This window comes from Cellulophaga sp. RHA19, from assembly GCF_002813425.1.
Classification (GTDB): Bacteria; Bacteroidota; Bacteroidia; order Flavobacteriales; family Flavobacteriaceae; genus Cellulophaga.
Genome location: NZ_PHUL01000001.1, coordinates 1,742,672 through 1,858,014 on the forward strand (window position 1 = coordinate 1,742,672; position 115,343 = coordinate 1,858,014).

The 115,343-nt window shown below is 32.9% G+C and carries 99 protein-coding genes and 5 tRNA genes (2 of these 104 running past the window's edge); 57 read left to right on the top strand and 47 right to left on the bottom strand.

Annotated elements, in window-relative coordinates; all coding sequences use genetic code 11:
- Positions 1–2,258 carry the 5' portion of a beta strand repeat-containing protein gene (locus AX016_RS07690; protein WP_100895057.1) on the bottom strand. The gene continues 409 nt to the left of window position 1, outside the view, so only the first 2,258 of its 2,667 coding nucleotides appear in the window; its start codon is at positions 2,256–2,258; its stop codon lies beyond the left edge, outside the window.
- Positions 2,259–2,388: 130 nt separating this feature from the next.
- The gene (gene pepE, locus AX016_RS07695) at positions 2,389–3,081 is read right to left on the bottom strand and encodes a dipeptidase PepE (RefSeq protein ID WP_100896823.1); all 693 of its coding nucleotides are present in this window, start codon (positions 3,079–3,081) and stop codon (positions 2,389–2,391) included.
- A gap of 149 nt (positions 3,082–3,230) precedes the next feature.
- On the opposite strand from pepE, the gene AX016_RS07700 reads away from it, so the two are divergent.
- The 9 genes from AX016_RS07700 to AX016_RS07740 all read left to right on the top strand — a co-directional run bounded on the left by AX016_RS07700 (position 3,231) and on the right by AX016_RS07740 (position 10,882).
- Positions 3,231–3,971 (top strand): hypothetical protein, encoded by a 741-nt coding sequence (locus AX016_RS07700; RefSeq protein WP_100895058.1) that lies wholly within the window; start codon positions 3,231–3,233, stop codon positions 3,969–3,971.
- A 3-nt stretch (positions 3,972–3,974) separates the two neighbouring features.
- Entirely contained in the window at positions 3,975–4,736 is a 762-nt protein-coding gene (locus AX016_RS07705; protein ID WP_100895059.1) for a hypothetical protein, read from the top strand.
- Between the two features lie 21 nt (positions 4,737–4,757).
- The gene (locus tag AX016_RS07710; RefSeq protein WP_100895060.1) at positions 4,758–5,477 is read left to right on the top strand and encodes a carboxypeptidase-like regulatory domain-containing protein; all 720 of its coding nucleotides are present in this window, start codon (positions 4,758–4,760) and stop codon (positions 5,475–5,477) included.
- Between the two features lie 7 nt (positions 5,478–5,484).
- The gene (locus AX016_RS07715) at positions 5,485–6,231 is read left to right on the top strand and encodes a carboxypeptidase-like regulatory domain-containing protein (RefSeq protein ID WP_100895061.1); all 747 of its coding nucleotides are present in this window, start codon (positions 5,485–5,487) and stop codon (positions 6,229–6,231) included.
- Entirely contained in the window at positions 6,224–6,982 is a 759-nt protein-coding gene (locus tag AX016_RS07720; RefSeq protein ID WP_100895062.1) for a carboxypeptidase-like regulatory domain-containing protein, read from the top strand. The genes AX016_RS07715 and AX016_RS07720 overlap by 8 nt, the downstream gene beginning before the upstream one ends.
- A gap of 85 nt (positions 6,983–7,067) precedes the next feature.
- The gene (locus AX016_RS07725; protein WP_232732607.1) at positions 7,068–7,568 is read left to right on the top strand and encodes a DUF6702 family protein; all 501 of its coding nucleotides are present in this window, start codon (positions 7,068–7,070) and stop codon (positions 7,566–7,568) included.
- 59 nt (positions 7,569–7,627) lie between these two features.
- Positions 7,628–9,937 (top strand): M1 family metallopeptidase, encoded by a 2,310-nt coding sequence (locus AX016_RS07730; protein WP_100895064.1) that lies wholly within the window; start codon positions 7,628–7,630, stop codon positions 9,935–9,937.
- Positions 9,938–10,036: 99 nt separating this feature from the next.
- Positions 10,037–10,318: a Sec-independent protein translocase subunit TatA/TatB gene (locus AX016_RS07735; RefSeq protein WP_100896824.1), complete on the top strand. Its 282-nt coding sequence runs from the start codon at positions 10,037–10,039 to the stop codon at positions 10,316–10,318.
- Positions 10,319–10,321: 3 nt separating this feature from the next.
- Positions 10,322–10,882, top strand: coding sequence for a phosphatase PAP2 family protein (locus AX016_RS07740; RefSeq protein WP_100895065.1), 561 nt, complete (start codon positions 10,322–10,324; stop codon positions 10,880–10,882).
- On the opposite strand, the gene AX016_RS07745 is transcribed toward AX016_RS07740, so the two are convergent.
- The gene (locus tag AX016_RS07745) at positions 10,860–11,501 is read right to left on the bottom strand and encodes an O-methyltransferase (RefSeq protein ID WP_100895066.1); all 642 of its coding nucleotides are present in this window, start codon (positions 11,499–11,501) and stop codon (positions 10,860–10,862) included. The genes AX016_RS07740 and AX016_RS07745 overlap by 23 nt on opposite strands.
- A gap of 60 nt (positions 11,502–11,561) precedes the next feature.
- On the opposite strand from AX016_RS07745, the gene kynU reads away from it, so the two are divergent.
- Entirely contained in the window at positions 11,562–12,836 is a 1,275-nt protein-coding gene (gene kynU / locus AX016_RS07750; RefSeq protein WP_100895067.1) for a kynureninase, read from the top strand.
- Here the strand turns inward: kynU and AX016_RS07755 are convergent, their stop codons facing one another.
- Positions 12,837–13,538: a hypothetical protein gene (locus AX016_RS07755; RefSeq protein WP_330400334.1), complete on the bottom strand. Its 702-nt coding sequence runs from the start codon at positions 13,536–13,538 to the stop codon at positions 12,837–12,839.
- A gap of 116 nt (positions 13,539–13,654) precedes the next feature.
- Between AX016_RS07755 and AX016_RS07760 the strand changes: the two genes are divergently transcribed.
- Both AX016_RS07760 and AX016_RS07765 read left to right on the top strand, forming a co-directional pair.
- Positions 13,655–14,203 (top strand): ClpP family protease, encoded by a 549-nt coding sequence (locus AX016_RS07760; RefSeq protein ID WP_100895068.1) that lies wholly within the window; start codon positions 13,655–13,657, stop codon positions 14,201–14,203.
- 163 nt (positions 14,204–14,366) lie between these two features.
- Positions 14,367–15,710, top strand: coding sequence for an FAD-dependent oxidoreductase (locus AX016_RS07765; protein WP_100895069.1), 1,344 nt, complete (start codon positions 14,367–14,369; stop codon positions 15,708–15,710).
- 52 nt (positions 15,711–15,762) lie between these two features.
- Here AX016_RS07765 and AX016_RS07770 read toward each other — a convergent pair whose 3' ends face one another.
- Together AX016_RS07770 and AX016_RS07775 are read right to left on the bottom strand one after the other, a co-directional pair.
- Positions 15,763–16,542: a zinc ribbon domain-containing protein gene (locus tag AX016_RS07770; protein WP_100895070.1), complete on the bottom strand. Its 780-nt coding sequence runs from the start codon at positions 16,540–16,542 to the stop codon at positions 15,763–15,765.
- 4 nt (positions 16,543–16,546) lie between these two features.
- Complete coding sequence (locus AX016_RS07775; RefSeq protein WP_100895071.1) at positions 16,547–17,641, bottom strand: Nif3-like dinuclear metal center hexameric protein; 1,095 nt, start codon at positions 17,639–17,641, stop codon at positions 16,547–16,549.
- A 50-nt stretch (positions 17,642–17,691) separates the two neighbouring features.
- On the opposite strand from AX016_RS07775, the gene lpxK reads away from it, so the two are divergent.
- Positions 17,692–18,690, top strand: coding sequence for a tetraacyldisaccharide 4'-kinase (lpxK, locus tag AX016_RS07780; protein WP_100896826.1), 999 nt, complete (start codon positions 17,692–17,694; stop codon positions 18,688–18,690).
- Here the strand turns inward: lpxK and AX016_RS07785 are convergent.
- The 9 genes from AX016_RS07785 to AX016_RS07825 form a co-directional block, all read right to left on the bottom strand.
- Positions 18,683–20,890 (bottom strand): response regulator, encoded by a 2,208-nt coding sequence (locus AX016_RS07785; RefSeq protein WP_100895072.1) that lies wholly within the window; start codon positions 20,888–20,890, stop codon positions 18,683–18,685. The two genes, lpxK and AX016_RS07785, sit on opposite strands and share 8 nt — an antisense overlap.
- Positions 20,887–21,897: a type I glyceraldehyde-3-phosphate dehydrogenase gene (gap, locus tag AX016_RS07790; protein WP_100895073.1), complete on the bottom strand. Its 1,011-nt coding sequence runs from the start codon at positions 21,895–21,897 to the stop codon at positions 20,887–20,889. The genes AX016_RS07785 and gap overlap by 4 nt, the downstream gene beginning before the upstream one ends.
- 64 nt (positions 21,898–21,961) lie before the next feature.
- Positions 21,962–22,837, bottom strand: a complete 876-nt coding sequence (lipA, locus tag AX016_RS07795; RefSeq protein ID WP_100895074.1) for a lipoyl synthase — start codon at positions 22,835–22,837, stop codon at positions 21,962–21,964.
- Between the two features lie 57 nt (positions 22,838–22,894).
- A complete protein-coding gene (locus AX016_RS07800; RefSeq protein ID WP_100895075.1) occupies positions 22,895–23,464 on the bottom strand; it encodes an RNA polymerase sigma factor in 570 nt (189 codons plus the stop codon).
- Positions 23,465–23,488: 24 nt separating this feature from the next.
- The gene (locus AX016_RS07805) at positions 23,489–23,698 is read right to left on the bottom strand and encodes a membrane or secreted protein (RefSeq protein ID WP_100895076.1); all 210 of its coding nucleotides are present in this window, start codon (positions 23,696–23,698) and stop codon (positions 23,489–23,491) included.
- Positions 23,699–23,754: 56 nt separating this feature from the next.
- Positions 23,755–24,519, bottom strand: a complete 765-nt coding sequence (locus tag AX016_RS07810) for an anti-sigma factor (RefSeq protein ID WP_100895077.1) — start codon at positions 24,517–24,519, stop codon at positions 23,755–23,757.
- Positions 24,516–25,079, bottom strand: coding sequence for an RNA polymerase sigma factor (locus tag AX016_RS07815; protein ID WP_100895078.1), 564 nt, complete (start codon positions 25,077–25,079; stop codon positions 24,516–24,518). Before AX016_RS07815 ends, AX016_RS07810 begins: the two co-directional genes overlap by 4 nt.
- Before the next feature lie 206 nt (positions 25,080–25,285).
- A complete protein-coding gene (gene murB, locus AX016_RS07820) occupies positions 25,286–26,302 on the bottom strand; it encodes a UDP-N-acetylmuramate dehydrogenase (RefSeq protein WP_100895079.1) in 1,017 nt (338 codons plus the stop codon).
- Positions 26,302–27,492 (bottom strand): pyridoxal phosphate-dependent aminotransferase, encoded by a 1,191-nt coding sequence (locus AX016_RS07825; RefSeq protein WP_100895080.1) that lies wholly within the window; start codon positions 27,490–27,492, stop codon positions 26,302–26,304. The genes murB and AX016_RS07825 overlap by 1 nt, the downstream gene beginning before the upstream one ends.
- Positions 27,493–27,637: 145 nt before the next feature.
- Between AX016_RS07825 and AX016_RS07830 the strand changes: the two genes are divergently transcribed.
- Positions 27,638–28,966: an aspartyl protease family protein gene (locus AX016_RS07830; protein ID WP_100895081.1), complete on the top strand. Its 1,329-nt coding sequence runs from the start codon at positions 27,638–27,640 to the stop codon at positions 28,964–28,966.
- A 48-nt stretch (positions 28,967–29,014) separates the two neighbouring features.
- On the opposite strand, the gene AX016_RS07835 is transcribed toward AX016_RS07830, so the two are convergent.
- Positions 29,015–29,413: a DUF1573 domain-containing protein gene (locus AX016_RS07835; RefSeq protein WP_013620163.1), complete on the bottom strand. Its 399-nt coding sequence runs from the start codon at positions 29,411–29,413 to the stop codon at positions 29,015–29,017.
- A 194-nt stretch (positions 29,414–29,607) separates the two neighbouring features.
- Between AX016_RS07835 and AX016_RS07840 the strand changes: the two genes are divergently transcribed.
- Both AX016_RS07840 and AX016_RS07845 read left to right on the top strand, forming a co-directional pair.
- Complete coding sequence (locus tag AX016_RS07840; protein WP_100895082.1) at positions 29,608–32,241, top strand: valine--tRNA ligase; 2,634 nt, start codon at positions 29,608–29,610, stop codon at positions 32,239–32,241.
- 117 nt (positions 32,242–32,358) lie between these two features.
- Positions 32,359–33,627, top strand: a complete 1,269-nt coding sequence (locus tag AX016_RS07845; protein WP_100895083.1) for a sterol desaturase family protein — start codon at positions 32,359–32,361, stop codon at positions 33,625–33,627.
- Here the strand turns inward: AX016_RS07845 and AX016_RS07850 are convergent, their stop codons facing one another.
- The 6 genes from AX016_RS07850 to rsfS are packed head-to-tail and all read right to left on the bottom strand — an operon-like array spanning position 33,628 to position 38,357.
- Positions 33,628–33,894, bottom strand: coding sequence for an acyl-CoA-binding protein (locus AX016_RS07850; RefSeq protein WP_100895084.1), 267 nt, complete (start codon positions 33,892–33,894; stop codon positions 33,628–33,630).
- Positions 33,887–34,552, bottom strand: coding sequence for a phosphatidylserine decarboxylase family protein (locus AX016_RS07855; protein ID WP_100895085.1), 666 nt, complete (start codon positions 34,550–34,552; stop codon positions 33,887–33,889). The genes AX016_RS07850 and AX016_RS07855 overlap by 8 nt, the downstream gene beginning before the upstream one ends.
- Positions 34,542–35,345, bottom strand: a complete 804-nt coding sequence (locus AX016_RS07860; RefSeq protein WP_100895086.1) for a phosphatidate cytidylyltransferase — start codon at positions 35,343–35,345, stop codon at positions 34,542–34,544. Before AX016_RS07860 ends, AX016_RS07855 begins: the two co-directional genes overlap by 11 nt.
- A 2-nt stretch (positions 35,346–35,347) precedes the next feature.
- Positions 35,348–35,956 carry an LUD domain-containing protein gene (locus tag AX016_RS07865; RefSeq protein ID WP_100895087.1) on the bottom strand — a complete coding sequence of 203 codons (609 nt, stop codon included), beginning with the start codon at positions 35,954–35,956 and terminating at the stop codon, positions 35,348–35,350.
- 31 nt (positions 35,957–35,987) lie between these two features.
- On the bottom strand, positions 35,988–37,970 hold the full coding sequence (ftsH, locus tag AX016_RS07870; RefSeq protein ID WP_100895088.1) for an ATP-dependent zinc metalloprotease FtsH: 1,983 nt from the start codon (positions 37,968–37,970) through the stop codon (positions 35,988–35,990).
- A gap of 9 nt (positions 37,971–37,979) precedes the next feature.
- Positions 37,980–38,357, bottom strand: a complete 378-nt coding sequence (rsfS, locus tag AX016_RS07875; protein ID WP_100895089.1) for a ribosome silencing factor — start codon at positions 38,355–38,357, stop codon at positions 37,980–37,982.
- A 93-nt stretch (positions 38,358–38,450) separates the two neighbouring features.
- Here rsfS and AX016_RS07880 point away from each other — a divergent pair, with 93 nt between their 5' ends.
- The gene (locus tag AX016_RS07880) at positions 38,451–39,182 is read left to right on the top strand and encodes a biotin--[acetyl-CoA-carboxylase] ligase (protein WP_100895090.1); all 732 of its coding nucleotides are present in this window, start codon (positions 38,451–38,453) and stop codon (positions 39,180–39,182) included.
- Here the strand turns inward: AX016_RS07880 and AX016_RS07885 are convergent.
- Both AX016_RS07885 and pyrE read right to left on the bottom strand, forming a co-directional pair.
- The gene (locus AX016_RS07885; RefSeq protein WP_100895091.1) at positions 39,179–39,571 is read right to left on the bottom strand and encodes an orotate phosphoribosyltransferase; all 393 of its coding nucleotides are present in this window, start codon (positions 39,569–39,571) and stop codon (positions 39,179–39,181) included. The genes AX016_RS07880 and AX016_RS07885 overlap by 4 nt on opposite strands.
- 4 nt (positions 39,572–39,575) lie before the next feature.
- On the bottom strand, positions 39,576–40,217 hold the full coding sequence (pyrE, locus tag AX016_RS07890; protein ID WP_013620152.1) for an orotate phosphoribosyltransferase: 642 nt from the start codon (positions 40,215–40,217) through the stop codon (positions 39,576–39,578).
- A 7-nt stretch (positions 40,218–40,224) separates the two neighbouring features.
- Between pyrE and AX016_RS07895 the strand changes: the two genes are divergently transcribed.
- Entirely contained in the window at positions 40,225–40,812 is a 588-nt protein-coding gene (locus tag AX016_RS07895) for an NUDIX hydrolase (protein ID WP_100896827.1), read from the top strand.
- 2 nt (positions 40,813–40,814) lie between these two features.
- Here the strand turns inward: AX016_RS07895 and AX016_RS07900 are convergent, their stop codons facing one another.
- The 3 genes from AX016_RS07900 to AX016_RS07910 form a co-directional block, all read right to left on the bottom strand.
- Positions 40,815–42,560, bottom strand: a complete 1,746-nt coding sequence (locus tag AX016_RS07900) for a M14 family metallopeptidase (protein WP_100895092.1) — start codon at positions 42,558–42,560, stop codon at positions 40,815–40,817.
- Between the two features lie 43 nt (positions 42,561–42,603).
- Entirely contained in the window at positions 42,604–43,059 is a 456-nt protein-coding gene (coaD, locus tag AX016_RS07905) for a pantetheine-phosphate adenylyltransferase (protein WP_100895093.1), read from the bottom strand.
- 76 nt (positions 43,060–43,135) lie between these two features.
- On the bottom strand, positions 43,136–44,110 hold the full coding sequence (locus tag AX016_RS07910; protein WP_100895094.1) for a D-alanine--D-alanine ligase: 975 nt from the start codon (positions 44,108–44,110) through the stop codon (positions 43,136–43,138).
- 102 nt (positions 44,111–44,212) lie between these two features.
- On the opposite strand from AX016_RS07910, the gene AX016_RS07915 reads away from it, so the two are divergent.
- The 4 genes from AX016_RS07915 to AX016_RS07930 all read left to right on the top strand — a co-directional run bounded on the left by AX016_RS07915 (position 44,213) and on the right by AX016_RS07930 (position 47,098).
- On the top strand, positions 44,213–44,767 hold the full coding sequence (locus tag AX016_RS07915; protein WP_100895095.1) for a PASTA domain-containing protein: 555 nt from the start codon (positions 44,213–44,215) through the stop codon (positions 44,765–44,767).
- 21 nt (positions 44,768–44,788) lie between these two features.
- Positions 44,789–45,817: an RluA family pseudouridine synthase gene (locus tag AX016_RS07920; RefSeq protein WP_100895096.1), complete on the top strand. Its 1,029-nt coding sequence runs from the start codon at positions 44,789–44,791 to the stop codon at positions 45,815–45,817.
- A gap of 95 nt (positions 45,818–45,912) precedes the next feature.
- Positions 45,913–46,674, top strand: coding sequence for a peroxide stress protein YaaA (gene yaaA / locus AX016_RS07925; RefSeq protein WP_100895097.1), 762 nt, complete (start codon positions 45,913–45,915; stop codon positions 46,672–46,674).
- Positions 46,675–46,723: 49 nt separating this feature from the next.
- Positions 46,724–47,098, top strand: a complete 375-nt coding sequence (locus AX016_RS07930; protein WP_157811112.1) for a hypothetical protein — start codon at positions 46,724–46,726, stop codon at positions 47,096–47,098.
- A 2-nt stretch (positions 47,099–47,100) separates the two neighbouring features.
- Here the strand turns inward: AX016_RS07930 and AX016_RS07935 are convergent, their stop codons facing one another.
- Together AX016_RS07935 and AX016_RS07940 are read right to left on the bottom strand one after the other, a co-directional pair.
- Positions 47,101–47,649 carry a hypothetical protein gene (locus AX016_RS07935; protein ID WP_100895099.1) on the bottom strand — a complete coding sequence of 183 codons (549 nt, stop codon included), beginning with the start codon at positions 47,647–47,649 and terminating at the stop codon, positions 47,101–47,103.
- A gap of 163 nt (positions 47,650–47,812) precedes the next feature.
- Positions 47,813–47,941, bottom strand: a complete 129-nt coding sequence (locus AX016_RS07940; protein WP_075695785.1) for a 30S ribosomal protein THX — start codon at positions 47,939–47,941, stop codon at positions 47,813–47,815.
- Between the two features lie 316 nt (positions 47,942–48,257).
- Here AX016_RS07940 and AX016_RS07945 point away from each other — a divergent pair, with 316 nt between their 5' ends.
- Positions 48,258–51,710 carry a pyruvate carboxylase gene (locus AX016_RS07945; protein ID WP_100895100.1) on the top strand — a complete coding sequence of 1,151 codons (3,453 nt, stop codon included), beginning with the start codon at positions 48,258–48,260 and terminating at the stop codon, positions 51,708–51,710.
- 187 nt (positions 51,711–51,897) lie between these two features.
- Here the strand turns inward: AX016_RS07945 and AX016_RS07950 are convergent, their stop codons facing one another.
- Complete coding sequence (locus tag AX016_RS07950; RefSeq protein WP_100895101.1) at positions 51,898–52,689, bottom strand: DUF3575 domain-containing protein; 792 nt, start codon at positions 52,687–52,689, stop codon at positions 51,898–51,900.
- A 176-nt stretch (positions 52,690–52,865) separates the two neighbouring features.
- A complete protein-coding gene (locus tag AX016_RS17290) occupies positions 52,866–53,006 on the bottom strand; it encodes a hypothetical protein (protein ID WP_198519415.1) in 141 nt (46 codons plus the stop codon).
- Between the two features lie 182 nt (positions 53,007–53,188).
- Between AX016_RS17290 and AX016_RS07955 the strand changes: the two genes are divergently transcribed.
- From AX016_RS07955 to AX016_RS07970, 4 genes are all read left to right on the top strand, one after another.
- Complete coding sequence (locus AX016_RS07955) at positions 53,189–54,826, top strand: ABC-F family ATP-binding cassette domain-containing protein (protein WP_100895102.1); 1,638 nt, start codon at positions 53,189–53,191, stop codon at positions 54,824–54,826.
- 295 nt (positions 54,827–55,121) lie between these two features.
- Positions 55,122–57,623 (top strand): TonB-dependent receptor, encoded by a 2,502-nt coding sequence (locus AX016_RS07960; RefSeq protein WP_100895103.1) that lies wholly within the window; start codon positions 55,122–55,124, stop codon positions 57,621–57,623.
- A gap of 24 nt (positions 57,624–57,647) precedes the next feature.
- A complete protein-coding gene (locus AX016_RS07965) occupies positions 57,648–58,601 on the top strand; it encodes an alpha/beta hydrolase (protein WP_100895104.1) in 954 nt (317 codons plus the stop codon).
- The gene (locus tag AX016_RS07970) at positions 58,598–59,533 is read left to right on the top strand and encodes a glycerophosphodiester phosphodiesterase family protein (RefSeq protein ID WP_100895105.1); all 936 of its coding nucleotides are present in this window, start codon (positions 58,598–58,600) and stop codon (positions 59,531–59,533) included. The genes AX016_RS07965 and AX016_RS07970 overlap by 4 nt, the downstream gene beginning before the upstream one ends.
- A 108-nt stretch (positions 59,534–59,641) precedes the next feature.
- Here the strand turns inward: AX016_RS07970 and AX016_RS07975 are convergent, their stop codons facing one another.
- The 15 genes from AX016_RS07975 to AX016_RS08045 all read right to left on the bottom strand — a co-directional run bounded on the left by AX016_RS07975 (position 59,642) and on the right by AX016_RS08045 (position 71,291).
- Positions 59,642–60,322 carry a hypothetical protein gene (locus tag AX016_RS07975; RefSeq protein WP_100895106.1) on the bottom strand — a complete coding sequence of 227 codons (681 nt, stop codon included), beginning with the start codon at positions 60,320–60,322 and terminating at the stop codon, positions 59,642–59,644.
- Positions 60,323–60,407: 85 nt separating this feature from the next.
- Positions 60,408–60,644, bottom strand: coding sequence for a hypothetical protein (locus tag AX016_RS07980; protein ID WP_100895107.1), 237 nt, complete (start codon positions 60,642–60,644; stop codon positions 60,408–60,410).
- Positions 60,645–60,722: 78 nt separating this feature from the next.
- Positions 60,723–61,646 (bottom strand): hypothetical protein, encoded by a 924-nt coding sequence (locus tag AX016_RS07985; RefSeq protein WP_100895108.1) that lies wholly within the window; start codon positions 61,644–61,646, stop codon positions 60,723–60,725.
- Between the two features lie 9 nt (positions 61,647–61,655).
- The gene (locus AX016_RS07990; protein WP_100895109.1) at positions 61,656–61,850 is read right to left on the bottom strand and encodes a hypothetical protein; all 195 of its coding nucleotides are present in this window, start codon (positions 61,848–61,850) and stop codon (positions 61,656–61,658) included.
- Positions 61,847–62,512, bottom strand: coding sequence for a hypothetical protein (locus AX016_RS07995; RefSeq protein ID WP_100895110.1), 666 nt, complete (start codon positions 62,510–62,512; stop codon positions 61,847–61,849). Before AX016_RS07995 ends, AX016_RS07990 begins: the two co-directional genes overlap by 4 nt.
- Positions 62,513–62,593: 81 nt before the next feature.
- The gene (locus tag AX016_RS08000; protein ID WP_100895111.1) at positions 62,594–63,469 is read right to left on the bottom strand and encodes a hypothetical protein; all 876 of its coding nucleotides are present in this window, start codon (positions 63,467–63,469) and stop codon (positions 62,594–62,596) included.
- A 129-nt stretch (positions 63,470–63,598) separates the two neighbouring features.
- The gene (gene trpA / locus AX016_RS08005) at positions 63,599–64,360 is read right to left on the bottom strand and encodes a tryptophan synthase subunit alpha (RefSeq protein WP_100895112.1); all 762 of its coding nucleotides are present in this window, start codon (positions 64,358–64,360) and stop codon (positions 63,599–63,601) included.
- Positions 64,361–64,369: 9 nt separating this feature from the next.
- Entirely contained in the window at positions 64,370–65,551 is a 1,182-nt protein-coding gene (gene trpB / locus AX016_RS08010) for a tryptophan synthase subunit beta (protein ID WP_100895113.1), read from the bottom strand.
- Between the two features lie 31 nt (positions 65,552–65,582).
- Positions 65,583–66,224, bottom strand: a complete 642-nt coding sequence (locus tag AX016_RS08015) for a phosphoribosylanthranilate isomerase (RefSeq protein WP_100895114.1) — start codon at positions 66,222–66,224, stop codon at positions 65,583–65,585.
- A complete protein-coding gene (trpC, locus tag AX016_RS08020) occupies positions 66,224–67,006 on the bottom strand; it encodes an indole-3-glycerol phosphate synthase TrpC (RefSeq protein ID WP_100895115.1) in 783 nt (260 codons plus the stop codon). The genes AX016_RS08015 and trpC overlap by 1 nt, the downstream gene beginning before the upstream one ends.
- Positions 67,007–67,999, bottom strand: coding sequence for an anthranilate phosphoribosyltransferase (gene trpD, locus AX016_RS08025; RefSeq protein WP_100895116.1), 993 nt, complete (start codon positions 67,997–67,999; stop codon positions 67,007–67,009).
- A gap of 45 nt (positions 68,000–68,044) precedes the next feature.
- Positions 68,045–68,608, bottom strand: a complete 564-nt coding sequence (locus AX016_RS08030) for an anthranilate synthase component II (RefSeq protein ID WP_100895117.1) — start codon at positions 68,606–68,608, stop codon at positions 68,045–68,047.
- Between the two features lie 4 nt (positions 68,609–68,612).
- Complete coding sequence (locus AX016_RS08035; protein WP_100895118.1) at positions 68,613–70,010, bottom strand: anthranilate synthase component I family protein; 1,398 nt, start codon at positions 70,008–70,010, stop codon at positions 68,613–68,615.
- 241 nt (positions 70,011–70,251) lie between these two features.
- On the bottom strand, positions 70,252–70,812 hold the full coding sequence (locus tag AX016_RS08040; RefSeq protein WP_100895119.1) for a YceI family protein: 561 nt from the start codon (positions 70,810–70,812) through the stop codon (positions 70,252–70,254).
- A 20-nt stretch (positions 70,813–70,832) separates the two neighbouring features.
- Positions 70,833–71,291 carry a MarR family winged helix-turn-helix transcriptional regulator gene (locus tag AX016_RS08045; protein ID WP_100895120.1) on the bottom strand — a complete coding sequence of 153 codons (459 nt, stop codon included), beginning with the start codon at positions 71,289–71,291 and terminating at the stop codon, positions 70,833–70,835.
- 72 nt (positions 71,292–71,363) lie between these two features.
- Between AX016_RS08045 and AX016_RS08050 the strand changes: the two genes are divergently transcribed.
- From AX016_RS08050 to AX016_RS08170, 25 genes are all read left to right on the top strand, one after another.
- A complete protein-coding gene (locus AX016_RS08050) occupies positions 71,364–71,675 on the top strand; it encodes a rhodanese-like domain-containing protein (protein ID WP_100895121.1) in 312 nt (103 codons plus the stop codon).
- Positions 71,676–71,728: 53 nt separating this feature from the next.
- The gene (locus tag AX016_RS08055) at positions 71,729–73,012 is read left to right on the top strand and encodes a DUF2851 family protein (protein WP_100895122.1); all 1,284 of its coding nucleotides are present in this window, start codon (positions 71,729–71,731) and stop codon (positions 73,010–73,012) included.
- A gap of 9 nt (positions 73,013–73,021) precedes the next feature.
- Positions 73,022–73,249, top strand: a complete 228-nt coding sequence (locus tag AX016_RS08060; protein ID WP_072304946.1) for a PspC domain-containing protein — start codon at positions 73,022–73,024, stop codon at positions 73,247–73,249.
- A 75-nt stretch (positions 73,250–73,324) separates the two neighbouring features.
- Positions 73,325–74,338, top strand: coding sequence for a potassium channel family protein (locus tag AX016_RS08065; RefSeq protein WP_100895123.1), 1,014 nt, complete (start codon positions 73,325–73,327; stop codon positions 74,336–74,338).
- Positions 74,339–74,419: 81 nt separating this feature from the next.
- Positions 74,420–76,492: an amino acid carrier protein gene (locus AX016_RS08070; protein ID WP_100895124.1), complete on the top strand. Its 2,073-nt coding sequence runs from the start codon at positions 74,420–74,422 to the stop codon at positions 76,490–76,492.
- Between the two features lie 8 nt (positions 76,493–76,500).
- A complete protein-coding gene (locus AX016_RS08075) occupies positions 76,501–77,376 on the top strand; it encodes a ComEA family DNA-binding protein (protein WP_100895125.1) in 876 nt (291 codons plus the stop codon).
- Between the two features lie 12 nt (positions 77,377–77,388).
- Positions 77,389–78,558, top strand: coding sequence for an acyl-CoA dehydrogenase family protein (locus AX016_RS08080; RefSeq protein ID WP_100895126.1), 1,170 nt, complete (start codon positions 77,389–77,391; stop codon positions 78,556–78,558).
- A gap of 268 nt (positions 78,559–78,826) precedes the next feature.
- Positions 78,827–79,021, top strand: coding sequence for a 30S ribosomal protein S21 (rpsU, locus tag AX016_RS08085; protein WP_013620117.1), 195 nt, complete (start codon positions 78,827–78,829; stop codon positions 79,019–79,021).
- 114 nt (positions 79,022–79,135) lie between these two features.
- Positions 79,136–80,026, top strand: coding sequence for a tyrosine-type recombinase/integrase (locus AX016_RS08090; RefSeq protein ID WP_100895127.1), 891 nt, complete (start codon positions 79,136–79,138; stop codon positions 80,024–80,026).
- Positions 80,027–80,073: 47 nt separating this feature from the next.
- A complete protein-coding gene (gene hpf, locus AX016_RS08095; RefSeq protein ID WP_100895128.1) occupies positions 80,074–80,370 on the top strand; it encodes a ribosome hibernation-promoting factor, HPF/YfiA family in 297 nt (98 codons plus the stop codon).
- Between the two features lie 108 nt (positions 80,371–80,478).
- Positions 80,479–80,552: transfer RNA gene (locus AX016_RS08100), tRNA-Thr, on the top strand.
- A gap of 84 nt (positions 80,553–80,636) precedes the next feature.
- Positions 80,637–80,718: transfer RNA gene (locus tag AX016_RS08105), tRNA-Tyr, on the top strand.
- Positions 80,719–80,818: 100 nt separating this feature from the next.
- Positions 80,819–80,891: transfer RNA gene (locus AX016_RS08110), tRNA-Gly, on the top strand.
- A gap of 174 nt (positions 80,892–81,065) precedes the next feature.
- Positions 81,066–81,137, top strand: a tRNA-Thr gene (locus AX016_RS08115).
- A 53-nt stretch (positions 81,138–81,190) separates the two neighbouring features.
- Entirely contained in the window at positions 81,191–82,378 is a 1,188-nt protein-coding gene (gene tuf / locus AX016_RS08120) for an elongation factor Tu (protein WP_100895129.1), read from the top strand.
- Positions 82,379–82,443: 65 nt separating this feature from the next.
- Positions 82,444–82,516: transfer RNA gene (locus AX016_RS08125), tRNA-Trp, on the top strand.
- A gap of 57 nt (positions 82,517–82,573) precedes the next feature.
- A complete protein-coding gene (secE, locus tag AX016_RS08130; RefSeq protein WP_100895130.1) occupies positions 82,574–82,762 on the top strand; it encodes a preprotein translocase subunit SecE in 189 nt (62 codons plus the stop codon).
- A 14-nt stretch (positions 82,763–82,776) separates the two neighbouring features.
- Positions 82,777–83,328, top strand: a complete 552-nt coding sequence (gene nusG, locus AX016_RS08135) for a transcription termination/antitermination protein NusG (protein ID WP_100895131.1) — start codon at positions 82,777–82,779, stop codon at positions 83,326–83,328.
- Between the two features lie 72 nt (positions 83,329–83,400).
- Positions 83,401–83,838, top strand: a complete 438-nt coding sequence (rplK, locus tag AX016_RS08140; protein WP_013620111.1) for a 50S ribosomal protein L11 — start codon at positions 83,401–83,403, stop codon at positions 83,836–83,838.
- Between the two features lie 20 nt (positions 83,839–83,858).
- The gene (gene rplA / locus AX016_RS08145) at positions 83,859–84,551 is read left to right on the top strand and encodes a 50S ribosomal protein L1 (RefSeq protein WP_100895132.1); all 693 of its coding nucleotides are present in this window, start codon (positions 83,859–83,861) and stop codon (positions 84,549–84,551) included.
- A gap of 22 nt (positions 84,552–84,573) precedes the next feature.
- Positions 84,574–85,089, top strand: a complete 516-nt coding sequence (rplJ, locus tag AX016_RS08150; protein ID WP_100895133.1) for a 50S ribosomal protein L10 — start codon at positions 84,574–84,576, stop codon at positions 85,087–85,089.
- Between the two features lie 49 nt (positions 85,090–85,138).
- Positions 85,139–85,516 carry a 50S ribosomal protein L7/L12 gene (gene rplL, locus AX016_RS08155; protein ID WP_100895134.1) on the top strand — a complete coding sequence of 126 codons (378 nt, stop codon included), beginning with the start codon at positions 85,139–85,141 and terminating at the stop codon, positions 85,514–85,516.
- 132 nt (positions 85,517–85,648) lie between these two features.
- On the top strand, positions 85,649–89,458 hold the full coding sequence (rpoB, locus tag AX016_RS08160) for a DNA-directed RNA polymerase subunit beta (protein ID WP_100895135.1): 3,810 nt from the start codon (positions 85,649–85,651) through the stop codon (positions 89,456–89,458).
- A 61-nt stretch (positions 89,459–89,519) separates the two neighbouring features.
- Complete coding sequence (rpoC, locus tag AX016_RS08165) at positions 89,520–93,818, top strand: DNA-directed RNA polymerase subunit beta' (RefSeq protein ID WP_100895136.1); 4,299 nt, start codon at positions 89,520–89,522, stop codon at positions 93,816–93,818.
- A 5-nt stretch (positions 93,819–93,823) separates the two neighbouring features.
- A complete protein-coding gene (locus AX016_RS08170; protein WP_100895137.1) occupies positions 93,824–94,135 on the top strand; it encodes a DUF3467 domain-containing protein in 312 nt (103 codons plus the stop codon).
- Positions 94,136–94,236: 101 nt separating this feature from the next.
- Here the strand turns inward: AX016_RS08170 and AX016_RS08175 are convergent, their stop codons facing one another.
- Positions 94,237–95,826 (bottom strand): peptide chain release factor 3, encoded by a 1,590-nt coding sequence (locus AX016_RS08175; RefSeq protein WP_100895138.1) that lies wholly within the window; start codon positions 95,824–95,826, stop codon positions 94,237–94,239.
- Between the two features lie 378 nt (positions 95,827–96,204).
- On the opposite strand from AX016_RS08175, the gene AX016_RS17345 reads away from it, so the two are divergent.
- From AX016_RS17345 to AX016_RS08200, 5 genes are all read left to right on the top strand, one after another.
- Positions 96,205–101,487: a gliding motility-associated C-terminal domain-containing protein gene (locus tag AX016_RS17345; protein WP_232732608.1), complete on the top strand. Its 5,283-nt coding sequence runs from the start codon at positions 96,205–96,207 to the stop codon at positions 101,485–101,487.
- Positions 101,488–101,505: 18 nt separating this feature from the next.
- A complete protein-coding gene (locus AX016_RS08185; RefSeq protein WP_100895139.1) occupies positions 101,506–102,459 on the top strand; it encodes a PorP/SprF family type IX secretion system membrane protein in 954 nt (317 codons plus the stop codon).
- 18 nt (positions 102,460–102,477) lie between these two features.
- Complete coding sequence (locus AX016_RS08190; RefSeq protein ID WP_100895140.1) at positions 102,478–104,415, top strand: OmpA family protein; 1,938 nt, start codon at positions 102,478–102,480, stop codon at positions 104,413–104,415.
- Positions 104,416–104,624: 209 nt separating this feature from the next.
- Positions 104,625–109,100 carry a beta strand repeat-containing protein gene (locus AX016_RS08195; protein WP_100895141.1) on the top strand — a complete coding sequence of 1,492 codons (4,476 nt, stop codon included), beginning with the start codon at positions 104,625–104,627 and terminating at the stop codon, positions 109,098–109,100.
- Positions 109,101–109,462: 362 nt separating this feature from the next.
- Positions 109,463–115,343: the 5' portion of a hypothetical protein gene (locus AX016_RS08200; protein ID WP_198519416.1), read on the top strand. The gene runs 3,692 nt beyond the window's last position; 5,881 of the gene's 9,573 nt are visible here — the first part of the coding sequence; its start codon is at positions 109,463–109,465; its stop codon lies beyond the right edge, outside the window.

The window sequence follows — 115,343 nt, forward strand, 5'->3', positions numbered from 1 at the left end:
TTGAGGGCCTCAATGCTGCCAACAGAAAAACCAATTTCATCAGCGGCAGGGTTAGAAATACCTGTGTCTAAATCTTCAGCGAATCGATAAGCAGGTGTAGTAGTGCTACCGTTACTAGGAGCTTGGTAGCCAGTTGCTCGTATAACGCCATCAACTCTCAATTTGTTTGTTCCTGGTGCATTAGTCCCTATTACCATACTACCAGGGCCACTAAAGAATAAATCATTTCCATTTAAATCATAAGTTCTGTCTTCTCCTGTTGGCTGTGTCAAATCTGTAGTGGATAAATTTCCTAATGCAGCAACTTGCGCATCTACATATGTTTTAACAGCATTTTGGGTAGGGTATAATGCAGTAGAAGGTGAAGCAGCTCCTAAATCAGTTGCATCAGATTTGTTACTTAAATTTTCTTTATCATTCTGTAAAGCAGTAATATCTGTGTCATTGCTTGTAATGTTAGTAGTATTTGCATTCTCAGCATTAGTTGCTCTTGTAGTTTCGGCAGTTATTGCCGTTGTGTTAGTCGCAATGTTTGTTTGTAAGGCAGCATCATCATAAAAAGCACCACCATCAGCACCAGCAGTAACATCGTTGTCAGCATCAGTACTTACAATTACTTGATCAGAGGCTGCAACTTGTGTGTCTACATAAGTTTTTACAGCAAGTTCGGTAGGGAACTTTGTATTTGTACCATCCGCTAAAGTTACATCTGTAGACTTATTAGCAGTGTCTTCTTTTGTGGCTAAAGCAGTAGCTCCTGCAGCAACTTGTGTGTCTACATACGTTTTTACAGCAAGTTCAGTAGGGAACTTAGTGTTAGTCGCGTCAGCTAAGTTTACATCTGTAGATTTATTTGCGGTATCTTCTTTATCACTCTCTAAATCAGAAATATCTGTATCGTTATTAGTAATGTTACTTGTGTTAGTCGCAATGTTTGTTTGTAAGGCAGCATCATCATAAAAAGCACCACCATCAGCACCAGCAGTAACATCGTTTTCAGCATCAGTACTTACAATTACTTGGTCAGAGGCTGCAACTTGTGTGTCTACATACGTTTTTACAGCAAGTTCCGTTGGGAAGTTGGTGTTAGTAGCATCTGCTAAAGTTACATCTGTAGACTTATTTGCGGTATCTTCTTTTAGAGCGATTGCTGTATTTGCTGCCGTTTCGTTAGCATCTACATCATTCTGTACAGCTAAAATTGCAGCATCAGCATCAGCTTCATTAGTATCAACATCAGATTGTATATTATTTTCGGCAGTAGTAGCTCTTAAAACTTCCGCAGCTAAGGCAGCATTTGCAACTACTCCTGCGGCAGCAATTTCATTGTCTACATACAATTTAGTAGCAGCATCATCATCTAAGGTTGGGTTTGCAAGACTATTTATTTGAAAGCCCCCTAAAGAAACATCTGTTGTAGCATCACCAAATCCGCTTAAAGGAATATTTGTTTTATCTAATTTCGCATTCGTAATTCCACCATCGGTAACCACAATACTTGTGGCATTTAAAGTTGTGCCAATTCCTCCGGTTACTGTTATAGATGCATCATCTGCAGTTAAATCTTGTCCTGCAATATTGGTAGCATCTAAAGTTCCCCATTCTACATTGGTACCTGTAGCATTTGTTTTTAAAACTTGGCTTGGTGTTGTGCTTGGTTGTATTTTTACGGGTGTAACCGACTCGTCTATAAGATTATTTGTATTTACACTTGTATCTCCTAACTCATCTACACCAATAGCATCATCTGCAATTTTAGTTCTGCCAATTGTTTTGTTTAGTATAGAGTTTCCGTGTACTTGATCTACTTCAATATTAACCGTATTTCCATCATCTGTTATTTTTATTCCGCTAGAAAAAGTAGCTCCAAAACTACCTGTATGATTGCTTGTAAAGGCAGGAGTCTCAAACGTAATATCATCACCAGCCGCATTTGTAAAGGTGTAGGTGTCATCACCATTATCAACTAAATTAATATCTGCAGCATTTTCTGCTTCACATAAGTTAATCCATTCTGTCCCGTTAAAATAATGCAAACAACTGGTATCTGTATTGTAAATTACAGCACCGTTAAGTGGTGTAATGGCTTCCATTTGCAGGGTAGAAAGTCTAGTTACTACTAAAGCTTTACTAGTGCTTTCTAATTCTAAAACCGAATTAAAATGTAGGTTTTGAGGGTTTTCGCCAATTTTTACTTGCGCTTGTGTGCTAGTAAAGAGACAGATACTAAAAAGTAATCCGAAAACTAATTTTTTCATATAGTAGGAGTGTTTTAAAAATGCAATTACGCATTGCAAACAAAAATATAGTAAAGATATGTTAACACCTAAAACAGTGGTTAAAAGACAAAATTTGTCCTATAAATGACATCCAAACATTATATGTTGTTTAAAAATCTATTGTTTTGCTTTCGTAAGGTGTTTTTTGTGCTTCAAAAATACGTGCAGTGTGTTTGCCTTTTAGGGTAATTTTTGTGTCTTGTACCAGTAAAAAACTACCTTCTCTTAAGCCAACTACAGGTGTGCTGTTAAACGCGTGAAACTCTTTTAGTCTAGTTTCTCTGGTTTCGCCATTGTGTTTGCTATTAGGGTCTGGGTCTAAATAATGTGCATTTATATTAAAAGGGACCAATTGCATTGTAGCAAAACTTGGCGGGTAAACAATTGGCATATCATTAGTAGTGTGCATACTTACACCTGCAATATTACTACCTGCGCTTGTACCCATATATGGTTTGCCTGTGTTAATATGTTCTTTTAAATAATGCATAGCATCTTGTGCGTATAATTGTTGTACAAGTAAAAATGTATTTCCGCCGCCACAGAAAAATGCTTGTGCTTTATTAATGCCTTCTTGTGCGTTTTTGTAGGTGTGTAAGCCTATTATTTTTTTATTAATTCTAGCAAAAGCTTTTGCTGCAATTTCTGTATAATTGTCGTGGCTAATACCACCTGGTCTTGCAAATGGGATAAATGTAATAGTGTCTACGTCTTTAAAAAACAAGGCAACATCGTCTAAAATATATTCTAGGTAATGCTCTCCAAATAAGGTAGATGTGCTTGCTAATAATAAGTTTTTCATAAACGGTGCTCTTTTTTTTATTTTATTTTGATTATTACAAATTAACAAAAGTTTAATGGTACTCTATTTTTTTTGAATGTAAATTGCATTTCATTATATTTAAGAGATGCTAAAAGAAACTATTTTTTTAGTCTCTAAAAACTACCTTTATGAAAAACAATTTACTAGTACTTTTTTTACTGCTGACCACAGTGTCTGTATTTGCGCAAGATAATGATAGAAACCTTTTAAGAGGTAGCGTTATTTACAGAGATATTAGCGTTCCAAATTTAGATGTTATTAATGTAACAGCAGAAGATGCTACTGTTACAGATGAAGATGGTGATTTTGCTATAGACGTAAAATTAGGAGACCAAATAGTTTTTACAGCAGTTAATTATCAAATTAAAATAGTTTTTATTACTAAAGATATTTTAAAGAAAAACCGTTTGGTAATAGACGTTAACGAAAAAGTTACAGAGTTAGATGAGGTAGTTGTAAGTCCAGAAGATCAAGAAAAATTTGTTGAGCTTAAAAACGAAGAGTTTAAAGAGGTAGAGTATGAGGTAGACCGTACCACTGCTGTTGTAAACGTTGCTAATACTGATATTGAAAACGGAGGTTTGCAAAACGGTATTAATTTTGTAAACATTTTTAAAGCTTTAACCAAGTCTCTAAAGAAGAAAAATCCTAATGCAAAAATACCAGAAATTAAACTTAGTAGAGTTTTAAGGCAAGTTTATGAGGACGATTTTTTTGTAACCGATTTAGGTATAAAGCAAGATAAGATAGATAACTTTTTACAGTATTGTGATGATAAAATACCATCGCAAACCTTGTTAAAAAAGTCAAACGAATTTCAGCTGATAGATTTTTTAGTTACTCACAGTAAAGAATATAAAAAATTATAACGGTTGAAGAAATACGTATTTTTTTTAACTTTTATAAGTGTCTGTTTTTATGCAAACGGACAAGATATACTCTACAAAGCTGTTAAAGGCGCTGTAGTAAGTAAAGCGCAAGAGGTAAATGGTGTATATGTAATTAACACTACCAGTGGACAAGCAACAATTACTAGTGCCAGAGGCTATTTTGTAATGCCAGCCAAAGAAAAAGATACTTTAATTTTTTCTGCTGTACAGTTTAAAAAGAAACAGCTAATTGTTACCCGAGAAATTTTAGAAAAAAAGACCAATCTAATTTATTTAGAAGAAACTTTAGAAGAGTTAAACGAGGTTGTTTTAGATAACAGAACCTTTGTAACTGCTAAAAGTTTAGGGTTGCCAAATGCAGATGCTGTGGTATTACCACAAAGTGAGCGTTTGTTGCATGATGCAGATCACGGACCAATGTTTGGTGGTTTAAGTTTAAATATGAACAAGCTTTTAAATGCCATAAGCGGCCGTACTAAAATGCTAAAAAAGCGTGTTGCCAGAGACAGGAGATATGCACAAAGTCAGCAAATGCGTAACTCTTATGCAGATTCTGTTTTTATAAAAGATTTAAGTATTCCTAAAGACCGTATAGAAGAGTTTATGTTGTATTGCGAGGTAGATAATGAGTTTACTTCTGTGTCTAAAGAAAAAAACGATTTTATTATTTGGGACTTTTTAACTCGCAAAAGTATAGCCTTTTTAAAGGAAGATGATGTAGATACAGAGGATAACAGCAAATAAATTAACCATACTATTTTTTATATGAGGTACGTATATACTTTTTTGTTTTTAGTTTTAATTGCGCAACAAACCAATGCGCAGCAAAAAATAGAAATACTAAAGGGGCGTATTGTAAGTAAGTCACAAGAAGTAGTTGGTGTTTATGTATTAAATAAAACAAATAAAAAGGGTACAATTACGTCTAAGAGCGGAAATTTTTCTATTCCTGTACACTTAAAAGATACAATAGAGTTCTCTGCTGTGCAGTTTAAAAACAAACAAATTATAATCACTCAAAAAATTCTAGACTATTCATCGTTTTTAGTAAACTTAGATGAAACTTTAGAAGAATTAGATGAGGTTGTTTTAGATAACAGAACATTTATAACAGCCAAGAGTTTAGGCTTGCCAAATGCAGATGTAAAAGTATTGTCTTTAACAGAAAGAGAATTATTTTCTGCAAACAACGGTAATAATTACTTGAGTATAGATCCGCTAATAAACTTTTTAAGTGGACGCACAAAAATGCTTAAAGACCGTATAAAAAGAGATGATATATACGCACGTAGCAAAGAGCTGCGCACTAGTTATGTAGATTCTATATTTTCTAAAAATTTAAAAATACCAATAGATAGGATAGAGGAGTTTATGCTGTATTGCGAGTACGATCCTAGATTTAAAGGTATTACCAAAAATAAAAATGAACTTGTTGTTTGGGATTTTTTACGACAGAAAAGTGAATTATTTTTAAAATTTAAATAAGATAGATATGACTCGTTTTCAACTTTTATTGTTTTTTGTATTTGTAGTTCAGTTTAGTACAGCACAAGAGCTAAAAGTTAAAACGTTAAAAGGAAACGTAGTTAGTAAAGAGCAAGAGGTTGTTGGCGTTTATGTATTAAATAAAACAAGTAACAAAGGGTCTATAACTAATGAAAATGGAGGTTTTTCTATCCCAGTTAGTTTACAAGATACTTTGTTGTTTTCTGCTGTGCAGTTTAAAAATAGGGAGATTATTATCACCCAAAAAATACTAGATTTTAAAAACTACATCATCAATTTAGACGAAACTTTAGAGGAGTTAGATGAGGTTGTTCTGGACCAAAGTACACAAGTAACAGCAATGAGTTTAGGTTTTGTTCATGCAAACGTAAAAACGTTAGAATTAGCAGAAAGGGAATTAATTTCTGGTAAAACTATGTCTTTTGATGGTATTAAAAACTCATTAGATCCGGTTATTAATTTTGTAAGCGGGCGTACAAAAATGTTAAATGAGCGTGTAACCAGAAACAAGCGTTACGCTACAGGACAAAAAATGCAGCATAAGTATTTAGACTCTATAACTGTTACCAAGCTAAAAATACCAAAATCAAGACTACAAGAATTTGTATTGTATTGCGAGCAAGATGAGGATTTTGATGCCTTTATGTTGCAAACCAATGATGTTTTTATAAAAGCTTTTTTTAAAATGAAAAGTAAAACTTTTTTAACATTAAAAGAAGAGGGTAATGAATAGACTTTCGTTTTTTATTGTTTTAATTTTTGTAGTAACGTCTATTGTGGCACAGAAAAAGCAGGTAGATTTAAAAGGTACTGTAACTAGTACAACAGAAGAAGTCGTTGGTGTGTATGTATTAAATAGAACCACAGAAAAAGGGACAATAACCAATTTAAATGGCTATTTCTCTATTCCGGTTCGTGTAAAAGATACCTTAGAGTTTTCTGCAGTTCAGTTTGCAAATAAAGTTGTAGTTGTTACAGAAAGTATGTTAAAAACTAACAACTATATAGTGCCTTTGTACGAGTCTGTAACAACCTTAAATGAAGTTGTAGTAAAGCCTTTTAATTTGTCTGGAGACTTATCTACAGACTTAAATAATTTACCTTTAAAACCAGTGGTAGATGGTAGGTCATTGGGGTTGCCTAATCAAAATGTAAAAACACTATCTTCAGATGAACGTGCACTGTATACATCAATGTCTGGCGGATCAATTTTATCTTTAATAAATGCAATAAACGGGCAAACCAAATTATTAAAGAAAAGAGTAGAGCGTAACCGTAGATACCAGAAAACTATGCGCGTTAAAAGATATTATGCAGACTCTTTATTTGTAAATGAATTAAAGATAGAAAAGGATAAGATAGACTTGTTTATGTGGTATTGTGAGTTTAAAGATGATTTTCAGGTTGTGATAAATACCAAAGACCAATTAAAAATTTGGGCTTATTTACGTAAAATGAGTGTAGAGTTTAAAACGGAAAAATAGAGTATTCATCAAACTAAATAATCCAATTGCGTTCTATAATTTGGCACGCCAATTGCTTACTTTTGGTGATTGTAAATTACACATTATGCTTAAAAAAAGATTTTTATTATTGTTGTTACCCCTTTTTGCTTTTGTTGCCATACATAAATATTATGTTAGTGTTACTAGTGTTAAGTATTCTGATAAAGAACACACTTTGCAAATTACGTCTAGAGTATTTATAGATGATTTTGATGAACTTTTAAAACAGCGATACGATGTAAAATCTAACTTGGCAACTAAAAACGAGAACCCTTTAGCTGAAGATTATATTAAAAAATACATGAAGCAAAAGTTTCATATTTATGTAAACGGAAAAGAAGTTGAGGTTACTTATTTAGGAAAAGAGTATGACGTAGATAATGTTGTTATGTATTTAGAAGTACAAAATATAAAGCTAGAAGACTTAAAAACCATTGAAGCAGAAAGTACAGTGCTTACAGATATTTATGAGGAACAAAAGAATATAGTGCACTTTAAGTTCTTAAAAAATAAGAAAAGTGTGGTGTTAACACGTGGAAATAATAAAGGAATGTTAAAGTTTTAAGACTCCTTTATCAAATCGCTAAAAAAGTGTTAATTTTCGCCTACTTAAAACAATGTAAAATGAACAAAATTAACTACTATTTAGCTGCTGTTCTATTTTTGTTTGCCACTGTAATGGTGCAAGCACAGGAACAAACAGAAAAACAAGCTGGCCACACCAACCAGAGCAAATTTAGACAAATGTATCAGGAGTTCTCAACTCCAAACACGTACAGGTCTGCATCTGGAGCACCAGGTCCAAATTATTATCAGCAACAAGCCAACTACAAAATGGATATTGAGTTGGATGATAAAAACGCAAAAATATACGGAGAAGAGACTATTACTTATGTAAATAATTCTCCAGATGATTTAGAATTTTTATGGGTTCAGTTAGATCAGAACGTACGTGAAAAAGGTACTAAATCTGCATTAAGAAATGGTTCTGCTTTACAAGGAGCAATGCCTGTAGGTCAATTTGCAGGTTCTCATATGAAAGGAGCAGAATTTGATGGTGGATTTAAAATTCAGCATGTAAAAGATGCAAGTGGTAAAGATTTACCATACACAATTAACCAAACTATGATGCGTGTAGATTTACCTACACCATTAAAAAGCAAAACTCAGGTTTCTTTTTCTATTAAATGGTGGTACAATGTACCAGACCATACTGTAAACAGAGCAAGATCTGGATATGAGTATTTTGAGAAAGATGGAAATAAAGCTTTTGTTATAGCACAGTTTTTCCCAAGAATGGCTGTTTATAGTGATGTAGACGGATGGCAAAATCATCAGTTTTGGGGTAGTGGAGAATTTGCACTTCCTTTTGGAGATTACGAAGTAAATATTACTGTACCTGCAGATCACGTATTAGATGCAACAGGAGAGTTACAAAATAGAAAAGAAGTATTTTCTAAAGATATGATGAAGCGTTATGAAAAGGCTAAAAAGTCTTTTGATAAGCCAGTTATTATTGTAACACAAAAAGAAGCAGAAGCTGCAGAAAAAGGTTTTTCTAAAGATAAAAAAACGTGGAAATTTAAAGCTAAAAACGTTAGAGATTACGGTTTTGCTACTTCTCGTAAATTTATCTGGGATATGCAAAATGTTAAATTGCCAAGTGGTAAAACAGCAATGGCAGTTTCTTTATACCCAAAAGAAGGTAACCCATTATGGGAAGAGTACTCTACTAAAGCAGTAGCGCATACATTACGTTCTTACTCTAGTCATACTTTTGACTATCCTTATCCTAAGGCAATTTCTGTACACGCAAAACAACAAGGTATGGAATACCCAATGATTTGCTGGAATTACGGAAGACCTAATGAAAAAGGAGAATACTCAGACCGTACAAAATACGGAATGATTAGTGTAATTATTCATGAAGTTGGTCACAACTTTTTTCCAATGATTGTTAACTCTGATGAACGTCAGTGGGGATGGATGGATGAAGGTTTAGATACTTTTATGCAATATATGGCAGAGCAAGAATTTGGAGAAGAGTTTCCAGATGCTATAGCGCCAAATGCTAAATATCCATCTAGAAGAGGAGAGCCTTCTAAAATAGTACCTTACATGGCAGGAGACCAAGAATTTATTGCTCCTATTATGTCTAACCCAGAAAACGTATACCAATTAGGTAACAACGCATATGGTAAACCTGCAACGGCTCTTAATATTTTAAGAGAAACTGTTATGGGAAGAGAATTGTTTGATCATGCATTTAAAACATACTCTCAACGTTGGATGTTTAAACACCCAACTCCAGAAGATTTCTTCCGTACTATGGAAGATGCGTCTGCAGTAGATTTAGATTACTACTGGAGAGGTTGGTTCTATACTACAGATTATGTAGATATGGGAGTTAAAGAGGTTAAAAAATACCAAGTATCATCTAAGCCACCAAAGCAAATTAGAGATATTATGGAGCAGAGAAACTTAAAAATGAGCGACTTGCCTCCAATGGTTTTCTTAGCAGATATAGATAGTGATGATTATGACGCTAGCTTAAAAGGTAAAAACCCATCTGATGTTTCTAAAACATTAAAAGAATATATGATGGATAACTTAACAGCAGCAGAGAGAGCAGCAGTTAAAGAACCAAAATTCTTTTATGAAGTTACTTTTAACAAGCCAGGTGGTATACCAATGCCATTAATTGTAGAGTATACTTATGCAGACGGTTCTAAAGAGAATATTACTTACCCAGCAGAAGTTTGGAGAATGAGTGATAAAGAAATTAAAAAAGTAGTTTCTTCTCAAAAAGAATTAGTAGGTATAGTTGTAGATCCTAAAGCAGAAACTGCTGATATAGATACAACAAACAACTCTTGGCCAGCTAAAGAAGTTAAGTCTGGTTTTGATAAGTTTAAAGGAAATATGAAGAAATAGTTTCAGTCCTAAAAATATAGAAAGTCCCACACTTGTTAATTATTCAAGATGTGGGGCTTTTTTTATGGTGCAAATAAAACTTCTGTTTATATTTGTAGTATGTATTCAACGTTTATCTTATTTATTAGCGGAGGCGAAATTTTCTTCATTATGTTTATTGTAGTGATGGTCTTTGGAGCAGATAAGGTTCCTGACATTGCTAAGGGACTTGGTAAAGGTATGCGTCAACTTAAAGATGCAACCGAAGATATAAAACAAGAGATTACTAAAAGCGCAGAAAAGCAAGGTATTGATACTAGCTTTACCAAAGACATTAAAGATGGTGTTACTAAGGTAAAAGAAGATGTAGAAGATATTGCTGGCGTAATTAAGAGAAAGTAATCTATGTTGGAAAAAATATTAGATTGGGATAGAGATCTCTTTATTTACTTGAATAATCTAGGTATTGAAGAGTATGATTATTTTTGGTCTTTTGTAACCAATATTAATAATTGGATTCCTCTATATGTACTTTTTTTTATTCTAATTTTTTACAAGCGTCCAAGAAAGCAAGCATTGGTAGATTTTTTTACTGTACTAGCAGTGTTTTTGTTTGTAATGTTACTAACCAACTTAACTAAAGATTTTGTTGCAAGGGTTAGGCCAAGTAGTGATACCGCTTTAGGAGACCTTATACGTGTAGTTGTAAAAGCTAAAGGTTATAGTTTTTTCTCTGGGCACGCATCATCATCATTTTCATTAACAACAATTGTTGTATTGGTATTAAGAGCGGAGTATAAATGGATATACTTTGCTTACATATGGCCATTGTTATTTTGTACGAGCAGAATATATGTAGGTGTGCATTATCCTTTAGACATTGCTACAGGTGCTTTAGTGGGTATTGTTTTTGCTATTTTAATTTATAAATTAAGTAAAAAGGTTACAAAACCCTACTTAACGTAAGTCCGTCTCTAATAGGTAGCAATACAGTTTCTACTCTAGAGTCTTCTTTTAAAGCTTTATTATAATCTAATAAGATTTTTGTAGTAACATCTTTTGGACTCAAAGGCTCTACAACTTTACCAGACCATAAAACATTATCAGATAAAATTATACCACCAGGTCTTGTTTTTGCTAGTGCAGCTTCAAAATAAGCAGGGTAGCTCTTTTTTTCTGCATCAATAAAAACCAAATCAAAAGTAACATCTAGTGTTGGTATAATATCTAAGGCATCACCAACGTGAGCATTAATCTTATCAGAAAAGCCACTTTTTTCAAAGTATTTCTGTTGTATGTGGCTTAGTTCTTCATTAACATCTATAGTGTGTAATTTACCATTATTACGTAAACCTTCGGCTAAACAAATAGCAGAATATCCTGTGTAAGTGCCTATTTCTAAAATATTTTCTGGTGATATAATTTTAGATAACATACTTAATACACGTCCTTGAAAATGACCTGTTAACATTCTTGGTTGTATAACTTTTAAATGTGTTTCCCTAGTAAGTTCCGTTAAAACTGTAGGTTCATTTTCAGAGTTATTTGCAATGTAGTTTTCTAATAAAGACGATAAAAAATGCATAAAAAAGTTTTTGCAAAAATAGTTATTTTGATTTCTTATTTTTGAATAAAAATTAAATAGATGCAGTTTAAAAATACCTTAGAGTTTGCAAAAGAATTAGATGCTAATGATGCTTTAAAAGGATATAGAGATCAGTTTTACTTTCCTAAAATTAATGGTAAAGATGCTATTTATTTTACAGGAAACTCTCTTGGTTTACAACCAAAAACAGCGCAGAAGTTTGTAAATGATGTAATGAAAGACTGGGCACAGTTGGGGGTAGAAGGGCATTTTTATGCAGAAAAATCTTGGTGGGATTACCATGAGCGTTTAGCGGCACCTATGGCAACATTATTAGGAGCAAAAATAAAAGAGGTCTGTGTAATGAATACCTTAACGGTAAATCTTCATTTTTTAATGGCTTCTTTTTACAGGCCTACCGCTAAGAGGTTTAAAATTATCTGCGAAGAAAAGGCATTTCCATCAGACCAGTATATGCTAACTAGTCAGGTTAAATTTCACGGTTTAAACCCAAAGGAATCAATAGTTGAGGTCAAAAAAAGAGAAGGTGAGCATTTTTGGAGAACAGAAGATGTGGTTGCTAAGATTAATGAAGTAGGAGATGAGCTTGCACTTGTTTTAATTGGAGGTGTTAACTATTATAACGGACAGGTTTTTGATATGAAAACCATAACAAAAGCGGGTCATAATGTTGGTGCTTTTGTAGGTTGGGACTTGGCACATGCAGCTGGTAATATAGAACTTAAGTTAAATGAATGGAATGCTGATTTTGCATCATGGTGTAGTTATAAATACATAAATAGTGGTCCTGGCAACGCATCTGGAGTGTATGTTAATGAAAAACATTTAGCAGATGATACTATTCCTAGATTAGAAGGTTGGTGGGGATCTAAAAAGGAAACTCGTTTTTTAATGAAACCAGAGTTTGAGTCTAGTCACACTGCAGATTCTTGGCAAGTAAGTAACCCGCCAGTATTAGCTATGGCACCTTATTTAGCATCATTAGAAATGTTTACAGAGGTAGGCTTGCCAGCTTTAATTAAAAAGAGAGATGTAATAGTAAGTTATTTGGAGTTTGTATTACAGGAAATAGATAAAGAAGTAGAAGAAGCTACTTTTGAGGTTATAACTCCTAAAGAAAGAGGTACACAACTGTCTGTGTTGTTACATGGACAAGGAAAAGAATTATTTAATTACTTAATGAAAAACGGTGTAATAACAGATTGGAGAGAGCCAAACGTAATACGTTTAGCTCCTGCACCATTTTACTGTTCTTTTGAAGATATGTACCGTTTTGGTCAAATTTTAAAAGAAGGTATTTTGCAAAGCAAATAATTACTTGCTAATGCTTTTTACGTCTGTAAAATATAATTTAAAATTGCCTTCGGCATTCTTATGGTCTAAGGCAATTTTTAATCCGTTTTGTTCAGTGTAGTTTTCCCAAGTAGTACTCATAGATGGTTCTGCTGCATTTTCTTTTCTGTAAACCCATTCTTTAATTAGGTAATCATCTTCAAAGTAAAAATCATAAGCATCACCAGGAGTATACCCGCCAGCATTACCATATACAATGGTTAATTTACGCATTGGTTTTTTGCTAATTGGCGCTTCTTCATTTTTGGTAGTTGTAAATGTAATGTTGCTTTTATCCCAAACAAGATTAAAAGGGGCTAGTAGCCAATATTTATCGTTAATAAAGCCAGCATTAGTTTTTTGGGTAATAGAATCCATAGAGGCTCTGTTGTAAGCAATAGTATCTGTAGCAGACATTGCTAATACATCATTACTTTTGGTGCGCCAGTTCCAAGTTCTATCAAAATGGTTTTCTCCACGGTCTACATTAAAAGTAAATTGTATTTGAGAAATATTTTTCCAATTTTCATATCCGTGTGCATTAGCAACAGAATCTAAAACTGTAAGTTCTTTTTCCTTGGTAGCTACAGTTTCTTTAGGTGAAGAAACCTCTTCTTTTTTAGCTTCTTTACAAGAAATAAAAAGTGTTGTAGTTAGTATAAAGGTGAATATTTTACGCATCATATTTATTGTTTTTTAACAAAGATACTATGTTTTATAGTATGTTTTTTAGATTGATGAAACCTAGCGTGTACTTTATAAATAAATTGATTATTTTTGATGTAAATAAGAAATAAGGCATGAGTTCAAAAAAAGGTAAAGTTCAAGAAGCAATTGATGAAAAATTGTTGAATGAAAGAAAAGTGTTTTTATGGGGTATGGTAGATGATAACTCAGCAAAGCACGTTATAGATCGTTTGTTATATTTAGATTTACAAGGAAATGAAGAAATTCAGTTCGTTATAAATAGCCCAGGAGGTTATGTAACTTCAGGTTTTGCTATTTATGATACTATTAAATCTCTTAAGAGTCCTGTTTCTACAGTTTGTTCTGGTTTAGCAGCTTCTATGGGTTCTATATTATTATCTGTTGGTGCTAAAGGAAGACGTTTTATACAGCCGCACGCGCAGGTAATGATTCACCAACCAAGTGGTGGGGCAGGAGGCCAGGCTTCTAATATAGAAATACAAGCAAAAGAAATTATAAAAACAAGAGAATTGAGTGCAAGAATCTTAGCAGAAAATTGTGGTCAAGACTTTAATAAAGTAATGAAAGATTTTGACAGAGACTACTGGATGAACGCAGAAGAATCTGTTGCCTACGGAATTGTAGACGGAATCTTAGAATAAGGTTTATAAAAGAAAAAGTCCTTCATAAAAGTAAAATTATGAAGGACTTTTTTATATGTAGACGCATTAAGCGGATGTTTTATATATACGAGCTATACAATATGTTTAGATGCTTGTTGGTATAATTTTAACGTTCGTTATCACCTCTTTACACAAATAAAATATGTCAAAATCTCCAAAAGACATAGCCATAGTTGGCTCCGGATTAGTGGGCTCTTTATTAGCTATTTACTTAAGAAAAGAAGGACACAAGGTTACTGTTTTTGACAGGCGACCAGATATACGCACAGTAGAGTTTTCTGGTAGGTCTATAAACCTAGCAATGAGCAATAGGGGTTGGAACGCATTGCAGCAAGTAGGTTTAGAAAAAGAAATAAAAGAAATAGCAATACCACTTTACCAAAGAGCAATGCACGTAGATGGTGTGCCTTTATATTACCAAAAATATGGTAAAGAAGAAGAGGCAATTTGGTCTACATCTAGAGGAATTTTAAATAGAAAAATGATAGATTTGGCAGAAGCCGAAGGAACTGAATTTCGTTTTTCAGAAAAAGTTTGGGATGTAGATTTACCTGAAGCAAAAATATTTACAGGAGAATCTGAAAAAGGTGTCTGGGAAGAATATAAGTTTGACTGTGTTTTTGGTTGTGATGGCGCTTTTTCTAGAGTACGTCATAAAATGCAAAGACGTAGTAGGTTTGATTATTCTCAGGAATTTATAAAGGTAGGATATAAAGAACTGTCTATTTTACCTAATGAAGATGGCACACATAAATTAGATAAACACTCTTTTCATATATGGCCAAGAGGTAAGTTTATGCTTATTGCTATGCCAAACTTAGATGGTAGCTTCACCTGTACGCTTTTTATGCCGTATGAGGGTGATATTTCTTTTGAGAGTATTAAGACCAAAGAAGATGCTAGAACGTTCTTCTCTACGCATTTCCCTAATGTAATGCCAGATTTAGATAACCTTATAGAAGATTTCTTTAAAAATCCGACAAGTGCAATGGTTACAATGAAATGTTTTCCTTGGACGTATTGGGATAAGGCTGCGCTTGTGGGCGATTCTGCACATGCAATAGTACCTTTTTATGGTCAAGGTATGAATGCTGGTTTTGAAGATATTTTTGTGCTTACAAATTTACTTAAGAAGTATCCAGAGAATTGGACTTTGGCTTTTAATGAATACCAAAAAGAGCGTAAACCAAATGCAGATGCTATAGCAGAACTTAGTTATAGGAATTTTGTAGAAATGAGTAGTAAAACAGCAGATCCAATGTTTTTACTACAAAAAAAGATAGAGAAAAAATTTGCAACAGAATACCCAGAAAAATGGTTGCCGGTGTACTCTAGGGTAACGTTTAGTAATAGGCCTTATGCAGAGGCATTAGCATTAGGAGATGAGCAAGAAGCAATAATGAAAAAAGTAATGCAGCTACCTAATATAAAAGAAAAGTGGGATAGTGACGAGGTTACTAACAAAATAATAGAATTACTTAAATAAAAAAAGACCGCTAATTTAGCGGTCTTTTTTTTATTCAATATAAAATATGTTTCTATAATTTAGAAAACATTTTTTGCATTCTTTCACTTTCTTCTTCAGCTAAAACAGGGTCTACTAATATTCTACCACTGTGCTCATCTGTAATAATTTTTTTACGAGCAGCAATTTCTACTTGTACCTGTGGTGGTATTGTAAAGAAAGAGCCTCCAGATGCACCTCTTTCAATAGCTACAACTGCTAAACCATTTTTTACATTGGTTCTAATTCTAGTGTAAGCTTTTACTAAACGCTCTTCAATTTGACTTTGGAAGTCTTCAGATTTTTTTAGTAATGCTTTTTCTTCTTTTTCAGTTTCAGCTAAAATTTCGCTTAATTCACTTTTCTTGTGCTTTAAGTGAGATTCTTTAGCAGATAAACGCTCTTTAGTATCAGAAATAACTTGTTTTTTCTGCTCTATTTGCGCTTTAAATTCTTTGATGTTTTTTTCAGCCAATTGAATTTCTAATTCTTGAAACTCAACTTCTTTAGATAAAGAGTTAAATTCACGACTGTTTCTTACGTTCTTTTGTTGTTCAGCGTATTTTTTAATTAGGCCTTTAGCTTCCTCAATTAAATTTTTCTTAGCTGTTATTTCAAAATTAACGGTTTCCACATCAGTTTTTAATTTATCCAATCTAGTTTTAAGTCCTAAAACTTCATCTTCTAAATCTTCAACTTCCAACGGGAGTTCACCCCTAACGTTTCTTATCTCATCGACTCTAGAATCAATTAATTGCAAGTCATATAATGCTCTTAATTTTTCTTCTACCGTTGCTTCTTTCTTTTTTGCCATATTTTTAAAAATACTTGATAGGATTTGTAATACTCTCCGATAAAGAGACTGCAAAATTAGGAATTTTTTTTGTAAGTATCTCTACTAAAAGATTTTTTGTAAACTGCTCTGTTTCAAAGTGTCCTATATCTGCCAGTAATATTTTGTTTTCTGCCTCGTAAAATTGATGATATTTTAAGTCTGCTGTAATAAAAACATCAGCGTTTACAGCCTTTGCGGCAGCTATTGCAAAAGAGCCACTCCCGCCTAGTACAGCTACTTTTTTTATTTTTTTATTTAGCAAATTAGAGTGCCTAACACAGTCGGCATTCATCTTTATCTTTAAATCTTGAAGAAATTTGGTCTCATTTACGGGATTTTCTAGCTCACCTACCATTCCCATACCAATATTTTGATTGGTGTTTTCTAAGGTTGTTATTTCGTAAGCAACCTCCTCGTAAGAATGATTTTTAAAAAGAGCTTGTAAAATTTTCTTCTCTTTAGCTTTTTCAAAAGTTACATTTATTTGTACTTCTTCTTCGGTTTGTGTTTTTCCAATTTCGCCTATTGTTGGGTTGGCTTTTTCATTAGGTTTAAAACTACATGTGCCTATTGTTGTAAAACTACAATTGCTATAATTACCTATATTACCTGCGCCAGCAGCAAATAAAACTTCTTTTAATTCTGCAGCTTCTTTTTTAGGAACATAAGTTGTTAATTTTTTTATGGTGCCTTTTTGCGGAATTAAAATTTTAGTGTTTGTAAGTCCTAAAACTTCACAAATTTTAGCATTTACACCTTTGTTACTATTGTCTAAGGCGGTGTGCATACTGTAAATCGCAATATCATTTTTAATAGCCTTTAAAACTACACGCTCTACATAGTTTGCACCCGTAATTTTCTTTAGGCCAGAAAAAATAATAGGATGAAAACTTACAATTAAGTTACAGTTTTGGGCAATAGCTTCATCTACAACATTTTCTAAAGTGTCTAGAGTAACTAGTACCCCAGTAACTTTTGTGGTAGCATTACCAATTAGTAGGCCTACATTATCAAAATCTTCTGCGTAATTTAGCGGCGCAAAATCTTCAATAATGTTTGTAATTTCTTTTACAGTCATTTTTGATTGCTTTAATGGTTTTCAAAGATAAAATATTTACTTTCGTTCTTATGCAACTACTCAGAAAAATAGCATTCCCTTTTTCTTTACTTTACGCTTTAGTGGTGTATCTGCGTAACTATTTGTTTAATATAGGTGTTTTTTCTTCAAAATCTTATAAGACAACAACAGTATGTGTTGGTAATTTAAGTGCTGGTGGTACAGGTAAAACGCCAATGATAGAGCTTTTAATATTAAACCTACAACAACATTATAAGCTAGCAGTTTTAAGTAGAGGGTATGGTCGTAAATCAAAGGGGTTGCTAATAGCTAAAAGTGCAACTACAGTAGAGGAATTAGGAGATGAGCCTTATCAAATTTATAAGAAATACCCAGCTATAACAATGGTTGTAGATGGTGATCGTAGAAACGGAATTGAGACTTTAGAACAAAAAATTAAACCAGATGTTATTTTATTGGATGATGCTTATCAGCATAGAAAGGTAAAGCCAACCTTTGCTATTTTACTTACTGCTTATGGTAATTTGTATGTTGATGATTGGTATTTGCCAACAGGAAACTTGCGTGATGCAAAAAATGAAGCTAAAAGAGCAAATGTTATTATAGTAACAAAATGTCCGGCTACAATTAATAATGAAGAGTGTTTAAAAATAAAGGGTAAGCTAAAACTTAAAAAAAACCAGCAATTATTGTTTGCAAGTTTAAGTTATGCGCAAGAACTAAAGGGGTTTGCAGAGGGTTTAACTTTAACTAGCTTTAAAGGAAAAAAAATAACCTTGGTAACGGGTATTGCAAATCCCAAGCCTTTAGTAGATTTTTTAAATACTCAAGGTGTAGATTTTGAACATCTGGCATATAGTGATCATCATTTTTTTACAGCGGCAGAAATAGAAACTTTTACTAGTAAAGAATTTGTATTAACTACAGAAAAAGACTTTGTACGATTAAAAGGAAAATTAAAAAACTTGTGTTACATAGAAGTACAGCACAAAATTTTAGATAAAGGAAAAGATAAATTACTGTCTTCTATTAATGACTTAATTAAGTAATTTTTTTGTTAAAAATATTCTCACCAATTTTTTGGTAGAAATAGTCAGGTTTAAAAGGTTTGGTAACAATATCATCACAGCCTGCAGCATAAAAATTTTCTACACTATCATCTAAAGATATTGCAGTAAGTGCAATAATAGGTATTTCAGAATCAAATTTTCTAATTTCTATAGTAGCTTCTACACCGCTAATGCCTGGCATATGAATATCCATTAAAATAGCATCGTAAGTGTTGTTCTGTGCAAGCTCTATTGCTTCTGTGCCGTTATTAGCTATATCACTAACCATTCCTTTTTTAGAAAGCATTTTTTTTGTAATTACTTGATTTATTTTGTTGTCTTCAACAATAAGTAATTTTAAGCCTTCAAAAATAAATTCTTGCGGAATATATTCTTCTTCTGGATTTTCTGTGTTTTTGTCTTTGCAAATTAGGTCTATATCAAAGCTAAAAATAGATCCAACTCCTTTTGTACTTTCTAAGTGAATAGTACTTCCAAAAAGTTTTAGTAGGTTTTTTACAATGGTTAAACCAAGTCCTGTGCCACCATATTCTCTATTTATTTGTATAGAGCCTTGCTCAAAACTATCAAAAATATTTTCTTGTAACTCATTAGATATTCCTATACCTGTGTCTTTTACTTCAAAAGAAATTGTACAAAGGTCTTCAATCTTTTTAATTTCATTAATAGTAACAGATACTTCTCCGTTTTTAGTAAATTTAATGGCGTTACCTATAAGGTTTATAAGTATTTGAGATATTTTTATAGGGTCTCCTAAATGTGCTCTTGATATTTTTTTATCAATATTTAAACTAAGTTTAGTATTGTTAGATTTTGCACTTTGCTGTAGAGAGTCTATTACGTCTTTAATTGTTTTTCTTAGGCTAAACTCTATCTGTAACGTCTCTAATTTTTGAGCATCAATTTTATTTACCTGTAGTATGTCATTTATAAAGTTTAAAAGGTAGTCTCCAGAAAATTTTAAAGATTTTAAATGATCCTTTTGGCTTTCTGTTGGGTTTTCCTCAAGCAATAAATTAGTTAAACCAGTAACAGCATATAAAGGTGTGCGTAGTTCATGGCTTACTGTAGATAAGAAATTGGTTTTGGCTTCCATAGCTTTTACAGCATCATCCTTAGCAATTTCTAATTCTTTATTGGTTTGGTGTAGTATTTTATTTGTTTTTATTTTTATTTGATTATTTCTATATAAAGAAATAGCTAAAAGAGAAATAATAGCCAAAATAGCAAAGGCTACAATATTGGTGCTTTCAGACCTGTTTATAGATGCCTCTTGCTCTATGTTTTTTTCAAGTAGAGTTTTTACGTCTTCCTCTAACCCTTCTATATGTATATCATTTGCAGTTCTTTCTTTGGCTTTAGCATTGGTGATACTGTAGATAGAGTCTTTAATATGAATTAAATTCTTATTAAAAAGAAGAGAAGAGTTGTAGTCTTCAATGTCTTCATATGCCTTAGCTATTAGTGTATTAAATTCTAATAATTCATTTACAAAGCCATTTGCTTTTGCAATAGGTAAGCCTTCTAAGCAAAACTTAATACAATCTTCAGGATTATCTAAAGAATTAATATTAGCAAGGCCCAAGTAGCCTTGAGTGGTAAAATAATCTTTTTCGTAAATGTCTGAGTTTACAACTAATGCATTATAAAACCTAGATGCTTTTAAAAAATTTGTTTTTTGAAAATTGATGTTGGCCTGAGTTAATACTATGCGGTTAAGTAAATTACGATCGTTACTTAGTTGTTTTGCTTCTACTAATTTTTCTTCAGCCTGAAAATTATTTTTATCTAAGTATAAATAAATTGCCTCAAGGTATTTGCTTTCACTAGACCCATAAGGATATGTAATACCTTTTAATAATACTTTGGTGCGTTCCCAATAAAATTTAGATCTAGGAACATTGTTAAGTTTTAAATATAAAAATGCATATTGATGAAAACAATCTATCTGACCTTTTTCATCTTCATTTTTTTCTGCGTATTCGGTAGCTTTTTGTATTGCTTCTAAGGCAGGTTTTGTGTTGTTCTGGTTCTTGTATTTTCGTGCAAGAGCAAAGTAGTAATCTAAATCTTTAAGTGCAGTTGGGGATTCTTGAGCAACTGCACAAGAAAACAGTAAGCAACTAAAAATAGCAGCAAGTACTGTTTTAAAAATTAGATTATGTTTTACTTTTTTCAAATATATTTTTTTTGAACCAACAAATTTATAAGGTCAATAATTCTACTGCTGTATCCAGACTCATTATCATACCAACCAATAACTTTCACCATTTTTCCAATTACTGAAGTCATCTGAGAATCAAACGTACAAGAATAAAAACTATTGTTTACATCAATAGAAACAATAGGATCTTCGGTGTAATGCATAATTTCTTTTAAGTCATTGGCTGCTTGGTACTTAAAAGCATTATTTATTTCTGTTATAGATGTTTCTTTTTTTACGTTAAAAGTAATATCTGTTAAAGAACCGTTTGGTACAGGTACGCGTATACCGCAACCTCCAATAACATCTGCTAAATCTGGAAATATTTTGGTTAATGCTCTTGCTGCACCAGTTGTTGTAGGAATAATAGATTGCCCTGCTGCTCTTGCTCTACGTAAATCTCTGTGTGGTTGGTCATGCAGACTCTGGTCTGTGGTATAAGAGTGTATAGTTGTAATATACGCTTGCTCTATACCGCATAAATCATTAATAACCTTTACCATAGGAGCAGCATTATTTGTGGTACATGATGCATTGGAAATAATATGATCTTCTGCAGTTATATCTGTGTGATTTATACCGTAAACAATCATTTTAATAGCGTTGTCTACTGGTGGAACAGATAATATAACTTTTTTAGCTCCGTTTTGTAAATGATAATTTAAATCTTCTTGCGTTTTAAATTTACCTGACGATTCTATAACCAAGTCAACATTACTAGCGTGCCAAGGAATATCTTTTGGAGTAGTAGCATTTGTAAGGTTAATTACTTCATCATTTACAGTGATAGTACTTTCTGTATTAGAAATATTCTCATTAAAAATACCGTGTACACTATCATACTTTAATAGGTGAGCTAATGTTTTAGCATCTGCCAAATCATTTATAGCTACTACGTTTAAATTTGGGTGTTGGTTTAGTAACCTAAATAACGTACGACCAATTCTGCCGAAGCCGTTAATACCAATGTTTATTTTTTTCATTTTAAATACGAAAAAATAATGCTTAGTTAAAAGCAGTCTTTAGCAAATTATAGGTAAGCTAAAGTTAGTTAATATGTTTGTGTGCTTTGTATGAAGATCTAACTAAGGCGCCACTTTCTACGTGTCTAAAGCCCATTTCTAATCCTAATTCTTCATACTTTTTAAACTGTTCTGGTAAAATAAACTCCTTAACAGGTAGGTGTTTTTTAGAAGGTTGTAAATATTGACCAATAGTTACAACATCTACATTTGCATCTCTAAGGTCTCTTAAAGTTTGTATAACTTCTTCTTCTTTTTCACCAAGACCAAGCATAATACCAGATTTAGTTCTTCTGGCGCCGTTATCTTTTAAGTATCGTAATACATCTAAACTTCTTTCATATTTAGCTTGTATACGCACTTCTCTTGTTAGTCTTTTTACTGTTTCCATATTATGAGAAACTACTTCTGGAGCCACTTCAATAATACGATCTAAATGAGTGTTTATTCCTTGAAAATCTGGAATAAGAGTTTCTAAGGTAGTTTCAGGGTTCATTCTTCTTATGGCCTTAACAGTTTCTGCCCATATAATAGAACCCATATCTTTTAAATCGTCTCTGTCTACAGATGTAATAACAGCATGTTTAATGCTCATTATTTTAATAGAACGAGCTACTTTTTCTGGTTCTTCCCAATCTACATCTTCTGGTCTGCCTGTTTTTACACCGCAAAAACCACATGATCTTGTACATACGTTACCAAGAATCATAAATGTAGCTGTGCCTTCTCCCCAACATTCTCCCATATTAGGGCAACTACCAGAAGTACAAATAGTATTAAGGCTATACTTATCTACTAAGCCTCTTAATTGTGTGTACTTTTTACCAGTAGGTAGTTTTACTCGTAACCATTTTGGTTTTCCCTTAGGCGGTTTTACGTTATCTACAGTGTTAATACTCATAAAAATATTTTGTACAAATATACGAACAAAATAGCGTTACTTATAATAGAGTAGTGGTCAAGATTTACGTTTAGCTTTTATAATTTGTGCAAGTAGTTTTTTTGCTCTTAGTAGTTTTACTTTAACACTGTTTATAGGTTCGTTTAGCTCTGTGGCTATATCTGCGTAACTAAGTTCGTTAAAGTAGCGTAGGTTTATAATTTTTTGATATGCTGGTTTTAGCTTTTTTATGTCTTGCAGTAAATTTGCTAAATTTTGATCTATTATTAATTGATCTTCAATAGTGGGTGCGTCGTCTAATACTTTTATAACATCATCATTGCCATAATTCATATTTTCTAATACGCTACGTTTTCTTTTTCTAAATAAATCTACGTGTAAATTTTTACCAATTGTAATTAGCCAAGTTTTAAACTTATAGCTATCATCGTAAGTGTTTATTTTATCAAAAGCTTTAGAAAACGTTTGTATGGTAAGGTCTTCAGCATCATTCTCGTTCTCTGTTCTAACTAATAAAAAGCCATAAACATCGTTCCAGAAAGTGTCCAAAAGGTTGCTAAAAGCAATTTGGTTACCTGCTTTAGCTTTGGTTAGGTTAGAGATAAGTTCTTCTTCAGATAATTTCATAAAAAAAGGCAAATTTTCATTTGCCTATTGTATTTCTGTTGATGCCTCCATTTTGCAATCTTGCTCCGCAGGTAGTTTGCCGCACATACCGCAAGCTTGTCCGTCTTTATTTAAAAATGGACTTTGGCTAGCACACGTCCCTGCAAATTTGCCATCTTTCTTTGCCCAAATTTTAATTGCTATTCCTGCAAAACCAAGACTTAGAAGGCCTATGGTTATTAAAACTAGTTTCATAATTAAATTTTAAGCAAAGATACTAATTATAGCTTTTATATGTATACACTTTAACGTTAGTTTGCGTATGATATATTGGCTACAATATTTTCTACTGTAGGTGTTTTGTTACCACCTTTAGGTTCTATTGTAATGTAACCCATAGCATTTTCTCCGTAAGGTAATGCCAGTAATTTATCTTTATCACTAATGTCTTTAATAACACCAATGTTTATCATTTTGCCATCTACTTCTGCCCACATTTGTAAACATTGATCTTCTGGTAAATTAGGTATGTTTTTAACGTTTATATATGATAGTTTTTTAACAGGATTTATATAAGCAACTGCTTTTAATTCTTTTGCTTTTGTGTTTCCTTTTACATTGTATCTTTTTGTTTTAGGGTTGTTAAGAACAATAAATTGGTTTCTAACATCCTCTAATTGCTGTTTCATATTGTCTTCAATAGTCTTCATTTTATTGTTAACAATAGTGTTTTCTTCTTGTAATGATTTATTTTGATTCCAGAAGAAAAATGATGCAGCAGCAAAAAGAAAAGCTAAAGAACATGCAATACCTATATATCTATAGAATTTTTTGTTCGATTTTTTCTCTGCTTTTACTCTTTCTAAAATTTTATTTTTTAAACCATCAGGAGTGTCAATAGCATGCAGTTTTGCAAAAATTTCTAAATTCTCTTGCAATTCATTATACGTTTTGCTTACCTCTGGGTGTATTGCTATGTAGCGTTCTACCTTAAGTGTTTCTTCTGTAGTAGTGGTATCTAAAAGATACTTTTCTAGAAGGTCTGATTCTAAGAATTTTTTTATTTTATCTGTCATAACAAAAATGATATAAGTATTGTTAATGCGGTAGAACCGTATATTTTCTTTAATTCTCTAAGACCTATTTTTAATCTAGACTTAATAGTTCCTAAAGGGATATCTAATTCTTCACTAGCCTCTTGTTGGGTCATTCCCTCAAAAAATAAGGCTTCCAGTACAATTTTATATTTAGGTTCTAACTTGTGTAAGTTATCCTTAACATCCATTAATTCTGGCTTAGTGCTCTCTGTTCCTAAATTATATACGTCTGAAACGTCTATTTGGATTTCCTTATCTGATTTTGTGTTTACACTTCTAAGTTTATCTATAGCTGTGTTACGTGTAATTCTAAATAACCAAGTAAATAGTTTTGCTTTAGAAGAATCATAAGAGTCTGCTTTTTTCCAGATCTTCACAAAACTTTCTTGTAGCACATCTTGTGCTAAATCTTCGTCTCTAACAACTTTGTTAGCTACACCAAATAAAGTATCACCATAATGGTCGTACAATAAAGATATTGCTTTTTCATCCCTGTCTTGTAGTAATTCTACAATATGTTTTTCAAGTAGTGTACTCATTCTAGTTGTGTTACGCTATTTCTGTAAATTTTTTTTACACTGCGTCATCCAAATATACATTTGTTAACGTATATAGTTCAACGCAAGATTACAAAAATGATTGCGATAATTAAAATATTTACAACTTAAGTAGGCAGCTGGTTACTGCCACTTATTTTTGGTTAGTTTGGTTTGGTATAACCCCTGTTCCTTTATGGTTTCAGGGGTTATTTTATGATATTAACTTCTGCTTCAATACTAATGTTAAATCTCTTTAGTACAGTGTTTTGTATTTTTTTAGATAGCTCAAGAATGTCATTTCCTGTTGCGTTGCCATAGTTTACTAAAACCAAAGCTTGATTTTTATGAACGCCAGCATCACCAAATCTTTTTCCTTTAAATCCACATTGTTCTATGAGCCAGCCAGCTGGTATTTTGTACGTATTGTCTGGCAAGGCGTAAAATGGAGCTTCAGGATTATTTTGGCTAAAGTTATCAAAAATTAATTTGTCTACTATTGGGTTCTTAAAAAAGCTGCCGCTATTACCAAGTTCTGCCGGGTTAGGTAGTTTACTTTGTCTAATAGCTATAACTGCATTAGAAACATCTTTAATAGTAGGTTGGTTTATATTATTTTTTAATAATTCTGCTTCAATAGCACCATAAGATATTTTTAAATTATGATCTTTTTTAGTCAGTTTTAAAACTACAGATGTAATAATGTATTTTCCTTTACCATCGTTTTTAAAAAAAGAATCTCTGTAGCCAAATTTGCATTCTTCTTTAGTAAAACTATGTATTTCTCCACTTTTAATATGTAGAGCTTCACAGCTTACAAAATTATCTTTTAACTCTACACCATAAGCGCCAATGTTTTGTATTGGAGCAGTGCCAGTATTACCCGGAATTAAAGACATATTTTCTAGTCCGCCATAATTACGGTCTAAAGACCAAAGTACAAGATTATGCCAATTTTCACCAGCCATAACATTTAGCCACACATTGTTGCTATCTTCCTTGCTAACCTCTATACCTTTAATTGCTATGTGTATTACTAGTGCATTTATATTAGTGGTGATAAGCATATTGCTACCACCACTAATAATAAACTTGTTAGGGTAATTGGTTAATGCTACTGCTTCTTGTAGTTCTGCTATAGATGTTACTGTACAGAAGTAAGATGCTTTTGCATCAATACCAAAAGTGTTGTATTCCTTTAATGATATGTTTTCTTTAATAATCATTAATCTTGGTATACAGCTAAAGCCTGTTTAATAATTTTAACAGCTCTTTTTAATCGTTCTTTGTCTAAAACGTATGCTATTCTAATTTGATTTTTTCCAAGACCTTTAGTAGCATAAAAACCAGCAGCAGGTGCAACCATAACAGTTTCGTTGTCAACATTAAAGTCTTCTAGTAGCCATTGTGCAAACTTATCAGCATCTTTAACAGGTAATTCTGCTATACAATAAAATGCGCCTTGTGGTTTTGCAACACGTACACCATTTACTTGCTCTAATTCTGTTATTAGTATGTTTCTACGTTCTACATATTCTTCAATAACATCTGTAAAATAGCTATTAGGTGTGTCTAAAGCAGCTTCACTAGCAATTTGTGCATATGTAGGAGGTGATAATCTTGCTTGTGCAAATTTAAGAGCTGTTTTTATAAGCTCTTTATTTTTAGATACTAAGCAACCAATACGTGCACCGCACATACTATACCTTTTAGAAACAGAATCTACAATTATAGCATTTTCTTCTAAGCCTTCTTCTTGTAAAATAGAGTAGTGCTCCTTACCGTCGTAGGTAAACTCTCTGTATACTTCATCTGCAATTAAAAACAGATTGTGTTTTTTTACAATTGCAGCTAATTTTTTAATTTCTTCTTTACTATATAAGTATCCTGTAGGGTTACCTGGGTTGCAAATTAATATTGCTTTTGTTTTTGGAGTAATTAATTTTTCAAACTCCTCTATTGCAGGTAGTGCAAAATTATCTTCTATTTTAGATACAACAGGAACCACATTTACACCAGCTGCAGTAGCAAAGCCGTTGTAATTTGCATAAAATGGTTCTGGAATAATAATTTCATCATCTGCATCTGCAATACTACCCATTACAAAAGCTAAAGCCTCAGATCCACCGGTTGTTACAATTATTTCTTGTGCTGTAACATTTATATTTTGTTTTTTATAATAAGCAGCTATTTTTTCTCTGTATGTTTCAGATCCTTCAGTTCTGCTGTATGCAATAACATCTAGTGTGTTATTTTTTACTGCATCTAAAGCTACTTGTGGAGTTTTAATATCTGGCTGACCAATATTTAAATGAATAACATTTACTCCTCTTTTCTTTGCATCTTCTGCATAAGGTACCAATTTACGAATTGGTGATTCTGGCATTGCTAGCCCTTTTGTTGAAATTGATGGCATAAAAAATATTTTAGGCAAAAATGAGAAATACAAGCATAGAAAACAACAACCAAATACTTATTTTTCATCTATTTTAAGATTGAAAATAAGGGGTTTAACATTTTTTTTTGTATTTTGAGTGGGTATGAGCTGAAAATCAGTAATTATGATGCACAGGATCTTTATTTTTTGTCTGCTTTTTCCTTTTTTATCAGGAGCTCAAAATTTTGAGTTACCAGAAGGTAAAAAGTATGAAAAAATTAAGTTTAAATTAATTAACAACCTCATTGTTTTACCAGCAAAGATTAATGGTGCTCAATTTACTTTTATATTAGACACTGGTGTAAGTAAACCTATACTTTTTAATTTTTCTAATCAAGATTCAGTAGATATTAAAAACGTATCAGAAATTACTATTAAAGGTCTTGGTGGAGGTGAGCCAATAAAAGCTCTAAAATCTAAAGGAAACTTATTAGAGCTAAATTCGTTTAAAAACACTAATCAATTAGTGTATATTGTTTTGGAAAAAGATTTAAATTTTTCTCCAAAATTAGGTGTTCCTATACACGGTATTTTAGGGTATGATTTTTTTAAAAATCATATTGTAGAGATTAATTACACAAATACCTTTATTAAAGTTTACAACCCTAATACTTACAAGCAATCTAAAAATAAAAAAATAGAATATTTACCGCTAAGTTTAGAGCGTAAAAAAGCCTATATACAAGCGGCTGCGTTATTAAAACAAAATACTGTACCTGTAAAATTGTTAATAGACACGGGTAGTAGTGATGCTGTTTGGCTTTTTGAAAATAAAGTAAAAGGTATTGCTGTGCAACATAAGTATTTTGAAGACTTTTTAGGAAAAGGATTAAGTGGTGATATTTATGGGAAAAGAACTAAGATTGATTATCTTAAATTGGGAAGTTATGTTATTAAAGATACAAAAACTGCTTTTCCAGATAGTACCTCTATAAGGTATTTAGCTCAAAAAGGAGAACGTAATGGTAGTGTAGGCGGTGAGGTTTTAAAAAGGTTTAATTGGGTTGTTGATTATCCTAATAAACAGGTTTCTTTCAAAAAAAATTCTAACTATAAAAAGCCTTTTTGGTTTAGAACTAGTGGTATGGCTTTACAACACGGAGGGATGCGTTATATTAAACAAAGTAAGCTAAAGCAGCAAAAAGGTTTTGGAGGAGTAAGTAAAAATGGTTCTGCGTCTAAAGTAACTGTTAGTTATGATAATGAAGTGGTTATAAGTTTAGTGCCCCAAATAGTTGTGTCTGACCTTAGAGAGGGCAGTCCTGCAAAAGATGCTGGTTTAAAAGTTGGCGACGTTATTTTAGAGGTAAATAAAAAAGAAGCACATAAGTATAAGTTGCAAGAGCTTACGCATATGGTAGACGATATTCCAGGTAAAAAAGTAGTAGTTTTAATAGAGCGTAGGGGAGAAAGGCTACTCTTTAATTTACGTATTAAAAACTTATTTAAATAAAAAAAGCACCCTTTTAGGGTGCTTTTTATTTTTTGTGGTTTGTAGTAATTATTGTGCTACAGATTTAGCTTCTACAAGTTCACCTTTTATTTTTAAAACCTTAGTTGGCGTTTCTGCATTAGAAATAACAGTGATTGCTTTTCTAATAGGACCAGCAGGTCTTTTAGTGTCATATTTAACTTCAATTACACCAGTTTTTCCAGGCATAATAGGCTCTTTTGGTTTTTTAGGAATAGTACATCCACAGCTAGAGTTTACTTTGCTGATAATTAAAGGTGCATCTCCAGTATTTGTAAATTCAAAAACTCTTACACCATTACCACCACGTTCAACTTTTCCGTAGTCTACAGTTTCAGTTTTAAATTCAATTTTAGCCTTTTTGTCTTGTGCACTTAGGTTAAATGCTAGTAGGCCAACAAATAATACTAATACTATCTTTTTCATCATTTTGGGTTTTAATTAAGATCAAATATACTATTTACAATTTAACCTTTAAAAATTCTTTTGTTATGTAATAACGTTACTTATTTTTGTTTCGTATTTAAACACAGTAAAAATCCTTAATTTTTCTTTAAATTTGCAGGCTTTATTGTTAAAATTAAATACTCACACATAGAGTAATACAAAAACTATACCAAAGAATGGAACTTGCATCAAAATACGATTCTCAAAAATCTGAAAACCAGTGGTATGACTATTGGTTAAAACATAATTATTTTCATTCTACTCCAGATGAAAGAGAGCCATATACCATTGTAATACCGCCGCCAAATGTTACAGGAGTTTTACATATGGGGCATATGTTAAACAACACTATACAAGATGTGTTAATACGTAGAGCGCGTTTGCAAGGTAAAAATGCTTGTTGGGTTCCTGGTACAGATCACGCCTCAATAGCAACAGAAGCTAAGGTTGTAGCAAAATTAAAAGAACAAGGAATTAATAAGGCAGACCTAAGCAGAGAAGAGTTTTTAAAACACGCTTGGGATTGGACAGATGAGTATGGAGGAGTTATTTTAGATCAACTTAAAAAATTAGGGTGTTCTTGTGACTGGGACCGTACTTCTTTTACTATGGACGATCATATGTCAGCATCTGTAATTAAAGTTTTTGTTGATTTATATAACAAAGGAAAAATATATCGGGGCTACCGTATGGTAAACTGGGATCCGGAGGCACAAACTACATTGTCTGATGAGGAGGTAATTCACGAAGAAAAACAAGGAAATCTATATTACATCAATTATAAAATTGAAGGATCTGAAGACACGTTAACAATTGCAACTACTCGTCCAGAAACTATTTTTGGAGATACAGCAATTTGTATAAATCCTAATGACGAGCGTTTTACTCATTTAAAAGGCAAAAAAGCAATAGTGCCAATTGTAAATAGGGTTATACCTATTATAGAAGATGAGTATGTAGATCTTGAGTTTGGTACTGGATGCTTAAAAGTTACGCCAGCACATGATGTAAACGATAAAAATTTAGGAGATAAGCATAACTTAGAGGTAGTAGATATTTTTAATGCAGATGCTACTTTAAATAGTTTTGGTCTACATTATGAGGGAAAAGATAGATTTGTTGTTCGTAAAGAAATTTCTAAAGAGTTAGAAGAAAAAGGCTTTTTAATAAAAACTGAACAGCATTTAAACAAAGTGGGTACATCAGAGCGTACAAAGGCTGTTATAGAGCCAAGGTTGTCTGACCAATGGTTTTTAAAAATGGAAGAATTGGCTAAGCCAGCTATAGAAGCTGTTCTTGGTGATGATGCAGAGGTTAAATTATTTCCTAAAAAGTTTGAAAACACATATCGTCACTGGATGGAGAATATTCGCGATTGGAATATTTCTCGTCAATTATGGTGGGGACAGCAAATACCTGCTTATTATTTTGGTGATGGTGCAGATGATTTTGTTGTAGCAGAAAATAAAGAAGATGCGTTAAAATTAGCCCAAGAAAAATCTGGTAATGCAGCATTAAAAGTTGAAGATCTTCGTCAGGATGAAGATGCACTAGATACTTGGTTTTCTTCTTGGCTATGGCCAATGAGTGTTTTTAATGGAATATTAGAGCCAGAAAATGAAGAAATTAAATATTATTATCCAACAAACGATTTAGTTACAGGTCCAGATATTTTATTCTTTTGGGTTGCCCGTATGATAGTTGCTGGGTATGAGTATAAAGATCAAAAACCATTTGAAAATGTTTACTTAACTGGTCTGGTTAGAGATAAACAAAGACGAAAAATGTCTAAATCTCTAGGTAATTCTCCAGATGCTTTAAAGTTAATTGAAGAGTATGGTGCCGATGGCGTTAGAGTAGGGCTGTTGTTAAGTGCTGCTGCAGGTAATGATCTAATGTTTGATGAGTCTCTTTGTCAGCAAGGAAAGAACTTTGCTAATAAAATTTGGAATGGCTTTAGATTGATAAAAGGTTGGGAAGTAGCAGATATTCCACAGCCAGAAGCGTCTAAAATAGGATTAGAGTGGTACAACGCTAAGTTTAATAAAACGTTGTTAGAGATTGAAGACCATTTTAGTAAGTATCGTATTTCTGATGCTTTAATGGCAATTTATAAACTAGTTTGGGACGATTATAGCTCTTGGTTGTTAGAAATTGTAAAACCTGCATACCAAAAGCCAATAGATAAAACAACCTACAATGCTCTAATTACAGTTTTTGAGCAAAATTTAAAGTTGTTGCATCCGTTTATGCCTTTCTTAACAGAGGAAGTTTGGCAGCATATAGAAGATCGTACACCAGAGCAAGCTTTAGTTGTTGCGCAATGGCCAAAACAACAAAAAGTAGATGAGACTATTATTGCTAATTTTGATTTTGCTGCTGAGGTTGTTTCTGGAGTTAGAACAATTAGGAAAAATAAAAATATACCAATGAAAGAAGCTTTAGAGCTTTCTGTGTTAAATGCAGAAAATGTATCTAAAGAATGGGATGTTGTTATTGCTAAATTAACAAATGTATCTTCAATTAACTATGCAGATGCTGCTGTAGATGGCGCACTTTCTTTTAGAGTAAAATCTAACGAATATTTTATTCCAATGGTTGGCGCTATAGATATAGAGGCAGAGATTAAAAAAATAGAAGAGGAGTTAAAATACACTAAAGGCTTTTTAATTTCTGTACAAAAAAAATTAAGTAATGAGCGTTTTGTAAATAATGCTCCAGACAAGGTTATAGATGTAGAGCGTAAGAAACAAGCAGACGCAGAAGCTAAAATAGAAACTTTAGAAAAGAGTTTAAAAGGTTTAAAATAAGCTTGTTATTTTGATAAATATGCAAAGAGCTACTCTGTTTTAGAGTAGCTTTTTTTGTTAAAAGTGTAATGTAAATCGTTTGGTTTTTTTTAGTAAATTTGAGTAAACCAGACATTTATGATTAGCTATACCACTGCTCTTTTGTACGCTATTCCGTTTTTTATGCTTTTAATGGCTCTAGAAATAGGTTACGGATATTTTGTTAAAAAACAAATGTATACAGTATTGGATACTGTTTCTAGTATAAGTTCTGGGTTTACAAATATTATAAAAGATTCTCTAGGGATAGGACTATTAATTGTGTCTTATCCTTTTTTAGTTAAACACTTAGCACTATTTAATATTGGTAACTCTTGGGGTGTTTGGCTCATTGGCTTTTTATTTATTGATTTTGCTGGTTATTGGAATCATAGGCTGAGTCATAAAATTAATATTTTTTGGAATCAACACGTAATTCATCATAGTAGTGAAGAGTTTAACTTGTCTTGTGCATTACGTCAATCAATTTCTAATTTAGTTGGTTATGTGCCTTTATTATTGCTTCCAGCAGCTATTTTGGGTGTCCCAGAGCAAGTAATTGCTGTTTTAGCGCCATTGCATTTGTTTGCTCAGTTTTGGTATCACACAAGGCATATAGGTAAGTTGGGTTGGTTAGAGTATGTTATTGTAACGCCTTCTCAGCACAGAGTACACCATGCAATTAATTCAGAGTATATAGATAAAAATTTAGGTCAAATTTTTAGTTTCTGGGATCGTCTTTTTGGTACATTTCAAGAAGAGTTAGATGAAGTTCCGCCTCAATACGGAGTTTTAAAACCTGCTGCGACATGGAACCCTTTACATATAAATTTTCAGCATTTTTTGCGTTTAGCTAAAGATGCTTGGCATACAAAAAATGTGTGGGATAAAATTAAAATTTGGTTTATGCCAACAGGTTGGAGACCAAATGATGTTAAACACAAGTATCCTATTGATATTATAGAAGATGTTTATACTTTTGATCGTTATGCAACAGAAGCTTCTAAGTTATTTAAGGGGTATGTTATTTTTCAAATGTTTGCTACTTTAGGACTAATGCTTTTTTTGTTTTATAATTTTGAAAGCATAGGTTTTACAGCAGCTTTGCTTTATGGAAGTTTTATTTTTGTTGGTATTTATGGGTATACTACCCTAATGGATAGAAAAAAATATGCATTAACTATTGAGGTAATTAGGTGTATGCTGGGTGTAGCCTATTTAATAATACAAAATGGTTGGTTTGGAATGCAAGTATATTTTAAGGGGGCAACAAGTGTTATGTTGAGCTATTTTTTAATAACTATAGCGGCAACAATATATTTTACATTGTTAGAAAAAGAATTTTTTAATAAAGAGGTTGTAGTATAGTTATTCTTTAATTCTAATTTCTTTCTCTACTAATTTTATGTATTTTTTCATTGCCTGTTTAGGCGATAAGTTTTTAGCTTGTATTAAAGCATTTGCTTTAAAAGCATTAATAAGTGGAGTTCTACTTCCTGGATTGTCAAAGTTTTTATGAGCTATACGGTAGTAAGCATACAGCTTTAAAAGTAAATCTGCAGGCAAAGGTTCTGTATAGCTATTAACGTACTCTACAGTCTCTAAAAATTCTTTATGTAGCTCTTCATTAGTCATCCTGGCTTGGTAAGGTAGCAATACAAGTTTTTGCTCCAACAACTTTTTGGTTTAATTTAACAGTAACTACGGTATCTAGTGGTAGGTAAACATCTACTCTAGATCCAAATTTAATAAAACCAGCATCTTCACCTTGGTGTACACTATCGCCAACTTTAGCGTAGTTTACAATTCTTTTTGCCAATGCACCAGCAATTTGTCGGTATAAAATATCTCCAAATTTAGGAGTGTTTATTACAACTGTAGTACGTTCATTCTCTGTACTTGCTTTTGGGTGCCAAGCAACTAAATATTTTCCAGGGTGATATTTAGAGTATTTTATAGAGCCAGAAGCTGCATACCTTGTAACATGTACATTAACTGGAGACATAAAAATAGAAATTTGCTTGCGTTTACCTTTAAAATATTCAGGTTCTTCTACTTCTTCAATAACAACAACTTTACCATCTACAGGGGCTAAAATGTCATCAAAAGTTTTAACTACTTTTCTTTTAGGGTTTCTAAAGAATTGTAATATCAATATTAAAAAAACTAATGCAGCAACTTGCAAACCTAATCTTAGCCAGTTTAATGTAACAAAATATTGAGCAGATATAACTGCTGCAGCTACTAAAATAAAGGTAATGATAATAATTTTTTGTCCCTCTTTATGAAACATGTGAAAATATAATTAATGTTAAAAATGCAAATGGTGCAGCAAAGACTAAACTGTCTAAACGATCCCAAATTCCTCCGTGTCCTGGTAATATTGCTCCGCTATCTTTTACTTTAGCTTTTCTTTTAAATTTAGATTCTATTAAATCGCCTAAATTACCTGTTACAACTATTACGGTTGCTAATATAAGCCATTGTATAATACTTAAATTAGTTTCAAAGATAGAAATAATATACGCAGCAATTAAGGCAAATACTAATCCGCCTGCTGCGCCTTCAATAGTTTTTTTAGGAGAAACCGAAGGAAAAAGTTTGTTACGTCCTAATTTACGGCCAACTAGGTAAGCAAAACTGTCATTTACCCAGATTAAAATAAAAATTCCCATAATTAATATTTTTTCAAAACCACCACCTCTATAAGGTATCATAGTTAAAAAAATACATCCACCTCCTAAAAATAATAGTCCGGTTAGGAATTTCTCAATTGGAGAAAAAGTTTTTTCTTTTTTAGAGAGTAAAAAGTATAGTAGTAGAACGTCTGTTATTAAAGTTGCAATAAGTAGTAAATTAATAACCCATTCATCTTGTATAAAATAAATAAAAGTCCACCAAAGTGCTAAATAGGCAACAAATACATAGTAACCTTTTAATTTTACTATACGTTTATACTCAAATAAACAAGCTAAACCAAATGCCATAAATAAAAAATCGAATGCATCTGAGTTTAAAAATACAGCCGATAATAAAAGTAATACGTAAATAATACCTGTTATTGCTCTTTTATAAATTTCTTTCATACTTATAAATCTTCCATCAAGATAAGATATAAGTTTTTAGCTGTACTTCCGTAAGATAAAAAATCTTCTTCTTTTATATTAGACTGAAAATGTTTTATGGTGGTGATGTTTGCAGGGATTCTGCCTTGGTATTTCTTTTTTATGCTTTTTAAGCCATCTCCTAAGCTAGCGGTAAGCTGACTTGTAGTTGCGTAAACAATAAAATTATCTGGTAGCTCATTCATCTTTCTTTCTTTTAATTGGTTAGAAGAAATTAAGATAGATCCGTTTTGAGCTATTAAATGCTCGCAGGTTGTAAAGAATACCGTACTTTTTTGAGCAGATTTAGAAAATGTAATATGCTCGTTAGTAAATTTTTTTTCTAATCTGTCATCTAAAGAAAAGAAAGAACTGTTTTGCCAGTCGTTCTCTTCCATTATATTTTTTAATGCAGATGAAATTTCGTCATTAGAATCGCAGTAAATAAATTTACCGCCATTTTTTTTAAAATATATGGTAAACTTTTCGTCTATAGGTAAATCCAGTTCTGGCATATGAACACCACGGTTCTCTGCGGGTACATCCGAACTCTTTTTTTTACTGGTTCCAAAAAGTTTACCAAATATGCTCATTAAAATTCTTAAAATTTATACTATATACGTACTATTCTTCCTCCGAAGACTTAGTAGTAGCGTCTTTTTTTGCTTCTTCCTCTGCATTTTCTCTAACATCTTTAGCAAAAGGTCTCTTTCCAAAAATCTTTTCTAAATCATCTTTAAAGATAACTTCTTTCTCTAATAAGCGTTCTGCTAGCTCTGTAAGCTTGTCTTTGTTTTTGTCTAAAAGCTCTATAGCTCTTACGTATTGCTCTTCTATTAATTTAGAAATTTCTTCATCAATAATACGAGCAGTTTCCTCACTGTATGGCTTAGAGAAACCATAAGAGTCATTACCTGAAGAATCGTAATACGTTAAGTTACCTATTTTGTCATTTAAACCATAAACAGTAACCATACCTCTTGCTTGCTTGGTTACTTTTTCTAAATCACTCAAAGCACCAGTAGATATTTTGTCAAAAATAACTTTTTCTGCAGCACGTCCACCAAGAGTAGCACACATTTCGTCTAACATTTGCTCAGAACGAACAATTAAGCGCTCTTCTGGTAAATACCAAGCAGCTCCTAATGACTGTCCTCTAGGTACAATAGTAACTTTTACTAATGGCGCAGCATGCTCTAGCATCCAACTTACAGTTGCGTGGCCTGCTTCATGATAAGCAATAGTTTTCTTTTCTCCTGGAGTAATTATTTTGTTTTTCTTTTCTAAACCACCAACTATACGGTCAACAGCGTCTAAGAAATCTTGTTTATTAACAGCTTTTTTCTCTTTACGAGCAGCAATTAATGCAGCTTCATTACAAACGTTAGCTATATCTGCACCAGAAAAACCTGGAGTTTGCTTAGCTAGGAAATCTAAATCTAGCGTTTCTGCCGTTTTAATTGGCTTAACGTGTACTTCAAAAATTTCTTTACGTTCTCTAATGTCTGGTAAGTCTACATAAATTTGTCTGTCAAAACGACCAGCTCTCATTAATGCTTTATCTAAAACGTCTGCACGGTTTGTTGCTGCCAATACAATAACATTTGTGTTGGTGCCAAAACCATCCATTTCTGTTAGTAATTGGTTTAATGTGTTTTCTCTTTCATCATTAGAACCTGTAACATTGTTTTTTCCACGGGCTCTACCAATAGCATCAATCTCATCAATAAAAATAATTGCAGGAGACTTGTCTTTTGCTTGTTTAAATAAATCACGTACTCTAGATGCCCCTACACCAACAAACATCTCTACAAAATCTGAACCAGATAAAGAGAAGAAAGGTACTTTAGCTTCACCAGCAACGGCTTTAGCTAATAATGTTTTACCTGTACCAGGAGGGCCTACTAATAAAGCTCCTTTTGGTATTTTACCACCTAAAGATGTATATTTTTCTGGGTTTTTTAAGAACTCAACAATTTCTTCAACTTCTTCTTTAGCACCTTCTAAACCAGCAACATCTTTAAAAGATGTACGTGTGTCTGTTTTTTCATCAAACAGCTTTGCTTTAGATTTACCAATATTAAATATTTGACCACCAGCACCGCCGCCGCTACCACCAGACATTCTACGCATCATAAATATCCAAATACCTATGATTAGTACAAATGGTAGTAAAGTAAATAACAAGTTTTCAAACGTGTTAGATTCTTTTTCGCTGTCTATAATTGTATCAACATTATTTAATGCTTTTGCATCTTTTACTTCTTTTTCAAAAATTTCTAAAGAAGCATAGTTTACAACATAGCTAGGAGACTCTGTTGGATTTAAGGAGAAACTAGGTTTAGAAACAGGCTTGTGAGAGTCCTTTTTTAAAGCTTCCTCTGTTAAGTATACCTTTGCATAACCTGCATTAGATATAATCATTACCTTTTTAACATCACCGTTTTTTATATATTCTAATAAATCTGATGTTGTTTTTTTACTAGTTGATGATAAACCATCACTACTTAAAAATTGAAATCCTATAATTATAACTACTAAAATACCATAAATCCACCATGAGTTAAATTTAGGTTTAGTAGGTTTTGTGCTATTATCTTTTGCCATTCTTATTATTTACTGGTTATAACTACTTTCTATTGCGGTAACTTTTGCGTCTCCCCAAAGGCCTTCTATGTCATAGAAATCTCTTATTTGTTTCTGGAAAACGTGTACTACAACATTAACGTAGTCTAGTAAAACCCATTCAGAATTATCTGTGCCTTCTACGTGCCAAGGTTTATCATGTATGGCTTTACTAACGGTTTTTTGGATTGAGCCTACTATTGCATTAACGTGCGTATTAGAGGTACCGTTGCAAACTATAAAATAGTCACAAACAGTATTTTCTATTTCTCTAAGGTCTAGTAAATTTATATCGTGCCCTTTTACTTCTTCAATTCCTTGTAAAATTAAAGCAATAAGTTCGTCTGCACTAGGTGTATTTTTTTGCATTCAAAAATTTTAGATTATACAAAGTTATTGTTTTTTTGTTTTTTTAACTATTGTTTTTAACATAAGATTGCAGAATATTATTATAATCTACATATGCAGATAATCAAACTTAATGCCACCAACTCTACAAATGAGTATTTAAAAGAGTTAATTGTATCTACCTCATTAGACGATTTTACTGTGGTTGCGGCAGAAAAACAAATACAAGGTCGTGGGCAAATGGGAACACAATGGCTTGCTGAACCCGGTAAAAACTTAACATTTAGTGTTTTAAAAAAAAGTGAAGGTTTAGAGGTTGCAGATCAATTTTTGTTAAATATGTGTGTTTCTTTAGCTGTTTTTGAAGCCTTAAAAGAATTAAATATACCAAATTTAGCTGTTAAGTGGCCTAACGACATTCTGTCAGCTAATTCTAAAATATGTGGAATTTTAATTGAAAATATACTGACTGGCAGTAAAATACAGTCATCTATTATAGGAATTGGGTTAAATGTAAATCAGCTAGAATTTAACAATTTGCCCAATGTATCTTCTTTAAAGTTACTTAGAGGAGAGACTTTTAATTTAGATGAAGTATTAAGTGGGATACTAACTAAGTTGAAAAAGTATCTAACTGCAGATTATTTAAATAGTCCAGACGCATTACGTGCTTTATATCAGGAAATAATGTTTAGGGTAGATAAACCATCAACTTTTAAAAGTAAAGAGGGAGAGTTGTTTATGGGCTTTATAAAAGGAGTATCCTCTAGCGGAAGATTAATAGTTCTACTAGAGGATAATATTTTTAAAGAGTATAACTTAAAAGAAATACAATTACTTTATTAAATAACACTTAGGTTGTCTGATAAGGTATCTATAAATTTAGTAATAGGCCCTTTTATCATCATAGCCATCATTGCATTAAATTCGCCTTCAAAACTAAGAGTAACTTCTGTTTCTGCTGCTGCAATGCTATTAATATCTGCAGTTAAAGTAAACGGAAGTTTGTCACTAGCGGCTCCTAATATTATTTTATTATTAGGATGTTGCTCTTTTAGTTTTAAAACTATTTCTGGCATTCCTTTAAGAGCAAAAAGAAATTTATCTTCACTTAATACCTCAAATTTACTAATGTTTTCTGGCATTAACTGTTCAAAGTTTTTAATATCAATTAAAAAATCAAAAACTTCTTTGTCGCTTTTATTTACTGTTTTTTTTGGAGCTTCTATGTGCATAATATTATGGTTTCCAAACTGCTGGGTTACTTTTCCACTGCAGTAATGTGTTTAATTGTTCTTCTTTAATGTAATTAGTGTCAGACGCCTGTTGTATTAAATTAGGGTAGTCACTAAGTGTGTGTAATTCTATATCCTCAGTTTTAAAGTTTTCGTCTGCAACATTAAATCCGTAGGTAAAAATAGCTACCATACCTTTAACATTTGCTCCGGCCTCTTTTAAAGCCTTAACAGCATTTAAACTACTTTTTCCAGTGCTAATTAAATCTTCAATAACCACAACGTTTTGGTTAGGAGATAATTGACCTTCTATTTGGTTTTGTCTTCCATGAGACTTTGGTTCTGGTCTAACATATACAAACGGAAGTCCTAAGTACTCAGCAACAAGCATACCAATACCAATAGCACCAGTAGCTACACCAGCAATAACATCTGGTTTGCCGTACAGTTCTTCTACTTGCTTAGCCATTTCTTCTCGTATGTAGTTACGAATTATAGGATAAGATAGAATAATTCTATTATCACAATAAATTGGAGATTGCCATCCAGAAGCCCACGTAAAAGGATTTTCTGGTTTCAACTTAATTGCATTAATTTGCAATAGAAGTTCGGCTGTTTTTTTTGCAGTGTCTTTATTTAAAACCATAGCGCAAATGTATAAAGTTTTTGTGAATGAATTGCCCTTGATTTTGACAAATAAACTGTCAGATATAGCAGATAATAAATATTTTTTGTTAAATGAAGAAGCAATTAACGAGGCAATTAAGGCCTTGTCTAAGAATAAATTGCCAAAGGCATACATCTACCACCCTAATAAAGAGGAGATTTTAAAAAAATTCTCTAAAAAAATACCAATAGTGGTTGCTGGTGGTGGCGTTGTAACAAATAAAGAGGGTAAAGTGCTTTTTATTTATAGAAATGACAAGTGGGACTTGCCTAAAGGTAAGCTAGATAAAGGCGAAACTATAGAGCAATGTGCTATTAGAGAGGTTGAAGAAGAAACAGGTGTACAAGGTTTAAAAATTGAAAACTTGTTGAAGATTACCTACCATATTTTTAAGCGAAATGGGAAGTACAAGTTAAAAGAGGTGCATTGGTTTGCAATGAAAACCTCATATAAAGGAGAGCTTACTGGCCAGCTTGAAGAAGGTATAGAGAAGGTAAAATGGAAAGGCCCAAGCAAAATTGCCAAGGCCTTAGAAAATTCTTATGCTAATATTAAAATACTGTTTGAAGAGTAATTTTAATTACTCTTCAATAATTTATAAATAGGGTATTGCAAATGCGCTTTTTCATAATGAGCAGATTTTTTGTGCAACCAGTCTAATTGTGCATACCAATTGTTTGCAAAACCTTCATCTTCAGTTTTTATTTTATCAAACTCTGCTTTAAGAGCCGGATTGTTTTTTAACAATTTAGCAGCTACGTCTTCAAAAACATAGGGAGAAAAGCCTTCTTTTTGCTGTAAAATAGTATCAAAAAAATTCCAATTAAAAAATGAGTCAACTGCTTCTGGTTCTAATGTTTCTAGTATGTAACGTAAACCTGGTTGGTTTGTAGGTACATAATAATCGCCCTTTAAAAATTGTACATTTTGCATACTACTAGTAATAGTTGTGTTGTTATGTGGGTAGTGACCTTCATAAGCAGATTTACGTGTTTGGTAATCTTTAATCCTGTAAGATGCAACGTTTATAATGGTGTCTTTTTCTAGTTGGGTGTAGTTTATTTTGTTAACCTCTAAAAACGGAATCACTTTTTTCCAACCTTTAGGAATAATATATGCTTCTGGTATGGTAACAAACTTGGTAGGTTTTATGTAATTTTTATATTCTACCTCTTTTGTAAACGGTCTAGACCTGTCGTACTTTAGTCTTGTAAGTCCAGTAACTTCACTCTCTATAAAATCTGCCTCATACCCTTTAAAGTTTAGAGTAGATGTTTTAGTGGTGTCTATTGTGTATTGTATAGGGTAAGTTGTTTTTTCTTGGTCTGCTAAAAAAGCATTTGATCTTAATTCTTTTATTTTTTTATGATCTTTTTCAGATATGTCTATCATTTTTTGCATTAGATAATACGTACCCATAACTCGCTTTTTATAAGGTTTAAGCATATGGGTTTCTACCATTAACCCTAGGGTGTTCCAAAGCGTAGTATAACCGGTTGAATATCTAGGATGGTCCATAAATTGAGAAAAACCTTTTTCAGGAACACTATTAAAAACGTTTACATATGGCGTTATAGGCCAATTAATTTCTTCTAGTGAAGTTTCTAAATTTGGCATCATCTCTGTATGAAGATAATTACCCAGATCGCCACCTAATTTGTTATGTTGTGTAAATAAATGTGTTAATGTATATTGGTAATCGGCACCATTACTAACGTGGTTGTCAATAAAAATATCTGGTTTTGTTAAATGAAAAATCTCTGCAAAAGTTTTTGCATTCTTGGTATCGTTTTTTATAAAATCTCTGTTTAGGTCATAATTTTGCGCATTACCTCTAAACCCGTACTCTTTAGGTCCGTTTTGGTTGGTTCTAGATGTAGAGTTTCGATTTAGTGCGCCTCCAATGTTATAAATAGGAATGGTGGTTAATACTGTTTTTCTAGGAGCACTAATTTTATTTACTACTAAATCTCTAAAAAGGAGCATTGTAGCATCTATACCATCACTTTCACCAGGGTGAATACCATTATTAATTAATATAACTGTTTTATCCTCCAACTTATTAAAATTAAATTCTCCGTCAGGATTATAAGTTACTAAATGCAGAGGAAGGCCGCTATCTGTTTCGCCAATAGTAAGCACGTTTATTTGTGGAAACTCACGAGCAAGTTCTAAATAAAAATCTATAACCTCTGTATAAGTAGGTGTTTCTAATCCGTTGCTAGTTTCAAAAAAAGTCTGAAAATCTTTCTCCTTGTCTTCTGGTTTATCGCTACAAGCAATAATGCATAGCAAGCTAAAAAGACCTATAATTTTTTTCATTTTAAAAATTGATTTTTTGGTTTAATAAGGGGTGGTTTTGTATTTATAAAACTCTAACTGTATCTGGTACTAAGCTGGTATAATCACCATTGTTTCTAATAACATCGCGCACAATAGATGAGCTTATATAAGATTTGCCAGAAGAAGTTAGTAAAAATACGGTTTCAATTTCTGATAATTTTCTGTTGGTGTGTGCAATGGCTTTTTCAAACTCAAAATCTGCAGGATTACGCAGACCACGTAAAATAAAATGAGCGTCTACTTTTTTGCAAAATTCTACCGTAAGCCCTTCATAGGTCATAACTTTTATTTTTGGCTCATCTTTAAAAGCTTCACTAATAAATTGCATACGTTGTTCCAGGGTAAACATGTATTTTTTATCAGCATTAATACCTATAGCAATAATTACTTCATCAAAAAGTGTAATACCTCTGTTAATAATATCTGTATGGCCTAAAGTTAAAGGGTCAAAAGACCCAGGGAATATGGCACGTTTCATAGTAGTGGTTTTTATTTTAATGTAAAAATGTATTAAGTTGTATAGCAGATTTTTACGAACGCTAAAGTTAGTTAATTTATCTTAATGCCTCTGTTATAGCACTCTCAAACAATTCTGGTAAAGATATTCCTGCTGCTGCTGCTTGCTGCGGTAAAATACTTTCTTCGGTTAGGCCAGGTGTAGTATTCATTTCTAACATATATGGCTCATTGTCTACAAAAATAAATTCGCTTCTGGTATAGCCTTTCATTTTTAAAATCTTGTAAATTCTTTTAGTTATATTACTAACTTTTTCTTCTTGCTCCTTGGTAATGCGAGCAGGTGTAATTTCTTGTGATTTGCCCTCGTACTTGGCTTCGTAATCAAAAAAATCGTTCTCTGTGGTAATTTCTGTAATTGGTAAAACTTTTGGTTCGCCATTATAAGTAATAACGCCAACGGAAACCTCTGTGCCATCTAAAAAAGCCTCAATAATAATTTCATCATCAGCTTGGTACGCATTTTCAATTGCCTTTGCTAAATCTTCTTTTTTGTGTACTTTAGATATGCCAAAGCTACTACCAGCTTTGTTAGCTTTTACAAAGCAAGGTAGTCCAACTGTATTTATAATTTCTTCTTCTTTTATAACATCACCTTTATTTAAGTAATAAGAAGCAGCAGCTTTAATGCCATAAGGTTTTAATGTGCTAAGTAAATCTCTTTTGTTAAATGTAAGTGCGGCTTGGTAAAAATCACATGCTGTTTGCTTAACTCCAATTAAGTTAAAATAAGCTTGTAGATAGCCATCTTCACCAGGTGTACCATGAATAGCGTTAAACACACAGTCAAACTTTATTTTTTGTCCATTTTCTTTAATACTAAAATCACTTTTATCTACAGGAGACTCTATATCATTAGCATTTACATAAACCCATTTTTCTTTTAATATATGAATTCTATATAGGTTAAACTTGTTAGAGTCTAGGTATTTGTAAGCAACGTTTCCGCTTTTTAAGGATATTTTATACTCGTTAGAGTAGCCTCCCATTATAATGGCAATATTTTTTTTCATGGTAAATTAATAAGGGTCATTAATGCTAATAACAAATATCATTTTTTTAAATTAAAGAAAAAAGCATTGGGTTTTATATATTTGTGCGATAATATTATAGTTATGCGAAATTTTTTCAACTTTTTAAAAAGTAAAACATTAATAATACAATTAGGTATTGCACTAGGAGTAGTGGTTGTACTGGTGTTTGTTGCTTTGCAATGGTTAAAGTCTACAACAAATCATGGTGAATTTGTAGAGGTGCCAGATTTTTCTAAAATGGCAGTCTCTCAAATGAAACACGAAATAGATAAGGTAGGATTACGTTCTCAGGTATTAGATTCTGCAAATTATAACCCTAATTACCCAAGGTTTTCTATTATTGAACAAAATCCACCAGCAGGTAATAAAGTCAAAAAGAATAGGAAAATATATTTTACAGTAAACCCATCTGGATATAAAAAAGTATCTGTACCACAAGTAATACAAAAAACAAAGCGTAATGCTACGTCTATGTTACGTGCTGTTGGTTTAGATGTTTTAAAGGTTACCTATGTAGACAATATAGGTGAAGATATGGTACTTAAAATAAAGTATAAAGGAAAACAAATTAAAGCCGGAGATAAATTACCAAAGACCTCTAAGGTAGAGTTGGTTTGTGGTAACGGTAACCACTAATAATAGTAAGCAACATAATATATGACTGAAGAAATTGGGCCACAAGCCAATGAAGATGAGCTTTATGAGCACCATAAAGTAGTTGCTTCTAAAGGGCAAGAGCCTTTACGTATAGATAAGTTTTTAATGAATTTTATTGAAAACGCTACACGTAGTCAAATACAAAAAGCAGCAAAAGATGGCCATATTTGGGTTAACAATGTGGTGGTTAAACAAAATTATAAGGTAAAGGCAAATGATGACATACGTGTTATGTTTACGCATCCGCCATATGAGTTTTTACTACAAGCAGAAGATATTCCTATAGACGTTGTTTATGAGGATGATGTGCTTATGGTGGTAAATAAACCCGCAGGTATGGTTGTGCATCCAGGGCACGGAAATTACTCTGGAACTTTAATTAATGCTTTGTTACACCATTGTAAAGATGAATTGCCAAACAATAGTAGTGATAGGCCAGGTTTAGTGCATAGAATAGATAAAGACACGTCTGGACTTTTAGTAGTTGCCAAGACTGAGGCAGCAATGACGTTTTTATCTAAACAGTTTTTTGATAAAACATCAGAAAGGGAGTACGTAGCTATTGTATGGGGTAATGTTGAAAATGACGAAGGTACTATTGAGGGTAATTTAGGTAGACATCCAAAAAATAGATTGCAAATGCACGTTTTTCCTGATGGAGACGAAGGAAAAGAAGCAATAACTCATTATAAAGTTATAGAACGTTTAGGGTATGTTACGGTTATTTCTTGTAAGCTAGAAACTGGAAGAACACACCAAATTAGAGTGCATATGAAGCACATAGGGCATACATTATTTAATGATGAGCGCTATGGTGGAGAGCGTATTTTAAAAGGAACAACCTTTACAAAATACAAACAGTTTGTAGAAAACGCATTTAAGATATTGCCAAGACAGGCATTACACGCAAAAACACTTGGTTTTGTACATCCAGTTACAAAAGAACTTATGCAGTTTAATACAGAAATACCAGAAGATATGGCAAGTGTTATAGAAAAGTGGAGGCATTACGCTAAGCATTCTCAATAACATTAGTTTTTACTATACTAGTATTTAAAATCTCTTTTAGAGTTTGTGTAATAACATAAAAATGATGTTTATTTTTATACCAAATTAAAAATAAGATGAAGATTGTTATTTCGCCAGCGAAGTCATTAGATTTTGACTCTAAATTGCCAACAGAAGAATTTACAGAGCCTCAGTTTTTAAAACAAGCTAAAAAGCTAAATGAGGTTCTTAAAAAGAAATCGCCAAAGGCTATATCTGAGCTAATGGGTGTTTCTGATAATTTGGCACAATTAAACTGGCAACGTAATCAAGATTTTACAATTCCTTTTACTGTAAAAAATGCAAGACCTGCTGTTTTTGCTTTTAATGGAGATGTGTATCAAGGTTTAGACGCGTATTCTTTACAGGAAGATAAATTAGCAATTTTACAAGATAAATTAAGAATCTTATCAGGTTTGTATGGCGTTTTAAGACCGTTAGATTTAATGATGCCTTACCGTTTGGAAATGGGTACAAAAATGCCGGTAGATACAAATAAAAACCTACACGAGTTCTGGAAAAAAGATGTAACAGAGTATTTAAATTCAGAATTAAAAGAAAATGAGGTTTTTGTAAACTTAGCTAGTAACGAATATTTTGGTGCAGTAGATAAAAAAGCATTAAATGCTACAATTGTTACTCCAGTTTTTAAAGATTGGAAGAATGATAAGTTAAAGGTAATAAGTTTTTATGCCAAAAAAGCAAGAGGTTCTATGGTGCGCTATATTATAGACACTAATGCAGAAACTTTAGATGATATTAAAAACTTTACCACAGATGGCTATACTTTTAGTGAGGAGTACACTGAAAAAGAGAATATGCCAGTTTTTATTAGATAATAATATCTTTAAAATTCCGTTTTTTACAGTAGACAAATAAATGTTTCCTATGAAAAATAAAATTCTATTTCCTTTACTTGTATTAGTGCTAACTATTTTTAGTTGTGATGATAGGGATGACAACCTTGAAGCTGTTAATATTAGGATAAAAAATGTTAGTGAGGTAAATTATGATATGGTGCAAGTAAATGGAGATGCAGAAAATGTGCATACAAACGTTGCTTCAGGAGAAGTGTCTGAGTATTTTGAGTATGAAACGGCATACGCATACGCTTCAATTTTGATAGAAGCAGATGGTGAAACATATACATTGCAAGCAATAGATTATGTAGGAGAAACACCTTTGCCGCTAGGTTTTTATACTTATGAGCTTAATGTTGTAGAAGAAAATAACGGAGTAGAACTAAAATTAGTGGTTGACTAATTTTAGTTTTGCCTTTGTTTTTGAATATTCTCAGCAATTTTAATAGCTAAAGCTCTCTTTTTAGAAAGTAACTTTTCTATCTCAGATTCAAGAGCTACACGTTGTTTTTCTAATTCTACAGCTTCTAATAATAAAGCATTATTTTTTAATTCTATATCAGAAGAAACGGTGTTAATGCCGTTTTGAGTAAAAATGTCTAATGCGGTAATTGTATTTTCAACATCTAACAGTGCTAGTTTAGCATAATGTCTTCCTAAATCCCAATCTTTAGGTGTTGCAGCTTTATCAATATTTTCTAATCCACTTAAAACCGAATTTTTAGCATCGGCACAATCACACTCTTTCATTAACTTTTTGGTTTTTTCAAGAGCAATAAAAGCTTTATTTGCATAAAATTTTTGGTGATCAAAATTATCAGCTTTTAAAGATTTTTTAGCATAATTAAGTGCGTATGAACTTGCGGAGTAAGCATTATCGCAATTAGAAGTAGTTGTGCTTGTAAAAGATGTTGTTATTACAAGTGATATTAATACAAATGTACTTTTAAGCATATCCTGGGGGTTGGTTTTGTTTGTAACTTGTTATTACAAAGTTGGTTTTTTTTTGGTTTTTATTAAAAGTTATGTGGTAAACATAAGCAAAGTTGTGGTGTAAATGCCCTTTTATGTCGGTTTAACTGTAACTTTTTATAGATAAAAAGCATAACTGGTTGGTTTACTTCTTTTTATCTGGACTAATTTTTTCTTGTAATGTTGGTTGTTTTTTAATTTTTCGTTTTCTTCTTGCACCGTAAGTGCCATTTATTATTTTTCCTCTTTTAGATTTCTTATCTCCTTTTCCCATAGTTTTTTTTAATTCTCTTAAAAGGTACTAAAATTATAAGAGAAAGTCAAGCTAAAAATAAAAACTACCAAGAATTAAATATGCAGTGTATTATGCTTATTACTTATTAAATAATTGTAATATAGGTAAAATAGTGATAATATGATACGAAATAACCCTGTTTTGTAAAATTTTAGTATTGTTAAAAACGCTTAAATAAAGTACCTTTGAAAACAGGGAATAAGGAGGTGATTTTGTTAAATTATTCTGAATGTGTTTGAGTAGTTTTATAAAATTATTGGAATTAATTAGTAAACACTAATAAATATAGTAATAAATGAAGATTAATAAGGTTTTAGTAGCAAATAGGGGAGAAATTGCAATCCGTATTTTTAGAGCTTGTGTAGAAATAGGCATTAAAACGGTTGGTGTATACACCTATGAGGATCGCTATTCATTGCATAGGTACAAAGCAGATGAATGTTACCAAATAGGAGAAGATCATGAGCCTTTAAAACCATATTTAAATATAGATGCTATAATAGAGGTAGCTAAGGAAAATGGTGTAGATGCTATTCATCCTGGTTATGGCTTTTTGTCTGAAAATGCAGAGTTTGCTCAGAAATGTGCAGACAATGATATTATTTTTGTTGGTCCAAAGGTGTCAGTACTAAAGTCTTTAGGAGATAAAATTACTGCAAAAGAGGTAGCGGTTGCTAATAATGTTCCTGTTATACAAAGTAGTAATAAAGATTTAACAGATGTAAGTATAGCTATAGAAGAAGCTAAGCGTATAAGTTATCCTGTAATGTTAAAAGCTGCTTCTGGCGGTGGAGGCCGTGGAATGCGTGTTATACGTTCACAAGAAGAATTAGAAAAAGCTTTCCCTGAAGCCCGTAGAGAATCTTTAAATGCATTTGGAGACGATACTGTTTTTCTTGAAAAATTTGTAGAAAACCCAAAGCATATAGAAGTACAAATAGTTGCAGATACACACGGTAATATGGTGCATTTGTATGAGCGCGATTGTTCTGTGCAAAGACGTTACCAAAAAGTAATAGAATTTGCCCCATCTATAGGTTTGCCGCAAGAAACCAGAGATAGCTTATATAAATATGCAATAGATATTTGTAAGGCTGTAAATTATAATAATATAGGTACAGTAGAGTTTTTGGTAGATGATGATGGTAGTATTTACTTTATAGAAGTTAACCCAAGAATACAAGTAGAACATACGGTAACAGAAATGATTACCAATATAGACTTGGTTAAAGCACAGTTGTTTATTGCCGGTGGTTACAAATTATCAGATCAACAAATAAAAATACAAGACCAAGATTCTGTAAAAATAACTGGCTATGCTTTGCAATGTAGAATTACTACAGAAGATCCTGCAAACGATTTTAAACCAGATTATGGTGTAGTTACAACTTACAGAAGTGCTTCGGGTTTTGGTATTAGATTAGATGCAGGTAGTATTTACCAAGGAGTACGTATTTCTCCATTTTTTGATTCTATGCTTGTAAAGGTTTCTGCTATTAGTAGAACTTTAGATGGTTCTTGTCGTAAAATGCGTAGAGCTTTGGCAGAGTTTCGTATTAGGGGTGTAGAAAGTAATATGGCGTTTTTAGATAATATTCTTAAGCACCAAACTTTTAGAGATGGTAAGGTTACGGTTAACTTTATTAAAAACGAACCCTCTTTGTTTGAGTTTGTGGAGCCAAGAAACCGTGCTAATAAATTAATAGAATACTTAGGTGAAACTATTGTAAATGGTAATCCAGATGTAAAAAAGAAAGATCCAAATCACGTTTTTTCTAAACCAAAGGTACCTTCTTTTGAAAAAATGAGTTCGTATCCAAAAGGAACAAAGGACTTGTTAACAGAGCTAGGGCCAGAAGGTTTTGCTACGTGGTTAAAGAATGAGAAAAAAGTACATTTTACAGATACTACAATGCGAGATGGTCACCAAAGTTTGTTGGCAACTCGTATGCGAACTACAGATATGCTAAAAGTATCTGAAGGCTATGCTAAAAACTTTCCAGAAATATTTAGTATGGAAGTTTGGGGTGGTGCAACCTTTGATGTTTGTTTGCGTTTTTTACAAGAAAATCCATGGGAACGTTTAGCATTACTTCGTAAATCTATGCCAAACGTATTGTTGCAAATGCTTTTACGTGGTTCTAACGGCGTTGGTTATACGGCATATCCAGATAATTTAATCGAAAAATTTGTTGAAAAATCTTGGGAAACAGGGGTAGACGTGTTTCGTATTTTTGATTCGTTAAATTGGATGAAATCTATTGCTCCAACTATAGAGCACGTACGTAATAGAACAGGTGGTTTAGCAGAAGGATCTCTTTGTTATACAGGTGATATATTAGATCCAAAGAAAACAAAGTATGATCTTAAGTATTATATTCAATTAGCAAAGGATATAGAAAATGCTGGTGCACATATTTTAGGAGTTAAAGATATGGCTGGTTTGTTAAAACCAAACGCTGCGTTTGAGCTTATATCGGCCTTAAAATCAGAAATAAATATACCAATACACTTACATACACATGATACATCTTCTATACAAGGAGCAATGTATTTAAAAGCTATAGAAGCAGGTGTAGATGTTGTAGATGTGGCACTAGGCGGATTGTCTGGTTTAACTTCTCAACCAAACTTTAATTCTCTAGTAGAAATGTTACGTTTTCACGAACGCGAAAATAAATTGGATACAGATAAGTTAGCAGAATACTCTAACTATTGGGAAACTGTACGTAATTATTACTATACGTTTGAGTCTGGACTAAAATCTGGTACAGGAGAAGTATATAAGCATGAGATTCCTGGAGGACAATATTCTAACTTAAAAGGACAAGCAATTGCTCTTGGTTTAGAGGATAAGTTTCCTGATGTAACAAAAATGTACGGAGAAGTAAATCAGCTTTTTGGAGATATTATAAAAGTAACGCCTAGTTCTAAAGTAGTAGGTGATATGGCGCAGTATATGATTAGTAATAATTTAACTGTGCAAGATGTTTTAGAAAAAGGAGATTCAATTTCTTTTCCACAGTCTGTAATTAGTTTCTTTAAAGGAGATTTAGGTCAGCCTGTAGGTGGCTTTCCAAAAGAGCTTCAAAAAATAATTTTAAAGGACCAAGATGCATATACAGAAAGACCAAATGCGCATTTAGAACCTATAGATTTTGATAAAGAGTTTAAGTCTTTTAAACGTAAATTTAGAAAAGGTATGGGTAGAGATTTAGAAATGACAGATTTCTTGTCTTACAAGCTATATCCAAAAGTATTTACAGATGCTTATAACAACCATGTTAAATATGGTAATGTTATGAATATACCAACAAAGAACTTCTTTTATGGTATGGAAGTGGGTGAAGAAATTATAGTAGAGCTAGATCGTGGTAAAAACGTGCTAGTATCATTAATGTTAAAAGGCGAACCTGATGAAAACGGAAACGTAAGCATATTCTTTAAAATTAACGGACAGCTACGTAATGTTATGGTTAAGGATAAGGCAATAAAAGTTGTTAAAGCTCAAAATATTAAAGCTGATAAAGAAAATGATAAAGAAATAGGTGCTCCACTGCAAGGTTTATTATCTAATGTTTTAGTTAAAAAAGGAGAAGAGGTTAAAAAGAACCAGCCTTTATTTGTAATTGAAGCTATGAAAATGGAAACTACCGTTACCGCAACAGCAGAAGGTGTTGTAGATAAAGTGCATTTGTCTGGTGGTTCCTTAGTAAATTCTGATGATTTAGTACTAGTGCTTAAATAGCTCTATATAGTAACTATTAAAAATAGTAAACACCATTCTTCTTGCTGTAGAAGAGTGGTGTTTTTTTAATTTTTATCTAACAAAGTGTATTACTGTAATAAATAATTATGAGTTAACACGTATAAAATATAAGCCCTAAAATCTATTCTTAGACTTTAGGGCTTATATGTAATTAATTATTTAGTATTTAAAATCTATATCCAATACTTAAACCAGCACGTACGCCAGCCCAAGGACCATCTAAATCTATTTCTGCGCCATTAGCATCAACTTTATACTCTGTATCTACTAAAGGAATATCTGTGTCTTGTAAAGTTTCTAATAATGCATCTTGTTCGTTCTGAGATAAAACTCTAGATGACACACCTTTTAAATTTCCATTACTAGATCCAATATGCGGACCAGCAATCCACCAGTCTAAAACAAGGTTACTTCCTAAGTTAAACTGAGATCCAATTAATAAGCCAAAAGTACTCCCTTTAATAGTACCGCTAGTAGTTAAAGTTTCTGTTCCACCACCATCTGCATCATAGCTAAAGTTCACATTTTTAAAAGTGTATTTAGATGCTCTAAAAAATGGAGCTAAATAAAAGCCTTTTCCATATCCTTTTTTTCCTGTATAAATACGTACTTCTGGTGTAAAACTAGAGTAGCTCATTTTACCATTGTTAACAATGTTAGACAAGTCATCATCTTCGTCTTCATCAACAAAAGAACTTCCAAAAGGAATACCACCTTCAGGTATTGTACCATAAGATAATGCAACAGAAAAAGTTTTGTTTAAAACTCTTTCGTACTGAAACTGAAAGTTTCTAAAGACCAAACTTGTTAAACTAAGTTTAGCAATGTTTTTTTTGTCCTGATACTCTAAAGTAGACTGTTCTTCATTATTAGCTTGTTCAGTAGGTTCTAATTCTTGTGCATACGTAAAACACGTAACAGATAAGAATGTAGTAAGTAGTAAAATTTGTTTTTTCATTATTTGTTTTTAAATTGATTAAATAAAACTATTTCCGTAGGAAATTATTGTAATAATATGACTTTATTTTTTAAAATTTTACTTTAAATTACTACTAACGTATTTTTTTTGTAAAAAAAGAAAAGCCTTGAAAATCATAAAGATCTCAGGGCTTTTGCATATAAAAACTAGTGGGGTTATTTCTTATTTTGCTGATCCTTAATGGTTTCAGAATCAATATCAAACTTGTTAGTGTTTATATTGGTGTTCCCAGTAGGGTTTGTAGGGTTTGTTTGTTTTACTTTTCTTTTTAATCTTTTATCTTCAATAATTCCCATGTCATTTTATTTTTTAAGTTCAAGCTTAATATACAAGATAACTTATAGTTTCTTAGTTAATATACTTCTAAGTCTTTGTTAATGAGTGTTAAATGGCTTTTTGTATATTTTTTACTAAACTATTTAAACCACGTATTACATACTTTACTTTTTGTTAGTTTTGCAGTCTTTAAAATATACAGATGATTACAGTAGATAATATTGCAGTAGAATTTAGTGGAACAACCTTATTTAGTGGTGTAAATTTTGTTATTAATGAAAATGATAAAATAGCACTTATGGGAAAAAACGGTGCAGGTAAATCTACAATGATGAAAATTGTTGCCGGTAAACAAAAGGCTACTAAAGGCAAAGTTAGTTGTCCTAAAGATACTGTAATAGCTTACTTGCCTCAGCATTTACTAGCAGAGGATAATTGTACGGTTGTAGAGGAGGCTTCTAAGGCTTTTAGTCACGTTTTTACAATGAGAGACCGTATGGACTTTTTAAACAAAGAGTTAGAGACAAGAACAGATTATGAGAGTGATGCCTATATGAAGATTATAGAAGAGGTATCTGAGCTTGGAGAGCAATATTATGCCTTAGAAGATGTAAATTATGATGCAGAAGTAGAAAAAGCATTAAAAGGCTTAGGTTTTAGGTCGGAAGATTTTACAAGACAAACAAGTGAGTTTAGTGGTGGTTGGCGTATGCGTATAGAACTAGCAAAAATACTACTGCAAAAGCCAGACTTAATTTTGTTAGATGAGCCAACAAACCATATAGATATAGAATCTGTAATTTGGTTAGAAGACTTTTTAGTAAACAAAGCAAAAGCTGTAATGGTAATATCGCATGACAGGGCTTTTATAGATAATATTACTAATAGAACCATAGAGGTTACTATGGGTAAAATTTACGACTACAAGGCAAATTACTCTCACTATTTGCAATTAAGAGAAGAGCGTAGAGCACACCAAATAAAAGCATATGAAGAACAGCAGAAGTTTATAGAGGACAATATGCGTTTTATAGAGCGGTTTAAAGGAACGTATTCCAAAACAAATCAGGTTACATCTAGAGAACGTATGTTAGAAAAACTAGATATTATAGAGATTGATGAAGTAGATAATTCAGCTTTAAGGTTGTCATTCCCATCAGCGCAGCGTTCTGGAGATTACCCTGTAACTGTTGAAGATTTAACCAAAACATACGGAGACCACACTGTGTTTAAAAACGCAAGTATGTCTATCTCCAGAGGAGAAAAAGTATCTTTTGTAGGTAGAAACGGAGAAGGTAAATCTACAATGATAAAATCTATCTTGGGAGAAATAGAGTACGAAGGTAAGTGTAGTTTAGGGCACAATGTGCAAGTAGGTTACTTTGCTCAAAACCAAGCTTCATTACTAGATCCAGATTTAACTATTTTTCAGACGGTAGATGAGGTTGCTAAAGGAGATTTACGTACGCAAATAAAAAATATTTTGGGTAGGTTTATGTTTAAAGGAGATGATGTAGATAAAAAAGTAAGTGTACTATCTGGAGGTGAAAAAACAAGGTTAGCAATGGTAAAACTATTGTTAGAACCGGTAAACCTTTTAATATTAGATGAGCCTACAAATCATTTAGATTTAAAGTCTAAAGATGTTTTAAAAGAAGCATTGTTAGATTTTGATGGTACTTTAATACTAGTTTCTCACGACCGTGATTTTCTACAAGGTTTAGCAGAAAAAGTATTTGAGTTTAAAGATCAACGTGTAATAGAACATTTTGAAACTATTGATGCCTTTTTAGAACGTAATAAGATTAAAAACATAAAAGACATCGATTTAAAAAAATAGCGATTGTTTTTAATTTTCGATACAAGTCCTAAACATTATATTTAATTATATTGTTTAGGGCTTTTTTTATTGTATAAATTGAATGGTTGTGCAATTTATAAGTTGAATAACACTTTTAATGTTAATTATTTGTTTATGAGTTATTTGTGTGTTTTGTTTAAACTTGTATTAACAATAGTAACTTTTTATTAATACTTACTTAATGTGTGTTAATGTTAGTGTAACATTATTATAAAGTAGCCGCACTTTTAGCTTAACAATAGCTATATAGTTTTGGGCAACTTAAAAACACACAATGAAAAAGAATTACTATTTTATTTTATTATTACTAACAGTATGTACTGTTGCGGCACAAAACAAAGGAAATCTTAACGGGCAAGTAGTAGATGAAACAGGAGCTCCTGTAATTGGAGCTAATGTGGTTATACAGAGCATTTCTATGGGCGCGGTTACAGATGAATCTGGAACCTATAAAATTGATGACTTAGTCTATAAAACATATACAGTTACAGTGTCTTACTTAGGATACAAGAGTATAAAAAAATCAGTAACAATTTCTACCCCAAATACTACAGTAAATTTTAAATTAAAGGAACCTTCTTTTCAGTTAGATGGTTTAGTGGTTACAGCACAAAAAAGAGAACAGTTAAATAAAGATGTGCCAATTGCAATTACCTCTTACGGTAGTGAGTTTATAAACAATCAAGGTACGTTTGAGTATGATACTTTTTCAGATTATGTACCAGGTTTGCAAATCCAAATTCAAAGTGTAAATAACCCAGGTATAGTTGTTAGAGGAATTACTAGTGATAGCGGCGACTCTAGAGTAGAGCCAAGAGTTTCCGTTTTTCAAGACGGAGTGTCTATTAGTAAATCTCGTGGGTCTGTTGTAGAGCTGTTTGATATAGAACGTGTAGAGGTTTTAAAAGGCCCACAAGGAACTCTTTTTGGTAGAGGGGCGCAAATTGGAGCAATGCACATTATTCAAAATAAAGCTAAAAATGAGACTTCTGCTTCTTTAAAAACAGGTATTGGTAATTACAATCAGTTTTTAGTAAACGGTTATGTAAATACTCCTTTAGTAAAAGATAAGTTATTTGCTCGTGTAGCTGCAATTTACAATAGAAGAGATGGGTACATAGAAAACCTTTCTGGTGGAGACCTAAATGGTAAAGAAACTTTGGCACTTAGAGGTTCTTTAAAATATATGATTAGTGATAATACTACGTTTGATTTTATTGCAAATTGGCAACAAGATACACCTCCAGGTACTTCTTTTAAAAGTGGAACTTTTGCTCCTTTAGGAGGCGATTTAAATCCTAACTCTTTTGCAGACTTAGAACGTGGTAAAGAACTGGGTTTAGACCGTACAGTTTATGGTTTTACTGGGATTTTAAAGTCGTCACTTAATGACAAGTGGGATGTAACTTCTATTTCTGCATACCGAAAATTTAACTCAGATGAAGCCTTTGATGCAGATGGTACAGCAGCACCAGTTTTATTTTTTAGAGAGGTTGCAGAAGGAGAACAATTTAGTCAAGAAGTACGTTTTAATTTTGATAATGATGATAAATTATCTGGTTTTGTGGGAGCAAATTTCTTTTATGAAAACGGATCACAAGCAGTTCCTTTTGAGGTTAATGAGCAAAGTTACCTAGCGCTTTTAGTAGCTACAGATGCTTTGGTAGTAAACGGTGTACCTACTTTGTTCCCTAACATTCCTAATGATCCTGGCAGTTTTGGACCATTGGCAGGTGCTCCATTATTATCTTTTAATAGCGAAAACTCTATTAATTACGGAGAAAATTATTCTGGTGATATTTTTGCAGATGCTTCTTATGATGTTACAAATAAGCTAACTCTTACACTAGGACTAAGAGCAACCTTAGAGAATAGTAATGCAGGTTTAGAAGTTATAAATGCAGATAATCCAGGGGTGTTAGGTAACTTTTTAGGAGCTTACCCTAACAACTTATTTACGCCAACAAATGGAAAAATTACAGCTAGTGAAACATTTACCTCTGCAGTAGGTAGGTTTGCAGTTAATTATGATTTAAGTGATGCAGTAACTGTTTTTGGTAATGTTGCACGCGGAAGAAGACCAAATGTAATTAATGTATCAGCTACAGAAGTAAATGTGTTGTCAGACGAAACTGTTTGGTCTTATGAGTTAGGACTAAAATCATTAATGTTAGACAATAAACTACAGTTTGATGTAAATGGGTACTTTTATGACTACAGTAACTTTCAAACAACAATAGCACGTTTAGATGAAACAGATGGTTTGGTAATTCTTCCTAATGATAGTGGTAGTGCAACTGCATTAGGTTTTGAGGCTGCTATGCAGTATCAGTTTGCAAAAAGCAGTTCTTTCTTTGCTAATTATGGGTATATAGATGCTTCTTTTGACGATGAAGATTCAGACGGTAACCTACAGCAATTGGCAGGAAATACGTTTAGGTTAACACCAGAACATTCTTTCTCTGCAGGGTTTAATATCAACCCTACTTTAAATGATAAAGTTGCTGTATTTTTAAGGCCAACATACACTTATAAGTCTAAAGTATTTTTTGAGGAAACTAATTTGCCAAACATATCTCAAGATGATTATGGTTTACTAAACATCAGAGCAGGTGTAACTATACAAGATAAATATGAGATTAGTTTGTATGCAACTAATGTTTTAGACGAGAAGTTTATTATAGATGCTGGTAATACAGGTGGTGCTTTTGGTATACCAACTTTTATTGCTGGTCCTCCTGCATTTTACGGATTGCAATTGTCTGTAAATTTTTAAACTAAATAATTAAAAAACAATTAAATGAAAAATAAAAATACATATATTCTTTCTTTATTTCTAGTATTTGCGTTTTTTGCAACCGCACAAAAAGGGGCAAAAATGCAAAAACTAAAAGAGTTAGAGAAAAATATACAAATAGAGGAGAGTAATGTTGTTGGTCTTAAGAAAGATAATGAAGCACATATTATATGGTCAGACGATTATAAGTATAAAAAATCTCCTATAGCTTTTGTGTATTTGCACGGTTTTGGGGCTAGTTATGCAGAAGGTGAGCCAGTAATGTCTCAGTTATCTACTCACTTTAAAGCAAACACCTATATGGCTCGCTTAGAAGAGCACGGAATTTACAGAGATAATACTTTTGAAAACTTAACACCAGAAAATTATATTGCTTCTGCAAAACAAGCAATTGCTTATGGCAAACAATTAGGAGATGAGGTTATTGTAATTAGCACATCTACAGGTGGTACATTAAGCTTGGCAATAGCAGCAGAAGATAAAGATATAAAAGCGTTGGTTTTGTATTCTCCATTTATAGATTTGCTTAACCCAGCAATGAAAGCAGTAATACAACCAGGAGGAAAAGAGCAATTTATCAAGGCTTTAGGAGGTACAATGCAAGTGCAAAAACGTCCAGAATTAGAAGCAAAATATTGGTCTACTAACTATCACATAAATGGCTATATTTCATTAATTACTATGCTTACAAATACAATGACAACAGAAACTTTTTCAAAAGTCACTTGTCCTGTGTTTTTAGGATACTATTATAAAAATGAAGAAGAGCAAGATAAAGTTGTTTCTGTGCCAGCAATGCAAGTAATGTTTAATGCTCTAGGAACGCCAGAAGAAGATAAAACTAAAATGGCTTTTCCAAGAAGTGGAAATCACGTTATAGCAAGTGATATTAGATCCAAAGATTGGGAAGGTGTGTATTTAAATACAGTTGACTTTTTAAATAAAATTATAAAATGAAATTAAAAATAGTTATTTGCGGCCTTATTGGCCTTGGTTTTATGGCTTGTAAGCAGAGCGATAAAAAGAAAGAAAAAAAAGAAGACGCAACTCCGGTTGAAGAAACAGTGGTAACTTATAATTTTGATTTAGAAGGTCACCGTGGTGCTAGAGGTTTAATGCCAGAGAATAGCATACCAGCTTTTACAAAAGCAATAGAATTGGGTGTAAATACTATTGAGTTAGATTTGGCTGTAACCAAAGATAAACAAGTTTTGGTATCTCATGAGCCTTATTTTAATCCGCTTTTTTGTATGGATTCTCTTGGGCAAACTATTGCTAAAAAAGATTCGATTGCATTAAATATTTATGAGCATACGTACAAGCAAACTCAAAAATACGACTGTGGTAGTATGGGTAACGTTAAGTTTCCAGAGCAAGAAAAACAGTTTGTAACTAAACCTTTATTGTTAGATGTTATAGCTCTTGCAGATTCTTTAACAGCAGGTAATGCAACACCAATAAAGTATAATATAGAAATTAAGAGTTTACCAGAGGGAGATGGTATTTATCATCCTAATCCAAAAGATTTTTCTGATTTAGTTATAGCAACAATTAAAGATAAAATTGCTGTAGAAAATGTAGTGCTACAAAGTTTTGATTTTAGAGTGTTGCAATATTTGCATCAAAATTATCCAGAGTACACATTGGCTGCTTTGGTATATAAAGATGATGTAAAAACTAATTTAGATACATTAGGGTTTATACCACAAATATATAGTCCGTTACATAGTATGTTATCTAAAGAAGTTATAGCAGAACTACACTCTAAAAATATGAAAGTTATTCCTTGGACAGTTAATAATGAGACTGATATGGAAAACCTATTAGTAATGGGAGTAGATGGTTTAATTACAGATTACCCTAACAAGGCTATACAATACAGAAAATAATAACCTTAAATAACCAAAAACTAAAAAGCTGTTTCATAGTTGAAACAGCTTTTTTTATGCCCTTATATAGGTGTATTGAGGTATTAATAATAAGTAAGAATTGCAGTTTTATTCTTTGGCTAGCTGTTTGTATTCTCGTTTTATTACTTTACCTGTAATGCCGTCTAAGTAAATTGTTTCTATACTGCCATTACCAGTGTTAGGAGTATTCTCATTGCTTAATATGTAATGTTCAACAGTCCACATAGGTTTTACGTTTAATGATGCCTTAATTTTTTCTACACTAACTCTGTTAATAGTGGTGTGCCAACCACCGTTTGTATGTCCTTTGTCTAATATGATATTATGATCTATACAATATTTTAGAATATCGTTCCACTTAAATTTGTATGGAGCATCATAATCTACTTCATGGCTAAAACTACCATCTTCATTGTAATAGTACCAAATGCCTTTTGGAAAGCCACTATTAAAGTAGATTCCTTTAAATTTTATATTGTTATTAGGATAAAATATTTTATTAATAAAAAAATAGGAATCTTTATTATATTCTGACGAATGATGCTGATTTTGCCCTTTCGCCATTTCTAAATATTTTTTTTTATCTAACTTAATATTTACATAAAAAGATGTACTATCTGTTTTGTATTTGTTAAAGGTGGCCGTATCAAAAACCTCAAACTCTTTAGTTATTTCGGGGATGTTGTTTAGTTGTGTTATGGTTGCTTTTTGAGCTTTACATTGATAAAAACACAGAGAACTAAGTACTAATAAAATTATTTTTTTCATACTATTGAATTATTTGCTTTTTCTCATTGCTATTTCCATAAGCTACGGCGTTCCACTCTGTGTACACTCTAATCGTCCAAGTTTGCTAGCCTGTTTTTAAAATATATGGGTTTATGGGAATACTACCACTGTTAGTACCATTTAGTCTCTCAAAAAAACTATCTACTCGCATATCGTTAATTAGTACTTTGTAACTGCAAGCACCTATGCGAATATTAGCATTGTAAGCCTCGTCATTGGCAACTATATTTTCTCCTAAATTGATAAATATTTCTTGTACTTCTGGGTTTACTTGGCTGTTGCAAGCTATAGATAAGCCCAAAAAACATAAGAATATTATTTTATAAGTTGTCAATGTCTTTACTTTTTTTATAGAAAACCAAAAATTAGAGCTATATTTTTACCAAACATGCCATTTATTATCTTTAGTTTTATATAAATATAAAGCACGCCCAGAATAATACTCGCCATCATCCATCCAAATATAAGTTTCTTGGGTTTTAGCATTTTCAAGTGTAACTACTCTATTATTGCTATATAATTTTAATACTGCTTTTGGTAAAGGCAATAATTTAGATTTTTTTATTTCCTCTATATCAGCTACCATTCCTTCTTTAAGTTCTTCTTTAGTTGAATACCATTTTTTAGCACTCCTTCTCTCTCTCTCTTTAGTGAAATCTAGTAAAGCTACGCCATCACCTTGTTCTAAAATACTTATAAATGTAGCAAACTGGGCATCTACTTCTTTACGTAATTGGGTGCTGTCTAAAGTGCTTAAATCTACCGCATTTTCTAAAGAGGTTAATTTAAATGGCACTGTAACCTCAAACGCTCCTTTATGCACAAATGTAGGTAATGGTTGCTCTAACATTGGCATTTTATAGGTCCACACAGTTTCTCTGCCTTCGGCACTGCCCATATGTGGTATGTGTTCTATTTTTATTGAGATAGATGCATATTTGTCTAAAACCTGCTTCCCTGTACTAGGAAATAACCGAATTTCAATAGGTGTTAACCTACTACTTAATAAAGACGAGTTAATTCCTTTTGTTTTTGAAGTTACAGACCCTTGCGAATCATCTAAAAAAGCAGTGTTTGGTATGTCATTTATTAATATTTCATACTTGCAATTGGAGCTAGAAATGGAGATGTTGTATAAATCGGGGAGTTTTTCCATTTTCTCATAATCAGGCAAGCCTTCAGTCGCATAAGCTATTATTTCATCTATTTTGGTATTTAATGCTGCTTGAGATTTTTTTTCTTGCCCGCAACTTTGAAAAAGAACAAATAGCGATAGAATTAAAAGGTGCTTTTTTATTGTCATATTTTATACTTATTTACGTATTATTACAAACTCATCACTGTCTTTTGGTAAATAGAGTTTTACAGGATAATCCCTTATAGCCCCTTTATAATCAAACATCAGCGGACTCCAGCCCTTTATATTTAAACTTTCATAACCTTGAAAGTTCATACTAGTATTTCGTTCTAGAGTAACTAATTGATTTCTTTTTCCATAGATTTTCATAGTCCAATCTTGTATAGGTAACATATTATCCTTTGCATAATCTCGAATTCTTCTCGAATAATTCTTCCTGTATTATAGTTAAAGACATTCGTTTCTTCTACTCTTCTTAAACACATATCATTGAATTTTTCCGCATCACCATTATTTAAGACTGTACGTAATCTTTCATAATATAATACTGCTTTTTTTTGTAATATATCTTTATCCCATTTACTTAAGTCTTGCCCGTTACGCCAACCTTCTAGCTCATAGGGTAAGTTGGTGATTTCTACATCCCAGCTTTGCTCTAGATAAGGCATATTATCTTGTATTATAAGCGGTAGGTCTTGCTCTATCATAGTACTTTTGTCTAAACCACCCTCTGTATCTTCTAAAAACTGTACAAAACTTATACGATCTACTAGCCCCTCTAAAAATTCTAAATACTTATTATCTTTAGAAGGCGTTAGTTTTACTGTAATGGTATAAGTGCCATTGTGTAATAACCAAGGACGCAAATCTATAAGTTCTCCACCACCAGAAGCATCATAGGCTATTAATATATTATTAATATAAATTTCGTAGGGCTGGTAGCTGGTTAGGTCTAAGCCATATATGTATTGTTTTTCTTTAGCTATCTGTTGTATTGGTTTTTTTCTCTCTCTATTTAAGCTTGATTTCAAAGAAGGGAGTCTCTGTTGTGATAGACAACTATGTAGAAACGCTAAACAAAATAATAGAACAATGTGTTTTGGCTTAAGCATTTAATAAACTTTTAATTTATTTACTCCTTTTAACTGATGAAGTATTAATCCATAAGATTTTCTTTTACCTTTGTCATCAATTGAAAATAAAGGCGTAGTACCATTGGAATTAATCAATTGAACTAATTTTCCATTAGGATGTATAAAAAGTCTATAATCGGAGATAGGTTGCATAAAACCTTTTGAGGCTTGAACTCTCTTTACTATATTATTTAAATATTCTTTTTGTTTATTTACGTCATAATACATAGAATTCATTTCTCTTTCTCTAGATTTTTTATAAATCTCTAAGTATTTCAAAGTATCCCCATTGTTAATAATTCTATTAACAGTAGAATATTTTTCAATTACTTTTTCTAATAATTCATTTTGATCTTTATCTAAAAAAGATTGAGAATTTTCAAGTCCAATTAAATTATATGGAACCTCTGCTTCAAATGTCCAAGAATCAATAAAAATCTTTACGGGTTTTTCAATCGATTTTAACTCGCATTTTTTCACTAATTTAAATGGTGGATTTTCATCATTTTCAGAATAGTAGATATCAATACTTATGTTCTTGAGATAATTTTCTGTTAATAAATCATCCTTTTCGTGAGGTTTTATTTTTAAACTTAGTGTTTGAATACCTTTCTTATTTATATATGGATTGAGATATTGATAATCATCAACAACTCCTATTTTGTTATTTCTTATTAATGAAACGCCATTAAAAATTATTTCAAAATCGGCATTAGAATTATAATGTAAGTAATATATTTTTCCTTTGTTTTCATTAATTTGTTGATTTTCTTTTTTTACTTCTAAGTGTTTATTTCTATTATTACCACAACTAAATGACAATATTATAATAATTAATATTATTGTTTTTTTCAAAATTTCATTTGTTTTTTCTGTAGTAAAATTACAAAAGAATTATGTAGTATTTATATTACTAGGTTGTTAAAAACACAAAAAGCTACCTAATTTAATAGATAGCTTTTTTATGCTAAAGAAAATAAGTTATTATCTTATTTTTTGTACAAATTCTTTAATGGTATCTACACCATTTTCTGTTAGGTGTTTTATAAATGCAGAGCCAATAATTGCACCTTTTGCATCTTCTGTTGCTTGTGTAAATGTCTCGTTGTTGTTAATACCAAAACCAACAATTTGTGGGTTTTTAAGTTGCATACTAGCTATGCGTTTAAAATAAGCAGTTTGCTCATCTCCAAAGCCAGATTTAGAACCCGTTACACTAGCAGAACTTACCATATAAATAAAGGAATCAGAGGCTTCATCAATTTGCTTAATACGCTCGTTGCTAGTTTGTGGTGTAATTAAAAAGATGTTTTTTAAATTGTACTTTTTAAAAATAGCTTCGTATTCATCCTGGTAAACAGCCAAAGGTAAATCTGGCATAATTAAACCGTCTATACCAATTTCTGCACATTTTTTGCAAAAGGCTTCAACTCCATATTGTAACATTGGGTTAAAATATCCCATAACAATTAGGGGTATAGAAACTGTTTTACGTATATCTTTTAATTGCTCAAAAAGTAAGTTGGTGGTCATACCATTTTTAAGCGCAATTGTAGAGCTGTTTTGTATGGTTGGTCCATCTGCTAGTGGATCACTAAAAGGCAATCCAATTTCTATCATATCTATACCGCTAGCTTCTAAATCTTCAATTATTTTAACTGTATTGTTCAGCTCTGGGTAACCTGCTGTAAAGTACAATGAAAGAAGTTTTTTGTCTTCTTGCATTTTCTGATTAATTCTATTCATTATACAATTTTATAAGTTAAAATATTTAATGTAATTATCTAAATCTTTATCACCACGGCCAGATAAACTTAGTACAACCACATCGTCTGGTTTAAAAGTTTTATGTTTAAAAATTGCTAAAGCGTGGCTACTTTCTATAGCAGGTATAATGCCTTCTAGTTTTGTTAGTTCTAAGCCAGCTTGCATAGCCTCATCATCTGTAGCAGAGTAAAATTCTCCTCTTCCAGATTTATATAAATGTGCGTGTAATGGTCCTACACCAGGGTAATCTAAACCAGCAGAAATAGAGTAGGGCTCTGTAATTTGTCCGTCTTGCGTTTGCATTAATAAAGTTTTACAACCGTGTATAACACCTTCTTTTCCAAGAGCAGATGTAGCAGCGCTTTCGCCAGAATTTACACCTTTTCCAGCAGCTTCTACAGCAATAATGCCAACTTCTTCTTGATGCAAAAAGTGATAGTATGTACCAGCAGCATTACTACCACCACCAATACAAGCAACTACATAATCTGGGTTTTCTCGTCCTTCTTTTTCTTTTAGCTGCCATTTTATTTCTTCAGATATAACAGATTGGAACCTGGTAACCATATCTGGGTAAGGATGTGGTCCAATTGCAGAACCAATTATATAATGGGTGTCTACAGGATTGTTAATCCAATCACGAATAGCTTCATTAGTAGCATCTTTTAATGTTTTACTACCAGAAAGAGCAGGTCTTACTTCTGCTCCAAGCATTTTCATACGTGCTACGTTTGGTGCTTGGCGAGCAATATCAATCTCTCCCATATAAACAACACAATCCATACCCATTAATGCGCAAACTGTAGCTGTAGCAACACCGTGTTGGCCAGCACCAGTCTCTGCAATAATACGTTGTTTGCCTAGTTTTTTAGCCATTAAAATCTGACCAATAGTATTGTTTACCTTGTGTGCACCTGTGTGGTTAAGATCTTCTCTTTTTAAATAGACTTTTGTATTGTACTTCTCAGACAATCTTTTTGCAAAGTACAAAGGAGACGGCCTGCCTACGTAATCTTTTAAAAGCTGATCAAACTCTGCTTTAAAGTCGGGCTCTGCCATAACTTTAAGGTAATTTTGACGTAGGTTTTCTACGTTAGGATATAACATTTCTGGAATATAGGCACCGCCAAATGTTCCGTAATATCCTTTTTCTGTTACGTTATAATTCATCTGAATTAGTGTTAAGTATTAAGTACTTAGTTTAGATACTTAATGCTGTTTTAAATTCTTTTAATTTTTCAATATTCTTTAATCCTGGTTCTGTTTCAAAACTACTGTTTACATCTAGTGCAACACAGTATTTAGATGCAGGTGTGTGTAAAAACTCTTTAATTTTATATGCATCATCTACACCAATACCGCCACTTAAAAAGTACGGTTTGGTAGACGGGTAGTTTTCTAAAACAGACCAGTTAAATGTATAGCCGTTACCGCCAGGTAGTTTGCCTTTCGTGTCAAATAAAAAGTAATCGCATACTTTTTCAAAAGGAGCAAGAATGCTAAAATCAAAACTATCTTTAATAGAAAAAACTTTTATTATTTGTGGTTGTTTACCTTTTAATCCCAAATTAGAATTTCGCAAGCCTTTACAAAATTCAGGAGACTCTTTACCGTGTAATTGTACAATATCTAAATTATACTGGTTTATACGATCTACAACATAATCCAAATCAGCATCAACAAAAACACCAACTTTTTTAATGTTTTTAGGTATGTTACCCATTTTACCATTAAAAAACCGAGAAGAAGGCTCCCAAAATATAAAACCTAGAAAATCTGGTTGCAATGTAGCAACAGCCTCCATATTTTCTAGATACTTCATACCGCAAACTTTTAGTTTCATTAGGCTAAAGATTTAATAAAATTGGTAGCACTATCGCCAGGATTATCAGTTTTCATAAAATTTTCACCTATTAAAAAGCCTTTGTAACCATAGGGTTGTAATTCTTTAATAGCTTCTATGTTACTAATGCCACTTTCAGATACCTTAACAAAATCATTAGGTATTAATTTAGATAGAGATTTACTAGTATCTAAACTCACCGTAAATGTTTTTAAGTTACGATTATTTACACCTAACATATCTAAACTAGGCATAATAGATTTGTGCAACTCTTCCTCGTTGTGTACTTCTAATAAAACATCTAAGTTTAAGCTTTTAGCAAACTCAGAAAACTGTTTTATTTCATCTCTAGTAAGTATGGCAGCAATTAGTAAAATAACATCTGCACCATATGCTTTTGCTTCTAGTATTTGGTATTCATCTATAATAAATTCTTTACGTAGTAATGGCATTTGCACTGCAGCTCTAGCGGTTAACAAATCATCTAAAGAGCCACCAAAGTATTTACCATCTGTTAAAACAGACATACCGCAAACACCAGCATTTTGGTAACCAGTAGCAACATCTTGTACAGATAGGCTATTATTTATTACTGCTTTTGATGGCGATCTTCTTTTATGTTCTGCAATAATGCCAGAATTACTATTTTTTAAGGCTGTAGCTAAAGAGTTTGTAGTTCTATTAAATAAAACTGAAGCTTCTAATTGAGATACAGGAATAAGAGATTTTCTTAAATCTACCTCTTTGCGTTTGTCGCGTACTATTTTTTCTAAGATATCCATTTATGCACTTAGCTTTTGTAATTTTTTTAATGCTTCTAATCCTTTACCGCTACGCAAAGATTCTTGCGCCATTAAAAAGCCTTCTTTAGGCGTAATATTTTGTACTGTAGCAATTGCAATACCTGCATTGGCACAAACAACATTGTTTTGTGGATCTGTACCTTTTCCACTTAAAATGTCTACAAATATTTTTGCAGAAGCCTCTACTGTATCACCACCAACAATATCAGATTGTTTTACTTGCTGTACTCCAAAATCTTCTGGTTTAAGCATATTTTCTGATAGGCGTGATATTGTTTTAGTGTTACCAGTTAAACTAATTTCATCATAACCATCTAAGGCGTGTAAAACAGTAAAGTTTTTGTCTGTATTTTGATAAAGGTAACCATACATTCTTGCTAATTCTAAATTGAAAACACCTACCATTTGGTTTTTAGGAAAAGCAGGGTTTACCATTGGGCCTAGCATATTAAAGAATGTTTTAACAGCTAACTCTTTACGTATTGGCGCAACATTTTTCATTGCAGGGTGAAAAAGCGGCGCGTGTAACACGCAAATACCAGCTTTATCTATAGTTTTTTCTAAAAAGCCAACGTCATTACTAAATTTAATTCCTAAAGACTCCATTACATTACTACTACCACATTTACTAGACACACCGTAATTGCCGTGTTTAGTAACTTTAATACCGGCACCAGCAGTAACAAAAGAAGCAAGTGTAGAAATATTAAAAGTATCTTTGCCATCACCACCAGTACCACATAAATCTATGGGGTTATAGGCAGATAAATCTACTGCCAAACATAGCTCTAGTAATGCATCTCTAAAACCTTCTAACTCTTCAATAGTAACGCTGCGCATCATATAAACAGTTAAAAAAGCTGCAATTTGACTTGTGTTATAATCGCCTTTGGCTATGTTAACCAAAACGTTTTTGGCATCTTCTTTAGAAAGAATTTCGTGATTAATTAATCTATTTAATATTGTTTTCATTTTTATTTTTTTAATTGAATAAGTAAATTTTACAAACTGTTTATTTTACTTATTTACCCAATTTTTTAGCATTTGTTTGCCTTCTGGTGTTAAAACAGATTCTGGATGAAACTGTACAGCGTTAACATCATAAACCTTATGGCGTAAAGACATTATTTGTCCGTTTTCATCTATAGAAGTAGCTACTAAAGCTTCTGGTAAATCTGGGTTTACAACCCAGGAATGGTAGCGTCCAACCTTTAACTCTTTGCCTAAGCCAGCAAATAGAACATCGTCTTTTGTTACTGTAATTGTAGTAGCAATACCGTGGTAAACTTGCTCTAAATTAATTAAAGAACCGCCAAAAACTTCACCAATGGCTTGTTGACCTAAACAAACACCTAAAATGGTTTTAGTTGGAGCGTATGTAGCAATAATTTGTTTTAGTAAACCTGCTTCATCCGGAATCCCAGGACCTGGAGAAAGTACTATTTTTTCAAAAGCATCTACTTCTTCAAGTGTAAGTTGGTCGTTTCGTTTTACTGTAACATCACAATCTAAATCTTCTAGGTAGTGCACTAAATTGTATGTAAAACTGTCGTAATTATCTATAACTAGTATTTTTTTCATTGTCTTAAATATTCTCAGCTATTTCTAAAGCTTTGGTTAGTGCTCCTAATTTGTTGTATGTTTCTTGTAGTTCGTCTTTTGGGTTAGATGCGGCAACTAAACCTGCACCAGCTTGGTAGTGTAATTGATGGTTTTTACTTAAAAAAGTTCTAATCATTATAGCGTGATTAAAATTCCCATTAAAATCCATAAAACCAATGGCGCCACCGTAGTATCCACGACTAGTTTTTTCATATTTTTCTATAAGTTGCATAGCCATATGCTTAGGTGCACCGCTTAAAGTACCAGCAGGAAAAGTGTCTGCAACAACCTTCATTGTAGGTATGTTATCTTTTTTAATACCTGTAACTTTAGATACCAAATGTATTACGTGAGAGAAAAACTGAACCTCTCTATAGTTTTCTACGGTAACTGTGTTTCCGTTTCTACTTAAATCGTTTCTGGCTAAATCTACCAGCATAACGTGTTCACTGTTTTCTTTGTCGTCTTCTGTTAATTCTTTGGCAATAATTGCATCTTTTTCATCGTTACCTGTACGTTTAAAAGTACCAGCAATTGGGTGAATTTCTGCCTTACCATCTTTTACAATAATTTGTGCCTCTGGCGAGCTGCCAAATATTTTAAAATCTCCATAATCAAAATAAAATAGGTAAGGAGATGGGTTTACAGAGCGTAAAGCGCGGTATACATTAAATTCGTCTCCTTTAAATTCCTGAGAAAACCTTCTAGATAAAACAAGTTGAAAAACGTCTCCACGCTGGCAATGTTTTTTAGCTAAGTCTACTTGATCTAAAAACTCATTATCTGTTAAATTAGAAGTTGCTTCGCCTTCTTTTGCAAAGTTATACGTAGCAAAGTTTCTAACATTTAATAATTGTTCTATTTCTGGTATGTTATTTTCTGTATTATAGGTGTGTGCAAATATGTAGGCTTCATTTTTAAAATGATTAATAGCAATTACATTTTTATATACCGCATAATACATATCTGGTATAATAACAGAATTATCTTTTTTAGTAATGTTTATGTCCTCAAAATAACGAACAGAATCATAAGCCATATAGCCAAAAAGACCATTATTTATAAATTTAAAGTCGTTATTGTTAGAGCTAAACTTTGTACTAAAATTGTGTAAAACAGTAGCTACGTCTATAGTGTTGTCTATAGTTGTTGTATTGCTTGTCCCATCTGGATAGTTTTCAAAAATGGTTTCGTTTTCTATTTTTATAGATGCTATTGGGTTACAACAGATATATGAAAAACTATTATTATTTGCGTGGTAGTCGCTACTTTCTAATAAAATACTATTAGGAAACCTGTCTCTAATTTTTAAGTACATACTAACAGGAGTAATGGTGTCTGCCAGTATTTTTTTGTAGTGCGATGTTAGATTGTATTTCATTTTAACTTTAAATTTTTAAATAAAAAAAAGGCTTGTCGTGATAGACAAGCCTTTTATGTATATTGTTACAATGGTGCTTTGCTCACGACGTTTGACGTAAGTTGTTCCACCACCATATGTTAGTTGTTATTTTCATTAGGTCAAATATATAAAGGAATTTTATAATACCCAACAAGAGTTGCATAAAAAATAAAAAACCTCACAAAAGTGAGGTTTAAAACATTTATTGGTTTTGTTTTATTTAGAACTGTAAATCTACAACAAGATCAAAATCGTCATAAATAGCTTTGTCTCCTAAGTTTTCAATAAAACTACCAGACTTGTATTTAATGTCAAAGTCTGTTCTGTCTATTTTTAAGCTAGCTGTTGCTTTGCTACCATATACAGATATTGTAAAGTCTACAGGTTTTGTAATGTTTTTTATTGTTAGATTACCTTTTGCTGCATATGCATTTTTACCTGTTGCTTTACCAACTGTAAAAACTAGTTTAGATCTTGTGTTTTTTTCTGTGCTAAAGAAATCATCAGACTTTAGGTGTCCTTCTAATTTTCCTTTCATTCCACCTTCTAAATCTGTAACTGTTAAAGTTGTCATATCTACAACAAATTCACCAGCAGATAGTTTATCATTTTTAAAAACTAAAGAACCGTCTTTAAATTTTAAAGTTCCTTCATGAGAACCAGTTACTTTGTATCCTTTCCAGGTGATTTTACTAGACTCTGTATTAATTTTTTTCTCTTGAGCTGTTAATGAAGCAACAGAAAATACTAATGCTAAAATACTAATTGATAATTTTTTCATAATTCTTGTTTTTATTTGTTTTAATTGTCTGTATTTAATTTATTTAAAAGTTTATTTAAGGATATTAAGTCTTCTTGTGTAACATTTTTTAATAGTAACTCTTCCATATTTAGCATGGCTTTACTCATTTTAACCAACTCATCTTTCCCTTTTTTAGTGATGTAAATTTCTATTTTTCTTCTGTTATCAGGGCAAATACTTCTTTTAACTAGTTTTTTTAGAATAAGTTTATCTACTAATCTTGTAGTGTTGCTCATTTTAGAAACCATACGTTCGTTTAAAGTGCTAAGGTTAGCCGCTTTTCCGTTTTGGCCTTTTAAAATGCGTAATACATTAAATTGCTGTACAGAAACATCAAAAGGTTTTAAGGCTTCTGTTGTTTTTTCAGAGATATGCTGGTGTACTAAAGTCAAATGAATAATTGTTTTACCTTCTAGAGGTAATGGCTTATTCGTTTTTAAAATTTTATCTACATCCATGTTGCTACAATAATTGTATATACAAATGTATGTAATTTTTATTTTAATTACTTTTGAAAAAAAATATTTAATATGGATTTAACACAACAAGAGTGGAGCGCAAAAATGGCAGAGGATGCCAACGCTTTTATATTAGACGTAAGAACTGAAGATGAAATAGCTGAAGGTATGATACCAAATGCAGTAAATATAGACATTTACAAAGGTCAAGGTTTTATAGATGAACTTGAAAAATTAGACAAAACAAAAACATACTATGTGTATTGCAGATCTGGTAACCGCAGTGGGCAGGCTTGTGCAATTATGAATAGCATTGGTTTTGAAAACGCTTATAATTTAGAAGGCGGTTTTATGAATTGGGAAGGTGAAGTTGCTGAGCAATAGGCTTGTTAACTTTCTTTTGTTTACTTTAGTAAGCAAACAATTTTAATATAGTTATGCGTGAAGACCTTTTACATTTTATATGGAAATATAAAAAAATACAATTAAAAGGCTTGCAAACAACAAAGGGAGACGCAATTACAATTACGTCTGTTGGCACGCATAACTATAATGAAGGGCCAGACTTTTTTAATGCGCAATTAAAAATAGGAAACCAGCTTTGGGCAGGTAATGTAGAAATACACATAAACGCATCAGACTGGTATGCCCACAATCATGAGAAAGATAAAAATTACGACAATGTAATTTTACACGTTGTTTGGCAAGAAGATGCTACAGTTTTTAGGCCAGACAACTCAGAAATTCCTACGCTTGTTTTAAAAGACTATATTCCTTTACATATTTTAAATAATTACAAGCAATTATTTTCTTCAAAGAACCAAAAATTTATCAATTGCGAAAAAGACGTAGCGACAGTAGATTCTTTTTTAATGCAAAATTGGTTAGATCGTTTGTATTTTGAGCGTTTAGAGCAAAAATCAATCTTAATACAACAACTTTTAACAGATTCTAATAACAATTGGGAGCATGTGCTTTTTGCTTTATTGATGAAAAATTTTGGCTCTGCAATAAATGGAGAGTCGTTTTTGCAACTTGCAAAAAATATAGATTTTAGTGTTTTAAAAAAAGTAAGTGTAAAACCATTACACGCAGAAAGCCTTTTGTTTGGTATGTCTGGTTTGTTACAAAATGATGAAATTTTAGATAACTACTATTTAGAGTTGAAAAAAGAATATGCTTTTTTAGCGCATAAATTTAATTTTACTATTCATGATCAGGTTTCAGTAGCTTTTTTTAAATTAAGACCAACCAATTTTCCTACAATACGTTTATCTCAATTATGTGCTTTGTATGGTAAGCATCAAACTTTATTTGCAAAACTAATGCAAGCAAAAACAGTAGATCAAATTTATGATCTATGTAATGTTGTAGCTAGTAATTATTGGGATAATCATTATACGTTTGGTAAAGAATCTAAGGTTAGTAAAAAAAGACTAACCAAGTCTTTTGTAAATTTATTAATAATTAACACCATTTTACCTTTGCGCTTTTGTTATTCTAAATATGTGGGTAAAGATGATAATGAAAATATTTTGGAAATAAGTACTGCTTTAGATAAAGAGCAAAATAGTATTGTTTCGGGCTTTAAAAATATAAAGCTTAATGTGCAAAACGCAAAAGATAGTCAGGCTGTTTTGCAATTGTATAAAATGTATTGTACAAAAAATAAATGCTTGCAATGTGCTGTTGGTAGTAGTTTATTAAGTAGAAATGGTTAATTTTATGGTATGAAATTTTTCTATAACATTTTATACTATTTTCAAAAACGAGGTTTTGAGGTTTGTAGGCGTATTGCAGAGCGTTTTGGTATACGAGCGCGTATTGTGCGTACATCTTTTATTTACCTAACTTTTGCAACCTTAGGGTTTGGTTTTGCATTGTATTTGTTTTTGGCTTTTTGGTTAAAAATTAAAGACCTGCTGTACACTAAAAGAACTTCTGTATTTGACTTGTAACAATACAATACCTTTTAAAAGAAAATTGTTGCAAAAAAGCAACCAATATCTTTGTAATTAACATCATAATATTAAGTGAAGCTTTTAAAACTATTTAGGTCCAAAATTTATATAGCGCAGCTATTAATTGTTTCTATTTTAGTAATAGGAGTCTTGGGTTACAGGTATATATCTAATTATAGTTGGATGGAAGCTGTGTATATGACAGTAATTACAATGGCAACAGTTGGTTTTTCAGAGGTAAAACCCTTAGATACGCCATCTAAAATTTTTACTATATTTTTAATAATATCTAGTGTTTTTATTGTTGCTTATGCAATATCTGTGGTTACAGAATATGTTTTAGGTAAAAATTCTTTACAAATTTTAAAAAAGAAGCGTGTGAAAAATAAAATAAAAGATTTTTCTGGTCATATTATTATTTGTGGTTACGGAAGAAACGGTGCGCAAGCAGCAGAACGTCTAAGTAGTTATAAGAGACCTTTTGTAGTTATAGAGAAAGACAAAGAAGTAATTGAAAAGTATGAAGAAGACATTCTTTTTATTGAGGGTGATGCCACGGATGATGAATCTTTGATAGAGGCAGGTGTAGCTAAAGCAAAATATTTAATTACAGCAATGCCAGATGATGCATCAAATTTATTTGTAGTGTTATCTAGTAGGCAATTAAACAAAAATCTTTTTATTATTAGCAGGGCCTCGTTGGTAAACTCAGAACGCAAATTAATATTAGCAGGAGCGGATAAAGTTATAATGCCAGATAAAATAGGTGGTGATCATATGGCATCTTTAGTGGTAATGCCAGATTTAATTAGTTTTTTAGATAAGCTTTCTACAGAGGGTAAACACACCACAACTTTAGAAGAAATTGCTATAGAGGATTTAACAGATAACATAACAAGTAACTCTATAAGAGATTTAGATTTAAGAAAAAGAACAGGTTGTACTATAATAGGTTACATTGCTCCTGATGGTGAATATATTATTAATCCAGAAGCTAATTTGCAGCTAGAATCTAAAAGTAAAGTTATAGTTTTGGGTAGGCCAGAGCAAATTATGAAATTGAATGAAATCTTCCAGATTGATTGATAATTTAATGAAAATTCCTTGATTGAGTTGATTATTTTTTGGATATTGCTGCCCTAACTAACTCAAAAAATTCAATCAACGATGAAGAAATACCTATATTTTCTTTCTTTTATTATGTCTATGTCTGTTTTTGCTCAGGATTTTAGCGTAGAAGGAAAAGTTTTTAATCCCTCAAATTCTATTAATGATGGAGTGATTAAGTTAGAGGTAAGCGGAGGAGAAGCCCCTTATACCTATAAATGGAGTAACCAGAGCACTCCTTTAAGCTCAAATAAGGCAACAGGATTAGTAGAAGGTATATCTTATACCTGTATAATTTCAGATTCTAGTGGTAAAAGTGTAACTAAAGTTTTTACTGTAGAATCAGAAGCAATTACCGAAGTTTTTAACGGTACCATGACTCCAGCTGTAAGTGCTTTGGGGTCTGTTTTGTTTTGGGACCCTTTTGCTGCTATTGGTATTTATGATCCTGTAGTGTATGCAGACTCTAAAAGAGTTGGTATTCCTAATTGGTCTCCTGAATTAGACGATAAGTTTACATTAAAAAAATGGCTTAAATCTAACGGAGAAAAAGTAAAGCAAGGAGAGCCAATAGCTGTTTTGTCTAATAATGCTGGTGAGGAAATAAGCATAAAAGCTTTAGCAAACGGTACTTTAGATCAAATTACTAAAGAGGGTAATGTTGTTTACAACTCAGAAAATAAAGAACACGTAATAGAACAAGGTGCTCACTATTTTGCAGAAATTAATTATGATGAGCCAATTGTATTAACACATCCAAACGGAGATCCTTTAACTAAACCAATTTCTTTTATTGTTATTTGGTTAGTATTGGGAGCTACTTTCTTTACTGTAAGAATGGGCTTTATTAATATTCGTGGATTTGGACATGCATTAGAATTAGCAAAAGGTAAATATGATGATCCAGACGCTCCAGGTCAGGTAACTCACTTTCAGGCATTAGCTACTGCGGTATCTGGTACTGTAGGTTTGGGTAACATTGCTGGTGTAGCTGTAGCGGTATCTTTGGGTGGCGCAGGTGCTACTTTTTGGATGATAGTATGTGGTTTATTAGGAATGTCTTCAAAATTTGTAGAATGTACTTTAGGTGTAAAGTATAGAGATATTTTACCTGATGGTAGGGTGTTTGGAGGTCCAATGAACTATTTGCGTTACGGGCTAGAAAAAAGAAATATGAAAGGACTAGGTAAAGTGCTTGCAGGTTTGTTTGCAGTATTGGCAGTTGGTGCTTCTTTTGGTGGCGGTAATATGTTCCAAGCTAATCAATCTTTTGAGCAGTTAGCGGGTCAATTTCCTGCACTTGCTGGTAACGGATTTTGGTTTGGTATTGTAACAGCAATATTAGTTGGTGTTGTTATTATTGGTGGTATTAATAGTATTGCTAAAGTAACTGGTAAAATTGTACCGGTTATGGCGTCTATATATGTTGTAGCTGCTTTAGCGGTAATTGTAATGAATATTCAAAATATTGGACCTGCTTTTTCTGCAATAGTAGAAGGTGCGTTTAGTCCGTCTGCCTTAAAAGGTGGTGTAATAGGTGTATTGGTTGTAGGTTTTCAGAGAGCAGCATTCTCTAATGAAGCTGGTGTGGGCTCTGCAGCAATTGCGCATAGTACAGCAAAAACAAATAATCCTCCGTCAGAAGGTTTTGTAGCTCTTTTAGAGCCTTTTATAGATACTGTAGTGGTTTGTACATTAACTGCATTAGTATTAATATTTACTGGTATGCACGAAGTAGAAGGTATGGCTGGTGCACAATTAACATCAGATGCTTTTGGTAGTCAAATTTCTTGGTTTCCATATGTACTTGCATTGGCTGTTTTCTTATTTGCATTTTCTACAATGATTTCTTGGTCTTATTACGGTATGCGTGCTTGGACTTACTTATTTGGAAAAAGTAAAAGAACAGAATTTATTTATAAGATGTTTTTCTTAGTATTTGTTGTAATAGGAGCTTCGGTTAGTTTAGGGGCAGTGTTAGATTTTTCAGATATGATGATTTTGGCAATGTCTTTTCCTAATATAATTGGTTTGTATATTATGTCTGGTGAGGTTAAAAAAGATCTATCAGAATACTTTAGAAAATTAAAATCTAACCAACTGTTTAAAAAGCAGATGGTAGAAAAGAAATAAAAGTTATAATGAAGAATTTTAAATCCCACTTTCGGTTTGATAAAGACCAGCAGAGTGGGATTTTCTTTTTGTTATTATTTATTGTAATTCTTCAGGTTGTTTATTACGCTGTTTCTAATGGTTTATTTTCTTCTTCAGAAAACAGTCTTACACATAGTAAGGAACTGCAGGCTACAATAGATTCTTTAAAAAATCAATCTATAGAAAAAAATACATTTAAGTTGTATCCTTTTAACCCTAATTATATATCAGATTATAAAGGGTATACTTTAGGAATGTCTATAGAGGAAATAGATAAGCTACACGCCTATAGAGCAACAAATAAATATGTAAATTCTGTAGCAGATTTTAAGCGTGTAACAAACGTATCAGACTCATTGTTAAATAGCATGTCTCCTTATTTTAAATTTCCAGATTGGAAAACTTCAAAATTTAATAAAAAATTAGTTGTTGCTAACAAGTCAACTAAAAGTATCAATTATATAGTTAAGGATATTAATAAAGCCACAGCAATAGACTTGCAAGTAGTAAATGGTATTGGAGAAAAATTATCTGCCAGAATAGTAAAGTTTAGAGATAGGTTAGGTGGTTTTGTAGTTGATGAGCAGTTACAAGATGTTTACGGGCTAGAGCCAGAAGTTGTAAAGCGACTTGCAAAGCAATTTAAAGTGCTTAATAAACCAAATGTTGTTCCTATTAATATAAATGAGGCTAGTGCTTATGAAATAGCTAAGCTTGTTTATATAAAATACAATGTTGCTAAAGCTATTGTGTCTTATAGAGAAGCAAACGGAAGATTTACATCTTTTAACGATTTAGTAAATATTGAGGGTTTTACTGTGAATAAGATTGATAGAATTAAGTTATATTTGAGCATTGATTAAAAAACAACAGGTATGGCAGGTATGTACTTCACAGAAGAGCATCAATTATTTAGAGAAAGTTTAAAAGAATTTTTAAAAAAAGAAGTTGTTCCTAACATAGATAAGTGGGAAGAGTCTGGTACTATAGATCGTTCTATTTGGAAAAAATTTGGAGATATGGGCTATTTTGGCTTGGCGTCACCAGAAGAGTACGGAGGGTTAGACTTAGATCTTTTTTATACGATTATTTTTTTAGAAGAATTACAAAAGATTAACTCTGGAGGATTTGCCGCTGCAATGTGGGCACACGCGTACTTGGCAATGACACACGTTAATAAAGAAGGGGATAATGCTATTAAGGATAACTATTTAACGGCGAGTATTGCTGGTGAAAAAATAGGATGTTTATGTGTTTCTGAGCCTTTTGGAGGTAGTGATGTTGCTGGTATGAGGACTACTGCAGAAAAAAAAGGTGATACCTATATTTTAAACGGTTCTAAAACTTTTATTACTAACGGGGTTTACGCAGACTATATGGTTGTTGCGGCTAAAACAAGTCCTGAATTAGGTAATAAGGGTATTAGTATTTTTATGGTGGATAAAGAAACAGCAGGTGTATCTGCATCTAAGTTAAATAAACTTGGATGGAGAGCGTCTGATACCGCAGAAATAGCTTTTGACAATGTAACCATACCTGCATCTAATTTAATGGGAGAAGAAGGAAAAGGCTTTTCGTATATTATGCAGCACTTTGCCTTAGAGAGGTTAATAATGGGAGTTAATGCGCATGCAAGAGCAGAATTTGCTTTGGATTATGCACGTCAATACATGTCAGAGCGTACTACATTTGGTAAAACAATAGATAAATACCAGGCGCTTCGTCATACATACTCAGATTTATATGCAGATATGGAGATTTGTAGAGAGTATAACTATTCTGTAGCTTACAGGCTAAACAAAGGAGAGTACGTTGTAAAAGAAGCTACAATATCTAAGCTTAAGTCTACAAAAATGGCAGATGAGGTTATTTACGGATGTTTGCAGTTTTTAGGGGGTTATGGTTATATGGAAGATTACCCTATGGCTAGGATGCTTAGAGATAGTAGGCTTGGTCCTATTGGTGGTGGCACTAGTGAAATCTTGAGGGAGATTATTGCTAAAATGGTAATAGATAAGAAGGAATATAAGCCAGCAACAAAATAGGTTTACCAATTTTAGCAAAAATAATTTCCAAGAGATTATTGCTAAAATGGTAATAGATAAGAAGGAGTATAAACCAGCAACAAAATAGTTTTTACCAATTTTAGCAAAAAAAAATCCAAGAGACTATTGATTAACGGGGTTATAGAAACTAAGGTTTGACTGTATTTTTCAAAGAAAAAACAGAATAAATAAATAAGTAGTTGTTAATTATAAATTAGTTTATATATTTGCAATCTTAAAAATCACAAAAGAGAGGAGGTTATTGCCCATGTTAATTATACCAGTAAAAGAAGGAGAGAATATAGATAGAGCACTTAAGCGTTTCAAGCGTAAGTTTGATAGAACAGGTGGAATGCGTCAGTTAAGAAAGCGTCAACAGTTTTCAAAGCCGTCAGTTGTTCGTAGAGCTCAAATCCAAAAAGCACAATACGTACAAGGATTAAGAGATCAAGAAGAAGTATAATTCTTTAAGATTTAATTCTTAGTATTTTAGTATAAATCCTATTTAGGTTGATATTTTTCAATCTAAATAGGATTTTTTTATTGTCTAAAGTTAAAGCTGTATCTTTAATTTATTATGTCATTAGAAGCATTTATATCATACTTGTCGCTAGAGAAAAACTATTCTCATCATACTGTAACAGCTTATGCAAAAGATATAAGCGTGTTTGTAGAATTTTGTGAACTTAATTATCAATTAAGCTCTATAGATGATGTGCCCTATGTTTTTATTCGTAACTGGATTATAGTTTTGGTGTCAGATGGGTTATCAAATAGGTCTGTAAATAGAAAAATAGCTTCTTTAAAGGCGTATTATAAATTTCTTCAAAAAATAGGTCGTATAGAAGTGCATCCTTTGGTGAAACATAAAGCCTTAAAAACATCTAAGAAAATAGAAATACCGTTCTCTTTTGAAGAGGTGGAAAAAGCCTTGAATGCGGTGAATTTTAATACTGATTTTGAGGGGGTAAGAGATAAGTTAATAATTGGCCTGTTATATGCTACGGGTATAAGGCGTATAGAGCTTGTTAATTTAAAGGTTAAAGATTTAGATCTAAAAGGTAAAACAATAAAGGTTTTAGGTAAAAGAAATAAAGAGCGTATAGTGCCACTGGCTCCATTTGTTTGTCCTTGGGTGGCATTTTATTTGGACAGTAGGGAGGCGTTACCTGTAATAAACGATAAAGAGTCTCTGTTTCTGTTAAAAACAGGAGTTAAAGTGTATGAAAGCCTTGTGTATAGAATAATAAATCGCTATTTTAGTAAGGTCTCTTCTAAGCAAAAAAATAGTCCGCATATACTTAGACATACATTTGCGACTCATTTGTTGAATGAAGGGGCGGATTTAAATTCAGTAAAAGAATTGTTAGGGCACTCAAGCTTGGCATCTACTCAAGTGTATACACATAACAGTATAGCGGAACTAAAAAAAGTACATTTGGCTGCTCACCCTAGAAATAAAAAATAACAAATCTTATTGATGCTGATATTGTTTAATTAAAAAAAACTTCTCTTATGAAAGTAAACACCCAATCAGTTAATTTTAATGCAAATGAAGATTTAATGTCTTTTGTACAGGTCAGATTAGATAAGCTAGAAACCTTTTATGATAAAGTAATAAGTTCGGATGTTTATTTAAAAGTTGAGAATACAAGTTCTAAAGAAAATAAGATTGTAGAGATCAAAATTAGGGTACCTAAGGAAAATATTATGGTAAAAAAACAATGTAAGTCTTTTGAGGAGGCAATTGACTCTGCTTGCAATTCTATTGAAAGACAGCTTGTTAAAAGAAAAGAAAAATTAAGGGTGTAATTTTTTTTAATTTTTTTTAAAAAATGTTTTGAAAAACTAAAAACTAGTTATACATTTGCAGTCCGTTAGAAATAGCGGGCTTTTTTAAAGCAAAAAAGTAAGGCAAAAGCCGATGTAGCTCAGCTGGCTAGAGCAGCTGATTTGTAATCAGCAGGTCGTGGGTTCGAGTCCCTCCATCGGCTCTAAATTTTGAAAAGTTAGTCTTGATTTTACAATGTGAAATCAAGCTTTTTTAAAAGTTCTTTTGATACTGAAAAAAAAGTTTTGGGGAGATACTCAAGCGGCCAACGAGGGCAGACTGTAAATCTGCTGACTACGTCTTCGCAGGTTCGAATCCTGCTCTCCCCACAATAAGTTAAAGCAAAATAAAATTAGGTTGTTTTGTTTGAAATAATGAAAGTTGTGAGTTTCTAAAATTTTTCAGAGATTTGCAAAAAAAAATAAGAATGCGAGAGTAGCTCAGTTGGTAGAGCGTCAGCCTTCCAAGCTGAATGTCGCCGGTTCGAACCCGGTCTCTCGCTCTAAGTTTTTCTTAAGTGTTAAAGTTTAAGAAGAAGTTGTGTAAGAATATATTTTGAAGTTGATTTTTTGAAGATGAAAATATGTTTTTATAGACAGCGATGTCATTCCTGATTATAGGCATTGGTTTTTAAGTTATTTGTAAAGAATAGCGATTAAATTAAAGAACGTTTTACGCCGGTGTAGCTCAGGGGTAGAGCGTTTCCTTGGTAAGGAAGAGGTCACGAGTTCAAATCTCGTCATTGGCTCAAGAAGTATAATTTGTACACTAATATATAACTAAGATTAAAACTCATTAAACATGGCAAAGGAAACTTTTGATCGTTCCAAACCGCACTTAAATATAGGTACTATTGGACACGTGGATCACGGTAAAACTACTTTAACTGCTGCTATTACTACAGTATTGGCAAATGCAGGTCTTTCTGAATTAAGAAGTTTCGATTCTATCGATAACGCTCCTGAGGAAAAAGAAAGAGGTATAACAATTAATACTTCTCACGTAGAGTATTCAACTGCTAACCGTCACTATGCACACGTAGATTGTCCAGGTCACGCGGATTACGTTAAGAATATGGTGACTGGTGCTGCTCAGATGGATGGTGCTATACTTGTAGTTGCTGCAACTGATGGTCCAATGCCACAAACACGTGAGCACATCTTATTAGGTCGTCAGGTAGGTATTCCAAGAATCGTTGTTTTCTTAAACAAGGTTGATATGGTTGATGATGAGGAGCTTTTAGAGCTTGTTGAGATGGAAGTAAGAGAATTACTTTCTTTTTATGAGTATGATGGTGATAATGGACCTGTTGTTTCTGGTTCTGCTTTAGGTGCACTTAATGGTGAGCAAAAATGGGTAGATACAGTAATGGAGCTTATGGCTGCTGTTGATGACTGGATCGAATTACCAAAGCGTGATGTAGATAAAGATTTCTTAATGCCTGTTGAGGATGTATTTACAATTACAGGTCGTGGAACTGTTGCAACTGGTCGTATAGAGACTGGTGTTGCAAATACAGGTGATGCTGTTGATATTATTGGTATGGGTGCTGAGAAATTAGCTTCTACTATTACTGGTGTTGAGATGTTCCGTAAGATATTAGATAGAGGTGAAGCTGGAGATAACGTAGGTATCTTATTAAGAGGTATTGAAAAATCTCAAATCAGTAGAGGTATGGTAATCTGTAAGCCAGGTTCTGTTAAGCCACACTCTAAGTTTGAGGCTGAGGTTTATATCTTGAAGAAAGAAGAAGGTGGTCGTCACACGCCATTCCATAACAACTACCGTCCACAGTTCTACGTAAGAACAACGGATGTAACAGGAACAATTAATCTTCCTTCAGGTGTTGAGATGGTTATGCCTGGTGATAACTTAACTATTACAGTAGAATTATTATCTCCTATTGCACTTAGTGAAGGTTTACGTTTTGCGATCCGTGAGGGTGGTAGAACAGTAGGTGCTGGTCAGGTAACTAAGATCATAGAATAGGTCTAAAATAAGTAAATTACATTGAGGGTGTCCTGCCGAGGTAGGATACCTTTCAATGTAAATATACGGGCGTAGCTCAGTTGGTAGAGCACTGGTCTCCAAAACCAGGTGTCGGGAGTTCGAGTCTCTCCGCCCGTGCATATAGATAGGAATTGCGTTTCCTTTCGTTTTTAAATAATAAAGTAAAACATTCGCATGCTAACATATATTAAAGAATCAGTAGAAGAACTTAGAAATAATGTTACGTGGCCAACAAAAGCAGATGCATCTAACCTTATGGTTGTTGTAGCTGTTTTTACTATTTTGTTTGCCTTGGCAACTTGGGGTGTAGATGAGCTTTTTAGTAAAGCTGTTAAGTTTTATTTTGATAAAGTAATAAACTAATTATCCCACGTACTATGTCAGAAGTGTTAGAAAAAAAATGGTATGTAGTAAGGGCTGTAAGTGGTCAAGAAAACAAAATTAAGGGTTACATCGAGAGTGAAGTAGCTAGATTAGGTTTTTCTGATTATTTAGAGGATGTTTTAGTTCCTACAGAAAAAGTGGTTCAGGTTCGTAACGGAAAAAAAGTAAACAAAGAAAAAGTTTATTTTCCTGGGTACATAATGGTAAAAGCTAATTTAGGAGGAGAAATGGTGCATATCATCAGGTCAATAACTAATGTAATTGGTTTTTTAGGAGAAGTTAAAGGTGGTGATCCAGTCCCTTTAAGAAAATCAGAAGTAAATCGTATGTTAGGAAAAGTTGATGAGCTAGCTGTGACTACAGATAGTGTTGCTATTCCTTTTGTATTAGGAGAAACAATAAAGGTTGTTGATGGGCCTTTTAATGGTTTTAATGGAACTGTTGAGAAGATCAATGAAGAAAAGCGTAAGCTTGAGGTGATGGTTAAGATTTTCGGAAGAAAAACCCCATTAGAGTTAAGTTATATGCAAGTTGAAAAAGTATAATAAGAACTGTTACATAGCAAAAATGTGTGTTGCTTCCGAATAGCATATATTTTTCGAATTTAATTTTATACAATGGCAAAAGAAGTAAGTAAAGTAGTTAAACTACAAGTTAGGGGAGGTGCAGCGAATCCATCGCCACCGGTTGGACCCGCTTTAGGTGCTGCCGGAGTTAACATCATGGAGTTCTGTAAGCAATTTAATGCGCGTACACAGGACAAACAAGGTAAGGTTTTACCAGTTGTTATCACGGTATTTAAAGATAAGTCTTTTGACTTTATCGTTAAGACACCGCCAGCGGCAGTTCAGCTTTTAGAGGCAGCTAAGATAAAGAAAGGATCTGGCGAACCTAACAGAAACAAAGTGGCAAGTGTATCTTGGGACCAAGTTAAGCAAATTGCAGAAGACAAAATGGTAGATTTAAATGCATTTACAGTAGAGTCGGCAATGAGTATGATAGCAGGTACCGCAAGATCTATGGGTTTAAAAGTTTCAGGTACTAGACCTTTTTAAAATCTTAAAAGCAATTTAAAATGGCGAAATTAACAAAAAAGCAAAAAGACGCTTACGCAAAGATAGATAAGAATAAACTTTATTCTTTGGAAGAAGCATCTGCTTTAATAAAAGAAATAACTAATACAAAATTTGATTCATCTGTTGATGTTGCAGTTCGTTTGGGTGTAGATCCTAGAAAAGCAAATCAAATGGTACGTGGGGTTGTAACATTACCACACGGAACAGGTAAAGATGTTAAAGTTTTGGCTTTAGTAACTCCAGATAAGGAAGCAGAAGCTAAAGAAGCTGGTGCGGATTATGTTGGGTTAGATGAATATTTGGATAAAATTAAAAGCGGTTGGACAGATGTTGATGTAATTATCACTATGCCAAGTGTAATGGGTAAACTAGGACCTTTAGGTAGAGTTTTAGGGCCAAGAGGTTTAATGCCTAATCCAAAAACAGGAACAGTTACTATGGATATTGCTAAGGCTGTATCTGAAGTTAAAGCTGGTAAAATTGATTTTAAAGTTGATAAAACAGGTATTGTGCATGCTGCTATCGGGAAAGTTTCTTTTTCAGAAGATAAGATCGCGGAGAATGCAAAAGAATTGTTTGATACGCTTAATAAATTAAAGCCTACTGCTGCAAAAGGTGTTTACGTAAAAAGCGTTTACCTATCTAGTACAATGAGCCCAAGTGTTCAATTAGATCCAAAAGTAGTAGCGTAACTGTTGCTTTAAAGTTTATATTATGACAAAAGAAGAAAAATTAAACGTAATAGAAGATTTAACTTCACAGTTAGCTGAAAATGCAACCATTTACTTGGCTGATATTTCTGGTTTAGATGCTGTAGCTACTTCTGACTTAAGAAGAGCTTGTTTTAAAGCAGGTGTTAAACTTTCAGTTATTAAGAATACATTGCTGGCAAAGGCAATGGAAGCTTCGGATAAAGATTTTGGAGAACTTCCAGAGGTATTAAAAGGTAATACTTCTTTAATGTTTTCTGAAACTAGTAATGCACCAGCAAAATTAATAAAGAACTTCAGAAAAAAATCTGATAAGCCTTTATTAAAAGGAGCATTCATTGAAGAAGAAGTATATGTAGGAGATGATCAATTAGATGCTTTAGTTAGCATTAAGTCTAAAGAAGAAGTTATTGGCGATATTATTGGATTGTTACAATCACCAGCTAAAAATGTTATTTCTGGACTTAAATCTGGTGGTGGTAAAATCGCTGGAATTCTTAAGACATTATCCGAAAAGTAGTACGCACTAAAAACAATTATATTTTAAAAATTTATTAAACGATAGAAAAATGGCAGATTTAAAAGATTTCGCAGAACAATTAGTTAACTTAACTGTAAAAGAAGTAAATGAGTTAGCAAATATATTAAAAGATGAGTACGGTATTGAGCCTGCTGCTGCTGCAGTAGCTGTTGCTGCTGGTGGTGGAGCTGCTGGTGGTGAAGCTGCAGATGAGCAAACTGAGTTTGATGTTGTATTAAAAGCAGCTGGTTCTTCTAAGTTAGCAGTTGTAAAATTAGTTAAGGAATTAACTGGTTTAGGTTTAAAAGATGCTAAAGACATCGTAGATAGCGCACCAAAAGCTGTTAAAGAAGGTGTTTCTAAAGACGAAGCTGAAGGTATCAAAAAATCTTTAGAAGAAGCAGGAGCGGAAGTTGAGCTTAAATAATAGCAACAACCATAACGTTTTTGGGATAGGTCTTTACGCTTTATGCGTATAGACCTAATCCCATTTTTATATATATTGTATATGAAGTAATATACTACGAGAATACTATTCATAACATAATTTTGTCCATTGATGTTCACAAAACAGACTCAAAGAATAAATTTTGCATCAGCTAAGAATATTCCAGATTACCCGGATTTCTTGGACATTCAGATTAAATCATTTCAGGATTTCTTCCAACTTGAAACTAAATCTGATGAAAGAGGCGACGAAGGTTTGTATAATACCTTCTTGGAAAACTTTCCAATTACTGACACAAGAAATCAATTCGTATTAGAGTTTCTTGATTACTTTATTGATCCACCTAGATACTCTATTCAAGAGTGTATAGAAAGAGGATTAACCTATAGTGTTCCACTAAAGGCAAGACTTAAACTTTATTGTACGGACCCAGAACATGAAGATTTTGAAACTATAGTACAAGATGTGTACTTAGGAACAATTCCTTATATGACACCAAGTGGTACATTTGTTATTAATGGTGCTGAGCGTGTTGTTGTTTCTCAATTACACCGTTCTCCAGGGGTTTTCTTTGGACAGTCTTTCCATGCTAACGGTACTAAATTGTATTCTGCCAGAGTAATTCCTTTTAAGGGATCTTGGATAGAATTTGCAACAGATATCAATGGCGTTATGTACGCATACATTGATAGAAAGAAAAAATTACCAGTAACAACCTTATTTAGAGCTATTGGCTTTGAACGTGATAAGGATATTTTGGAAATCTTTGATTTATCAGAAGAAGTTAAAGTTTCAAATGCTGGACTTAAAAAAGTTTTAGGACGTAAACTTGCTGCTAGAGTTTTAAATACTTGGCACGAGGATTTCGTAGATGAAGATACAGGTGAAGTTGTTTCTATTGAAAGAAATGAAATTGTATTAGATAGAGATACAGTTCTTGAAAAAGAACATATTGCCGAAATTATGGAGGCAGATGTAAAAACTATCCTTTTACATAAAGAAAATAATGCACAGTCTGACTATGCAATTATTCATAATACATTACAAAAAGATCCAACAAACTCAGAAAAAGAGGCTGTTGAGCATATTTATAGACAATTACGTAATGCTGAACCGCCAGATGAGGAAACAGCACGTGGAATTATAGATAAATTATTCTTTTCTGACCAACGTTACAACTTAGGTGAAGTAGGTCGTTACAGAATGAATAAAAAATTACAGTTAGATATTGGAATGGACAAGCAAGTCTTGACTAAAGAAGATATCATTACTATAATAAAGTACTTAATAGAGCTTATAAACTCTAAAGCAGAGATTGATGATATTGATCACTTATCTAACCGTCGTGTACGTACAGTTGGTGAGCAATTATCTCAGCAGTTTGGTGTAGGTCTTGCTCGTATGGCAAGAACTATTCGTGAGCGTATGAACGTTAGAGATAACGAAGTATTTACACCTATAGATTTAATTAACGCGAAGACATTATCTTCTGTTATTAATTCTTTCTTTGGTACTAACCAGTTGTCTCAGTTTATGGATCAAACGAATCCATTAGCAGAAATAACACACAAGCGTAGATTATCTGCACTAGGACCTGGAGGTTTATCAAGAGAAAGAGCAGGGTTTGAGGTGCGTGATGTTCACTATACGCACTACGGAAGACTTTGTCCTATTGAAACTCCTGAAGGACCAAACATTGGACTTATTTCATCTCTTGCAGTATATGCAAAAGTTAACCCAATGGGCTTCTTAGAGACTCCATACCGTAAGGTAACTAATGGTGTTGTTGATACAGAAGAATATGGTTACTTAAGTGCAGAGGAAGAAGAAGGAATGAAAATCTCTCAAGCCAACATTCCTTTAAAGGAAGATGGTGAAATTGATGTTGAAAAAGTAATTGCTCGTGAAGAAGGTGATTTCCCAGTGGTAGATCCAGCAGAAATTAATTATACAGATGTTGCTCCAAATCAAATTGCATCAATATCTGCATCTTTAATTCCTTTCTTAGAACATGATGATGCCAACCGTGCATTGATGGGATCTAACATGATGCGTCAGGCAGTTCCATTATTAAGACCAGAATCTCCAATTGTTGGTACTGGTTTAGAACGCCAAGTAGCATCAGACTCTAGAGTATTAATTAATGCTGAAGGAGATGGTGTTGTTGAGTACGTAGATTCTCAAAAAGTTACTATTAAATATGATAGAACTGAAGAAGAACGTCTTGTTAGTTTTGAAGAGGATGCTAAAACATACAACTTGGTTAAGTTTAGAAAAACAAACCAAGGTACAAGTATTAACCTTAAGCCAATTGTAGAAAAAGGCGATAAAGTTAAAAAAGGACAAGTATTGTGTGAAGGTTATGCTACTCAATTAGGAGAGTTAGCCTTAGGTAGGAATATGAAAGTAGCCTTTATGCCTTGGAAAGGGTATAACTTTGAGGATGCAATTGTAATTTCTGAAAAAGTAGTACGTGAAGATATCTTTACATCTATACATATAGATGAATACTCTTTAGAGGTTAGAGATACTAAATTAGGTGCTGAAGAATTAACGCATGATATTCCAAACGTTTCTGAAGAGGCTACTAAAGACTTAGATGAAAACGGAATGATCCGTATTGGTGCAGAAGTAAAACCTGGTGATATTTTAATAGGTAAGATTACTCCTAAAGGAGAGTCAGACCCAACACCAGAAGAAAAATTACTACGTGCTATATTTGGAGATAAAGCAGGAGACGTAAAAGATGCATCTTTAAAGGCTTCACCATCATTAAGAGGTGTTGTTATAGGTAAGAAATTATTTTCTAGATCTATAAAAGATAAACGTACTCGTGTAGAAGATAAGGATGCTATTAATAAGTTAGAGTTAGAATACGAAGTAAAATTCCAACAACTTAAAGACATATTAGTAGAGAAATTATTTACTTTAGTTAACGGAAAAACATCTCAGGGTGTACTTAACGATTTAGGAGAAGAAGTTCTTCCAAAAGGAAAAAAGTACTCAATGAAAATGTTAAACTCTGTTGATGATTTTGCACACTTAGTAGGTGGTAGCTGGACGGTTGATAAAGACCTTAATGCTATGGTTGCAGATTTAATTCACAACTATAAAATTAAGCTTAATGACCTTCAGGGTAACCTTAGAAGAGATAAGTTTACAATTTCTGTTGGTGATGAGTTGCCTCCAGGAATAATGAAATTGGCAAAAGTTTATGTAGCTAAAAAACGTAAGCTAAAAGTAGGTGATAAAATGGCGGGTCGTCACGGTAACAAAGGTATTGTTGCACGTATTGTACGTCATGAAGATATGCCTTTCTTAGCAGACGGTACTCCAGTAGATATCGTATTAAACCCATTAGGTGTACCATCACGTATGAACATTGGGCAAATATATGAGACTGTATTAGGTTGGGCCGGTTTAAAATTAGGTAAAAAGTATGCAACTCCAATTTTTGATGGTGCAACGTTAGAACAAATAAACGGTTACACAGATGAAGCAGGTATTCCAAGATTTGGACATACATACTTACATGATGGTGGAACTGGAAAACGTTTTGATCAGCCAGCAACAGTAGGTGTTATTTACATGCTTAAATTAGGGCATATGGTAGATGATAAAATGCACGCTCGTTCTATAGGACCATACTCTTTAATAACACAACAACCATTAGGTGGTAAAGCACAATTTGGTGGTCAGCGTTTTGGAGAAATGGAAGTTTGGGCACTTGAGGCATACGGTGCGTCTGCAACACTAAGAGAAATATTAACAGTTAAGTCTGATGATGTTATTGGTAGAGCTAAGACGTATGAATCTATTGTTAAAGGTGAAACAATGCCAGAACCTGGTTTACCAGAATCTTTCAATGTATTGATGCATGAACTTAAGGGATTAGGTTTAGATATTAGATTGGAAGAATAACAAGACCTTGTCTTGAACACTATTTGTTAGATATATTTAATTTTAAGATCACCATATTGTTATGGCTAGACCAAAGGATAATAATACCATAAAAAGGTTCGATAAAATTTCAATCGGATTGTCATCTCCAGAAGCTATTTTGGCAGAGTCAAGAGGAGAAGTTTTAAAACCTGAAACAATTAATTATAGAACCCACAAACCAGAAAGGGATGGACTTTTCTGTGAGCGTATTTTTGGCCCTGTAAAGGATTACGAATGTGCCTGTGGTAAATACAAACGTATCCGTTACCGTGGTATTGTTTGTGACCGTTGTGGGGTAGAAGTAACAGAAAAGAAAGTACGTAGAGATAGAGTAGGGCACATTAATTTAGTTGTTCCTGTAGCTCACATCTGGTACTTCCGTTCTTTACCAAACAAAATTGGTTACTTATTAGGTTTACCTTCTAAGAAATTAGACATGATCATCTATTATGAGCGTTATGTTGTAATTCAGGCAGGTATTGCTAAAGGACCAGAAGGTGAAGAAATTCAGAAAATGGATTTCTTAACTGAAGAAGAATACCTAAACATATTAGAATCTATACCAGTAGAAAACCAGTATTTGGAAGATACAGATCCAAATAAGTTTATTGCTAAAATGGGTGCTGAATGTTTAATAGAGTTGTTGTCAAGAATTAATTTAGATGAGTTATCATTTGAGTTAAGACACAAAGCTAACACAGAAACATCTAAACAACGTAAAACTGAAGCATTAAAGCGTTTACAAGTTGTTGAGTCATTAAGGGAATCTCAAGAAAATAGAGAAAATAGACCTGAGTGGATGATTATGAAAGTAATCCCAGTTATTCCACCAGAACTTAGACCTTTAGTACCATTAGATGGTGGACGTTTTGCGACATCAGATTTAAATGATTTATATAGAAGGGTAATTATCAGAAACAATCGTTTAAAAAGATTGGTAGAGATTAAAGCTCCAGAAGTAATTCTTAGAAATGAGAAACGTATGCTTCAAGAGTCTGTAGATTCTCTTTTTGATAACACTCGTAAGTCATCAGCAGTAAAAACCGAATCTAATAGACCGTTAAAGTCATTGTCAGATTCATTAAAAGGTAAGCAAGGACGTTTCCGTCAAAACCTTTTAGGTAAGCGTGTGGATTATTCTGCTCGTTCGGTAATTGTTGTTGGACCAGAATTAAAGTTGTTTGAATGTGGATTGCCAAAAGATATGGCAGCTGAACTTTACAAACCTTTTGTTATACGTAAGTTAATAGAAAGAGGAATTGTAAAGACAGTTAAATCTGCTAAGAAAATAATAGATAAGAAAGAGCCTGTAGTTTGGGATATTCTTGAAAATGTATTAAAAGGACACCCTGTAATGTTAAACAGGGCTCCTACATTGCACAGATTGGGTATTCAAGCTTTTCAGCCAAAACTTATCGAAGGTAAAGCAATTCGTTTACACCCATTAGTATGTACGGCATTTAACGCCGATTTTGATGGGGATCAAATGGCGGTGCATTTACCTTTAGGACCAGAAGCTATTTTGGAATGTCAATTATTAATGTTGGCTTCTCATAATATTTTAAATCCAGCAAATGGTTCTCCAATTACGGTACCATCTCAGGATATGGTCTTGGGTCTTTACTATATGACCAAAGAAAGAAAGTCTACTCCAGAAGTGCCAATTAAAGGAGAAGGATTAACTTTTTATTCTGATGAGGAAGTTGTTATAGCTTTTAATGAGGAAAGAGTTGATTTAAATGCAGGAATTAAAGTTCGTGCAAAAGATTTTAATGAAGAAGGAGAACTTGTTTATCAAATAATACCTACTACAACAGGTAGAGTATTATTTAATATGATGGTGCCAGAACAGGCAGGTTATATTAATGATGTATTAAATAAGAAATCTTTAAGAGATATTATTGGTGGTATTTTAGCCGTTACAGACGTGCCAACTACTGCAGAATTCTTAGATAAGATTAAGACTTTAGGATATGAGTTTGCCTTTAAAGGTGGTTTATCATTTAGTTTAGGTGATATTATTATTCCTAAAGAAAAGCACGAAATGATTGCAGAAGCTAACGGTCAAGTAGACGGTATTATGGCTAATTACAACATGGGGCTTATTACTAATAATGAACGTTATAACCAAGTTATTGATGTTTGGACTTCTACTAATGCGCAGTTAACAGAGTTAGCTATGAAGCGTATACGTGAAGATCAGCAAGGATTTAACTCTGTGTATATGATGCTAGATTCTGGTGCAAGGGGTTCTAAAGAACAAATTCGTCAGTTAACTGGTATGCGTGGATTAATGGCTAAGCCTAAAAAATCTACTGCAGGTGGTGGTGAAATTATTGAAAACCCTATTCTTTCTAACTTTAAGGAAGGTTTATCAATTCTTGAATACTTTATCTCTACTCACGGTGCGCGTAAAGGTCTTGCCGATACCGCTTTAAAAACTGCCGATGCGGGTTATTTAACACGTCGTTTGGTTGATGTTTCTCAGGATGTTATTATTAACACTGAAGATTGTGGAACATTAAGAGGTATAGAAGTATCTGCTTTAAAGAAAAACGAAGAAATAGTTGAATCTTTAGGAGCTCGTATATTAGGTAGAATATCATTACATGATTTATTTGATCCTGTAACAGAAGAACAATTATTAGTTGCTGGCCAATTAATAGTAGAGTCTGATGTTAAAAAGATTGAAGCATCTCCTATAGAAAGTGTAGAAGTACGTTCTGCATTAACTTGTGAGGCAGAAAAAGGAATTTGTGGTAAATGTTATGGTCGTAACCTTTCTACCAATAAAATGGTACAAAGAGGTGAAGCTGTAGGTGTTGTTGCTGCACAGTCTATTGGTGAGCCAGGTACACAGTTAACACTACGTACATTCCACGTGGGTGGTATTGCAGGTAACATTTCTGAAGATAACAAATTAGAGGCTAAATTTGCAGGTGTTGCAGAGATAGAAGATCTAAGAACTGTTAATGGTGAAGATAATGAAGGTAACAAAATTAAAATTGTTATCTCTAGAACATCAGAAATAAAAATAGTTGATGCTAAAACAGGAATTACTTTAAGTACAAGTAATATACCTTACGGTTCTCAATTAGCTATAGAAAACGGAACTAAAGTTGCTAAAGGTGATGTAATATGTTCTTGGGATCCATATAACGGTGTAATTGTATCAGAATTTACTGGTAAAGTTTCATACGAAAATATAGAGCAAGGTGTTACTTACCAAGTAGAAATAGATGAACAAACAGGTTTCCAAGAGAAAGTAATTTCAGAATCAAGAAACAAGAAATTAATTCCAACATTATTAGTTAAAAATAATAATGATGAAATATTACGTTCTTACAACCTTCCAGTTGGGTCTCACATTATGGTAGACGATAACGATAAGGCGACAGAAGGTATGACATTAGTTAAGATTCCTCGTAAATCTGCTAAGTCTGGTGATATTACGGGTGGTCTTCCAAGAGTTACAGAACTTTTTGAAGCACGTAATCCATCTAACCCAGCTGTTGTTTCAGAAATTGATGGTGTTGTTTCTTTTGGTAAAATTAAAAGAGGTAACCGTGAAATTATTATAGAGTCTAAATTAGGTGATGTTAAAAAATACTTAGTTAAATTATCTAATCAAATTCTTGTACAAGAAAACGATTATGTAAGAGCTGGTATGCCATTATCTGATGGATCTATTACGCCTGCAGATATCTTAGCAATTAAAGGTCCTTCTGCTGTACAACAATACTTAGTGAACGAAGTTCAGGAAGTATATCGTTTACAGGGTGTAAAAATTAACGACAAACATTTTGAGGTTGTTGTTAGACAAATGATGCGTAAAGTTCGTATTCAGGATCCGGGAGATACTATTTTCTTAGAGAATCAATTGGCTCATAAAGAAGATTTTATCAAGGAAAATGATGAGATTTATGGTAAAAAAGTTGTAGAAGAAGCAGGAGAATCTGATAACTTAAAAGCTGGACAGATTATTACAGCAAGAGAGTTAAGAGATGAAAACTCAATCTTAAGACGTGCTGATAAAGCATTAGTATCTGCAAGAGACGCTGTTGCAGCAACTGCAACGCCAATTTTACAAGGTATTACAAGAGCATCTTTACAGACTAAATCTTTCATCTCTGCGGCATCATTCCAGGAGACAACTAAGGTATTAAATGAAGCAGCAGTAGCTGGTAAAGTTGATAGTTTAGAAGGATTAAAAGAAAATGTAATTGTTGGTCATAAGATACCTGCTGGTACAGGTATGAGAGATTATGATAGCATCATAGTAGGTTCTAAAGAAGAATATGATGAGATTATGGCTCGTAAAGAAGAACTTAAATTTTAAGTTGTATGAGTGATTCTAATCAAGATCAAAAACAAATAAATATTGAGTTGGATGAAAAAACTGCCGAAGGAGTTTACTCTAATTTGGCAATTATTAACCATTCAGTATCAGAGTTTGTAGTAGACTTTGTTAGTATGATGCCTGGAGCACCAAAAGCAAAAGTGAAAAGTAGAATTATACTTACGCCACAACATGCTAAAAAGCTTTTAAAAGCATTAAATGACAATGTTCAACGTTTTGAAAAGGCTCACGGAGCAATTAAAGATTATGAGCAGCCTTCAGTACCAATTAATTTTGGACCAACAGGAGAAGCATAATAAAAAAACCACGCAATTTGCGTGGTTTTTTGTTTAAAAGCAATATAAAAAAAGCCAAACTTAATAGTTTGGCTTTTATGCATTGTATGGTTTTCTTTGTATTATTCGAACTCAGATGTAAAATGTAGTTTTACACTAGGGTATTTTTGTTGTGTCATTTGTAATGAGAATTGTGAATCTGCTAAAAATACCAATTTGCCAGACTTGTCCTTGGCAAGGAATTTTTGTTTAACACGCTTAAATTCTTTAAACTCATCATTATTTTTATCTTCAGGGTCAACCCAACAGGCTTTAAATACAGGGAAATTTTCGTAAGTACATTTAGCGCCATATTCATGTTCTAATCTGTATTGGATAACCTCAAACTGTAAAGCACCAACGGTACCAATTATTTTACGTCCATTTAACTCTAATGTAAATAATTGAGCAACACCTTCGTCCATTAATTGGTCTATACCTTTGTATAAAGGTTTAGCTTTCATAGGGTCCGCATTATTTATGTATCTAAAATGTTCTGGACTAAAACTAGGAATTCCTTTATAGTGTAATTGTTCTCCTTCAGTTAAAGTGTCTCCAATTTTAAAATGACCAGTATCGTGTAATCCAACAATATCACCAGGGTAAGATATATCTACAATTTCTTTTTTCTCAGCAAAAAAAGCATTTGGACTAGAAAATTTCAACTTCTTTTGATTTCTTACGTGCAAATAAGGTTTGTTGCGCTCAAAAGTTCCAGATACAATTTTAATAAATGCTAATCTATCTCTATGTTTAGGATCCATATTGGCATGTATTTTAAATACAAAACCAGTAAATTCTTTTTCGTTAGCTATAACCTCTCTTTCTTCTGCTTTTTTAGGTCTAGGAGAAGGGGCTATTTCAATAAAGCAATCTAATAGTTCACGTACTCCAAAATTATTTAAGGCAGAACCAAAAAATACCGGTTGTTGTTCACTAGCTAAATATTTTTCTTTGCTAAACTCTGGGTAAACTCCGCTAACAAGTTCTAAATCATCTCTTAAAGTTTCTGCAGCTTTTTCTCCAATTACATTTTCCAGTTCAGAATTTTTAACATCATCAAAGGCAATAGTTTCTTCAATATTTTTTTTGCTGTCTCCGCTAAAAAGGTTAATGTTTTTCTCGTAAATATTATAAATTCCTTTAAAGTCATATCCCATACCAATAGGGAAGCTTAAAGGAGTAACAGATAAGCCTAATTTTTGTTCTACTTCATCAAGCAAATCAAAAGCATCTTTACCTTCACGGTCTAACTTATTAATAAAAACAATAATTGGTATTTTTCGCATTCTACATACTTCAACCAATTTTTCAGTTTGTTCCTCAACACCTTTTGCAACATCAATTACAACAATAACGCTATCTACTGCCGTCAATGTTCTAAAAGTATCTTCAGCAAAATCCTTGTGTCCTGGAGTATCTAAAATATTTATTTTCTTATCCTTATATATAAAGGCAAGTACAGACGTGGCTACAGATATACCTCTCTGTCTTTCAATTTCCATAAAGTCACTGGTAGCAGATTTCTTTATTTTATTGTTCTTAACCGCTCCTGCTTCTTGTATAGCACCACCAAAAAGTAATAGCTTTTCTGTTAGTGTTGTTTTACCAGCATCAGGGTGAGATATAATACCAAAAGTTCTTCTCTTTTGTATTTCTTTTTCAAAACTCATTTAAAAAAATTTGTTGCAAAAGTACGGTAAATAATAGTATGCTAATAACTCTGTTAATAAATACTGAGGTCTTATGTTACATAAATAAGAGTGTTTTTATATTTTCGACGAACTGCTTTTTTTATAAGATTACGAATTTTAATAAAAAACGGTTTTGACTTTTTTTTGTTAAATTTTTTTAACTAAAAGTTAAAAAATTAACATTTAAACGATTAAATTTGCGCTTCAAAGAACGGATGCAACATATGATATCAAATTTAATGTAGTATTTAAAAATAACTTTAACTTAGCATCCAGTTTAAGCAAGAAGTCCCAAAATCTTTTAGGTATAAACTTAACAAACAATGCCATGGTGATTAGTAACACTAACTATCATTTATGGAAAATTTTACTTTAGTATTAAACAGGTCCCTGTACAAAAAGAGGACTCCTCTGTTTACTTTTTTAGTTGTATTTATATTCTCTTCATTCACTGTTTACGCGGATTTTGCTCCAGGCGTAGATACAGATGGTGATGGCATTTTTGATCACATCGATATTGATGATGACAATGACGGTATTTTAGATACAAAAGAAGGAGAAACAGCAGATTTTGATAAAGACGGAATACCAAATAGTTTAGATATTGATTCTGATAACGATGGTATTTTAGACAACTTAGAAGCACAATTGTCAGTTGGTTATATAAAGCCAAGTGGTATAGATTCTGACGGAAATGGTTTAGATGATGCTTACGAATCTTGTCCTGGAGGAGGTGAAGGCTTGTCTCCTGTTGATACAGACGGAGATACTAGAAAAGATTATTTAGATATTGATTCTGATAATGACGGTATATTGGATAATGTAGAAGCTCAGTCTACAAATGAATTTACCGCACCTTGTGGTATGGATTCTGATCCAAAGAATGGTTTAGATGATCATTATGAAGACTACTGTGGTACAGGTCAAGGAATTACACCTGTTGATACTGATGGTGATTCTCATCCAGATTTTAGAGATATAGATTCTGATGATGATGGTATTATAGATAATATAGAAGCACAAACTACAGACGGCTACGTTGCTCCAATTAATAAAGATGTTAATTGTGATGGTTTAGATGATGCTTACCAAAGTTGTCCTGGTTTGGGGCTAACACCTGTTGATACTGATGGAGACAAGAAACCAGATTTTAGAGATATAGATTCTGATAATGATGGTATTGTAGACAATGTTGAAGCTCAAGGAGGTAATACTATTGTACATCCTTGCACTTTTGATACAGATGGTAATGGTTTAGATGATGCTTATGAAACTACACCTGGATCAGGAGAAGGTATTACACCAACAAATTCAGATTCAGATTCTAATCCAGACTTTAGAGACATAGACGCAGATAACGATGGTATTCCAGACAACGTAGAAGGACAAACTACTGACGGTTATATAGCACCAAGCGGAAACGATTCAGATATGGATGGTTTAGATGATGCTTATGAAGGATCAGGAGACGAGGGAATTACACCAAATAATCACGATGGTGAGGATACACGAGATTACATTGATTTAGATAGTGATAATGACACAGTTCCAGATAATAATGAGGGTAACGACTTTAACTTTGACGGTATTCCAGATCAGACATTTACAGGAGTAGATACAGATGGTGATGGTTTGGATGATGGTTATGAAGGATCAGATGTAAACGATGGTTTTGATGTAAATGATGAGATCAATGATCCAGCAAATGATTTACCAGATACAGATGGTACAGAAGATGTTAACTACAGAGATTTAGATGACGACGGAGACGGAATAAACACGCCAGATGAAGATGCAGATGGTAATGGTGACCCAACCAATGATGATTCAGATAATGATGGTACACCAGATTATTTAGACCCTACAGATGACAGAAAAGATACAGACGGCGACGGTGTTCCAGATGCAGTAGATTTAGATGACGATAACGATGGTATTTTAGATGCAGTAGAAGATCCAAACTTAGATGGCGATAATGACCCGTTAACTAATCCTGCAGATACAGATGGTGATGGCATACCAAACCATTTAGATATAGACGCAGATAACGATGGTATTCCAGACAACGTAGAAGGACAAACAACAGAAGATTACATAGCACCAAGCGGAAACGATTCAGATATGGATGGTTTAGATGATGCTTATGAAGGATCAGGAGACGAAGGAATTACGCCAAATAATCACGATGGTGAGGATACACCAGATTACATTGATTTAGATAGTGATAATGACACAGTTCCAGATAACAATGAGGGTAACGACTTTAATTTTGATGGAGTTCCAGATCAGACATTTACAGGAGTAGATACCGATGGTGATGGTTTAGATGATGGATATGAAGGATCAGACGTAAACGATGGTTTTGATGTAAATGACGAGATCAACGATCCAGCAAATGATTTACCAGATACAGATGGTACAGAAGATGTTAACTACAGAGATTTGGATGACGACGGAGACGGAATAAACACGCCAGATGAAGATGCAGATGGTAATGGTGACCCAACCAATGATGATTCAGATAATGATGGTACACCAGATTATTTAGACCCTACAGATGACAGAAAAGATACAGACGGCGACGGTGTTCCAGATGCAGTAGATTTAGATGACGATAACGATGGTATTTTAGATGCAGTAGAAGATCCAAACTTAGATGGCGATAATGACCCGTTAACTAATCCTGCAGATACAGATGGTGATGGCATACCAAACCATTTAGATATAGACGCAGATAACGATGGTATTCCAGACAACGTAGAAGGACAAACAACAGAAGATTACATAGCACCAAGCGGAAACGATTCAGATATGGATGGTTTAGATGATGCTTATGAAGGATCAGGAGACGAAGGAATTACGCCAAATAATCACGATGGTGAGGATACACCAGATTACATTGATTTAGATAGTGATAATGACACAGTTCCAGATAATAATGAGGGTAACGACTTTAACTTTGACGGTATTCCAGATCAGACATTTACAGGAGTAGATACAGATGGTGATGGTTTGGATGATGGTTATGAAGGATCAGATGTAAACGATGGTTTTGATGTAAATGATGAGATCAATGATCCAGCAAATGATTTACCAGATACAGATGGTACAGAAGATGTTAACTACAGAGATTTAGATGACGACGGAGACGGAATAAACACGCCAGATGAAGATGCAGATGGTAATGGTGACCCAACCAATGATGATTCAGATAATGATGGTACACCAGATTATTTAGACCCTACAGATGACAGAAAAGATACAGACGGCGACGGTGTTCCAGATGCAGTAGATTTAGATGACGATAACGATGGTATATTAGACGCAGTAGAGGATCCAAATTTAGATGGCGATAATGATCCATTAACAGATCCTGCAGATACAGATGGTGATGGCATACCAAACCATTTAGACATAGACGCAGATAACGATGGTATTCCAGATAACGTAGAAGGACAAACAACAGAAGATTACATAGCACCAAGCGGAAACGATTCAGATATGGATGGTTTAGATGATGCTTATGAAGGATCAGGAGACGAAGGAATTACGCCAAATAATCACGATGGTGAGGATACACCAGATTACATTGATTTAAATAGTGATAATGACACAGTTCCAGATAACAATGAGGGTAACGACTTTAATTTTGATGGAGTTCCAGATCAGACATTTACAGGAGTAGATACCGATGGTGATGGTTTAGATGATGGATATGAAGGATCAGACGTAAACGATGGTTTTGATGTAAATGATGAGATCAACGATCCAGCAAATGATTTACCAGATACAGATGGTACAGAAGATGTTAACTACAGAGATTTGGATGACGACGGAGACGGAATAAACACGCCAGATGAAGATGCAGATGGTAATGGTGACCCAACCAATGATGATTCAGATAATGATGGTACACCAGATTATTTAGACCCTACAGATGACAGAAAAGATACAGACGGCGACGGTGTTCCAGATGCAGTAGATTTAGATGACGATAACGATGGTATTTTAGATGCAGTAGAAGATCCAAACTTAGATGGCGATAATGACCCGTTAACTAATCCTGCAGATACAGATGGTGATGGCATACCAAACCATTTAGATATAGACGCAGATAACGATGGTATTCCAGACAACGTAGAAGGACAAACAACAGAAGATTACATAGCACCAAGCGGAAACGATTCAGATATGGATGGTTTAGATGATGCTTATGAAGGATCAGGAGACGAAGGAATTACGCCAAATAATCACGATGGTGAGGATACACCAGATTACATTGATTTAGATAGTGATAATGACACAGTTCCAGATAATAATGAGGGTAACGACTTTAACTTTGACGGTATTCCAGATCAGACATTTACAGGAGTAGATACAGATGGTGATGGTTTGGATGATGGTTATGAAGGATCAGATGTAAACGATGGTTTTGATGTAAATGATGAGATCAATGATCCAGCAAATGATTTACCAGATACAGATGGTACAGAAGATGTTAACTACAGAGATTTAGATGACGACGGAGACGGAATAAACACGCCAGATGAAGATGCAGATGGTAATGGTGACCCAACAAACGACGATTCAGATAATGATGGTACACCAGATTATTTAGATCCTATGGATGATACTCCAGGTGTTGATACTGACGGAGATGGTGTTCCAGACGCAGTAGATTTAGATGACGATAACGATGGTATATTGGATGTAGTAGAAGATGAAAATATAGATGGCGATAATGACCCGTTAACTAATCCTGCAGATACAGATGGTGATGGCATACCAAACCATTTAGACATAGACGCTGATGATGACGGTATTCCAGATAATGTAGAAGCACAAACCACTGATGGTTACATTGCTCCTAATAATGATGATGCAGCAACATATTTAGCAAACGATGGAGTAAATAGTGCTTATTTAGATGGTTTAACACCAAATAATCACGATGGTGAGGATACACCAGATTACATTGATTTAGATAGTGATAATGACACAGTTCCAGATAACAATGAGGGTAACGACTTTAATTTTGACGGTATTCCAGATCAGACATACACTACTATAGATACAGATGGTGATGGTTTAGATGATGGTTATGAGGGGTCAGATGTAAACGATGGTTTTGATGTAAATGATGAGATCAACGATCCAGTAAATGATTTACCAGATACAGATGGTACAGAAGACGTTAACTACAGAGATTTAGATGACGATGGTGACGGTATAAATACACCAGATGAAGATGCAAATGGTGATGGTAACCCAACAAACGATGACGCAGATGGTGACGGAACTCCAGATTATTTAGATCCAGATAATACACCAGATGAAAATGCAGTAGTAGTTATGCAAATGGTTACTCCTAATAGTGATGGTAAAAATGATTTCTTATGGATAGATAATGTAGAGCTAGTTCCTAATAATACATTAAGAATCTATAACAGATGGGGTATTGTAATTTTTGAAGCTGATGGTTACAACAACATTAATAATGTTTTTGATGGTAAATCTAAAGGAAGATCTACTGTAAAAGCAGGTGAAGTTTTACCTTCAGGAGTATATTATTACATCTTCAATTACGAACAAAACGGAAATAATAATACCGATAGTGGTTATCTATACGTAAGTAAATAACATAATTAATATCATAAAATGATAAAAAGAAGCATTCTTGCAACAATTATATTAGTAATACTTGTTTTAGACAGTGTTAGTGCGCAACAAGACGCACAATACACACAATATATGTTTAATACATTAGCTGTTAATCCCGCATACGCAGGATCTAGAGGTCAACTAAGTATTGCTGCATTATATAGATCTCAATGGGTAGGATTAGATGGTGCGCCAAAAACTCAGACTCTAAATTTACACTCGCCTATACGAAACAGTAATTTGGGATATGGCGTATCTATAGTTAATGATGAAATTGGAGATGGTGTAGTTCAGGAAACTTATGTTGATGGGACTTTATCTTACACATTAAAACTTGCTCAAGAAAGAAAATTATCTTTTGGACTTAAAGTAGGTTTCAATAGGTTAAACTTAGATTTTGACAAACTAAGAAAAATAGATGATGAAGTAGTAGAAACAAATAATATAGATAATAGATTCTCTCCTAATTTTGGACTAGGTTTTTACTACCATACAAATAAATTTTACTTTGGACTTTCAGCTCCAAACTTGTTAGAGACAGATCATTTTGATAGTAGCAATTCAGATTCAGATGATGGTGTACAGTTTTTATCTCAGGATAAAATCAATTTATATGCTATAACAGGTTATGTGTTTGACTTAAATAACGATTTAAAATTTAAGCCAGCACTATTAACAAAAGTCGTAAGTGGAGCACCTCTTCAAGTAGATTTATCAGCAAACTTTTTATATAATGAGAAGTTCTCATTTGGTGCAGCTTACAGATGGGATGCTGCAGTAAGTGCAATGGCTGGTTTTCAAGTGTCAGACCAAATTATGTTGGGCTTAGCTTATGATAAAGAAACTACAGAATTAGGAGGAACTCAATTTAATGATGGTTCTTTTGAGGTGTTTTTAAGATTTGAACTGGTTAGAGCTTTTGAAAAGCTAGTTTCACCTAGATTCTTCTAAAAAAATAAAATTTACAAAATGATTAAGAAAATTATAGTTTTACTTGCTATACTATTTTTTACTGTTGGAAATATTGATGCCCAAGAGAGATTAATAGAAAAAGCAAATGATAAATACAAAAGTTACGCTTTTAGTCCTGCTATAGATATTTATACTAAAGTTATAGAAAAAGGATTTGTATCTGCTGAATTACTAGGTAAATTGGCAAACTCATATTACTTTAATGCAGATTATAAAAAGGCAGCAGATATATACAAAAGGTTAGTAGCAGAGTTTGAATCAGATGTTACAGCAGAACAATATTTTAAATATGCGCAAACACTAAGGACACTAGCTCAGTATGATGAATCTAATGCTATTTTAGAGAAGTTTTATGATGTAGCCTCTTCAGGAGAAAAAGCTTTATTTGCAAAAGATACAATCGCATCTTCTGCAAAAATTAGAGAAAATTTAGATAAATTTAAAGTATCTACTTTTAAGTACAATAGTGTGCATAACGAGTTTGCTCCAACATTTTATAATGAAGGACTTCTTTTTTCTTCAGATAGAGATACGGGTAACTTAGCAAAATATAGACATACTTGGAACTCAAGAGACTTTTTAGACCTATATAAAGTAAATGCAGATAGCTTGTCTTTAAATAAAGTTGTAAAATTAGATAAAAATATAAATACTAGATATCACGAGTCAACATCTACAATTACTAAAGATGGTACTACTATGTATTTTACACGTAATAATTATAAGGATGGAAAGCGTGTAGAAGATAAAAATGGTGTAGTTAGATTAAAAATATTTAGAGCAGATTTTATAGATGGGATTTGGACAAATATTACAGAGTTGCCTTTTAATAGTGACGATTACTCAGTAGCTCATCCTACATTAAGTAATGATGAAAAAACATTATATTTTGCTTCTAATATGCCTGGTACTTTAGGTTTGTCAGATATTTTTAGTTCTAGTATTAATGATGATAATACTTATGGCACACCTGTAAATTTAGGAAGCAAAATTAATACAGAAGAGAGAGAGACTTTCCCATATGTATCTAATGAAGATATTTTATATTTTTCTTCAGACGGACATCTTGGTTTAGGAGGGTTAGATATATTTGCAACCAAAATTGCAAACAATACACTTAATGGCTCTATTGTAAATGTTGGTGAACCAGTAAATAGTAATATGGACGATTTTACCTTTATTTTTGATAGTGAAAATAGAAACGGATATTTTGCTTCTAACAGAAAAGGTGGAGTAGGTGAAGATGATATTTACTCAGTAGTAGAAAATGAACCTTTGGTTTTAGATTGTATTCAGCAAATAACTGGTACGGTTAGAGATAAAATTTCAAATGAAATTTTAGTTGGAGCAGCAATAAAAGTTATTGATGAAAATAATGAAGAAATTTCTTCTACAATTATGAGTTCTAATGGTGTTTATAATATACAATTAGATTGTAATCAAGGAAATTTTGTTAGAGCTGTAGTAGAGGGTTATGTACCATCAGAAAAATATATTAACAAGTCTAATGGAGAACCACAGGTAATCGATTTTTATCTAGAAAGAGATAAAGTTACTGCAGGTGCTGGAGATGATTTGGCTAAATTATTACAATTAAGTACTATATATTTTGATTTAAATAAGTTTGATATTAGACCGGATGCAGAAATTGAAATTCAAAAAGTTATTGTTGCTATGGAAAAATTCTCTAGTTTAAAAATCAAAGTTAATTCACATACAGACAGTAGAGGTAAAGATTCTTACAACTTATGGTTGTCTCAAAAGAGAGCAGAAGCAACAGTAAATTATATGGTATCTAAAGGAATTGATGCAAGTCGTTTACAAGGTGAAGGTTTTGGAGAAACTAAACTTGTAAATAAATGCGAAAATGGTGTGCCTTGTACAGTAAAAGAACATCAATTAAATAGAAGATCAGAATTTATTATTATAGAATAATTAATACTACATAACTTATTAAAAAAGCCTTAACACTTGATGTTAAGGCTTTTTTTAATTGTTCTTACTTCAAGTTTCTAGAGCTATATGATACGTTATCGGCTATTCACAACAAATATTAAATATTTGATAGTTAAAAGTATAATTTAGCGCCTTAATAAGATGGGTGTGTTTTTAATAACACATTCCCCAAAAACCCAATTCTTATTATGAAGTTGATTAATATATATTTAGTGTTTTTTTTCTTGCTGTTTACTAGTTTAGTATTAGGGCAGGATACTTTTAGAGATAATTTCTCATCTACATCATATAGTAGAAATGATGGTAATCAGAATTTTTCCACAAACTGGATAGAGTCCGGAGATAATAATAGTCCTTGGAGTGGTAACATCAGTGTTATAGGAAATAGATTGCGATTAAGAAATATAGACAATGGTTTTATTTACAGATTTATTCCATTGTCAGGTTACGATTCAGTAACATTAACCTTAGATTTTGATGCTCGTAACAGAGGAGGAGAATCATTGGGTGTCTACATTTATAACGGCAGCACAGGGGCTTGGAACTTAGTGCGTAATATAAATACTAACACTCAAGGATCTTTATCTTATACACTAACTGCTGCACAAATAGCATCTAACCCAGCAATAATTTTTAGGTCTACTAGTGGTAACAATTGGGCCAATACAGATCAAATTTTTATAGACAATGTGTTGTTTACAGCAGTATCTAGTCCTGTTTTAGAAATTAATGATGTTACAGTTAATGAAAATGCAGGTACAGCTACTTTTACTGTAAGGCAAACTGTAGCAAGTGCATCTGGCTCTTATACTGTTAACTATACAACTTTTAATGGTACAGCAACTTCGGGTTCAGATTATACAGCAAGAACAGGTACTTTAAATTTTAATGGTAACATTAATGATACAGAAACTATTACCATACCAATACTAAATGATACTACTATAGAAGGAGCAGAAGAATTTTCAATAAGATTTACTAGCTCTAGTAATTCTACCATAGATATATCAGACATAGGTACTGGTACTATAATAGATGACGATGCTTTGGTAATGACAGATGGTGTTACAGTTAATAGTTGTAACGATACTTTTTTTGATCCAGGTGGACCATCAAACTACAGTAATAATGAAAATGCAACTTATACAATTTGTCCTGATACAGCAGACACATATATAAATGTAGATTTTACAGCTTTTGAAGTTGTAACAGGTGATATTTTATATATATATGATGGTAACTCTACTAGTGCACCTTTAATAGGTCAGTTTGATAGTGCCAACGTTCCAACGTCAATAAACTCATCAGCAGCATCAGGGTGTTTAACTTTTAGGTTTACATCTAATGGTAATACAACAGGTGCAGGTTGGCAAGCTCAAGTTAATTGTTTTCCAGAAGGACCGGTAATAGAAATTGAAGATGTAACTATAGATGAAGATGCAGGTGTAGCAATTTTTACGGTTACATCTACAAGAGCTGCCCACGGTAGAAATGTATTTTTATTTGGTTTTGTTGAAGCGCCTTTTACGGTAGATTATACAACAGTAGATGATACTGCTTTGGCAGGTAGTGATTACACGGCAGTTAGCGGAACATTAACCTTTACAGGTGAATTGGGAAATGTACAAACTATATCTGTCCCCATAACTAATGATGGTACACCAGAATTTGCAGAAAATTTTAAAATAGAATTTACTGGGGCTACGGCTCAATATGCAACCATTAATTATACTGATACGGGTATAGGAACAATTAACTCACAAATTTTAGCTAATGATCCACTTACTTTATTTCAGGAGTTTGATGGATACTATGATTACTCCACAACAGGAGGTACATTAAGAACTGGAGCAAATGGAGTTTCTCCTTGTGCTGTTACTACATCATCTTCAAACACATTAATATCTCCAATTCCTAATACAGGAACAGTAGAAAGAGCTTATTTATATTGGGCTCACTCTAGTACAGTTAGAGATGCGGATGTTGTTTTTGAAGGTCAAAATGTATCAGCAAATTTCTTATATCAAACTTCATTAACCAATAGAAACTTTTTTGGTTACGTAAGTGATGTTACAGATATTGTTAAAAGCGTAGCAAACCCTAGTACAAATGTTTTTGATTTTAGTGGTTTAACTATAAATAATACAGGAGATTATTGTACTACTTCTACAGTTTTAGGTGGTTGGACATTAATTGTATTTTATGAAGATCCAAATTTGCCAGCAGTAAATATAAATTTATACCAAGGTTTTGATGGTCTTAGTAATGAAGGTACTTCGTTTACACTAGATTCTTTTTATGCTATTTCAGGTGCAGGAGCAAAAGCATCATTTTTATCATGGGAAGGAGATCCAGATTTAAATGGTTCTAGTTCTGGATCTACAAACCCAGAAGAACTATCTATAACAAACCAAACAGGGCAGAATTTTATTTTAACAAACGACGGTGGACAGTCTGGTAACAATGCCTATAATTCTACTATTTATGATAATACTGTAAGTCCAACTTATAATATTGCTAATTCATATGGTGTAGATTTGGATACCTATGATATTTCTTCATTTATATCGCCAGCAGATAGTCAGGTAACAGCAAATGTAGATGTTGGTCAAGATTTTGTAATATCAGCTGCGGTAGTTATAAAAGTTCCTTCTAACTTAATTGCAGGAACTGTTTTTGAAGATGTTAATTACCCAGGCGGTATTGGTCGTGACCAAGCCACTTCTAATGGAGTAGGTATACAAGGTGCAGTAGTAGAGTTATTTGATAGCTCAGGTAATTTTATTCAAAGAAAAACAACAGATGCATCTGGTTATTACTCTTTTGGAGGAATGGCAGACGGAGATTATTTAATAAAAACAGTAAGTTCTACAATAAAGTCAACTAGAGGTGGTGGCTTTAGTTGTTCAGATTGTTATCCAGTGCAAACATATAGGTCTTTTGGTACAGCAGGTGCCATACAAGCAGAACCAAATGAGGTAGGAGGTAAAGACCCAACAGCTACTCAGGATGTTTCTTTAGGTGTAATTAATAATGCACAAACTGTATCCAACGTATCTGTTGCAGGTAATGGTGTTGTAGGTATTAATTTTGGTTTTAACTTTAACACTATAGTTAACACTAATGAGGAAGGTCAAGGATCTTTAAATCAATTTATAATAAATTCAAATAATCTAGCAGAAGCGACTGTAGATATTGAAGCTAATAGTCTTTTTGACCCAGCAGCGGGTGATGATACGTCAATATTTATGATTCCTCCTACATCAGATTCATTAGGTAGAACAGCAGATGCAAATTATGCAGGTGGTATATTTGATATTTTAATATCTAATGGTAATCCCTTAGAAGAAATAACAGGTACTAAAACAGTTATAGATGGGCGTACACAAACAGCATACTCAGGAAACTCTAACTTTGGAGCAGAAGGAGCTGGCGGAACATCAGTAGGTGTTTCAGGAGTATCTTTACCAGGATATGATAGGCCTGAAATACAGATTCATAAAAATAACGGAGATGTACTTAATACATCTGGTAATGGTACTGTAATACGTAATATATCTGTTTATGCAAACAATAATGCAGGTGTTATTATTAGTGGAGGAGAAGGTACTGTTTCTCATTCTCTCTTAGGTGTAAATGCAGTAGGTGTAAATGCAGGTAATATAGATTATGGAGTAGAGGTTACTGGAGGTGATGCAATAATAGATTCTAATTTTATTACAACAAATACTGACGCAGGTATTATAATAAGAGGTGGGTCTTCTGTACTTGTTCAAAATAATCATTTAACAGAGAATGGAACAGGAGCTTGTTTTGATAATATTTTTATTAAAGGAGGTAGTAACATAACAATTACTCAAAATTTAATTGAAAAAGCAGGAGCATTAGGTATAGAAGTAGAAGATGTAGATGATGTAGCAATATTAGAAAACACAATTAGAACCTCTGGACAAAATGGAGGTAATTGTGGTGGTGTAGTAGAAAATGCAGGTACAAAAATTGATGGTAATAACTCATCTGTAACAAATAACATTATAACCAGCAATGGAGGAGCAGGCGTAGTAATTGCTGGAGGTAATACAAGTGGTAATCTAATATCGCAAAATTCTATATATGCCAACGGAACTACAACACCGGCTCTTGGAATAGATTTAGATGCCAGTAATGATGTAGGAGATGGAGTTACAATTAACGACAATGGAGACACTGATAACGGACCTAATGGTTTAACCAATTTTGCTGTAATATCTAATGCGTTTATATCTGGTTCAAATATTATAGTAGAAGGTTGGTCTAGGCCAGGAGCTACAATAGAATTATTTTTAACGGATATTAATGAAGGAACAGCTAGTCCCGGAGATAATAGTTTAGGAATGGTAACAGATTATGGAGAGGGACAAATTTTTATAGGATCTATGATAGAAGGTAGTTCGTCAGATCAGTTTCCTAATACATCTAGTTACTCAGATGATGATGGAAACAATGATACTACTAATAAGTTTAGGTTTGTTATCCCAAAACCAGCATCTGTAGCTATAGGGAATTTTGTAACCACTACAGCAACAATTTCAAACTCTACATCAGAGTTTTCTCCTTATGTAATTTTAAAAGCTTTTAATGCAATTACAAACAGAAATATTACCCATAGAGTTAAAGGTAATTAAACTACTTCAACTCACAAATATATTGAGTACTTCAAATAAAAATTGAAAAGATTATATTTTTATAGTCTTTTCAACTCTCTTGTAATTCGTTTAAAATCGCATTGTTATCGATTAAAAACACTTGTTAATACCTTATTTAACAGGGATAAAAATTATCCACATTGCTTTTATAGAAGTTAACCATACAAATAGGTGCTTACACAACATTTATTTTCTAACGGCGTATCTAACGTTAATTTTGTAAAGTGAAGTTGTTTATAGGTTAATATGAGAAGTTTAAATGTCTCAGCTTTAAAATTAAAGCAGATGTTGAATCATCTTAAACTTATTGCAAAGAAATAAATAGAATAAAACACCCCGGCATGAAGAAGATTTTATTACCGATGATTTTTTTAATATCATCAATTGCGTTCTCACAAACTACAGTTACCCTAGAAGATCAATGTAATTGTGAAGTTTTAAGCGGAACAGATGTAACCGCGCCAGGATCTGCATCTCCTGCAGGCGCAGACTTAGGAGACTTATATGTTAATACAGATACAGGAACTATCTATTTTTGGGATGGTGATTCTTGGGAGCTATCTTCAGGTAGTAACCCAGAAATTCTAGATTTTGTTTTTGATCAAACAACAGGTGAACTTACGCTTACTATGCAGGGTGGTAGTACAAGTGTAGTAGATTTGTCCTATTTGTTTGAAACAGTTACTACGTTGGTAGACAATGCAGATGGTACATTTACATACACAAATGAAGATGGTGTAGCGACTACTTTTGATGCAAAACGTTCTACAGTTTTAGATAATGGAGACGGAACATTTACATTAACAGATGATTCAGGAAACTCAGCAACAGTAGATACCAACAATACTATAACTACATTGGTAGACAATGGTGATGGTAGCTTTACTTATACATCAGAAAACGGAACAGCAACAACATTTACAGAAACATTATCTACATTAGTAGACAATGCAGACGGTACATTTACATATACAAATGAAGATGGTGTAGCGACTACTTTTGATGCAAAACGTTCTACAGTTTTAGATAATGGCGATGGAACATTTACATTAACAGATGATTCAGGAAACTCAGCAACAGTAGATACCAACAATACAATAACTACATTAGTAGACAATGGTGATGGTAGCTTTACTTATACATCAGAAAACGGAACAGCAACAACATTTACAGAAACATTATCTACATTGGTAGACAATGCAGATGGTACATTTACATATACAAATGAAGATGGTGTAGCTACAACTTTTGATGCAAAACGTTCTACAGTTTTAGATAATGGAGATGGAACATTTACATTAACAGATGATTCAGGAAACTCAGCAACAGTAGATACCAACAATACTATAACTACATTAGTAGACAATGGTGATGGTAGCTTTACTTATACATCAGAAAACGGAACAGCAACAACATTTACAGAAACATTATCTACATTGGTAGACAATGCAGATGGTACATTTACATATACAAATGAAGATGGTGTAGCTACAACTTTTGATGCAAAACGTTCTACAGTTTTAGATAATGGAGACGGTACATTTACATTAACAGATGATTCAGGAAACTCAGCAACAGTAGATACCAACAATACTATAACTACATTAGTAGACAATGGTGATGGTAGCTTTACTTATACATCAGAAAACGGAACAGCAACAACATTTACAGAAACATTATCTACATTGGTAGACAATGCAGATGGTACATTTACATACACAAATGAAGATGGTGTAGCGACTACTTTTGATGCAAAACGTTCTACAGTTTTAGATAATGGCGATGGAACCTTTACATTAACAGATGACTCAGGAAACTCAGCAACAGTAGATACCAACAATACTATAACTACATTGGTAGACAATGGTGATGGTAGCTTTACTTATACATCAGAAAACGGAACAGCAACAACATTTACAGAAACATTATCTACATTAGTAGACAATGCAGATGGTACATTTACATATACAAATGAAGATGGTGTAGCGACTACTTTTGATGCAAAACGTTCTACAGTTTTAGATAATGGAGACGGAACATTTACATTAACAGATGATTCAGGAAACTCAGCAACAGTAGATACCAACAACACCATAACTACATTGGTAGACAATGGTGATGGTAGCTTTACTTATACATCAGAAAACGGAACAGCAACAACATTTACAGAAACATTATCTACATTAGTAGACAATGCAGATGGTACATTTACATATACAAATGAAGATGGTGTAGCTACAACTTTTGATGCAAAACGTTCTACAGTTTTAGATAATGGAGACGGTACATTTACATTAACAGATGATTCAGGAAACTCAGCAACAGTAGATACCAACAATACTATAACTACATTAGTAGACAATGGTGATGGTAGCTTTACTTATACATCAGAAAACGGAACAGCAACAACATTTACAGAAACATTATCTACATTGGTAGACAATGCAGACGGTACATTTACATACACAAATGAAGATGGTATAGCTACAACTTTTGATGCAAAACGTTCTACAGTTTTAGATAATGGAGATGGAACATTTACATTAACAGATGATTCAGGAAACTCAGCAACAGTAGATACCAACAATACTATAACTACATTAGTAGACAATGGTGATGGTAGCTTTACTTATACATCAGAAAACGGAACAGCAACAACATTTACAGAAACATTATCTACATTGGTAGACAATGCAGATGGTACATTTACATATACAAATGAAGATGGTGTAGCTACAACTTTTGATGCAAAACGTTCTACAGTTTTAGATAATGGAGACGGAACATTTACATTAACAGATGATTCAGGAAACTCAGCAACAGTAGATACCAACAATACTATAACTACATTAGTAGACAATGGTGATGGTAGCTTTACTTATACATCAGAAAACGGAACAGCAACAACATTTACAGAAACATTATCTACATTGGTAGACAATGCAGATGGTACATTTACATACACAAATGAAGATGGTGTAGCGACTACTTTTGATGCAAAACGTTCTACAGTTTTAGATAATGGCGATGGAACCTTTACATTAACAGATGACTCAGGAAACTCAGCAACAGTAGATACCAACAATACTATAACTACATTGGTAGACAATGGTGATGGTAGCTTTACTTATACATCAGAAAACGGAACAGCAACAACATTTACAGAAACATTATCTACATTAGTAGACAATGCAGATGGTACATTTACATATACAAATGAAGATGGTGTAGCTACAACTTTTGATGCAAAACGTTCTACAGTTTTAGATAATGGAGACGGTACATTTACATTAACAGATGACTCAGGAAACTCAGCAACAGTAGATACCAACAATACCATAACTACATTAGTAGACAATGGTGATGGTAGCTTTACTTATACATCAGAAAACGGAACAGCAACAACATTTACAGAAACATTATCTACATTGGTAGACAATGCAGATGGTACATTTACATATACAAATGAAGATGGTGTAGCTACAACTTTTGATGCAAAACGTTCTACAGTTTTAGATAATGGAGATGGAACATTTACATTAACAGATGATTCAGGAAACTCAGCAACAGTAGATACCAACAATACTATAACTACACTAGTAGACAATGGTGATGGTAGCTTTACTTATACATCTGAAAACGGAACAGCAACAACATTTACAGAAACATTATCTACATTGGTAGACAATGCAGATGGTACATTTACATATACAAATGAAGATGGTGTAGCTACAACTTTTGATGCAAAACGTTCTACAGTTTTAGATAATGGAGACGGAACATTTACATTAACAGATGATTCAGGAAACTCAGCAACAGTAGATACCAACAACACCATAACTACATTGGTAGACAATGGTGATGGTAGCTTTACTTATACATCAGAAAACGGAACAGCAACAACATTTACAGAAACATTATCTACATTAGTAGACAATGCAGATGGTACATTTACATACACAAATGAAGATGGTATAGCTACAACTTTTGATGTAAAACGTTCTACAGTTTTAGATAATGGAGATGGAACATTTACATTAACAGATGATTCAGGAAACTCAGCAACAGTAGATACCAACAATACTATAACTACATTGGTAGACAATGGTGATGGTAGCTTTACTTATACATCAGAAAACGGAACAGTAACAACATTTACAGAAACATTATCTACATTGGTAGACAATGCAGACGGTACATTTACATACACAAATGAAGATGGTATAGCTACAACTTTTGATGCAAAACGTTCTACAGTTTTAGATAATGGAGATGGAACATTTACATTAACAGATGATTCAGGAAACTCAGCAACAGTAGATACCAACAATACTATAACTACATTAGTAGACAATGGTGATGGTAGCTTTACTTATACATCAGAAAACGGAACAGCAACAACATTTACAGAAACATTATCTACATTGGTAGACAATGCAGATGGTACATTTACATATACAAATGAAGATGGTGTAGCTACAACTTTTGATGCAAAACGTTCTACAGTTTTAGATAATGGAGACGGTACATTTACATTAACAGATGATTCAGGAAACTCAGCAACAGTAGATACCAACAATACTATAACTACATTAGTAGACAATGGTGATGGTAGCTTTACTTATACATCAGAAAACGGAACAGCAACAACATTTACAGAAACATTATCTACATTGGTAGACAATGCAGATGGTACATTTACATACACAAATGAAGATGGTGTAGCGACTACTTTTGATGCAAAACGTTCTACAGTTTTAGATAATGGCGATGGAACCTTTACATTAACAGATGACTCAGGAAACTCAGCAACAGTAGATACCAACAATACTATAACTACATTGGTAGACAATGGTGATGGTAGCTTTACTTATACATCAGAAAACGGAACAGCAACAACATTTACAGAAACATTATCTACATTAGTAGACAATGCAGATGGTACATTTACATATACAAATGAAGATGGTGTAGCTACAACTTTTGATGCAAAACGTTCTACAGTTTTAGATAATGGAGACGGTACATTTACATTAACAGATGACTCAGGAAACTCAGCAACAGTAGATACCAACAATACCATAACTACATTAGTAGACAATGGTGATGGTAGCTTTACTTATACATCAGAAAACGGAACAGCAACAACATTTACAGAAACATTATCTACATTGGTAGACAATGCAGATGGTACATTTACATATACAAATGAAGATGGTGTAGCTACAACTTTTGATGCAAAACGTTCTACAGTTTTAGATAATGGAGATGGAACATTTACATTAACAGATGACTCTGGAAATGCAGTAACTATTGACACAAATCAAGTAGCAGGTACTTTAGTTAATAATAACGATGGTACAATAACGTATACAGATGGCACAGGTTCTTCACAGACTATAGGTTTAGTAAGTTCAGATGCTAATAATGATATTCAAGTAGGTACAGACGGAGGTCTATATTTAAATGTAGCATCAGTTACAATTGATGAAACAATTACATCTTTAACAGATAATGGTGATGGAACTTTTACTTATGAAAACGAGAGCGGAGCAACTACAACTTTTGATGCAAAACGTTCTACAGTTTTAGATAATGGAGACGGTACATTTACATTAACAGATGATTCAGGAAACTCAGCAACAGTAGATACCAACAATACTATAACTACATTAGTAGACAATGGTGATGGTAGCTTTACTTATACATCAGAAAACGGAACAGCAACAACATTTACAGAAACATTATCTACATTGGTAGACAATGCAGATGGTACATTTACATACACAAATGAAGATGGTGTAGCGACTACTTTTGATGCAAAACGTTCTACAGTTTTAGATAATGGCGATGGAACCTTTACATTAACAGATGACTCAGGAAACTCAGCAACAGTAGATACCAACAATACTATAACTACATTGGTAGACAATGGTGATGGTAGCTTTACTTATACATCAGAAAACGGAACAGCAACAACATTTACAGAAACATTATCTACATTGGTAGACAATGCAGATGGTACATTTACATATACAAATGAAGATGGTGTAGCTACAACTTTTGATGCAAAACGTTCTACAGTTTTAGATAATGGAGACGGAACATTTACATTAACAGATGATTCAGGAAACTCAGCAACAGTAGATACCAACAACACCATAACTACATTGGTAGACAATGGTGATGGTAGCTTTACTTATACATCAGAAAACGGAACAG

Coding starts and splice junctions, on each gene's coding strand:
- pepE (WP_100896823.1), bottom strand. CDS start 3,081: ATGAAAAACTTATTATTAGCAAGCACATCTACCTTATTTGGAGAGCAT.
- AX016_RS07700 (WP_100895058.1), top strand. CDS start 3,231: ATGAAAAACAATTTACTAGTACTTTTTTTACTGCTGACCACAGTGTCT.
- AX016_RS07710 (WP_100895060.1), top strand. CDS start 4,758: ATGAGGTACGTATATACTTTTTTGTTTTTAGTTTTAATTGCGCAACAA.
- AX016_RS07715 (WP_100895061.1), top strand. CDS start 5,485: ATGACTCGTTTTCAACTTTTATTGTTTTTTGTATTTGTAGTTCAGTTT.
- AX016_RS07720 (WP_100895062.1), top strand. CDS start 6,224: ATGAATAGACTTTCGTTTTTTATTGTTTTAATTTTTGTAGTAACGTCT.
- AX016_RS07725 (WP_232732607.1), top strand. CDS start 7,068: ATGCTTAAAAAAAGATTTTTATTATTGTTGTTACCCCTTTTTGCTTTT.
- AX016_RS07730 (WP_100895064.1), top strand. CDS start 7,628: ATGAACAAAATTAACTACTATTTAGCTGCTGTTCTATTTTTGTTTGCC.
- AX016_RS07735 (WP_100896824.1), top strand. CDS start 10,037: ATGTATTCAACGTTTATCTTATTTATTAGCGGAGGCGAAATTTTCTTC.
- AX016_RS07740 (WP_100895065.1), top strand. CDS start 10,322: ATGTTGGAAAAAATATTAGATTGGGATAGAGATCTCTTTATTTACTTG.
- AX016_RS07745 (WP_100895066.1), bottom strand. CDS start 11,501: ATGCATTTTTTATCGTCTTTATTAGAAAACTACATTGCAAATAACTCT.
- kynU (WP_100895067.1), top strand. CDS start 11,562: ATGCAGTTTAAAAATACCTTAGAGTTTGCAAAAGAATTAGATGCTAAT.
- AX016_RS07755 (WP_330400334.1), bottom strand. CDS start 13,538: ATGATGCGTAAAATATTCACCTTTATACTAACTACAACACTTTTTATT.
- AX016_RS07760 (WP_100895068.1), top strand. CDS start 13,655: ATGAGTTCAAAAAAAGGTAAAGTTCAAGAAGCAATTGATGAAAAATTG.
- AX016_RS07765 (WP_100895069.1), top strand. CDS start 14,367: ATGTCAAAATCTCCAAAAGACATAGCCATAGTTGGCTCCGGATTAGTG.
- AX016_RS07770 (WP_100895070.1), bottom strand. CDS start 16,542: ATGGCAAAAAAGAAAGAAGCAACGGTAGAAGAAAAATTAAGAGCATTA.
- AX016_RS07775 (WP_100895071.1), bottom strand. CDS start 17,641: ATGACTGTAAAAGAAATTACAAACATTATTGAAGATTTTGCGCCGCTA.
- lpxK (WP_100896826.1), top strand. CDS start 17,692: ATGCAACTACTCAGAAAAATAGCATTCCCTTTTTCTTTACTTTACGCT.
- gap (WP_100895073.1), bottom strand. CDS start 21,897: ATGAAAAAAATAAACATTGGTATTAACGGCTTCGGCAGAATTGGTCGT.
- lipA (WP_100895074.1), bottom strand. CDS start 22,837: ATGAGTATTAACACTGTAGATAACGTAAAACCGCCTAAGGGAAAACCA.
- AX016_RS07800 (WP_100895075.1), bottom strand. CDS start 23,464: ATGAAATTATCTGAAGAAGAACTTATCTCTAACCTAACCAAAGCTAAA.
- AX016_RS07805 (WP_100895076.1), bottom strand. CDS start 23,698: ATGAAACTAGTTTTAATAACCATAGGCCTTCTAAGTCTTGGTTTTGCA.
- AX016_RS07810 (WP_100895077.1), bottom strand. CDS start 24,519: ATGACAGATAAAATAAAAAAATTCTTAGAATCAGACCTTCTAGAAAAG.
- AX016_RS07815 (WP_100895078.1), bottom strand. CDS start 25,079: ATGAGTACACTACTTGAAAAACATATTGTAGAATTACTACAAGACAGG.
- murB (WP_100895079.1), bottom strand. CDS start 26,302: ATGATTATTAAAGAAAACATATCATTAAAGGAATACAACACTTTTGGT.
- AX016_RS07825 (WP_100895080.1), bottom strand. CDS start 27,492: ATGCCATCAATTTCAACAAAAGGGCTAGCAATGCCAGAATCACCAATT.
- AX016_RS07830 (WP_100895081.1), top strand. CDS start 27,638: ATGATGCACAGGATCTTTATTTTTTGTCTGCTTTTTCCTTTTTTATCA.
- AX016_RS07835 (WP_013620163.1), bottom strand. CDS start 29,413: ATGATGAAAAAGATAGTATTAGTATTATTTGTTGGCCTACTAGCATTT.
- AX016_RS07840 (WP_100895082.1), top strand. CDS start 29,608: ATGGAACTTGCATCAAAATACGATTCTCAAAAATCTGAAAACCAGTGG.
- AX016_RS07845 (WP_100895083.1), top strand. CDS start 32,359: ATGATTAGCTATACCACTGCTCTTTTGTACGCTATTCCGTTTTTTATG.
- AX016_RS07850 (WP_100895084.1), bottom strand. CDS start 33,894: ATGACTAATGAAGAGCTACATAAAGAATTTTTAGAGACTGTAGAGTAC.
- AX016_RS07855 (WP_100895085.1), bottom strand. CDS start 34,552: ATGTTTCATAAAGAGGGACAAAAAATTATTATCATTACCTTTATTTTA.
- AX016_RS07860 (WP_100895086.1), bottom strand. CDS start 35,345: ATGAAAGAAATTTATAAAAGAGCAATAACAGGTATTATTTACGTATTA.
- AX016_RS07865 (WP_100895087.1), bottom strand. CDS start 35,956: ATGAGCATATTTGGTAAACTTTTTGGAACCAGTAAAAAAAAGAGTTCG.
- ftsH (WP_100895088.1), bottom strand. CDS start 37,970: ATGGCAAAAGATAATAGCACAAAACCTACTAAACCTAAATTTAACTCA.
- rsfS (WP_100895089.1), bottom strand. CDS start 38,357: ATGCAAAAAAATACACCTAGTGCAGACGAACTTATTGCTTTAATTTTA.
- AX016_RS07880 (WP_100895090.1), top strand. CDS start 38,451: ATGCAGATAATCAAACTTAATGCCACCAACTCTACAAATGAGTATTTA.
- AX016_RS07885 (WP_100895091.1), bottom strand. CDS start 39,571: ATGCACATAGAAGCTCCAAAAAAAACAGTAAATAAAAGCGACAAAGAA.
- pyrE (WP_013620152.1), bottom strand. CDS start 40,217: ATGGTTTTAAATAAAGACACTGCAAAAAAAACAGCCGAACTTCTATTG.
- AX016_RS07895 (WP_100896827.1), top strand. CDS start 40,225: ATGTATAAAGTTTTTGTGAATGAATTGCCCTTGATTTTGACAAATAAA.
- AX016_RS07900 (WP_100895092.1), bottom strand. CDS start 42,560: ATGAAAAAAATTATAGGTCTTTTTAGCTTGCTATGCATTATTGCTTGT.
- coaD (WP_100895093.1), bottom strand. CDS start 43,059: ATGAAACGTGCCATATTCCCTGGGTCTTTTGACCCTTTAACTTTAGGC.
- AX016_RS07910 (WP_100895094.1), bottom strand. CDS start 44,110: ATGAAAAAAAATATTGCCATTATAATGGGAGGCTACTCTAACGAGTAT.
- AX016_RS07915 (WP_100895095.1), top strand. CDS start 44,213: ATGCGAAATTTTTTCAACTTTTTAAAAAGTAAAACATTAATAATACAA.
- AX016_RS07920 (WP_100895096.1), top strand. CDS start 44,789: ATGACTGAAGAAATTGGGCCACAAGCCAATGAAGATGAGCTTTATGAG.
- yaaA (WP_100895097.1), top strand. CDS start 45,913: ATGAAGATTGTTATTTCGCCAGCGAAGTCATTAGATTTTGACTCTAAA.
- AX016_RS07930 (WP_157811112.1), top strand. CDS start 46,724: ATGAAAAATAAAATTCTATTTCCTTTACTTGTATTAGTGCTAACTATT.
- AX016_RS07935 (WP_100895099.1), bottom strand. CDS start 47,649: ATGCTTAAAAGTACATTTGTATTAATATCACTTGTAATAACAACATCT.
- AX016_RS07940 (WP_075695785.1), bottom strand. CDS start 47,941: ATGGGAAAAGGAGATAAGAAATCTAAAAGAGGAAAAATAATAAATGGC.
- AX016_RS07945 (WP_100895100.1), top strand. CDS start 48,258: ATGAAGATTAATAAGGTTTTAGTAGCAAATAGGGGAGAAATTGCAATC.
- AX016_RS07950 (WP_100895101.1), bottom strand. CDS start 52,689: ATGAAAAAACAAATTTTACTACTTACTACATTCTTATCTGTTACGTGT.
- AX016_RS17290 (WP_198519415.1), bottom strand. CDS start 53,006: ATGGGAATTATTGAAGATAAAAGATTAAAAAGAAAAGTAAAACAAACA.
- AX016_RS07955 (WP_100895102.1), top strand. CDS start 53,189: ATGATTACAGTAGATAATATTGCAGTAGAATTTAGTGGAACAACCTTA.
- AX016_RS07960 (WP_100895103.1), top strand. CDS start 55,122: ATGAAAAAGAATTACTATTTTATTTTATTATTACTAACAGTATGTACT.
- AX016_RS07965 (WP_100895104.1), top strand. CDS start 57,648: ATGAAAAATAAAAATACATATATTCTTTCTTTATTTCTAGTATTTGCG.
- AX016_RS07970 (WP_100895105.1), top strand. CDS start 58,598: ATGAAATTAAAAATAGTTATTTGCGGCCTTATTGGCCTTGGTTTTATG.
- AX016_RS07975 (WP_100895106.1), bottom strand. CDS start 60,322: ATGAAAAAAATAATTTTATTAGTACTTAGTTCTCTGTGTTTTTATCAA.
- AX016_RS07985 (WP_100895108.1), bottom strand. CDS start 61,646: ATGACAATAAAAAAGCACCTTTTAATTCTATCGCTATTTGTTCTTTTT.
- AX016_RS07990 (WP_100895109.1), bottom strand. CDS start 61,850: ATGAAAATCTATGGAAAAAGAAATCAATTAGTTACTCTAGAACGAAAT.
- trpA (WP_100895112.1), bottom strand. CDS start 64,360: ATGAATAGAATTAATCAGAAAATGCAAGAAGACAAAAAACTTCTTTCA.
- trpB (WP_100895113.1), bottom strand. CDS start 65,551: ATGAATTATAACGTAACAGAAAAAGGATATTACGGAACATTTGGCGGT.
- AX016_RS08015 (WP_100895114.1), bottom strand. CDS start 66,224: ATGAAACTAAAAGTTTGCGGTATGAAGTATCTAGAAAATATGGAGGCT.
- trpC (WP_100895115.1), bottom strand. CDS start 67,006: ATGGATATCTTAGAAAAAATAGTACGCGACAAACGCAAAGAGGTAGAT.
- trpD (WP_100895116.1), bottom strand. CDS start 67,999: ATGAAAACAATATTAAATAGATTAATTAATCACGAAATTCTTTCTAAA.
- AX016_RS08030 (WP_100895117.1), bottom strand. CDS start 68,608: ATGAAAAAAATACTAGTTATAGATAATTACGACAGTTTTACATACAAT.
- AX016_RS08035 (WP_100895118.1), bottom strand. CDS start 70,010: ATGAAATACAATCTAACATCGCACTACAAAAAAATACTGGCAGACACC.
- AX016_RS08040 (WP_100895119.1), bottom strand. CDS start 70,812: ATGAAAAAATTATCAATTAGTATTTTAGCATTAGTATTTTCTGTTGCT.
- AX016_RS08045 (WP_100895120.1), bottom strand. CDS start 71,291: ATGGATGTAGATAAAATTTTAAAAACGAATAAGCCATTACCTCTAGAA.
- AX016_RS08050 (WP_100895121.1), top strand. CDS start 71,364: ATGGATTTAACACAACAAGAGTGGAGCGCAAAAATGGCAGAGGATGCC.
- AX016_RS08055 (WP_100895122.1), top strand. CDS start 71,729: ATGCGTGAAGACCTTTTACATTTTATATGGAAATATAAAAAAATACAA.
- AX016_RS08060 (WP_072304946.1), top strand. CDS start 73,022: ATGAAATTTTTCTATAACATTTTATACTATTTTCAAAAACGAGGTTTT.
- AX016_RS08070 (WP_100895124.1), top strand. CDS start 74,420: ATGAAGAAATACCTATATTTTCTTTCTTTTATTATGTCTATGTCTGTT.
- AX016_RS08075 (WP_100895125.1), top strand. CDS start 76,501: ATGAAGAATTTTAAATCCCACTTTCGGTTTGATAAAGACCAGCAGAGT.
- AX016_RS08080 (WP_100895126.1), top strand. CDS start 77,389: ATGGCAGGTATGTACTTCACAGAAGAGCATCAATTATTTAGAGAAAGT.
- rpsU (WP_013620117.1), top strand. CDS start 78,827: ATGTTAATTATACCAGTAAAAGAAGGAGAGAATATAGATAGAGCACTT.
- AX016_RS08090 (WP_100895127.1), top strand. CDS start 79,136: ATGTCATTAGAAGCATTTATATCATACTTGTCGCTAGAGAAAAACTAT.
- hpf (WP_100895128.1), top strand. CDS start 80,074: ATGAAAGTAAACACCCAATCAGTTAATTTTAATGCAAATGAAGATTTA.
- tuf (WP_100895129.1), top strand. CDS start 81,191: ATGGCAAAGGAAACTTTTGATCGTTCCAAACCGCACTTAAATATAGGT.
- secE (WP_100895130.1), top strand. CDS start 82,574: ATGCTAACATATATTAAAGAATCAGTAGAAGAACTTAGAAATAATGTT.
- nusG (WP_100895131.1), top strand. CDS start 82,777: ATGTCAGAAGTGTTAGAAAAAAAATGGTATGTAGTAAGGGCTGTAAGT.
- rplK (WP_013620111.1), top strand. CDS start 83,401: ATGGCAAAAGAAGTAAGTAAAGTAGTTAAACTACAAGTTAGGGGAGGT.
- rplA (WP_100895132.1), top strand. CDS start 83,859: ATGGCGAAATTAACAAAAAAGCAAAAAGACGCTTACGCAAAGATAGAT.
- rplJ (WP_100895133.1), top strand. CDS start 84,574: ATGACAAAAGAAGAAAAATTAAACGTAATAGAAGATTTAACTTCACAG.
- rplL (WP_100895134.1), top strand. CDS start 85,139: ATGGCAGATTTAAAAGATTTCGCAGAACAATTAGTTAACTTAACTGTA.
- rpoB (WP_100895135.1), top strand. CDS start 85,649: ATGTTCACAAAACAGACTCAAAGAATAAATTTTGCATCAGCTAAGAAT.
- rpoC (WP_100895136.1), top strand. CDS start 89,520: ATGGCTAGACCAAAGGATAATAATACCATAAAAAGGTTCGATAAAATT.
- AX016_RS08170 (WP_100895137.1), top strand. CDS start 93,824: ATGAGTGATTCTAATCAAGATCAAAAACAAATAAATATTGAGTTGGAT.
- AX016_RS08175 (WP_100895138.1), bottom strand. CDS start 95,826: ATGAGTTTTGAAAAAGAAATACAAAAGAGAAGAACTTTTGGTATTATA.
- AX016_RS17345 (WP_232732608.1), top strand. CDS start 96,205: ATGGAAAATTTTACTTTAGTATTAAACAGGTCCCTGTACAAAAAGAGG.
- AX016_RS08185 (WP_100895139.1), top strand. CDS start 101,506: ATGATAAAAAGAAGCATTCTTGCAACAATTATATTAGTAATACTTGTT.
- AX016_RS08190 (WP_100895140.1), top strand. CDS start 102,478: ATGATTAAGAAAATTATAGTTTTACTTGCTATACTATTTTTTACTGTT.
- AX016_RS08195 (WP_100895141.1), top strand. CDS start 104,625: ATGAAGTTGATTAATATATATTTAGTGTTTTTTTTCTTGCTGTTTACT.